The organism is Paraburkholderia aspalathi, from assembly GCF_905220735.1.
Taxonomy (GTDB): Bacteria; Pseudomonadota; Gammaproteobacteria; order Burkholderiales; family Burkholderiaceae; genus Paraburkholderia; species Paraburkholderia aspalathi.
In genome coordinates this window covers 461374-576716 of record NZ_CAJNBA010000004.1, presented here as the reverse complement: position 1 = coordinate 576716, position 115343 = coordinate 461374, and the positions used below count along the sequence as shown (strand labels likewise).

The following is a 115343-nucleotide window of genomic DNA, read 5'->3' as shown; positions in this document are numbered from 1 at the left end:
ATCGTGCCGGTCTTGCGCAGCGACGGCTCTTCGGCGATTTCCTTCATCGAGAGAATCGGCCCGCAAGGAATGTCGTATTTGTTGAGGATCTGCATGGCCTCGAACTTGGTCTTGGTCATGGTCCAGCGCTCGATCTCGGCAAAGATATCCTTCAGATGCGGCAAGCGCGCGGCAGGCGTCGCGTAGTTCGGATCGGTGGCCCATTCTTCCTTGCCGATCACGTTGCAGATCTTCGCCCACACCGGGGCCTGCGTGATGAAGTAGATATACGCATTCGGATCCGTCTCCCAGCCCTTGCACTTCAGAATCCAGCCAGGCTGGCCGCCGCCCGAAGCATTCCCCGCGCGCGGCACCGCTTCACCGAACGTTCCGTTCGGATATTGCGGATACTCTTTCATCGTGCCGGTGCGTTCGAGCCGCTGCTGGTCGCGCAGCTTCACGCGGCACAGGTTGAGCACGCCGTCCTGCATCGCGGCGAGCACCTTCTGGCCGCGCCCGGTCAGCGTGCGCTGATACAGCGCCGTGACAATGCCGAGTGCCAGATGCAAACCGGTGCCGCTGTCGCCGATCTGCGCGCCGCTCACCACCGGCGGGCCATCGTCGAAACCGGTGGTCGAGGCCGCGCCGCCCGCGCATTGCGCGACGTTCTCGTAGACTTTGCAGTCCTCGTAAGGGCCCGGGCCAAAACCCTTCACGGAGGCCACGATCATGCGCGGGTTCAACTGCTGAATCCGCTCCCACGTGAAGCCCATCCGGTCCAGCGCGCCCGGGGCGAAATTCTCCACCAGCACGTCGCACTTCTGGATCAGCGCCTCGAGCACCAGCTTGCCTTCCGGGTTCTTGGTATCGATCGTGACCGAGCGCTTGTTGTGATTGAGCATCGTGAAGTACAAGCTGTCCACGTCGGGAATGTCCCGTAGTTGCTCGCGCGTGATGTCGCCGGCGCCGGCCCGCTCCACCTTGATCACGTCCGCGCCGAACCACGCGAGCAACTGCGTGCAAGTCGGACCCGATTGCACATGCGTGAAATCGAGAATGCGCACGCCGTCGAGTGCTTTGCTCATGTCAAGTCTCCTGTCCTGATCAGTCTCAGTTGTGTGCAACGGTTATCGACCGACGCGCCTGCTTCGATAACGTCCGCTCCAGCGGATGTCCGGTTAGCCCCGGTACATACGGTATGTGATATATCACATTCGATCAAGCGCGATCTCAAAATGCGGCTGCTTCGGGATTTCTGCTCTGAATGCTTGTCAGGCCTACGTTTCAACGAGATGAAGCCGCGCCGGTCTGCTCGATTCGAGGGAAAACACCGAGATGTCGCTTGTCTCGATCGCCTTTGATATATCACATACTACATTTCAGTCACCGTCAAGCCGGGCTTAACCCCACCCAGTGCGAGGCGACGACTAGAGAGGAAAGAAATGGATCGAAAACGCAAAAAGCCCGGGGTGACGTCGTCACCCCGGGCCTTTCATTGTCATTCGTTGCGCCAAGCAGGCGCTTAAGCCACCATCAATCCAGAAAATCGCAATTCGCTTCGACGAACGCCGCCAGATCGAGCGAGTGCTGGCGCGTAAGACGCTCAGCCAGTTCGGTATCGCGCTGCTCCAACGCCTCGATAATGCGCAGGTGGTCGACGATCGAACGCGACGCGCGGTCGCTTTGCGAAATGGTCATGCGGCGAATCGCCCGCACATGGATGAAGATGTTCTTGATCGTGTCGAGAATGATCTGCGATTTCGACAGCTCGACGATCGCCTGATGAAACGCGATGTTGGCGTCGGAATACTCGGCAATGTGCTCGGCCGGCGTGGCGTCGCGGAAATTGTCGAACATGTGGCGCAGGCGGGCAATTTCCTCGTCCGTGGCGTGCAGCGTGGCAAGACGCGCCGCCATGCTTTCCAGCGCGGCCCACATCTGGATCATTTCGACGATTTCACGCTTGCTCTTGCGCACGATATAGATGCCGCGCCGCGGCACCATGCGCAAAAAACCTTCCTGTTCGAGCAGCGTCATCGCCTCGCGCACCGGCGTGCGGCTCACGCCCAGCGATTCGCTCAGCACGCGCTCGTCGAGGCGGATTTCTTCGTGAGTCCGGTAGATATCCGCGTCGGCAATGGCCTGGCGCAGCATGGCATACGCCTGATCGCGCAAGCTCACGCTCGCGCCGATCGGCTGCAACGACAACGTCAGGGGTGGGGCTACTGCTTCAGTTTGAAGTTCTGACGACATTCATCGCCTCTTGTTGAACATGCGCACGGTAGGGCACCACTGCGGGCGCCACTGCGGCCATTCTGCCATCCTGCTCGCCCAGGCCGACGAACCGGCCATGTTGCGCTGCAAGTTGCGCAACCGGCTGCGGGATCCAGCGGGTCAGCAGAACGGTGGCGGCAGAGCCCAAAGCTACGAAACCAACGGCGAGCAGCGAGAGAGGAACAAATTCCATTTGTAACTCCGAATGATTGAGTGAATAGATGACTCAATCATATGCTGCAGCGCCGCAAAAATCAATATTCCGTATGTAGTATATCAGTCGCTGTTGTTTTTAGGATTAGATGTTCAAGGTAGCACGGGCAACCCGCGGGCGGTTCTCCTGCTTGTCCCAACACACGACGCTCGGTGTAAACGCGCAAAACGCGCGCTATGCGCGCAGTCGCGTTCGATGATCGCGCAAATTCACCCGAATGCGGATTGTGGGAACCGCTACGCATCATTAATCTTCGGGGAATCCTGTGATGGGCCGCAGCGTCCCCTGCCCTGCATCTGCCGCGCGCTTCCAGACAGCATCCGAGAATTCGAAGGAGACACCGTCATATGAGTACCACTATCCCGAGCGCGCCGAAAACGTCCATCACCGACAACCGCGCGGCGCGCAGCCAGGCACGCAAGGCGGCGCTTGGCAGCTTTGTCGGCGCAGTAGTCGACTGGTATGACTTTCTGCTGTACGGCATCGTCGCCGCGCTCGTCTTCAACGCCGAGTTCTTCCCGAAGGTCAGCCCGGCGATGGGCACGCTCGCCGCATTCGCAACTTTCGGCGTCGGCTTTCTGTTCCGGCCGCTCGGCGGCTTCGTGTTCGGCCACTACGGCGACCGGCTTGGACGCAAGCGCATGCTGGTCCTCACAGTGATGATGATGGGCCTCTCCACCGCGGCAATCGGTCTGCTGCCGGCTTTCTCCAGCATCGGCTGGTGGGCGCCGGTGCTGCTCGTCACGTTGCGCGCGATCCAGGGCTTCGCGGTCGGCGGCGAATGGGGCGGCGCCGCCTTGATGGCGGTCGAAAGCGCGCCGGAGAAGAAGAAGGCGTTCTACAGCAGCGGCGTGCAGGTCGGCTATGGCGTGGGTCTGGTGCTCGCGACCGGATTGGTCGCGATCATCAGCCGCTCGATGGACAACGCGTCGTTCCTGAGCTGGGGCTGGCGCCTGCCCTTCCTGTTCAGTGTGGTGCTGGTGCTGGTCGCGCTGTGGATCCGCTCGAGCATGGAAGAATCGAAGGAGTTCGTCGAGAAGGTCGGCGAACGGGGCGAACGCAGCGTGCGGCTGCCGATCGTCGAGGCCTTGCTGAAGCACCCCAAGGCTTTCCTGCTGATCATCGCGCTGCGCCTTGCCGAGTTGTTCACGATGTATATCGTGACCGCGTTCGCACTGAACTACTCGACGGCGAATCTGCACATGCCGCGTGAGTTCTTCCTCTCGATCGGCCTGCTGGTCGGGGCGGTGAGCTGCGTGACGATTCCGTGCTTCGCGTGGCTTGCGGACCGTTTCGGCCGCCGGCGCGTGTACATCATCGGCGCGCTGGTCGGCATGTTCAGCGCGGTGCCGTTCTTCCTCGCGCTCGAAGCCCGCTCGACGGTGTGGATCGTGATCTTCGCGGTCATGCTCGCCAACGTCGCCCATGACATGGTCGTGAGCGTGCAGCAGCCGATGTTCACCGAACTGTTCGGCACCGAGTACCGCTATAGCGGCGCGGGCGTCGGTTATCAGGTGGCGAGCGTGGTCGGCGGCGGCTTCACGCCGTTTATCGCGGTGGCGCTGGTCAGCTTTGCCGGCGGCTCCTGGCATCCGGTGGCGGCCTACCTGGCGGTCGGCTGCCTGATCTCGGTACTGGTGGCGGCGAAGATGAAGACGGGGCGCACGGTCGCCTGATTCCCCCCGACGAAGATTGCGGCGGGCCGGCGTGGCAGAGGTGCTACGACCGGCCCGTTGGCTTTTGAATGAATACTGGATTTCTCGCGAGTAGCGCTACTTCATGCCCCTCGCGCACCTCCCCCCAACACTCCGCTTTTTGCCGATTCCGGACACTGATTGCCCTGCATTCAGTAGCTCGTTCCCGGCCTTCGTGCCGCATCGCCGCATTTCCGCAGATTACGGTCGTATTTCACCAGGCTAATGCCTTATGCATTTACATCTCATATTGCAAACGCCAGGTTCGCGCCCTATCGTTCGACGGAACGAGTTTTGTCTGAATTTGACGACCGTCATATGAAATAAAAATACATATATGTAAGCCACATGAATCTGCAATTTTTACGCCGCGACCTAAAGCTTTGCGTATGAAGCGCCGATAACAAAGCATTCGTCACACCGGAGACCGACCATGAGCAGTATCACCGAGCCGAGCGGGAATTCAGGCTCTGCCCCATTCTTTTCCAAACAGGCCACCGTTGCGAAGCCCGGGTTTTCGCGCTGGATGGTTCCGCCTGCAGCGCTCGCCGTTCACCTTTGTATCGGTCAGGCGTACGCCTTCTCCGTATTCAACGGCCCGCTGACCAAAGTCATCGGCATTACGCAATCCACCGCTGACGACTGGTCGCTGACCTCGCTCGGCTGGATCTTTTCGCTGGCGATCGTGTTCCTGGGTTTGTCGGCGGCGTTTGCCGGCAAGTGGCTCGAACATGTCGGCCCGCGCCGCACGATGTTTACCGCTGCGTGCTGCTTCGGCGGCGGCTTCCTCGTCTCGGCGCTCGGCGTGCACCTGCATCAGATCGCGCTGCTTTATCTCGGCTACGGCGTGATCGGCGGGATTGGACTCGGCCTCGGTTATGTGTCGCCGGTGTCGACGTTGATCCGCTGGTTCCCGGATCGTCGCGGTATGGCGACCGGCATGGCGATCATGGGCTTCGGCGGCGGCGCGATGATTGCCGCGCCTTTGTCGGTAGCGTTGATGAACCACTTCCGCAGCGCGACCAGCATCGGCGTGGCCGAGACCTTCGTCGTGCTCGGCATTGCGTACTTCATCTCGATGTCGATCGGCGCACTCGCGATTCGCGTGCCGCCGGCTGACTGGAAGCCGGCCGGCTGGACGCCGCCCGAGACCACCCAGAAGAAGATGATCTCGCGTAACCACGTGCACATCGATCAGGCGTTGAAGACGCCGCAGTTCTACCTGATCTGGCTCGTGCTGTTCCTGAACGTGACGGCCGGCATCGGCATTCTCGGCCAGGCGTCGGTGATGATTCAGGAGAGCTTCAAGGACACCGTGACGGCTGCCGCGGCGGCTGGTTTCGTCGGCCTGCTCTCGCTGTTCAACATGGGCGGCCGTTTCGTGTGGGCCTCGGCTTCGGACTGGATCGGCCGCAAGAACACCTACTTCATCTTCTTCGCGCTCGGCGCCGTGCTGTACTACCTCGTGCCCGGCTTCGCGGCTTCCGGCCAGATCGCCCTGTTCGTGCTCGCCTACTGCGTGATCCTGTCGATGTACGGCGGTGGCTTCGCGACGGTGCCCGCGTATCTCGCGGACATGTTCGGCACGGCCTTCGTCGGCGGCATTCACGGCCGTCTGCTGACGGCCTGGGCCGCAGCGGGTGTCGCCGGTCCGGTGCTGGTGAATTACATCCGCGCCTATCAGGTGGCGCACGGCGTGGCCAAGGCGGACGCCTACACGATGACGATCCACATCATGGTGGTGCTGCTGGTGATCGGTTTCGTCTGCAACCTGCTGGTCAAGCGTGTCGACGACAAGCACCACATGACCGACGCACAACTCGCCAAAGGCGCCTAAGGAGACTCGCATGTCGACCGCTCAAGCCGTTCATCCGACCAACAAGGTCAAGCTCGCCGTCTTCTGGCTGTATGTGACGCTGCCGCTCGCATGGGGCGTGTTCAATACGCTCTCGCAAGCGATGAAGCTGTTCAAGTGAGTTAAGTGTTGCACGCGCCCCACACGATCGAACGTGCGGGGCGCCAGCAAAGCGTCACAACGCGCGCACGAGTTGCGCGCGGTCTCCTACCCTCCGCCTCCGGCTACTGCGGACACACCGCACTGCCGCCGCTTCAGATCTTCTCGAACAGTACTTCTTGCGCGCCTTCCCACAGCACCTTGGTGCCGAGTTCGCGCAGCTTTTCCTTGCCTTCGACGATGGTCAGGAAGTGATTGCCCGCGAGCTGGCCGAGCTTGCTTGCGAAGCAGCACGAGCCGTACGCAAGAATGATCTCCGTTTCGCTGTAGCCGCCCGGATAGAACAGGATGTCGCCCACCGACGGATGGCTCGTGTGATTTTCGAAGCCGACCGCCACGCCGTCGTTTTCGAGCTTGAAGTCGCCGAGCGGAACCCAGCAGCCCTCGCCGCTCCAGCGCACGTGAATGATCTTCTGACGGTACGGCAGAAGCTTCAGAAAGGCGGCCACCGTTTGCGGCGCGTCGGGATGCGTTTCGGCGGTAAAGACGTGGCCGCAGGAGGTGATTCGGAGTCGGGTCATCGCTAAGGTATCCGGTGTGAAGGGTTGAGTGGAAGGGTCGGTCAGACGCCGGCTGAGGCCAAGCCGACGGCACAACATTCTGTCGGCCGGTGCAAGGCTTCGACAGATACAGTTGCCGAGCAACTGGTCAGGCCAGTTAGCCCAATGGCCGCGGCGAACGCGCACTGCACAGGCCATCGCGCGTTCATAGCGCTCCACCGTGTGCTACCGCAAACCAACAAGCGCAAAGGATGCAAGCGGTTCTATCGTTCACCGCGCATGAAATCACAGGGCTTCAAAATTGGCCGGAACAGCACCGGGGCGCATCCATGCCAGCTTCATCCTCAATCGCGCCACGAAACTTCGTAGTTTGCAAGCCGCGCAATGCGCAGCAAACTGCGAAAAGTGCGTGATTGCTGTTTTCGACGCTTCATCAAACCTTGCCCTCGACAACCCACCGCGACCGGCCTCGATATACGGTGCCACGCGGCGATCAGGCGTTCCCGCTCTGCACAGCAGCATAGCGTGTCGCGACCGACGAATCCCGCGTGCCGTCAACCGTCGGCATGCAGCTCGGGCATCGCATATTGGCGAGCCGCCCACGCGATCCAGCCGCGCAACCTGACGCTCAGCCGCGCAGCCGGTAGGCAAGCGGCGTTACGCCGTAGCCACGCTTGAACTGCACGGAGAAATGACTGGCATTCTCGAAACCAACCGCAAGCGCGATTTGCAGCACCGGCTGATCGGAGGCGCGCAGCAGCCTCGCGGCTTCCTCGAGACGCAAGCGCGTGACGAACTGATGGGGTGTTTCACCGGTCTCGCGGCGGAACACACGCGCAAAGTGGAAGCTGCTTAACCCGGCCTGCGCGGCCAGTTCGCTGATGGCCAGATCGGCGGCAAGATTGGCGCGAATGTAATCGGTTACACGGCGGATGCGGCGTGGCACCAAACGCTCGGGATGCGGCGGCAGGCCGGCCTGAGTGTGACGGCCACGCGAATAATGTTGCAACAAATGGGCGGCGAGCGCGTGGGTCAGCGCGTCGACATACAGCCGCGAGTCGGCGGGATCGCCCGCGGCGCGATGCAATGCGCGAAGCATCTCGGCGATCAGTGGATCGTGAAACTGCATTGCGTCGCCTAGCGTCAGCTCGCGTGAACCGCCCAGCTCCATCTGGTCGGCGACGCTGTCGATCAGGCTGCGCTCCAGGTGCAAATGAACGGTCGACAGCGGCTCATCGCTGATCGAACGCCAGCGCCACGAGATCGGCACGGGCGGCACGAACCAGACGTCGCCCATACGCAGGTCGGCGCTCTCCCAGCGTCCGTCCAGGTTGCGCTCGAGGTGTTCGGCGCCGCTGCCGAGCGTCATCAGCGTGACGTCCTGCAGGCCGGGCGCCTCCAGCAGTTCCTGCTCGTCAGGTTCGAGATACGAGCGCAGCACCAGGTGCCGCCACGGGCGATCCACGCTCGACACCAGTTTCTGGCCCGCCATATAGCGGTCGTAGGCAAGCGTCGTTGTCAGCTTTGGAATTTTTGCCATCACGTCTCTTTCAGGGAGGTCCTATATGCACATGAGCAAACCCTGCCGCACCCGCGTCGCCGGTTAGAGGTCAGCGCAAGATCTCAAAAATGATAGCAAGGAACCGGCTACCGTAATATTTGGAAATAGTTAATCATCCAGGTTGTCGTCTTTCACGCGTTTCGAACGCCGGAGCTACCGTTTCATGGAACACGAATGCGATACGTTGCCGCATTGGCTGACGGGCTCGCCGCAAGGCGAGGCCAGCCACGTGTCGGCGGCATACAACTCAGCGGTTACCGCACAACCGGCTTACCCGGCCGGCACGCGGCAACTCGAGAATTCAGCCCACGCGGCTGAAGCATCCAGGACATCAACCCGCATGGCGTCAGGCATATCGGCTGGCGGTTTCCTGACTCTTTTCACCGAAGAGGAGATCGGCACACCCTCGCCTGCCGCACGACGTGCAGCGCCAGTCATCAGTCCGCTGGTGCGTTTTGGCAGTGCGCAGGACCGCATCGAATTCGTGCGGCGGCGCATCAAACAACTCGGCTTCGACTCGTTCAGCTATTCGGCCACGCGCACCACCGCGCATCACAAGTCGATGTTCGTGCTGACCAGCTACGAGTCGCAGACATGGCTCACGCGCTATTTCCGCGAGCGTTATTTCGAGCTCGATCCGCGCGTTGCGCTGGCGTCGCCGACCGGCATGCCGTTCCTCTGGAACACCGCCGACATGCGCGCCGACCTGCCGCGCGCGCAGATGCGCAGCGAGCGGCTCGGCGGGCTGATCGACATGCTGGAGGCCAACGGCCGCAAAAGCGGGATTCTCACGCAGATGCCGCTGCCTGAGCCGGAGCTGAGCGCGAGCTTGTGCTTCAACTCGGAGATCGGCAACCCGCGCTGGATGACGGAATCGATCGTGGCCGAAACGCTGATGTTCGCGCACACGATCCATGAATTCATCTGGATGCACGCGAAAAGCGTGATCGGGATCGCCCCCGAGCAGCAGCAGCGCGTCTCGCTGAGCGAGTTGCAGCATGCAGTGCTGAAAGCGGTTGTGCAGGGGCAGCGCGACAAGGAAATCGCTTACTTCCTCGGGCTGTCGCCGCATAACGTCGACTACCACTTGCGGCGCTTGCGGCAGTTGTTCAACGTGCGCAATCGCGTGCAGTTGATCAATGTGGCGCAGGGGTATGTGACTTAAGGGAGGGACTAAAGAGCACTGCGGCCGGCGCGCATGTCGAGCCGGCCGCGTGCGCTTGAATCATGAGCGCCGTTAGCTCTTGAGCCGGTACCCGGTCTTGAAGATCCAGGCAACAATCACGAGAAACACCGCCAGAAACAACGCGGTCATGCCGAGGCTGACACCGACATCCACATCGGCCAGACCATAAAAGCTCCAGCGAAAACCGCTGACCAGGTAAACGATCGGATTAAACAGCGTCACGACCTTCCAGAACGGCGGCAGCATATTGACCGCATAGAAACTCCCGCCGAGGAAGGTAAGCGGCGTGATGATCAGGAGCGGCACGAGTTGCAGCTTCTCGAAGCTATCCGCCCAGATGCCGATAATGAAACCGAGCAGACTGAACGTGACCGCGGTGAGCACCAGAAACAGAATCATCCAGAACGGATGCTGCACCTGCAGCGGCACGAACAGGCCGGCAGTAGCCAGAATGATCAAGCCGAGCAGAATCGATTTGGTGGCGGCCGCGCCCACATAGCTCACCACGATCTCGAGATACGACACCGGCGCCGATAGCAACTCATAGATCGTGCCGGTAAAGCGCGGAAAGTAAATTCCGAACGAGGCGTTCGAAATGCTTTGCGACAGCAGCGAAAGCATGATCAGACCCGGCACGATAAACGCGCCGTAACTGATGCCGTCCACTTCCTTGATACGCGAACCGATGGCCGCGCCGAACACGACGAAATAAAGCGAAGTCGAAATCACCGGCGCGATGATGCTCTGCATCAGCGTGCGCCAGGTGCGCGCCATCTCGAACTTATAGATCGCGCGAATTGCGTAGATATTCATTGATTACCTCGGAGCAGACTGACGAAGATGTCTTCGAGCGAACTTTGCGTCGTATGCAGATCCTTGAAGCGGATGCCGGCATCGTCAAGCGCTTTGAGCAGCGCGATGATGTCGGTGCGCCCGCCGTCGCCCTCATACGTGTAGATCAACTCGTTGCCACCCTTGGCGACATCCAGTCCATATCCGGCCAGCGCCGGCGGCACTTCAGTGAGCGAACTCTCCAGTTGCAGCGTCAACTGCTTCTTGCCGAGTTTGCGCATCAACTCCGTCTTCTCTTCCACCAGCATGATCTCGCCCGCATTGATCACGCCGATGCGGTCGGCCATTTCCTCGGCTTCGTCGATGTAGTGCGTGGTGAGGATGATCGTCACACCGCTTGCAGTAAGCGAGCGCACCAGCTTCCACATATCGCGGCGCAACTCGACGTCGACACCGGCCGTGGGTTCGTCGAGAAACAGCACGCGCGGTTCGTGCGAGAGCGCCTTCGCAATCAGCACGCGGCGCTTCATGCCGCCCGACAGCGTAATGATCTTGTTATCGCGCTTTTCCCACAGCGACAGATCACGCAAGACCTTCTCGATGTAAGCGGGGTTTTTCGGCTTGCCGAACAGCCCGCGGCTGAACGAGACGGTCGCCCAGACCGTTTCGAACGAGTCGGTGGTGAGCTCCTGCGGCACGAGGCCAATCAGCGAGCGTGCGCCGCGATAGTCCGTCGCGATGTCGCGGCCGTCCACCATCACGCTGCCGACGGTCGCATTGACAATGCCGCAAATGATGCTGATGAGGGTGGTTTTGCCCGCCCCGTTGGGCCCTAGCAGGGCGAAGATTTCTCCGCGATTGATCGCCAGATTGATGTTTTTGAGTGCATGAAAACCCGTGGCATAGGTTTTCGACAGATTCGTAACCGAAACGATAGGCTGCATGGATTCGACGATGGCAGACACCGGTATTGGATTAAAAGGGGGCGGGACGAATACGCCGCCGCACCCGCAATGTAATTGAAAGTGGGAAAGCGTGCAGCGTAACCGCGAGATTTCGGAGGAGCGGATACCGCCGGTAAGCGTGTCAGCCTTTCAGGGCCGGCCGAGTTCTTGCCAGACAGGCCGGTGCCCGTCACGGTTCGGCGCACGTGAAACTGCTGGCGAGATTCACATTGCCCTTGCCGCTATAGCGGGGAAACAGCGGATAACGGCACAACGGGCGCGAGCGTCCGTTGGTCGCGGCCGCGATATCCGTAGCGGTCAGCGTTTCGGGCGATACGCCACGCGTCACCCAATTGTCGAGCGCGCCCAGCAGATCCACCGACGGAATGAACACGCCGCTGCCATGCTGGAAACCCGGCACCATGTAGAGCCGCATGAACGCATCGACCTGGTCGATGCCGAATCGATCGATCAGCGCATCGTAGTAAGCGATCGTCTGGTTCGGGCTGATGACTTCGTCGGCGAGGCCTTGCAGTGTGATGAGCTTGCCGCCCTTCGCGATGTAGCGAGCCAGGTCGGGGTTCATCGCGCCGATCGTCTGTGAGAGCGCGATGAGCTGTCCGCGATATTTGCCGGGATGAAGCGGGTCGAACCTGAGCGAGTCGAACTCCGCATCGTGGGCCACGAAGTAGCGGACGTAGCCGTCGCCCTGCGCGAACAGATAGCCGTTGGCGAAGAAGGTCGGCACCGGCAGTCGCCCGGCTTGATGTCCGAGACCGAGCATGCCGGTCAGACGCGTGCCCTGAAAGATGTTGTAGCCGCTATAGCCGCTGACATTCCACGCCAGCTTGTAGGGCAACGACAGGCCGTCGCGCATCAGCAGCAAGGTGGAGAGCTGCGTGTCGGTGAGGCACTCGTCATGCGAGGGAGACCGTCCGGCGCAGCGCAACGAGGCGATGATTTCCGCTTCGTGTTCCTTGCACCCGTCGACGTCGCTGACCACGCCGTCCGCCGCGCCATCGAGCCGGTCGCAGACCGCGAGCGTGCGTTGATACACGTGCTCGAGCAGTACTGGTGAAACGAAACCGCCGGGCGTCGCGTATTCCGCCTGACCGAGCTTCACACCCATCAAACGCACGCCGGAAAAATTGAGCGCGGGTGAATTGGCGATTACGCCGTCGTAGTCGTCGGGATAGCGCTGCATCACCGTGTAGCCTTCGCGGCCGCCCGTCGAGCCGCCGGCGAAATACATCCGTTGCGGCGGCCGGCCGTAAGCGCGTGCAATCAATGCGAGCGCGGCATCGTGCGTTTTCTTCAGATGCGCGTAGCCGAAATTCGTCACCGCTTCATCCACGAGGCCGAACACCGCGAGCGATGAATCGCCCACATGCCCCGAGTCGTCGCCGAAGGTCGCATAGCCTTGCGCGAGCGGTGCGCGATCCGGAGAGAACGGCATCACGCCCGTCCCGCTCACCACCACGCCGTTGTAGCCCCCGCCGCCGATCTGCAACGCGCGGCCGTTCCAGCGGCGCGGCAGATTCAGGTCGAAGCGGATATCCGGCGTCGTGGCTTTGAGCGCCTTGATGCGCCCGGTGATACGGCAATATTCGCCGCCTTGCTGATTGCCGAGCGCGGTGGCCGCCACCATCGCCGCACTTTCGATTTGCACGCCAGCAGTCGGCAAAGCGATCAGTTCCGGGGGCAACACCGCGCCCGCGAATTCCGCGCAACGCATGGCGAGCGGCGCATCCTTGGGCGCGGCGAATGCCGGTGAGGCGTTCGTCAGCCATAGCACCGCGCCGGCCACCGTGACAGCCGTGCGTGAACGCCCCTTAGAAAGCCCACGGCGGACATGGCGCACCCGCGCCCTCATCCGTAACCCGCGCCGTTGACAGCCGCGCGCGAGCGCGGCCCTCTCCAGTCGTTCCAGCCGCGCGCGATCATCAGCACCGCGCCGATGGCGACCAGATCGCCGCCGAGTCCGATCAGCGTGCCGCGAAAGCCGTGGAACGTATGCGGCGTTGCCGTATCGACGATCAACGACACCAGCGTGCCGGCGACAAAACACACAAGCCCGGTACGGCCGACCGTCACCACGGCCGGCAAGCGCTGCGCGAGCCACGCAATGCTGCCCGTGCGCACGAACTGCGCGGCGAGCCAGGCGATGACGAGAAAGTTGATCACGCGTTCCACGGAGAGGTTCTGTTTGTTCAAGCCGGGCAGCGGCTGCGTCAATACAAAGAGTTTAACAATGGCGAACCCCAGCACCGCGACCACTGCGGCACGCGTGAACCAATGCGCCGTGCGGGTGGCGTGAAAGCGCTCGCTGACGGGCTGCACCCGGCACAGAATACCGAGCACGAACATCAATTGCCATGCAAACGGATTAAAAGCCCAGCCGGCCACGTCGTCAATGCTGAATAGCGCGGCCAGCGGCCGGGCAAGCGCCCAGATCGTCACGCTCAGGCCCAGCGCCGCGAGCGACGACCGGCGCGCCAACGGCACCATGAATGGCACGAATAGCGCAAAGATCACGTACATGGGCAGCACGCTCGACAAATACGGCTGGCGCCGCAGCACGGCAATATCGAATGCTTCGCGCAACGGTTGAACCGCGAACGGCTGCCAGCCGGTCAGGTCGACCATCGGCTGATTCAGATGCAATAGCGCGAGGACGGCGCCGGACAGCAGCGTCAATACGGCCGTCAATAGATAGGCGCGATAGATCTCCCAGCAGCGCCTCACGAAACGCATCTTCGCCGCACTCTCGCCACGGCCCGCGAGTACCGCTGTAAACGCTGCCGCCGACGCATAGCCGCCGAGGAACACGAACACTTCCGCCGAGTCGCACAGGGCATACGTGTGCAACATCAGATGCGACAGCGTGCTGCCGGGAATGTGGTCCAGCACGATGACGATCAACACGACGCCGCGGAAGAAATCCACTTCGATCGAGCGTCCGCGGCGGGTGTCCATTCTGGTTCTCGCAAGATGGCGCGTGCGTGCAATGCGCCGTGAAAAGCGGTCATACACAGGGAGTTCCATGTAGGAACTCCATGAGAATAAAACGTTCCCAGCAAGACCGTGCGCCAACTCGACACGCGCTGACAACCGCCCTCTAAATGCATTCGGAGTGCCAGCAATCTGAAAATCAGATGTCGGCATGCAGTAATACTGAGTTGTCGTGCCATGGTTAGCGGAAAGTCTTGCAGCAAGTTTTGCGACTTTCAAACCATCCAGCACAAACACGATCGGTAAAGGTCACTGAAAAAAATCACTGATTGCGATGCGCGATTTTTTTCGCTTTTTTTCATCGTAGGATGGGTTAATGCACGCCCGTCGGACCTCGCGCATTTCCCGCGATACCCCCCCTCGACGGCGGCCACTCATGTGGACCGGACACGCTGCCGGGCTGATCTTCGATCTCCTGGCTTGCTGAGCGTCATTGCGACGTTTTCCCTTTGCCGTTGTTGACTTTGCCGTCACCGGTACGTTCCGGTCCTTCCACTCTCGCCCTGAACGGCAGCGCTTTGCGCACCGCCTTCGCACTGGAAGATAACCACATGAATAACAGAATTGCAGGCTTCGACGGATTGCGCGCGATCGCAGTCCTTATGGTCTTTTTTCAGCACCGTTTATTCGGCGACATCGGCGAAATTGGTCATCTTGGTGTGTGGATATTCTTCGCGCTAAGCGGCTTTCTGATCATCGGTATTCTGTCCGCACAACGCGCACGCATCGAAACAAACGGCAGCCGGTTCAGTGTGGAATTGAAGCGTTTTCTGTTTCGCCGCACGTTGCGCATTTTTCCGATTTACTACCTGATGCTGGCGGTGATGTGCGTGCTGATGGCGCTCGGGATGGCGAGCCCAGAGCTCGCGAGCGGCATGCCGTTTCATTTCGCCTATCTGTCGAACTTCTGGATCGGCTCGGTGCTGCATTACTGGCCGGGGCGTTACTCGCATCTCTGGAGCCTCGCGATCGAGGAGCAGTTTTATCTCGTGTTTGCGCCGCTATTGCTGCTGGTTGCGGTGCGGCGGCATCGCGCCGTGTGCCTCGCGATCATCGCGGTGGGACTCGTTTCGCTGCTGGCAATGCGTGCGGCACAGTGGCAGGACATCACGATTTATACGCATCCGCTGACCAACTTCTGGCTGCTCGCCTTGGGCGGGATTGGCGGCTTGATGATCGCCGGGAACGAGAGCCGTTTGCGCATCGTGCTCGGGCATGGCATGACGCTGTTCGTATTGAGCGTTTGCCTGGTGGGCTTTTGTGCGACTGAGCCTATGTGGAGTCAACTGGACAGTTCGCTTGCCTTCACGACGGTCAGCGCCTTGTATGGCCTCTGTATCGCGGCACTGGTGTGTTCGATTGCGTGCTGCCGCAACGCCGCCGTGATCGGCCTGCTCGAAACCGGCTGGCTGATGAACTTCGGGCGCATCAGCTACGGCTTTTATCTCTATCACAATCTGATTCCGGACCTGACCCGCAACCACCACGCCACGGCGTTCTTCGGCGGTACCGTGCCGCTGTGGGCGCATGTCGCCGGAATTGTCGCGTCATTCGTGATTTCACTGACGATGGCCGTGTTGTCCTGGCGCCTGATCGAAGCACCCATTCTTCGCTTGAAAACACGGCGTGCGCCGTTGGACACCACGACACCAACTACTACGCAAACACCGGCCTCTTTTGCTGCCCGCAACGGGCATGCGTTGAGAGAAAAAAGCACCGCTTCAGATGCTGCCTGAAGGACTCACCCATTACGTTCTGCTTTCATGCGACATGAGTAAGGGCGCGGTATCATGCGGCCTCACCTGGCCGGCTGCTTCGACCCTTGCGCGACACGCAGGCACTGAACAGGCCGAACGATAAAAACAAGCCACTGCCCGCGCGAACTCCGGTCCATCTGGCCCGCGCGGTGGGCTCGCGGACTTCAACGATGTTTCATTTCAGTTTCGCCAACGGCGTGCTTGGCGCGAGCCTGCAGACGCTCAGCCTTTACGCGCTGCTCGGCATTGTTGCGGCGCTATTGCTGGGCGGAATGGTCAAGGGCGTGGTGAGTATCGGCGTGCCGCTGGTGGCGATGCCGATTCTCAGCCAGTTCATGCCGATCAAGGAGGCCGTTCTACTACTGTCGATGCCGATCATTCTCGGCAATATTCCACAGGCGCTGGAAGGCGGCGACATGCTGCCGACGGTCCGGCGCATTGCCGCGCCCTTGATCGGTACGGTGATCGGCAACATCGTCGGCGTGAGCGTACTGATTTCGCTTGCGCCCCATCGCGCGCAGGCTGCTGCGGGCGTATTGCTGATCGTTGCGGCGCTGCTCCTGTTGCTTTCACCGCGGCTCACGCTGTCACCGAGATGGGCGAAACCGGCGGGCTTCGTATTGGGATTCGGGGCGGCGGTGATGGAGAGCATCGCTTCGGTGCCGGGGCCTTTGCTGGCGATGTATCTGATCGCCACGGGCGCGACGGGAAAAGTCTTTACCAAGCAGATCGCAATTATTCTGGTGGTGTCAATCATCACGCTGGTTGCCACGTTTAGCGGCGGTGCGCATGCCAGCTGGAGCGATCTGGTCATTTCGGTCTGCGCGAGTGTGCCGGTGATCGCGGGAATACTGTTGGTACGGCCGCTTAGAGACAGATTGCCGCCGGGAGCGTTTCGCGTTCTGGTTCTGGTATTCGTTCTGGCAGCCGCTGCGCAAATGGTCTGGAAATCCGGGGTTTTATAGGGTGTGGGCTGTGCGCGCCAACCGTGGAACGCGTATTGCTGCTCATTGCTCATAGCAATCCACCGGAGAGCGATCATGGCAAACATGCCCAATTCCCCGAACGAGCACGAAAACAAGCCGGATGAAGACCCCGGCAGCCCGCCTACCGAGGTTTCCAAGCCTATCGGCGACGCCATTCCTACCCCAGTCGAACCGGGTCTCGATCAGCCTCTGCCGCAAAAGGGCGACACGCCACCACCTAAGAAATGACGTTCCCGCTCTCGTGGCGGCAAAACGGAACAAACGCGGATCAAGCGGCAGCCGGCTCGTGGACGATCTTCAGCGCGCTCTTGTGCTCTTTGATCAGCCGGTAAACCGCTTCGCCCGGAACCGTCTCCCGCTCGAGCAGTTCGTCGGCAATGGCGCGCAGCACGGGCTCATAAGCATGCAGCAGCCCGTAGCACAACTCGTTCAACTCCTTGAGCAGCACGTTGGCGTGCTCGATGGCGCTCTTCATTTGCAGCCCCGCGTACTGCGACGGCAGCGCCGCGAGGCTGAACAGATCGCCATCGCGATTGAAGCCGAACTTCGACACCATGTCGAGACTGATGCGCGACGCTTCCTGCAGATCCGACGCGGCGCCGCTCGACGCTTCGGAGAACGTGAGAATTTCGGCGTTGCGACCGCCGAGCAGGACCTGAATCTCGTTGCGGATCTCGGTTTCGCGGTACAGGTGCTTGTCTTGCGCCTTGGTGATGAGCGCCACACCCAATGCGCCGCCGCGCGGCAAGATCGTGACTTCTTCCAGCACACCGGTGCCGAGCAGCGCGGCGACGAGACCGTGTCCCGCTTCGTGCACCGCGATACGCGTACGCTCGTCTTCGCTCAGTGCCCGCTCTGCCCCGCTCACGTCGCCGATGCGCGCAATCTTGATCGCCTCCATGAAATGCTTCGCGGCGATTTCCGTCTCGCCGGCTTTGCGCGCGACCAGTCCCGCCTGATTCACGACCATCGCGACCGTTGCCGGAGACAGACCAGTAGTCAGGCGAGCGAGCTGGTCGTAGTCGATGTCGGCGGCCTTCGACTTCAGCTTCTCTGCGTAGAAGCGGAAAATTTTCGCGCGGTCTTCGCGGTCGGGCAAACGGACCTGCACCGTGCGATCGAAACGGCCTGGCCGGCGCAACGCCTCGTCCAGATTGTCGGGATGGTTCGTGGCCGCGACGATGATGACGCCGTCATTCGAAGCGAAGCCATCCATTTCCGCCAGCAGCTGGTTGATGATGCGATTGCTCTCGGCTTCGACGGGACCGCCGCCGGTATCCGTGCGCTTGGCGAGGCCGTCGGCTTCGTCGATGAAGATGACCGTGGGCGCATTCTTGCGCGCGAGTTCGAACAGGTGTTTGACCTTCTGGATGCCGACACCGTAGTACTTCGCACTGAAGTAGCTGCCGGTGATCGAAATGAAGTTCGCGCCGCATTCGCCGGCGAGCGCCTGGGCAAGCCGCGTCTTGCCAACGCCAGGGCCGCCGACCATCAGAATGCCGCACGGTGCGCGCACGCCCATCGACGTGAACTGCTTCGGATCGGAAAGATAGCCGCGGATGTCCGCGAGCGCCGCCTTCGCTTCACCCGCGCCGATCACGTCGTCGAAACGCAGCGTAGGCGCCTTGCTGAGAAGCGACGCGCCGCCTCTCATCTCGCGGCGCATGAACCACACCATGCCGCCAATCAGCAATAGCGGCAACAGCAAACTGATCGCGTCGCGCACCTGATTGAACACCGGCACCCAGCGCGATGCGCCGGTGCGAATGTCGGCGTCGGGCAGCCAGACGAGCTGGTAGGACGCGGCCTGGCCAGCTTTGGGTTCACCGAGCAATAGTGCGTGCGAAAACGTCGCGTTATGGTCGGTGACGAAGTATTTCGCGCCATCGCGCTTCGACACGAGAATCGCGTTGGGGCTCACGCCGATCGCGGCCACGTTGGCGTCGTGAATATCGCGCAGCATTTGCGACGCGTCTTTCTCGTCATGTGTCCACGCCGAGGGATCGTGACGCATCTGATTCGCGATGCCGGTAAGCGCCGGAGTTGTCTGCACGTCGCGCTGCTGATAAATCCAAACGCTGAATGCGAGCAATGCCGCGATTAATACCGCACTGACCCCAATGGCGATCTTGCGTGCGCGTCTTTTCCCAAGCGAGTTCTTTCCCGGCTTCATGAGTCACTTCCAAAAACGGGCTAAAGGGAGCCCTGATACTGGTCAAATACAGGTAGTAGCGGTGGGTAGTCCGGCGATTTAAATCGTCGAATTTGGGGGAGCGATCGGCGCCTTGAAAGCGACGACCTGTTGTTCCGGCGCACAGTTTATCAGCGCTATATTCACTGCGTATTCTGCATACCTGAAAGTAACCGCGCCCTATTTAAAAGCGGTCAATATTGCAGTAAAGCGCGGAATATTAGAGGCGCACTTCCAAACAGGCTGGCGGCTATATAGGCAGGTGTTGGTATGAAGCAGGGATGAGCCGAGCGAGCGCCCGGCGAGGACGACACTTTCGTGGCGATCCCCCGCCGGTTGCTCGGCCAAGTCCGCAGGTGTGTGTTGCAACACCCCCAGACGTCCGATGGGCAAGACGCCCATCGGTTTCACAACTGAGCGGCGAACCTCTGTGGGCCCATCCGCATCATTACCGCACTCTCAGGTCCTTCTTTTTTATTGCCGGTACCTTGTGGCACCGATCTTCTCTCCTGCAACTACCCCCGATCCTCGCAACCTTTCCCTTCAGTAAATCTGAACTCAGGCAGCGGTACGCCGCCTCAGCTTCATCTGCGCATCACTCCCGAGCAGGTCGAGAAGCTTGATGACGCGTTTGCGATGGCTGGCAAGTAGCTCATGAGTCTCTTCCAGCGCGCGAATGCGCTTTTCCCAATACTCATGGTCTAGCGGGACCAGCACGCCAGCCGCGTCGCCACGTGTCACGTACTGAACCATGTTCTCAAGATGCTCCAACTGGCTATCCACCAGACTGGACGGACGCCGCCCGCCGCGTTGGGCGGTCGGTTGCCTGTTCGTGCCGCTCATCTTTCGATTCCCCGTAAATTGGCCGCCGGCAAAGCCTGGGCCTCGCACCCATTGCGCCGAGAATGCCAATCGGCGCGCTTTCTGCGTGCTTTGCGTGTTCAAACGCGGAGCCTGTTATAAACGCATGGTGGCGCCGTCGATGAAACCGATCTGCATCTAATCATCCGACGATACCGCAGCTTTTTTGTTAGGCTTTACCATCCGTCTCAATATTGGACGACGGCGTGTTAAATATCTGGTTACCGCCGCTGCCCGCCGGAATCACACGCATTGTTCGCAGCAACCGATCCATGAACCAGCGCACCTTACCGCCGCACCTGGCTGCTGCCGCCGCAGCCGAATCGCGCTCCGCCATTTCCACGAGCCGCTTCAGCACGCACGCGCTCACAGCCGACGAACAATTTCTGGCCTGGCGCCAGCGCGTGGGGCATGTGGTCGACGTGCCACCGTCGAAGGAACAGGTCGCCGGCGGATTTCGCGGCGAGATCGATCTTTATGCGGTCGGCGGCATGGTGTTTACGGACTGCAGCACGGACGCGGTGCTGCTGGAACGATCGGTCGCGCGGGTTTCCACAGACTCGCGGCGCGATTACGCCTTTCAACTGTTCGTGGAAGGCGAAGTCGGCCACGTCACGGGCATGCGCAAGAAACGCAGCGAGCAGGGCTCGGTGCAGGGCATCGTCGCGTTCGACCTGAATCAGCCGTTTCGGGCCGAGCGACCCGAATGCCGGCTTCTGAGCCTCTTCGTACCCGCTGCGATCGTGGATGAGGAACTGCGCGACGCCACAGCGATTCACGGCCGCGTCGTCCAGCAGGGTGCGCCGTTGACCAGTCTTGTGCTGGATCACATGACGGCAGTTGCCCGGGAAATCCCCAGGCTCGATCCAGCCAGCGCGGCGGAGGCATTACATGCCGGCGCCCAACTGCTGATCGCCGCCTTCCGCAAGGAGGCGCGACTGACCGGCGCGAGCCGGGCGGCGATGCAGGCCGCCGTGATGGGACAGGTGCGGCGTTACGTCGAAGCCAATCTTCATCAGGGCGACCTCACACCGACCAGCGTGGTTCAGGCCTTACAGCTGAAACGCGCCACCATCTATCGCTGGTTCGAGCACGACGGCGGACTCGGCGCCTACATCCGCAATCGCCGCTTGCGGGAAGCAGCGGACGAACTGGTTCGTTTCCCGCATCTTCAGGTAACGGAAATCGCCTATGGACTCGGCTTTCAGAGCGCGTCCGATTTCACACGCGCGTTTCGCCGCGCCTTCGACATGAGCCCGCAGGACATGCGGGCGCGCGCCGTGGACCTGCAGCACCGCGGCACGAGGGAGCGCTGGGGGAGCGCGCTTAAGCCGATTTAAGCCGGTTTAAGCCGGCGGCTGCGAAGCACCGGCAAGGCTCGCATCCGGCGCCTCTGCCTCCGGAAAGGCCCTTACCGCAGCAAGCGTAAGCAGGGTCGCGGCCATCAGATACCACGCCGGAACCATCGGATCGCCCGTGCGGTTGATCAGCCACGTCACGAGGAACGGCGAAAATCCGCCGAACAGGACGACGCCGAAGCTGTAAATCATCGCAACTCCCGCCGCGCGCCGATGCACCGGAAACGCCTCCATCATCAGCACGGAACTCGGACCGGCATTGTTGACCGCAAGCGCGACGTACCCTGTGATGATGACGAGCGCGGCAACGTCACCCACGCCGTGGGTCAGCGCCCGGAATGCCGGCCACGCGGCCGCCAGCGACGCCACGAGTGCCGCGTACTGCAACGTCTTGCGGCTTACGAAACGGTCGGCCGCGTGCGCCACGAGCGGCGTCACTACCAGGATCACGAGGCCCGACAGGCAGGCTGTCAGGAGACTGATTGCCGCCGGCCGATGCAGCGTACGAACCAGGTAGGCCGGCATATAGAAAACAGTGAGGTAGATGCCCACCGAAGGCGCCGCCATCATCAGGAGGCCGCAGACGAAGGGACGCGGGTACTCCATGAACATGCGCCTCGCACTGAGCCGCGTACGCGGCAGCGGCGCGGCCACCGGCATGCGGCGACGCAGGTACCAGCCGACCGGTCCGATCAGCCCACCCAGCACGAATGGAACGCGCCATCCCCAGTCATGCATGGCGGCGGGCGACAGCAGCGCCGTCGTGCAGGCCCCAACCAGCGCGGCGGCGAAGGCGGCCGCGCCCTGGCTCGCGCCGCGCCAGCTCACCATGAAACAGCGGTGCCGGTAGGTGACCGACTCCATCAGCGAAGCCGACGCCGGCCCGATCTCACCGCCTGCGGCGAGCCCCTGCATCAGGCGCGCGAGCACCATCAACACCGTCGCGGCCGGACCGATCGACGCATAGCCTGGCAAGCACGCGATCAGCCACGTGCCAAGGGTCATCAGCGTGAGCGATACCGTGAGGCCGGCTTTGCGGCCACGGCTGTCGGCAATGTAGCCGATCATGATCGCGCCGAGCGGGCGCATCACGAAGCCCGCGCCGAAGGTGGCGAGCGAGAGCAAGAGCGACGACGCGGGATTGCTCGATGGAAAGAACAGATTGCCGATAATGACCGCGGAAAAGCTGTAGACGGTGAAGTCGTACGCCACGAAGCCGTTACCGATAACAATTGCCGTGACGATACGCCTGAGTTCGGCGCGGGACGGTTGGGCCGCTTTGCGGGCAGCTGTTTGCATGGATTGCGGTCGACGGGGGAAGCGTCGAGGTGTTCAGGAGATGGGCAGAATTGCGGTGAAGCCTTTTTTAACGGCGCAAAAAGACGCAACTTTACACCGCGCGCGCGGATGTCGCCTCGCTTACCTCACCAACGGGTGGTGTCATTGTCGGATGCCGCGAAAGCATCTGAGCGCACTGCTACACTTGCAAACCGCTAACTTCCCGAAGAACCCTCGCTGCCGTCGTCCGGCACATTCTTCGGCTGACCCACTCCGCACGTCATGCTTCGATTCGAGAACCTCAGCAAACGCTATAGCGAACGCATCATCTTTCAGGGGCTGCATTACGACACGGCGGCAGGATGCGTGGCGCTCAACGATGAATCCGGCAGCGGCAAGTCGACGTTGCTGGGCATCCTCGCCGGCACGATCGAGCCCGACGCCGGCGACGTGTGGCTCGGCGGCCATTCGCTGCGCACCGCGCCGCGCGAGGCGAAATCCGTGCTCACGTACGTGCCCGAAGACTGCATGACGTATCCGGAGCAGACCGGTCGAGACTATCTGGCGCGTGTGGCGTCGGAGAGAAAGACAGCAGTCGATAGCCACACACTCGACCTTGCCCTGCGCTTCGGACTCGAGCCGCATCTCGACAAGCGCTTCGAGCAGATGTCGTTTGGCACGCGCAAGAAATTCTTCCTGACCGGGGCCGTACTCGGCGAGACCAAAGTCGTGATCGCGGATGAACCGGTCGGCGGACTCGACGCATCGGCGCGTGGCGTTCTGGTCGATCTGTTTAAAACGCTGGCCGAAACCCGCACGGTCTTTTTCTCGAGCTACGACACCGCTTTTACGCAAGCATGCGAAGCGAGAACCGTCAGTTTTGCGGACCTGGGTATGCGCGGCTAGAAAGATTCCGCACCCTATTAGCGAGTCAACGCGCCGTAGCTTCAGGCCTCACTGATAGCTCATCGTGAAGGTGGCGAGCCCCTTCACGATGCCCGGCCCTACCGTGCCAGTGGAAATGTACTGCGCGGTCAGCGGAATGCGAGTCGTGCTCGACGACGCACCTACCAACCATTGATTCCGATTGCCCGCTACCGCCGAATCCGGCCCGTAGCTCACTGCCGTTCCACCGCTATTGAGCACGCGTAACGCGACACCCGTCGCGGTCGACCCGCTCGCCAGCGTCAGATTACTGGTCGTATTGCCGGGAGTGGTCGCGTCGGTCAGCGTCACGTAAACATTCGCGCCGGCCTGACATGATAGTCCGATGCTGAGGTTCGTGTTACCGAGTGTCGTGCCGACGGGACTCAATGCGCTGGCATTGACGGTAGGCAGCGTGACGCTCACCGACGGCGTGGTCACCGTGCACGTGGTCGCGACAATCGAGGTGTTGTTGACCGAGATCGTCACGAGAGCCGGCGACGTTATATTCGCGGGGATATTGTGGCTGACCAGCGTGAGCAACTGCGGGATGTTCACCGCGCCACCCGTTGTCACCTGCGCGGCCGTTTTGACCAGTTGGTAGGTGAACGTGAAGCTGCCCTGGAACGCCGCCGTGTTCGTAATCGGCGCGCCGAAATCACCCCACTTGCCGACAGCCAGCGAAGACAAAGTCGTATTGCCGTAGGTCACGTCCACGACCTTGATGCCGATGCCGGCAATACCGGTGTTCCACACGCCCGCTACCGGGCTGCTCGTCAGTTGCGGGTAGTACTGGATATACCAGCCGTTGTTGTATGGTGGCACCGTCCCGGGATTCGACGGGCAGTTAACAGAAACGGTCGACGATTGCACCGGCCCGATTGCCGTGCCGACTGGCGTATCACGTGGCACGGTGAGCGTGCCGAAGCTGATCGCCGCCGATCCGCTAATCGTGCATTGCAGCGCTGCGTGAGCGGGTACGCTGGCGATCAGACCGGCGGATGCAGCAGCGAATAGCATCAGGATACCGAAGCATCGGCGCAAGGCACCGTACGAGAGAGACATCTTCATTGTGCTTTTCCTCCAGCGGACGAGCCCGCCGCTGCCTGGTTCGTCATGCCGGCCGCCGCGCCACACACGGCATCGATATGCGCGTACGCGCCGCGGTCTTCGCCCTTCGGCGGCAAGTGATAACCGAAGGCACACTGTTCATCCGCTGCATCCCCCCACTTCACCGTGAGCGCCCCCTCATCGGCCACGCCGCGCACAAAGATGCGACTGTTTTGGCCGATCGCACCGACACCTTGCCCCTTCTCGTCGTACACCGTCGCGCCGAAAGGCAACGGTGCGCCGTTCGGCAAGCGCGCGGAGATCACCGCTGCCCTGCCCGTCACCGTGCCGAAGTGAATCATCACCACCGAGTTGGCACGTGGCGCCACCTGCTGGCTGGTCGACTTGAATTCGACGTCGAGCGGGATTCCCTTCGGATCGATTTCAACCGTGTTCAGGCTATACGGCGTCAGATACGGAATCACCGCATAGCCGAAGTTGTCGATGCGCACACCGGACGAATTGGTGATGCGGGCGCCCTTCGCGTCTTTCGCCTCGACCACACCGATCGTGTCGCCCAGATCGTTCGCGAAGGTCACGCCGCCCGGATGCGCGACGATCGCGCCGGTCACGCCTGCCGACACTTGCGAGTAGCCGGAGCCGCCGCTTGCGCTCGCCGCCAGCGTCGCGTACGGGCTGCGGTACTGGCCGTTCACGCCGCCTGCACTCGAGCCCGGCGCATGGTTTGCCGTCACGCCATAGGTGAATTCGTTGTCGACGCCGGCGGAGCCGTTCAGCATCGCCTGTTCGGACGAACCGCTCTGACTGTTGTGCGTGAAGCTGGTCGAGAGGGTCGGCGCATGCTGACCGTTGCCGAGCGGAATCGAGACGCTTGCGAAGATCTGATTGTTCATCTGCCCGGTCAGGCCGTCGCGCTGCCTCGACAGCGACACGTTGTAGCTGAAGTTGGTGCCGAGCGCGCGCAACACGTTGTTGTAGCCGATCTGGAATTGCGTGGTGGTGCCGCTGCGATTCCAGTAGTCAAGTGTCGAGCCGACCACATAGGCATTGCCCCAGCCATTGCCGAAGCTCTGGTTCATCGTCAGTTGGACCTGACTGCGCTGGCGATCCACCGAGGACGGGTCCTGCCCTGCGGCAACCGCGCTGCGCGCCAGCATGGCGTCGCGCAACGCCCAGAAACCGCTCGACGAATAGCGATAGGCGGCGACAGTGAAGTTCGTGTTGGTGGTCGGCACCAGCTTGCTGTAGCTGATTCGCACGCTCTGGCCGGTGGTGTTGGTCACGCCGCGAATGTTGGCGCGCGCCTCAGTTACGTCCAACGCAACCGCGCCCAATGGCGTGTTGACCGCCGCGCCGAGCAGCCCGGCGAGATAGCCGTCCGCAACAATCGTCCCCGCGTAGCCGGTGATGACGTTGTTGAAACCGTGCTGCACCGTCCCCTGAAGGAGGTTGTCGTGCTGATTGACCTGCGCATCGCGAAGCTGGCCCGCGGCGACATTGAAACGCGTGATGCCCGGACGCAGCAACTGCGCGACCGACGCATAGGGCACGGAGAAACTATGCTGACTGCCGTCGGCTTCAGTGACGGTGACGAGCAGGTTGCCGCCGTAGCCGGTGGCATACAGATCATTGATCTCGAATGCGCCCGGTGCGACGGTCGTTTCGTACAGTTTGTTGCCGTTCTGCGTGACACTCACGCGCGCATTGGTCATCGCCACACCGCGAATCAGCGGTGCATAGCCGCGCAGCGAGTCCGGCAACATGCGGTCGTCGCTCGCGAGTTCGACACCGCGAATGCCGATGCTGTCGAACACTGCGCCGTCGGTAAAGGCGTCGCCGAGCGTCAACTGGCTGCGAATCGACGGCAGATCGTGCTGCACGTACGTCGCGATGTTCTGATACGTGCGCGGTCCGTTCGATTGCCACGTCAGCGCGGAATTTTGCCGGAAGTGCCAGCTGCCTACATTGACGCCGCTATTCAGGCCGAGATAGGTCTGTGTATTGGACAACCCCGCGGAGCCCGAACCCGTCACGCGAAACGAATTCAGGTTGTAGCCCAAAGTGGCCGAGGTCACGCCTTCGTCCCAGAACTCGGGACTCACGTAGCCTTGCGGATTGCGCAGCAGCGCCGCCTGCGGGATGCTCAGATCGAGCCGCAGATCGGACAGATCGAAGGATTGCGACGCACCGTCGACGAGATTGGCAACGTTCGCGCACTCGCCCGCCTGGGCTTTCGCGAGTTCGCCGCGGCCCTTGTCCGACAGCGTCGAAAAGTCCAGACCGAGGCGCTCGATCAGCGCCTTGCTGAAACACGGCACGGCGTTCCCCGCGCCGTCCCGTGCCACGAAACGCAGCGTGTCGTGGCCGACCCAGTTTCCGTTGACGTAGAGGTCGACGGTGTACTCGCCGGGCTGCACCGGATTGCCGCGCTCGAAACGCGACACGTCGACGCTTTGGCCTTTCGGCTTCATCAGAAATTCGCTGTTGAACTGCACGTCGGCCAGCATCGTGGAGTCGGCGAACGCGGGCGTCGCGCCCCATGCGGCCAGCGCGCCGAGCATCACGGCATGGCTGCGCCTGAGCGCGAACCAGTTTCCGGCTCGCGGCCGCGAAGAATATTCCCGGGTGCGCATGATTACTTGCGGGTCCCGTCGCGCAGCGTTTTGCCGGTGACGCCGGCGCCGTAGTCGTTGATGAAGGTGTAGTCGACTTGCGCCGGCACGTCGGCGAGCGGCGCAACGTTGCCAATGTCGAAGTCCGCGCTCGCGCCCGGGTCGACCATGCCGCCCTTGTCGCTGGTCCAGCTCGTCGTGCTCTCGCTCGCGACGATCTTGCTGAACGTCACGTGATACGGCGTCGGATTGGTCGCCTCGAGCGCGTAGGCGCCGTTGTCCTTGCGCACGAATTTCCAGCTGACTTTCGCGGCCGCTTCGTCCGCATTGCCCGGCAGCCCCGCCGGACGGAAGAACAGCTTGATGCGTGAACGGAACGCCAGCTGCAGCGAATTTGGATCGTCCGCTGTGGTGCTCGCTGCCGCGCGCGGCGGCACTTCAAGCACGTTAAGCCAGAACAGGGACTCCTTGTCTTGCGGCAACGGTTCCTGCGTGTAGATCAGGCGCAGGCTCTGCCCTTTCTTCGGATCGAGGCGAAAAAGCGGCGGCGACAAGGTGAACGGCACCTTCGATTCGTCCGGCATCGCGTTCGGATTGCCGGTGTCGAGCCACACCTGAACCAGCGCTGGTGCGTCACCTTCGTTACTGAGCTTGACGGTTACTTCACGCTCTTTTGCCTGATAGATCACGCGCGTGCCGCTGATCACGACACCCGCATGCGCGCTGCTCACCAACCACGACAATGCGAAAACCGTCATCGCCCTTGATAAATTCTTTCGCATTGCCATTTCGTTATCCTGATTGCGTGGCGAACTCGTGGTTCGCTCTGTTCTCCTCGACAGCCGGCGCCTCTCGCGGGCGCCGGCTACCGCCCCGTAGCGTCCTGCTTTTACTGGTAGACGATCGAGTACATAACGGTCGTATTGACGGTACCTGCCGTCGATGCGCCATTGGTTGCCACGTATTGCGCAAAGTACTTGAGCGTGGCCGCACCGCTTGCCAGCGCGACTGCCTTCGAGTTCTGCGAGGCCTGCGCGGCACCCAGCGTGATCACGCTGCTGTCGCCGTTGAGCAGGCCGATTTCGACGTTGGTCGCCGTGCCCGAAGCGTTGATCAGTTGGCCCGTGGTCGTATCGACCGTGGCGCCCGGTTCGAAATAAGTCGACACGTTGCCCGAATTCGGCGTGCAGTTCGACAGTGCGATGTTGAACGGCGTGCGGCCCGCGGTCGTGCCCGCAGTGGCGAGCGCCGAAGTCGAGACAGTCGGCAGCGTAACGGTGAAGTTCTTGCCGCCGCCGTTACCGCTGATCGTGCAGGTCTGGCTGGTGATCTGGCCGTTGAATGTGATGGTGCCGTCGGCTGCGTGCGAAACGGCCGGCATGACGGCTGCTGCAGCGATGGCCGTAGCGAGAACGCCTGAGCGCGTGAATTTCATGGTTATCCCCATTGATAAGTAATGCGTCGTATTGAAAGACCGTGTGTGTGGCGGGTTCAGCGATGGCGTTGCGCTCAAACCGACCGCGCCGGGGGCAATTATCGGGACGATGGCAAAAGGGGACAGTCAAGCAGTGTCAAGCGGGACGGGAGAAGGTTGAAGCAGTGTCAAAACGAAGGTTTTCTGGAAGTAAGAGCTACTTGCGCGGCCGCTTTTGCGTCCGAAAAGCGGGTCTGCCCTACCGGCTTTATTCATACAAATAGGGCTTAACCGAGAAAAATCTACGTTTAAAACGTGGGTGCAAGTCGATTTTGCCGGAAAGAGCTTTTTGTTGTCCGTTACGGGGCTGTCAAATCGCCTTAACTGAAGCTCGTTGTCTTCGCTCCCCAGCAGTGATCACGCCTCGGAGTGCCTCGACGCATTCAATTGACGCGCGGGCATCTCCGACGACATCTATTCGCGGAGTCCGAAATGAAACGCGCGCTTATGATGCTTGCGCCGGTCGGCGGGATGCTGGTTGGCGCTGCCCACGCGCAAAGCTCGTTGACGATCAGCGGAACAACGTACACGTACTGTGCGGCCGAGGGTCAATTCTGTTCATTCACTGGCACGGCGAACGTCGTCTACGGCACCACGTCGCCTACGCTTCAATACGATATCAATGGGCCGTTCACGGGCGGGGTGCAGTGCTCGACGGGAGCGGTGTCGACTACGGACCCTGCGTTCGGGTATGGGAAGAGTTGCTGGTACAAAAGCACTTCGGCACCCACGCCCACGCCGACTCCTACTCCGACGCCAACCCCCACCCCTGCTCCGACGCCGAGTCCCTCTGGTGCGTGGACGCAGTGTGCCGTCGAGAACGCGCGCTGTTCGTTCAGCGGCAAGATGACCGTGCTTTATGGCGCGAGTACGACTGCCAATAACGTGAGCAAAGTTTTCACCAATGGCGTGACTTGCAGCAATACGGCTTTTGGTACCGACCCGGCGTACGGGGTTTCGAAGTTCTGCTGGATTCCGAAGACACCTGCACCGGCGCCTACACCTACGCCGACGCCTACACCTACACCTACACCGACTCCGACTCCGACTCCGACTCCGACTCCAACGCCGACACCCACACCGACGCCAACACCGACACCGACACCGACACCGACACCGACACCGACACCGACACCGACACCCACACCGACGCCAACACCGACACCGACACCCACACCGACACCCACACCGACGCCAACGCCGACGCCGACGCCGACTCCAACACCGACTCCAACACCGACGCCTACGCCTACGCCGGTATCCGCCATCGCCTGCGCAGCACCAACGTCAGCAACCGGAGGCACCGCCAATGGCCTGATCGTCACCGACACGCCAAGCAGCAACGGCACACGCCTTTTCAATCAAGGCAGCAGCTTCCAGGTGTCGTTCGTCACCGCGGCGACATCGGCGGACACCGTCGTCTGGTCGATGCAGGATCAGCTAGGCAACATAAAAGGCAGCGGTTCGTTCGCCGTTGCGAGCGGGACGCGGACTAGCACGCTGTCGTGCCAGAGCAGCGCGGCGGGTTACTTCGCGATCACGGCGACGCTGTCGCACTCAGGCGGCACGCTGCCGCAATTCGGCACACGTCCAACCGGCATCGCCACGTTCGGCATCTTGCCGAACCTGTCCAGCACGATACCGGCAGTCAGCTACGCGCATCAGGAGCAGCACCGCTTCGGCATGCAGGGCTTCAACGACAATGGCGCGATGCTCACAGCGCTCGGCATCTCCCAAACGATCGACGACCGTGAACTGTCCGCCATGGAGCCCAATGCGGCGAATACGTGGACGCCTTCCTTATCGGATCTCGATCCGTTCTACACGAACGGCAAGATCATGCGGCTCATCAGGCTCGACGGCATTCCCGCGTGGGCGAGTCCGACTGGCGCGTTCCAGGACGACACCAACGCCCCGACCAACGAAACCTACTACCAGAACTACATGGCGCGCGTGGGCACCGATAGCGCCGCGATCCGTCAGCAGTATTTTCCCAATCAGCAATACAACTATTATCAGGTGACGTGGGAGCCCCAATGGGTGGATTCGACCGCCAATTTCGTCGCGATGTACGCGGCGGCCTATAAAGGCTTGCATTCGACTGATCCGAACGCGGTCGTGATGGGCACGACCAACGTCTTTCCCGCCAACTGCTCGACGCAATGTACGCAGGGATATCTCGCCACCTACGCATCGCTAGGGCTCGGCAATTACATCGACGGTGTGACGACGCACGGCTATTACAACGCCGGCACGTTTGCGGGACACCCGCCCGAACAATACGATACCGATCCGAATCCCGCGAACGTCGCGAACGCCCTCGATCAGCAGATGAGGTCGTTGCGTTCGCAGATGCAGTTGGTCAAGCCGAACATGCGCTTGTGGATGACCGAGCTCGGCATCACCTACGACTCCGGTGCCGCTTATGGGCCGAGTTATCCGCCGGCGAACCAGCTATATGGGCAAGCTGCAGTTGCATTGCGCGCGCACCTCATCATTCTTGGCGAAGGTGCACAGGTCACTTACTTCTTCTACGGCTCGGACTATCCGGCTGACGTGGGCATCGGCACGTTCTTCGATCTCGCTGATCCGCAAGGGCAATATGGCGCGACGAATCTGAGTCCCAAACCAGAAGCGCTCGCGTTCGCCGCACTAACGCGCGTCCTCGACGGCACGCAAACGCTCGGGCGTCTCAACGGGCTTCCTTCGATGGTGTATGGCTATGCATTCCAGCAACTGAACTCAGGACCGGTGATCGCGGCGCTCTGGACGCACAACAATTCGAACTGGCCGACGTCATCGGGCACCTACAGTTCGACCTATAGCACCACGTATGCATTGACCGTGAACTCGACCGGCACGAACGGCACCGTAAGCGTCATCGACATGATGGGCAATGTAAGCTCGGTGAGCTACACGAACGGCGTCGCGAATCTCACGCTGACCGAGTCGCCGATTTACGTGGTGCTCGCGAACGCCAATGCGATCCAGGGCAAGTACACAGCACCCGTGGGCTATACAGGACAATAATCTATGGCAAACAGATGGTGCTGCTGCCGATGAACGTGGGATGACTCAGTGGACCATCGTTACCGGCGTAACCGTGCGCCTTGACAGCGACGCCAACATGGCCAGTCTTCTAAAGAAGCCCATGTGGCTCGCGTCGATCACCATGACGTCGGGCTGGGTTGTTGCCGCATAGTCGGCAATCGCTTTCGTGCGGTGGCCGAATACCCGCTTCCAGTGGTACGGCACGCCCGCTTCTTCGAGAATCGTGCGGGCATCGATCAGCGCCTTGAGCATGGCGTGTTTTTCCATCCGCACCAGCGAGCTTCGAGTATGGAAGGCTGCAGCGCGCCCCTGATCGACAGGCTCGAGCACTTCAAGCAGTTCGACTTCAGTTACGCCGCGCTCCAGAAACATGAACGCCGCATAGCGCGCGGCTTCTATCGCGCCGCCGTGGTCGAGAACAGGGATCAGCATTCGTATCATCGAGAACTCCTGGCGGGTACTTTGTACTTTGAGCTTAGCGAAAGCGGCATTAATGTCGTGTAAAAAAACTGCTGTTTTTGCAGCACGCACGCGCGCAAATTACACGGCGACGAAAGGCATCTTCACGATGCCTGTATCGCAGCCGGATTCAGCTCGATATGCAAGATCACCAGCCACCGCTTCGGACAATCCTCTGCAATCTGCAATTCCTGTTTCCTGTCACCGCCCGTCTTCACAAAACCTTTCGCCCGCGCGAAGCCGAACGCGCGCCGTGCATCGGATTGCAGCCACAGCGTCAGCAGCCCGCATGTCACGCAACTGAACAGCCAGATCGTTTCGTGAGGCAGCGTCGCATCGAGTTGCTGCGCGACGTACGTAAAAATCGTTGTGAGAACCTGATTGGTGACGAAGGCAATGGCGACGACCTTGCACATTCCCCTGAATATCATGGCGGGTCTTGAGGGCGTCATGGCAGGTCAAAACCCGGTGCGGAAAACACGCAAGCCTCCACGGTCACGTTGCCCTTTGTTTGTTTGACTGCCATACACCCCTCCAGCAAAACCCAGATTTTTCTTGCGGCGAAACGCCAGACTCGAACTATACGGAGCTCGCCGTAAAGGCCGAGAATCGATTGCCGCCGGCGATATAAAAATCCTGTGAAAATCACCGCACGCCGACCAGCCGGTAGCCCACGCCGGCCTCGGTGACAATGTGCTCAGGATGGGCCGGATCGCGCTCGAGCTTATGCCGCAGATGCCCCATGTAGATACGCAGGTAGTGGTGGTTGTCGGTCTGCAATGGGCCCCATACCTCGCCGAGCAGTTGCTCGTGCGTCAATACGCGGCCTGGATGGCGCACCAGCGCGGAGAGCAGGCGATATTCGGTGGGGCTGAGATGGACGATCCGACTGCCGCGTACCACCCTGCGCTCGCCGAGATCGATTGTGACGAGGCCGAACTGAACCTGAGGCACGCCGACCCTGTCGCCGCTGGCCTGCCTGCGCAAATGCGCTCTGATCCGCGCGCTAAGTTCGGGTAAGCCGAACGGTTTGGTGAGGTAATCGTCGGCACCGGCATCGAGCGCGGCAACCTTGTCTTCTTCGCGGCTTCGCGCCGAGAGGACGATCACCGGCATCGCGGACCAGCCGCGCAACTCGCGGATCACCTCGATGCCGTCCATGTCCGGCAAACTCAGATCGATGATCACAAGGTCCGCCAGCCGCGTCGCCGCCTGCGCCAAACCTTGTGCGCCGGTCTGCGCGTCGAAGACACTCATGCCGGCTGCTTCGAGGCTAGTACGAATGAAGCGGCGGATAGCTTTGTCCGCGTCGATCACAACGACTGTTACGGTGGGATCGCTCATCCGCAGGCTCAATGCATCGGCTTGAGGTCATCCAAAGCCAGGTTGAGCTTCAGCACGTTCACGCGTGCCTCGCCGAAAATGCCGAACTGCCGCCCCGAAGTATTGCGCCCAACAAGATTGGTCACCTGATCGACCGGCAGGCCGCGGGCCTGCGCCACGCGCGCCACCTGATAGGCGGCCGCGGCCGGACTGATCTCCGGGTCGAGGCCGCTGCCCGACGACGTCACGAGATCCACCGGCACCGGTTGCGACATGTCGTTGCCTGCTGCCTTCAACGCATCGAGACGGCCTTTGATTTCGTCAGCGAGCGCGGGATTGGTCGGGCCAAGGTTCGAACCACCCGAGTTCTGCGCGTTGTAGGGCTGCGGCGAGGTAGCCGACAATCGCCCCCAGAAATAGTACGGTGCATCGAACTGCTGACCGATCAGCGCGGAGCCGGCCACTTTGCCGTCTTTCTCGAGCATACTTCCGTTCGCCTGAGCCGCGAAGGCTGCATGACCGATTGCGGTCACAACGATCGGATAGATCACCCCGGTAATCACGGTCATCAGGATGAACAGGACAAGTACCGGGCGAATCAGCGTTTTCATGATGTTCACTCTTTTGGGTCAGACCCAGCCAAACACGTTCAGCACCATATCGATCAGCTTGATGAACGGGAACGGCAGCAGAATACCGCCCAGCCCGTAGATCAGCAGATTGCGGCGCAACAGCGATGCCGCGCCGAGCGGCCGGTACTTCACACCCTTGAGTGCCAGCGGAATCAGCGCAACGATAATCAGCGCATTGAAAATCACCGCCGAGAGAATGGCTGACGACGGCGAGCTCAGATGCATCACGTCGAGCACACGCAGTTGCGGATAAGTCGTCGCGAACGCCGCCGGGATAATCGCGAAGTATTTGGCCACGTCGTTCGCAATCGAGAACGTGGTGAGCGAGCCGCGCGTCATCAGCATCTGCTTGCCAATCTCGACGATCTCGATCAGCTTGGTCGGATTCGAATCGAGGTCGACCATGTTGCCGGCTTCCTTCGCCGCCTGCGTGCCGGTGTTCATCGCCACCGCGACGTCCGCTTGCGCAAGCGCAGGGGCGTCGTTGGTGCCGTCGCCCGTCATCGCCACGAGCCGGCCTTCAGACTGGTGCGAACGGATCGTGGCGAGCTTGGCCTCAGGCGTCACCTCGGCGAGGAAATCGTCCACGCCGGCCTCGGCGGCGATCGCTGCTGCGGTCAGGCGGTTGTCGCCCGTCACCATGATGGTCTTGATGCCCATCTTGCGCAGTTCGGCGAAGCGCTCCTTGATGCCACCCTTGACGATGTCCTTCAACTCGATCACGCCCATGCAGCGTGCGCCGCTCTCGCCGCTCTCGCCGCGCACTTGCTGCGCGACGACCAGAGGCGTGCTGCCGCGCCGTGCGATTTCCGTCACCGCAGCCGTCAACTCAGCCGGAAAACGGCCGCCGTGCGCCTCGACATAGTGTTTGATCGCATCGGATGCGCCCTTGCGAATCTCACGGTCGGGCAGATCGACACCGCTCATGCGCGACTGTGCGCTAAACGCGAGGAACGTCGCCTGCAATGCGTGCATATCGCGTTCGCGGATATTGAAGCGCTGCTTGGCCAGCACGACGATGCTGCGCCCTTCCGGTGTTTCGTCCGCGAGTGAAGACAACTGCGCCGCGTCGGCGAGCTGTTCCTCCGTGACGCCCGGCGCAGGTGTGAAAGCCGAGGCTTGGCGATTGCCGAGCGTGATCGTGCCGGTCTTGTCGAGCAGCAATACATCGACGTCGCCTGCGGCTTCAACAGCACGGCCCGAGGTGGCGATCACGTTCGCCTGCATCATCCGGCTCATGCCCGCTACGCCGATCGCCGAAAGCAGACCGCCGATGGTGGTCGGAATCAGACACACTAGCAGCGCGACCAGCGCGGTGATCGTGACTACATGCCCTGCTTTCGCGGCTTCGACCGAGAACATCGAGAATGGCAGCAGCGTCGCGGTTGCGAACAGCAGCACGAGCGTCAACGCGACCAGCAGGATCGTCAGGGCGATCTCATTCGGCGTTTTCTGACGTTTCGCCCCTTCCACCATCGCGATCATCCGGTCGAGGAAGGCCTCGCCCGGATTCACGCTGACGCGCACGACGATCCAGTCCGACAGCACGCGCGTGCCGCCCGTCACCGACGAAAAATCGCCGCCCGATTCGCGGATCACCGGCGCGGACTCGCCCGTGATCGCCGACTCGTCGACCGACGCGACGCCTTCGATCACTTCGCCGTCCGCCGGAATCACGTCGCCGGTTTCCACCAGCACGACGTCGCCCTTGCGCAGATCGGTGGCTGTCGTAATGCGAATCGGCGACTTGGGATGCGCCTCCTGCAGCTTCTTCGCCATCACGTCGCGCTTCGCGCCACGCAGCGAAGCCGCCTGCGCTTTCGAGCGCCCCTCAGCGAGCGCCTCCGCAAAGTTGGCGAACAGCACGGTAAACCACAGCCAGAGCGCGATCGCCAGAATGAAACCCGCCGGCGCCTCGGCCTGGCCAGCGAGCGCGGCGACCCACAGAATGGTCGTCAGAATGCTGCCGATGTATACGCAGAACATCACCGGGTTACGCAACTGATGGCGTGGTGCGAGCTTCCTGAACGAATCGACGAGCGCCGGCCGGGCAATCGACGGGTCGAACATCGAGCGCGCCGCGTTGCGCGCCTGACCGATGTTGCCCGGCTGATGAACCGGCGGTTGGAGTCCGTTAGTCATGCTGTCCTCTCAGTCAATGTCCCGCGACCATGATCAGATGTTCAACGACCGGGCCGAGCGCCAGTGCAGGCACGTACGTCAGCGCGCCGACCAGCACCACCGTGCCGAGCAGCAGCACGACGAACAGTGGGCCGTGCGTCGGCAGCGTGCCGGCGGTCGCGGAGATGCGTTTCTTTGCGGCGAGCGATCCGGCGATTGCCAGCACCGGCACAATCGAGCCGAAGCGGCCGAACCACATGGCGATGGCCAGCGTGCTGTTGTAGAACGGCGTATTGACCGAGAGGCCCGCGAAAGCGCTGCCGTTGTTATTGGCGGCCGAACTGTAGGCGTAGAGAATCTCGGAGAACCCGTGCGGCCCGGGATTGGAGACGCCCGCCACGCCGGCCACCGTCAGCACGCCGATTGACGCGCCGACCAGCACGAGCAGCGGCGTGAGCAACACGGCGATCGACACCATCTTCATCTCGTACGACTCGATCTTCTTGCCGATGTATTCCGGCGTTCGCCCGATCATCAGGCCGGCCACGAACACCGCGAGCAAGGCGAACACGAGCATGCCGTACAGGCCCGAGCCCACGCCGCCGAAGATCACCTCGCCGAGTTCGATCAGCAGGAGCGGAACGAAGCCGCCCATCGGCGTCAACGAATCGTGCGTGTTGAGAACGGCGCCACACGAGGCGGCAGTGGTCGCCACGGTAAAGATGCCGGACTGCGCGATGCCGAAGCGGGTTTCCTTGCCTTCCATGTTGCCGCCCGTTTGCGCGGCCGACGCCGTTTGATCGACATGCAGCGACGCATACAGCGGGTTGCCGTTCTGCTCAGACGAAATCTCGCCCCAACAGGCGACCGCGAACGCGATCGTCATCGCGGCAAGCACCGCATAGCCCTGCCGCTTGTCGCCCACCATCCGGCCGAACACCAGGCACAACGCAGCAGGGATAACGAGCATCGCTATCATCTGAACGAAGTTGGCGAACGGCGTCGGGTTCTCGTACGGATGCGCGGAATTGGCGTTGAAGAAGCCGCCGCCGTTGGTGCCGAGCATCTTGATCGCTTCCTGTGACGCAACCGGCCCCATGGCGATGGTCTGCTTGTCGGCCTTGTTGTCCACCATCACCGGGTTGCCCTTGGCGTCCTTGACGGGATTGCCCTGGGCATCGGTCTTCGGCGTCTGATACGTCGTCACCTGCAGCGTCGGCACGTCTTCGTATGACTTGAAGTTCTGAAGCACCCCTTGACTGATCAGGACCAGCGCGATGACCGTCGCGAGCGGTGCAAGGATATACAACGTGATACGCGTCAGATCGACCCAGAAATTGCCGATCGTCGTGGCCGTATGGCGCGCGAAACCGCGAATCAGCGCGATCACGACAGCAATGCCGGTGGCGGCTGAGAAGAAGTTTTGCACCGTCAGCGCGGCCATTTGAGTCAGATAGCTGACCGTCGATTCCGGCGTGTAGTCCTGCCAGTTCGTGTTGGTCACGAAGCTGACCGCCGTGTTGAAGGCGGCGTCGGGCGTCATCGGTCCGAAGCCCTGCGGGTTCGCGGGGAGCCATTGTTGCAAACGCAGAAATCCGTACACCGCGAGCACGCCGAGCGTGTTGAAGACCAGCACGGCCAGCGCGTAGTGCTTCCACGACATTTCGGCGCTGGGGTCGACCCCAGCGAGCTTGTAGAGCGCGGTTTCGATCGGACGCCCTATCCGGCGCACGACGACCGAAGAACCGTCCACCACGGCGGTCATGTAACGTCCGAGCGGGATGGCGAGCGCGATCAGCACGACAATGAACAGGCCGGGCTGAAACAGGTTGTTGAAGTTCATTCGAGAGCCTCCGCGCGTAGCAAGGCATACACGAGGTAAGCGAACAGAATCAGCGTCGAGGCCGCCGCGAGCCAGGTCATCCAGGTGGTCATGGACGGCCTCCGGGCGCGCGGTGAAGCTTGTCGCAGCCAATCACGAAGGCCGCGACAAGACCGCTGAAGACAATGATTGCGATGAGGTAAAGCAGATCCATGGTCCGGTCTCCCACAGGGGACTCCTGCACCGTGAAATTTAGGAAAATCCGCGTAAACGCAGCGTTAATACTTCGCGCGGTTTCGTAAAAACGATGGACGTGGTGCGGGAGAGCGCTGGGTTAACGCAGCGGTATGGTCTTGCTGGGAGAGTTTCGGGCTTTCGTACTGCTGTTTGAAAACGGCTGGCGCTTGAGCGGCTTAAGCGGCCTAAGAGACTTAAAGGGCTTAAGCCGCCTTGGCCGCCTTACTCGCTTGAACCGCCTGGGCCACCTGAGCGGCTTGAGCAGCTTCGCGCGCAGCCTGTTCGATCCAGAGCCGGCTATCGGGAAACCAGAACGCGTCCGGGCGCGGCGGCGAGACGAGCTTCACCGGAAGGGAGGGATTGAATATCTTCGACCATGCGGACAGATAGGACGGCGTCTTCACGAGGAAGCCGCAATTGGCCAGAAGCAGGCAAGACACCAGCGCCTCGCGGCCGATTTCGAGTCCCGGATAGCCGCTGAAGTGAACGGGCGTGCTGCCACGAGCGAGATGTTTTGCCGGTGCGACTCTGACCGGCTTGCTGAATGGCCAGGCGACAAAATAATCGATAAACGCCCGTTCATCGCTCGAGACAAAAATATTGGTCAAGTGCGGGTTTTCAGCAAGCGAGGCTTCCACCTGCCGGCAAAAGCTTCCCCACGAAACCGGGATGGCTTCCTGCGCCTTGTCGGTCCCTCTGAAATGCGCGCCAAGGGTCGACGGGCCGAGCCCGAGCTTCTGGCAGATCGCATCGACTTCTTCGCAGATATGCGCGGCCGGACGATAGTGCGCGAAGAAAAGCTCGCTTGCACTCCTCAGTCGAAGCCGCGCTTCATAACGCTGACGAAAGCCGAGTTGAACCAGGTCGCGCACGGTCGACGTTCTGATCTTATGAGTGATCGTGACTCCGGAGGTGGTGTGCACGGACTCGAAGAAGGCCGAGAACCAGTCCAGCTTCCCTTCGGCATCACCATACAGCCCGCCGCGTGCACTGATGCACGGGGTGAGGCATTTCTCGTCGCAATACATCAGAATAAACAGGACCATCTGCATCACGGAGAAGAAACCGGAGTTCTCCTGAATCTCGATGGAAAAAATGCCCCTATTCAAACGCTGTGTTGCATGGAGGGAAATCCGGCGCGGCATGGCCACGCTATGCTTGAATCCCTCGCTACGTCGGATCTGTTTCGCCCGATCGACTACCTTTCTCAACATGCCTGACTCCTAATTAATTAGGTATTTTTTAAAATGGCACGGACCTGTTTGCTGCGAAGGAAGGGACGGTTGAGCATAACATTTCAAAAGCACGACCACGTAAAGTTTGGCTCATCTTGGTGAGCTAGCGTACAAAGGATCGGTAAGGTTTTCCCTGGATGGCCGCGCCGCACTGCCGGCTCAACCCTCCGGCATCTCGCCGGTGTACTCATAGGCCACCGTCCCCTTGGGATGCCTGAACCACCCCGGATCGCGATAGTCGTTGCGCCCCAATCCCTCCCGCACTTTCACGACGGTGAACATGCCGCCCATCTCCAGCGCGCCGAACGGCCCCGTGCCGGTCATCATCGGCAGCGTGTTGTCGGGCAGCGGCATTTCCATTCCGCCCATCGAGCCGCCCGTGCTGCCCATCGCCATGTATTCGGGCACCAGCTTGTTGATGCGTTGCGCGAGGTCTTTCTGCGGCACACCGATCAGGTTCGGGACCTGATGACCCATCGCGTTCATGGTGTGATGGGACTTGTGGCAATGAAACGCCCAGTCGCCCGGACGGTTCGCCGTGAACTCGATGGCGCGCATCTGGCCGACGGCCACGTCCGCGGTCACCTCGGGCCAGCGGGCGGACGGCGGAATCCATCCGCCATCCGTGCCCACCACTTCGAAGTGATAGCCGTGCAGATGGATCGGATGATTGGTCATCGTCAGATTGCCGACGCGGATGCGCACGCGATCGCCGGCGCGTACCGGCAAGGAATCGATGCCGGGAAAGACGCGCGCATTCCACGTCCACATGTTGAAGTCGGTCATCTCGTTCACGCGCGGCGTGAAACTGCCCGGGTCGATATCGTATGCGGACATGATGAATACGAAGTCGCGATCCACCTGCATGACGCCCGGGTCTTTCGGATGAACAATGAATGTCCCCATCATGCCCATTGCCATCTGCACCATCTCGTCGGCATGCGGGTGATACATGAAGGTGCCGTGTTTCTCCAGTTGAAACTCGTAGACGAAGGTCTTGCCCGGCGGAATGTGCGGCTGCGTGAGACCGCCGACGCCATCCATGCCGCACGGCAGGAGCATGCCGTGCCAGTGAACCGTGGTGTGCTCCGGCAGCTTGTTGGTCACGAAGATGCGCACCTTGTCGCCTTCAACGGCCTCGATGGTCGGCCCTGGCGCCTGGCCGTTATAGCCCCACAGGTTCGCGCTCATACCCGGCGCCAGTTCGCGCACCACCGGCTCGGCAATCAGATGAAACTCCTTCCAGCCGTTCTTCATACGCCACGGCAGCGACCAGCCGTTCAACGTGGCAACGGGCGAGTACGGCCGGCCGTTTGGAGGCGCAAGCGGTGTCTGCATCGCGGCCTTGGCCATCGTGGGCGCCTCAGGCAATGACGCGGCGCCGGCCTTACTGACGAGCGCCGCGCCCAACAACGCGGCTCCAGAGCCGCCCAGAAAATTTCGACGAGACACCATGTCATTGACCTTCGGAATCTGTGGATGACGCTTGCGGCGTCATGGATGTAAATGGCGCAGCGGCCATCGCGAGGGGCGGCAGACGACCACCGAGCGACTGCTGCAGGTCGGTTTCGGCGAGCCAATAGTCTTTGAGCGCGTCGATATAGCTATTCACCGCGCCGATCTGGTCGCGCGAATCGGCGAGCAGTTCGAACACGCTCGCGAGCATGCCGTTATAGCGAAGCAGCAGTTCGTCCGAAATCGTTTTGCGGATGGGTACGACTTCGTCGCGATAGTGCTTCGCAACGTCGTAGTCGGTCACATAAGCCGAATACGATTCTCGAACCTCTGAGCGCGCGTTGATCGCGGTCTCGGCGACGCGGTTCGCCGACTGCAGATAGATCGCTTCGGCGCGCGCTACTTTCGAGGCGCCCCAATCGAAAATCGGAATCTCGACGCTGATCTCGTAGCCCTGTTCGCGGCCGTCGGAGGTCGTGAAATTGTTCTGATACCCGACATCCAGCGCATTGATGAATCGCGTTGCCCGGCTTAGGCCCAGTGAGCTTGCAACGCTCTGCGTCTGGAGTTTTTCTGCTTGTATGTCCAGGCGATTCTGCATCGCGAAGTGTTCGAGGTCCTGCAATTCGGGCCTCGTTGCAGGCAGGTCAGGCAGACGCTCGGGAAGGTCGTACTGCGCTTGCGAGCCCCATAGGCCCATCGTGCGAGTGAGTTTTTCTCGCGCGGCTATCGACTGCTGCCGCGCTTTCGCTAGTTGCGCCACAGCTTCCGCGTAGAAGGCCTGCTCACGCGCATAGTCGAGCTTGCTGAAGTTGCCGGCTTGCTGCATGCGCAACGCGAGTTCGGCGCCGGCTTCTGCCGAGTCCTTCACCTGCTCTGCGTAGACAGCGGACTGCTTCGCCGCGACGGCACCGATATAGGCGCGTCGGGCATCGGCGGCGACCTTGAGCATGGCGTCCGCTGCGAGCAGCCGGGTCTGCTCGAAACGGCGACTCTCGATGCGTGTCGCCAACGGCAGCGTCAGCACGTTCAGCAAGCCGAGCGTAAATGTGCGGCTGATGCTCAGATCGTTGCCGCCGTGCGTGCGGCTGAATGTGAAGCCGGGATTCGGCAGTCGTCCCGCCTGCACCAGGTCCGCCTCGGCAATGCCGAGTTCGCTATACGATGCCTGCAATCCGCGGTTATTCAATAGCGCGATCTGGATCGCGTCGTCCATGCCGAGTGGTCGGGATAGCAGTTCCTGCGTGCGTTTGACGACAGCGTTTCGGTCTTCGTCTGTCTTGACTAGTACAGCGTCTTTGCCGAGCCGCTGCGATGCTGTGGTGGACACGGTGTCGAAGCCGCCGTCCTTCGAAAAGGTCGTGCAGCCGGCGAGGAACGCCAATGCAGTAGTGGCAGCAATGACGCGGCCGGTGGGAAAGAGAGGCTGCTTCATTCTGCCGGGCCCTCTTGATGGGCACCGTGGCCGCCGTGATTGGCGTGAGGGTTGGAGCCGTGGTCGGAGTTGCGGTTGGCACCAGCGTTGGCACTCGCTTTCGCATCGCCCGAATGCACTTGACCGTGGTCCATCTGCAGCTTGCCCGATGGACTCGCCACCGCGCGATTAAGCGCTTGCCAGCTTGGGGCCTTTTGTTCCCGATACGGCCGATAGTCCGCGAAGGCAGACGGCACATTGACCGCCGGAACCGATGCCGCGGCATCCGCCGGATCAGGAGGTGGTGATATGGCGTGCACGAGCGCCGGCAATACTGCCGTCGCGCCGAGCAGCGCTGCAATAAACGTTCGCATTGATTTTCTCGTCGTATGCCACCCGGACGGCCGACGTGCAACGTGCGGCCATCAAGGCGAAATTGAACATCGCAGCATCACGCTGCGAAGGAACTAGACGAGAGAGATTCGGGGAGGTCGTTCGATGCCGTCAGTCAGAAATGACGCGACACGAACAGAGGGAGCAAGAGGTACAGCGAAATGGACTGCGTCAGCGGATATCGCCGCAACCGGAGCGGCCGGCAAGCCGCCACCGAAACAGCACGACGCGCAGGCCGAGCAGGCATGCGCATGATGCGCGCCGCCTGGGTGACCGTGGTTTTGCGAGTGATCACCGGCGATGTCATTGGCGCTATCGGCCATCATCGCGGCATGGTTATGGTGGTGAGTCGCCACGCCAGCATTCTCATGGAGCGTGGACACCCCTTCTCCACCAACATGCGAGGACTCGCATTTCATGGAGACGGCCGCGAACGACTGAACCGGAAGGCTCAGCACGAGCAGCACGACGAGAAAGAGTTTGCGCCAGTAAGACATGGGTACGGAGTCTAGCACGCTGTTTAAGAGGAACGTAAGGCTGGAACCGCTACAGTCTGTGGCGACTTTTTGCGTCGATAGGGCCACGCTTGGCGGCAGAATAAACAACATGGACGTATATGCTTGACCTTCCCTCAGTGGGAAGGTCCAAGCTTAAATTCTGATTTCTCATCGAAGGCAAGAAATGGAATTCCAGATCCCGGACATGTCATGCGGCGGATGCGCCAATGCCATTACTCGTGCAGTCACTCGCATCGATCCAGAGGCGAAGCTCGACGTCGATGTCGCCGTTAAAATCGTGAAGGTCGCATCGACCTTGCCGCCGGAACGCGTCATCGAGGTAATCGAAGCGGCGGGGTTTCACCCCTCGCTCAAGCGCTAAGCGGATCACATGAAGCATGTGTCTATCGATTAAGCTAAGCACCCTGTTCGCAGCATCACGGTCACCCGCTATCACTGTTTCCCCAACGGAAAACCCAATATGAAAAACCTTCGTGCATTCCGTGCCCTTTGCCTTTTCAGCAGCGTTGCGTTTGCTGTCGCCGCGGCGCCCGTCTACGCCCAGCAGGCTGCGTCGATGCCCGGCATGGACATGTCCGGCTCAGCGGACGCCGGGTCGAGCGCATCGACCCAGGCGTTCAAGGACGCCGACGAGAAAATGATGCAGGCCATGGATGCGCCCGCCTACACGGGCGATGCCGACAAGGACTTCGTCGCCCACATGATTCCGCATCATCAAGGCGCGGTCGAAATGGCGCAGGTGGAACTGAAATACGGCAAAGATCCCGACTTGAAGCGCCTCGCCCGAAACATCATCAAGGCGCAACACGACGAGATCGCCTTCATGCAACGCTGGCAGGCGAAGCACGGCGTGAAGTGACAACGGGCAACCTGCCCGCTCTGACGCCTCTGACGCTTTAGCGTTTCAACACCGCGCCTGGCTTCGCGGCGGCGCCTGCGCCGCCCCGAACGCTGGAATTCAGCCGCGAATGACTGGTGTTTACCCGCCAAACCCACTCTGACACTTGCCACTTCGTCGGAATGTGGCTCAAAATGTAAGCGCTATCATTTTAAACACGCAGCTTTAGCTAGCTGAAATGACCACCTGATACACGGTCAACACGTCAATATGTAAGCGCTAACATAGCGCGAGTAGTGGCAATTGGAGAACCCCGATCTCCCGGCAACCTGACACCGCATCAGCGCGCCCCACCCCAAACAAAGACTTAAACCGGAGACAACCAGCATGAGCGCCACCCCGAATCTCGAGCAGGCCCCACCGAAAATCCGCCGCGCCCAGATCGTGGCGCTCACGCTGCTGATGGTGAGCGGCATCGTCAACTATCTGGACCGTGGAACGCTCGCGGTAGCCAATCCGTTGATCCGTCATGACCTGGGGCTCTCGCTCGGCCAGATGGGTCTGCTGCTGTCCGCGTTCTCCTGGAGCTACGCGTTGTTCCAGTTGCCGGTGGGCGGCCTCGTCGACCGGATCGGACCGCGCAAGCTGCTCGGCATCGGCCTGATCGTCTGGTCAATCGCGCAGGCCTCCGGCGGATTCGTCTCGACTTTCGGCTGGTTCGTCCTTGCGCGAATCGTACTGGGCATCGGCGAGGCGCCGCAGTTTCCGTCGGCAGCGCGTGTCGTCAGCAACTGGTTTCCGTTGCGCGCGCGTGGCAAGCCGACCGGCATCTTCAATTCGGCGTCCCCGCTCGGTACGGCGCTCGCGCCGCTTTGCCTGTCGATCATCGTGGTTCAGTTTCACTGGCGCTGGGCCTTCATCGTGACGGGCGTGCTGGGTCTGGTCGTCGCTGTCGTATGGCTCGCGGTGTATCGCGATCCCGCCAAGGCCACGATGAGCGAAGCGGAGCGGCGCTATCTCGAAGGCGACGAAGCGGACCGCAAGCCGGCCCCCGCGGTCACGTTCGCCGACTGGCGTTCGCTGTTTTCTCACGGAACCACTTGGGGCATGCTGATCGGCTTCTTCGGCTCGGTCTACCTGAACTGGGTGTACCTCACGTGGCTGCCGGGCTACCTGACGATGGAACGGCACATGAGCCTGATGCACACGGGCATTGCTGCGTCGATACCGTTCTTCTGTGGCTTTCTGGGCTCGCTCACGGCCGGCTGGTTCTCCGATCTCATCACGAGCGGCAGCTCGAACCCGGTCACCAGCCGCCGCAATGCGGTGGTGATCGCGATGCTCGGCATGGTCGCGTTCACCATTCCGGCGGCGCTCGTCGAGAGCAACACGATCGCGATCGTATGCATCTCGGTGGTGATCTTTCTGGCGAATGCCGCCTCCGCCAGCTCATGGGCGCTTGCCACCGCCGCCGCGCCGCCGAACCGCGTCGGCTCGCTCGGCGCGATCCAGAACTTCGGCGGCTTTCTGGGCGGCGCCCTTGCACCGATCCTGACCGGCTATATCGCGCAGACCTGGTCGTTCGTCCCTGCTTTGCTGACGGCCGCCGGCATCGCGTTTGCCGGCGCCATGAGCTACCTCCTGCTGGTGCGCAAACCGATCGACGACCAGCCCGTCTCCACTGAAACCCTGCGCGCGCCCGCCTGAAGGCGGCCGCTGCGCCCTCTCATCGAACTCTTCCCCGGAGATCAACAACATGACTACCGCCAAGCAAGCCACGACCTCAGTTGAGGGCATCGTCCCCGTGATGCTGACGCCGTTCGACGATTCCGGCGCCATCGACTACGCCGGACTCGAACGCCTGATCGAGTGGTACATCGCGCACGGGTCCGACGCGCTGTTCGCCGTCGCCCAGTCGAGTGAAATGCAGTTTCTGACGCTCGCCGAGCGTGGCGCGCTGGGACGCTTCGTCGTTGAAAAGGTCGCCGGTCGCATTCCTGTCGTGGTCTCGGGCCACATCAGCGACGACGCCGATGCCCAGGCCGAAGAGCTGAACGTCGCCGCGTCCACCGGCGCGCAAGGCGTCGTGCTCGTGACGAACCGGCTCGATCCGAATCGTCAGGGAACGGAGGCCTTCGCGGCGAATCTCAAGCGGCTCCTCACGCGACTTCCGTCGGACATGCCGCTCGGTTTGTACGAATGCCCGGCGCCCTACCGCCGGCTGCTGTCCGACGATGAATTGAAGCTGTGCATCGATACCGGCCGCTTCATCATGCTGAAGGACGTGAGTTGCGATCTCGCGACCGTCAAGCGGCGCGTCGCGCTCGCCCAAGGCTCGCCGCTGAAGATCCTGAACGCCAACGCGGCCATCGCGTGGGACGCCATGAAGGCCGGCTCCGCAGGCTTCAACGGTGTATTCACGAACTTCCACCCGGATCTGTACAACTGGCTGCGCAATGACGCGGCACAGGACCCGGCTCTCGCTGAGGAACTCGCGACGTTTCTCGTGCTCGCCGCCGTATCCGAAGCGCTCGGTTACCCCGCGCTTGCAAAGATCTATCACCAGCGCATCGGCACGTTCGATTCGATTCGCTGCCGCGCGATCGACTATGACGTGCGCGAACGTTTCTGGGCGCTCGACGCGGTACTCGACAAGATCGTCGCCGGCACCGAGCATTTCCGCTCGCGCATCGCCGCACTCGGTCAACGCGGGTAGGCTCGTGGGCATCAGCCGTCAGAAACACCCAGTGACCGGAACGCGAGCACCCACTGCCATATCCGCCCGCGCTTCGCGCGCGCAGGCGGCGGTAAGATGTCGGGCGTTCTCCGATTCACTCTTCGTTTTCTGATCCAATGCCCGATTCCGCCGACTCCCCCGCGTCCTCGGCCACCGTCCGAACCCCGACGAACCGTGCCCGCCGCAACACGGGCCGTACCGTGCTGTCCGATGTCGCCAAGCTTGCGGGCGTATCGACGGCGACCGTATCGCGGGTCTACAACGAGCCGGACAAGGTCTCGGCAAACGTGCGCGAGCGTGTCGAACACGCCGCGCTCACGCTCAACTGGTTCCCCAACGCAGCGGGCCGCGCGCTTGCTTCGACGCGCAGTCACATTGCCGGCATCATCATTCCAACGCTGGACGACCAGGTGTTCGCTTCGCAAGTGAGCGCCATGCAGGCTGCGTTCGCGGCACGCGGCATCACACTCGTGCTCGGCTGCTCGAACTACGATCCGGCGCAGGCGCTCGTGCAGGTGCGCGCCATGCTCGCGCGCGGTGTCGAGGCGATGGCCGTGGTGGGTGAGGCTCATCCGCCCGAACTATTCGAGGCGTTGCGCAGTTATCGCGTGCCTTATGCGGTCACGTACGCGTATCGCAAGGACAGTCCACATATCTGCGTCGGCTTCGACAATCACGCGGCCTACACGGAGATCACCGAACATCTGATCGGCCTCGGGCATCGCTCGCTCGCAGTCTGCATCCAACCGACCCGCGACAACGATCGCGTGCAGGCGCGCGTGGCAGGCATCCGCTCGACACTCGAACGCCACGGCCTCGCGGTGCGGCCGGAGCACATGCTCGAAGGCAAATCAACGATCGAATTCGGCCGACGCTGCCTGCGCTCGATCTGGCAAGCGCCGTGCGAGCGCCCGACCGCGATCATCTGCGGCAACGATCACATCGCGCTTGGCGTCCTGCGCGAGGCGGAGGAACTGGGTATCGCGATTCCCGGCGAACTATCCGTGACGGGCTTCGACGATCTTGAGATCGCGAAAGAGCTACGCCCCGCACTGACGACGATGCGAGTCGACACGTACGAGATCGGGCGCCTTACCGCGCAATATTTGCTCGATGTGCTCGACGGCAAGCGTCCGCAGCACGGACACGAAGTGCGTGCCCTATTCCAGCTCAGGCAATCGACCGGGCCGAGCGCGCGATAGCTGCGCGGTGCTTTTCCTCTGGACAGGATTGCGTACGGTTCGTCACACCGAATCAATCGGATCGCTCACCGCGCCTTGCTGCACCACATGCCCCAACTGCTCGCCGAACTGCAAGGCGGCAAGCTGTGCATAGAGCGGTGAACTCAAAAGAAGCTCGGCATGACGGCCCTGTGCGACGATTCGGCCGTGTTCCAGTACAACGATGCGATCAGCCTGTTGCACGGTCGCAAGACGATGCGCGATAACCAGTGTGGTGCGGTTCTGCGCGGCATTGTCCAACGCCTTCTGCACTAGCCGTTCGCTGGCGGCATCGAGCGCACTGGTCGCTTCGTCCAGTAGCAGAATGGGCGGATTCTTCAGGATCGCGCGAGCGATCGCAATGCGCTGGCGCTGTCCGCCGGACAGTCGCACGCCACGCTCGCCGAGAAAGGTGTCGTAGCCTTGCGGCAGTTCGTCGATAAAGCCGGCCGCAGCGGCCATCTCGGCCGCCCGTTGCACTTGCTCGAGCGTGGCTTCCGGCGCGCCGTAGCGGATGTTGTCGAGCACGCTGCCGGAAAAAATCACCGACTCCTGCAACACCACGCCGATTTCCTTGCGCAACTCGACGAGCGGCACATCGCGCGTCGGGACGCCGTTGATCAGAATGCTGCCTGACTGCGGATCGTAAAAACGCAACAGCAATTGAAACAACGTGGTCTTGCCCGCACCGGACGGTCCGACCAAAGCGACATGTTCGCCCGGACGGACATCGAGCGAGAGTGCGGAAAGCGCTGCGATGCCGGGGCGCGACGGATACGAGAAGCCGACGTTGTCGAAGCGGATGCCCTCGCCTCGCGCAGGCAGCGCGACCGTGGTCTCGGCCTGCACCACCGGCGAACGCGCCGCCAGCAGTTGCAGCAAACGTTCAGTGGCACCGGCAGCGCGCTGCAGATCGCCCCACACTTCGGCAACTGCTCCCACGGCACCCGCCGTGAACACCGCGTAGAGAATGAACTGCGACAGCTGGCCCGCTGTCATCCGCCCGGCCAGCACCGCCTGCGCGCCAAGCCACAGCACGAACACGATGGCGCTGAACACCAGCACGATCACCACGGCGGTCAACCAGGCGCGTGCCCGAATACGCGTGAGCGCCGTATCAAAGGCTGCTTCCACCGCGCCGGCAAAGCGCCGCACCTCGAAGGGTTCCTGCGTATACGACTGCACGGTCGGCATGGCATTGAGCACCTCGCCCGCCAGTGCGCTCGTGTTCGCGATCTTGTCCTGGCTCGCGCGCGAGAGCCGCCGCACGCGTCGGCCGAAGATCACGATAGGCGCGACCACCACGACCAGCGTCGCGATGATGTAGCCGGAGAGCACCGGACTCGTCACCGCCAGCATCGCCACGCCGCCGGTCAACAGGAAGAAGTTGCGCAGTCCCAGCGACAGGCTCGTGCCCACCACCGCCTGGATCAGGGTGGTGTCGGCGGTGAGTCGTGACAGCACTTCGCCCGTTTGCGTGGTTTCGAAGAACTGCGGACTCATTCCCAGCACATGATCGTAGACGGCTCGCCGCAAGTCGGCCGTGACCCGCTCTCCCAGCCACGACACGAGGTAGAAGCGCAGCGCCGTGGCGGCGGCCAGTACCAGCGAAACGATGAACAGCGCGAAGAAATAGCGATCGATGTGCGCCCGGTCGCCTCCCGCGAAGCCACGATCGATCAGGTACTTGAAAGCCACCGGCAACACCAGCGTGGCGCCTGCCGACGTCACCAGCGCGAGGAACGCGAGCGCCCAGCGTCCCGCATAGGGGCGCAGGAAGGGCAACAGGGCAAACAGAGGGCCGATACGTCGTGAAGCGGATGCAGGCGGCGAAGACGGAACAGCGTCTGACATGGAAATTCCCTGGTGAATCGGAGGTCACCCCGATTGTGCCAGTCCTGTGGATTCGAAGGCGGTTCACGTAAAAGCCTCTTTCACGTGCTTGCCGCGACTGGCCATCTGTATCAAGATCAAGCCGACTCATCCGGACCTGGCTATTCCCATGAAAGACGACTCTGACTCCGATTCCGATCCCGACAAACTGAAAGGCCCCGGTGGTTTGACGCTGCGCCAGATCCACGATCAGGTGCAAAAGAGCGTCGAGCGCGACCGCGAAGAGCAAGCATCACGCAACGCTATCGCTCCGCAACGGAGCAGGTGGCAACGTTGGGTGCGTTACGTGTGGGGCCGCAGCGGGCGTCGCTAGGCGGCGAAGATGGCCGCGCAAAGCCAGTATCGACCGGTGGTTTTCTAATTAGAATTTATTGAGCGGTGGAAGGGGCTGCGTTTCCTGGTGCTGCAATCTTGTCTTTTTCTCAGCCCGTCGCAGTGCTGTTTCGGCGTTCTTCCAGTGAAGCTCGGGCGCAACGCTGCCGGCATAGTGCGCGCCCACAGCGTCGATCAGGTGCGTAACGCCCGTATCGTCCGCGCGAACCGCGCTTTCCAGCCGCGCCGGATGTCCGAATTCGTGCGTTCTGTCCATCCAGCGATACAGCGCCGGAACGATCTGCCGCCAATCACCCTGGCGCGCAACGTCATTCAGCCTGCGCCACGCAACGGCCTCACCTTCGAGGTACCGCTTGCGTGCGTCGATTGCATGTTTCCACGCGCGCCTCAAGAACGTGATCACACGCACGCGCGCCCAGACCGCCAACATGATCGCCAGCAGAACCGCACAGCCGACAATCACCTGCCTGCTGTGAATCACAATGATTCTGTGCGGGAAGCCATTGCTCATCGCTTCGACCGGAATCTCGAACAGGGGCTTTTCACGCGCGGTGGAAGCCGAAAATGTGACACCCGGCAACTCGATCGTCTCTTTCTTTTGCGTCTTGGTGTTCCACCATTCGATTGTCACCGGTGGCAGTTTGAACCGGCCGTTGTGATCGGCGGTGTAGGTCACGCTGTCGGTTCGCTCGCCCGCCACCAACCCCACCCGGTCCTGCACGATGTTGCGAGTCGCGGGCGGTTTGGCGTAGCGTTTCAATCCGTCGACGTCGCCCAGATTCACCGGCGGAATCAACATCGACTCGGTACCGGCGGCACTTTGCGTAATCGTGCGCGTCACGGAGTCTCCCACTCTGATGTGTTCCTGCGCCGGCTCGATTTTTTGCGTGGCCGTGAGTCGGGTGGTCGGAAAGAAGGTGCTCATGCCTTCCGCGCCAGGCGGCAGCGTCGCGACGAGTTTGAGTGCGGGCGTCATCACCTGCACAGGCGCAGTCGTGCCGCCCGGATACACGGTGATGGCAAACGGCGCAATGTCGAATGTCTTTCCCGCTTGCGGCGCAATACGGTAAGCGCGACTCACACCGAACCAGCGCACACCGTCGATGTCCTCCGAGAGATTGTCCGCCTGTTCGTCAGGCAGGCTGACGATCGCATCGGGCACGGTGAAGAGCGGCCAGTTCGGCGCCTCGGTAAACCACGTGGTTGTCAGCAGATCGACGACAAGTTTGACCTCGCTGCCCGCAACGACCGGTCCCGAGGGCTCGAGATGCGCACGAACCAGCGTGCGCGGCGCGGGGTCGGCAAAGGCCGGCGCTGAAGCGCAAGCCGCGCCGAGCCACGCGATCAGCAGTAGAAGCCGCAGGAAAGCCGCGGTCATGGCGCGCTCGCTCCCTTTACTTCGGTTTCCTGCAAAAAACGCTGCTGCAGAAAAACCGCGGGCGAGGTATTCAGATTGCGCATCCAGACCTCTTCGCTCGGACGCGGTGCGCCCTCGATAATGGTCGACGTACCCCGTCCTTTCTTCTTGTCGGTCTGCACCTGGTCAGGTGCGTCCTCCTCCGGATCCATTTCATCCTTCTGGTCTTTTGCGAGCAAACGCTGCAGGTATGCCCGATTGGCCGCTGCCTCGCGCAGCGCGGGCTGAATCTTGAGCGCGTTGTCATACGCCTTGATGGCGGCAGCGAAGTCGTCCAGATGCGCCAGCGTGTTGCCCATGTAGAAATACGCTTGCGCCGTCTTCAGATGCGAAAAACTTTCGAGCGCGCCGGCATAGTCGCCCGCGAGATATTGCGCGCGGCCCTTCCACATCGGATCGTCGAAGCGTTGCGCGGCCGCCTTGTAATCGCCGTGCTCGAAATCCCAGCGGCCCTGCTGATCGTGCGTGGCGAACAGATCGACCCAGCGCCATTCGGCCGCTTGAGCATGGCGCGGCACGGCGCTGAAAGCGAGCGAGATCAGCACCACGGGTAGCCACTTCACGCTCCAACCGCGCCGGAAACCCCATAGTGCGAGCAACAATACGGGAATGACGAGCCAGTAACCCGACTCTTTCCAACGCGGTACGATCTTCGATTCCTCCGCTTGCGCAAGGTAGGCCTGCGCGCGGTGCTGGACCCACACCACGTCATCGTCGTCCACGCGCATGCTGGCGAGCGGAATGCCCGCTTCGTCGGCCACCTTGCGAATCGCGTTGGCGTCGAAGGTACCCATCAGCGGATGCCCTTCAGGGTCCATTGCGATCATGCCGTCAGCACCGCGGATCGGCCCGCCGTTTTCCGTACCGACCGCGAGCCACAGCAATTGATGACGGATCGTCTTGGCCTTTTGCACAAAGGCGTCCGCCTGATTCGTATCGAAGCCGTCGCTCATAAAGACGATCGTGCCTGCAGCGGGATCGTTCGAGAGCAAACGCTCGGCGGCGTCGAAACCGGCGGTGGCGTTCTTGCCGTCAAGCGGCATCAGCGAGGGCGAGAGCGCCGGCACATACAGCTCGAGCATGGCGGGGTCCTCGGTCGGCGGCACGACGAGATGGCCGCTCGAAGCGAACACGACCAATCCGGTGCGCGCGCCTTTGCGCGCCCGGGCGATATCGAGCACTTTCTGCTTGGCGCGTTCGAGCCGCGTCGGCGCCACGTCGGTGGCGTCCATCGAATGCGCGAGTTCCAGTACGACGACGAGCGGCGCCTTATCCTGATTGAACGGCGGACGTTCCTGCTGCCAAGTGGGCCCCGCGGCAGCAAGCGCACCGATGCCGAGCAGCAGCCCCAGTGTATGCACCGGCTGAATCACGCGGCGCTTCGTATCGCCGACAATCAGATGTTCCAGCAACGCAGGATCGATGACATTGCGCCAACGCGCACGCACGTTGTTGCGGCGAAACCAGCAAAGCGGCAGGAGCGCGGCGGGAATCAGCAGAAGCAACCACAGCGGCCGCAGAAAATGGAAGGCGGTCAGATCAATTTCCATGACCCGCCTCCACGGTTGTCGCCCGCTCAGGCCGCGCCTCGCGACCTGGCGCGCGCAGCACGGCAATCAGCAACGCAAGCACATGGTAGAGCGCAAAAATCGCGACCGCCGCAGCGGCCGGCACCCAGTAAAAGTCGCGCTGCGGGCGATAGATTTCGCGCTTCACTTTCTCGGGCGTGAGTTTGTCCAGCGTGGCATAGACATCGGCGAGATCCTGTTGCCGGCCGAGCGCGCGAAACGATCGGCCACCCGTGATGCTCGAAATGCGCGCGAGCGCATCGAGATCGACCTTGTCTTCGCCGGTGGTGTCCGGATCGCCGATACCGATGGTGTGCATCACCAGCTTGTGGCTCTTCGCGATCTCCGCTGCGCGCTCGGGTGGAATCGCGCTGCTGGTGTCGTTGCCGTCGGTCAGCAGGATCAGCACTTTCTCCTGAGCCTGCGAGTTCGTCATCAGTTTGACGGTGAGTCCGATCGCATCGCCGATAGCCGTGCGTGGTCCGGCCATACCGATCTGCATCTGATCGAGCAGCACCTGTACGGCCTCATGATCGAGCGTGAGCGGCGCCTGCGGATAGGCGGCGTCACCGAACACGACGAGGCCGATGCGATCGCCTTTGCGTTTGGCAATGAAGTCGCTCACTACCCGTTTCACCGCGCTGAAACGGTCCATCCGCTCACCGGCGGCATTGACGAAGTCGCGCGTGGCCATCGAACCGGAAAGATCGATCGCGAGCATCAGATCGCGAGCGGGTTCTTCGCGCACGATGGGCGCTTCGACATAGACCGGCTTGGCCGCGGCGATCACGAGTAAGGCCCAGAGGAGCGGCATAAAGAGACGCTGCAGCCAGTTGCGGCGCAGCCGCACGCCGCCCGGCGCCGGCTTTTCGCCTGCCGCGTGCGCCATTTCGTGAAAGAACGGCACCCGCACCGCAGAGGCCGTTGTGCGATAGGCCGGCACCAGCCACCATACGAAGAGCGGCAGAGGCAGCAGCGCGAACATCCACGGGAAATCAAATTTCCACATGATGATGTTCGATCCAGTCCCGGGTGTGGCTGATGAGCGTCTCGGCTTCATCCCCGGAAATAGCGGCAACCTGGTCGGGCGGTGCATAACTCGCGAGCGCCAGCAGCGCCTCGCTTTTTGCGTCGAAGCGACCGCGCGTGCGTTGCAGGAACGCAAGCCATGCGTCGCCGGTGAGCGCGGCGACCTGCTCGCGTGGCGCGACCGCCAGCGATGTGCGCTTGAGGAGACGAGGAATCGCCGCCAGCGCGCTCGCGCGTTGTGCGTAATCCGTTTGCGTCGCGGCGAGGCTCGCCTCGATGCTCGCCAGTTCCACCAATGCCGCGCGCCGGTAGCGCTGCTTCTCTCGCCGCCGCCAGACCAGCCAGCTCGCCACCGCCAGCAGCATCAACAGTAAAAGTCCGACGAATACCCAGCCTATGGTTTGCGGCGCGTACGACACCGTCTGCGGTAGCGGTAGTTCCTGCAAGGGCTGAAGTTGCCCGGACGTGTCGGGCGGTACCAACGCCGAAACGGCCGGGGCGCTCATATGCCGCTCCCGGTAGCAGGCCGTGCACGCTCGCCGAACAACCGCCGCACCTGTTCGATCGTCGGCTCCGCGGTCGACAGGGCCATCAGCGGCGCGCCGCTCGAACGCAACAATTCGGCTACTTCCGCGGTGCGGCCGCTGAACAGGGTCGACAACGGCGCCCTCACCCGCTCCTGCTCGATCCGCAATTCGACCTGCAGACGGCCTTCGCTGACCACCAGCGCTCGGTGTTCCGGCATGCTCTGCCACAAGGGATCGAAGATCATCGCCGCGACGACGTCGTTGTGCGCCGACAGTTGCCGCAACAGTTTGCGTGTGCGCTCGCTCGCCCCCGCAAAATCGCTGATGATGCAAATGAGGTAGTCGTGACCGGCCAGCTTGAGCACGCCTTCGAGCGCAGTGTCCAGTTGTCCGTAATCGGTACGTGCTTCACTCTCGGCGTGCAACGCGCGGTTCATCGTGGCGAGCGCGCCGAACAGCATCTTGATCCGGCTGCGGCTGCGCAGCGGCTTGACCCGCACGACCTGGCTGTCGTTGAATAGCACGCCGCCGACACGGTCGCCGGCAGTGAAACCCATCCACACGGCAAGCGCCGCCACTTCGGCGGCCACCACCGACTTGAACGCGCGACGCGACCCAAAAAACATGCTCATGCGTTGATCGACAACGACGAGCAGCGGCCGGTCCCGCTCTTCCGTATAAGCGCGAACCTGCGGCTTGCCGAGACGCAGCGAGACCTTCCAGTCGATATGACGGACATCGTCGCCCGGCAGGTAAGCGCGGATTTCTTCGAAATTGAGCCCACGTCCACGCAATCGCGACGCATGACTGCCTGATAGCACGCTCGATACCGGCGCCGGCGCAATAAAGCTCAGCCCTCGGGCATGAAACTCGAGCTTCGCCAGATGCGCTGCGTCGATGTAGACGCGGCCATCTGCTGAAGTCGCAGCGCTTGCAGATTCGGACATCAAGACCACGGCAATCTCCCGCGTCGATGCGACGATACTTATGTTGCGCCAGGCGTCAGGCCGGCACCGCAATCTTTTCGATCAGCCGGTCGATCACTGCGTCGGCGCCGATGTTCTCGGCATTGGCGTCATAAGAGAGGATCAGCCGATGCCGCAGTACCGGATGAACGACTGCGCGCACGTCGTCGGGCGTGACGAATTTGCGGTTCTGCAACCAGGCCTGAACGCGGCTCGCCCGATCGAGGCCGATCGAACCGCGCGGACTCGCGCCGATTTCGATCCATTTGCCGAGGTCGGCGTCGAGCTCCCTACCATGCCGGGTCGCATTGACGAACGACACAATGTAGTCGTCCATCGCCGGCGCCACCACGATCCGGCTGATTTCTTCGCGCACCGCGAAAATGACATCCTGGGCGAGAACAGCGGGCGTGTCGTTCGCCTCGTTGTTTTCGCGCCGCAGCAATCGCAACATGTCGACTTCGCTTTGTGGCGACGGATAACTAATTAGCACTTTAAGAAGAAACCGGTCCATTTGCGCTTCAGGCAATGGATAGGTGCCTTCCTGCTCAATCGGATTCTGTGTTGCCATGACAAGAAACAGGTCCGGCATTCGATGCGTTTTACCTGCAACGGAAATCTGCCGCTCTTCCATGGCTTCCAATAATGCGGATTGAACCTTGGCGGGCGCGCGGTTAATTTCATCCGCGAGAATCAGATTGCCGAAGATAGGCCCGGGCTGGAAGCTAAGCGTGCGTTCCGTGCCGCTTTGCAGCAGCGTTTCTGCACCGGTGATGTCAGACGGCAACAGATCGGGGGTGAACTGAATGCGGCTCATGGTGGCCGCAAGACGCGTGGCAATGGCTTTGACGGTACGCGTTTTGGCGAGTCCGGGCAGACTTTCGAGCAGTACATGGCCGTCTGCGAGTAGCGCAATCAATACCTGCCGGACAACCGCTTGCTGGCCCACTATCGCTTCGTTGACACTCGATTCGAAACGCAGGATCGTTTCGCGCATAGCTCTCGATTTCCCCAATCATTGGTTGGTGGAACAACCTGGATGCCAACGCTTGCCGCCAGACACGTTAATGCACACGCGCAATTCCGTCAAAGTTTCGCACCTACCCAAAAAAATGCGTGAAATGTGTTTGAAAAATTGTTAGCCTGCGTCTTACGTTTTGTTAAGCTGTATCCGGCGTATTTGTTACCGGCGTAAATCGTTATTCTGTATCGCTAAGTTTCGCTTGAGTGCAAAAGAGAGCTGCCCATGTTTGCTAAAGGGCCAGCAGCTTCACCTGCGTGAGAGAAGAGATGATGAGTTCAGGAAAACGTGGCACGGTAACGGCTGCCCGCTCTACAGGCACGCCTTCCGCAACTTCAGCACCCACCGCGCGCTATCGCAAGCTGCTCCTGTGGGGCGTGCTTCTCGTCATGCTTCCTGCATGTGTCGGCGCGGCGGTGAGTTGGGCTTTCGCCTCGCGCACTCAAGCTCATCCCCAAGTTGTCTACGGCGACGGAACGCACGGCCCGCTCGGCATGGCATGGGTTCCCGGCGGACAATTTCTGATGGGCAGCGACTCGAAGCAAGCGCAGCCCAACGAGCGTCCCGCCCACAAGGTGCGCGTGCATGGTTTCTGGATGGACCGTCATCACGTGACCAATGCGGAATTCCGTAAATTCGTAGAAGCCACCGGCTACGTCACCACCGCTGAGAAGAAACCCGACTGGGACACCCTGAAGGTGCAGTTGCCGCCTGACACGCTGCGTCCGCCTGACAGCGCGATGGTGGCCGGCGCGATGGTATTCGTCGGCACCAATCATCCCGTGCCGCTGGAAGACTATTCGCAGTGGTGGCGCTACGTGCCCGGCGCGAACTGGCGCCACCCCACCGGGCCGGACAGCAACATCATCGGCAAAGACGATCACCCGGTTGTTCAGGTTTCCTACGAAGACGCACAGGCTTATGCGAAATGGGCCGGCAAACGACTGCCCACCGAAGCCGAATGGGAATTCGCCGCGCGTGGCGGTCTCGAGCAGGCCACTTACGCCTGGGGCAATCAATTCGCGCCGGATGGCAAGCAGATGGCCAACGTCTGGCAAGGCCAGGAGCCGCAGGCGTTCCCTGTGGTCAGCCCGAAGGCGGGTGGCGCACTCGGCACGAGTCCGGTCGGCACTTTTCCGGCGAATGGCTACGGACTTTCCGATATGACCGGCAACGCCTGGCAGTGGGTGGCCGACTGGTATCGCGCCGACCAATTCCGGCGTGAAGCGGTGAGCACCAGCACGATCGACAACCCGATCGGTCCGCGCGATTCCTGGGATCCGGCCGATCAGGGCGTCCCCGTCGACGCACCGAAGCGGGTGACGCGCGGCGGCTCGTTCCTTTGCAACGAAGCCTACTGCCTAAGCTACCGCCCTAGCGCACGGCGCGGCACCGACCCCTACAACAGCATGTCGCATCTCGGCTTTCGTCTCGTGATGGACGAAGACACCTGGAAGCAACCACTGGCACGTCAGGCGTCGGATCGCGCCGCAAACGCAGACGGAAGCTAGGGCGCGCTGCCCTTTCGAGCTGTACCCGTTTCTCTCGCGTGCTGTCGCTCGCGGGTCATGGAAGTGTGCGATCGGAATGGAGGTCGGATGCAGTCGATCTATCAATCGAGGTGGTCGAGACGTACTGCGAGTTCGATGCGCCCTGCGTTCAGGTCGGCGCTCGGCGTCGCCCTGGTCGCGCTCGGTGTCGCGCTATGCTCCGCCGGTTGCACGTCGGCTGGCGGCACGAACGGAGCAACGCCGACGGCAGTCAGCTCTGCTGCCGCACTGCCCTCATGGCGTGACGGACCAGCAAAACAGACGATCCAGAAATTCGTCGCCGATGTCACTCGCGATGGCTCGCCGAACTATGTGCCACCTGCCCAACGCATTGCCGTGTTCGATAACGACGGCACGCTATGGAGCGAGCAGCCGCTGTACTTCCAGTTCGCCTTCATGCTCGACCAGGTAAAAGCAGCCGCACCAAAGCATCCCGAGTGGAAGAACAATCCGGCCTTCAAGGCATTGGTCGTCAAAGACTATGCCGCGTTGGCGAGTCAGGAGAAACAGCTGCTGCAACTGATCGCCGTCGCCAATAGCGGCATGACCGTGGACGACTACGATAAGACCATCCGTAACTGGCTGGCCAGCGCCCGGCATCCGAAATTCAGTCGCCCTTACACCGAACTCGTCTATCAACCGCAACTGGAGTTGCTTTCCTATCTGCGCGCCAACGGCTTCAAGACTTTCATCGTGTCGGGCGGCACCATCGAATTCATGCGGCCGTGGGCCGAAAAGGCGTATGGCATTCCGCCCGAGCAAGTGGTCGGCTCGAGCCAGGTGGTGCAATACCAGATGCGTAACGGCCAGCCTGTACTGGTGCGCCAGCCGAAACTCGATTTCGTCGACGACGGTCCCGGCAAACCTGTCGGCATCTATCGAAACATCGGCCGCAAGCCCATTCTCGCGTTCGGCAATTCGGACGGCGATCTGCAGATGCTGCAGTACACCGCATCCGGCAGCGGTCCGCACCTCGCCTTGCTGGTGCATCACGACGACGCCGTACGCGAATTCGCGTACGACCGCACCTCGAAGATCGGCAAGCTCGACAAGGCCTGGGACGAAGCGATCGCCGACGGCTGGACCGTGGTCAGCATGAAGGACGACTGGCAAACCATCTATCCCGCACCAAAGCAGTAGATGCACGCGTGAGAGCGCGAGCCGCGTGCAGGTTGCGGCCGCTACGAGGCAACCCGGCACGCAGGGAACGCGCGGCGGGTGAACCGCAAAGCAACTCCATTGGAGCAATACGATGAGAATGTTCCAGCGAAAGGGACGCTACGCGGCCGGGGCGACAGTAATCGTCCTCGCCGCGTTCAGTGCATTGATTCTTCCATCCATCAACGCGCCTGCGCAGACTCAGGCGCCGGCCAAACCAGCTGTGGCACCCGCGACCAGTGCACCACAACAACCCGCCGCCAAGACTTCGGCGAAGCCGAATATCCTTGTGATTTTCGGCGATGACATCGGGCAGACAAACATCAGTGCCTACTCGCGCGGCGTGGTGGGTTACAAGACGCCGAACATCGATCGGGTTGCCAACGAAGGGATGATCTTTACGGACTACTACGCCGAGAATAGCTGTACGGCGGGGCGTTCGTCCTTCATCACCGGACAGACGCCGTTGCGTACCGGACTCTCCAAGGTCGGCGCACCAGGTGCACCGGTCGGCCTGCAGAAGACCGACATGACGATCGCCCAGGCGCTCAAACCGCTCGGCTATGCGACCGGTCAGTTCGGCAAGAATCACCTTGGCGACAAGAACGAGTACCTGCCGACCAATCACGGTTTCGACGAGTTCTACGGCAACCTGTATCACCTGAACGCCGAGGAAGAACCCGAGCGTGAGTACTGGCCAAAGGACAAGAACGACCCGTACGTGAAGAACTTCTCGCCGCGCGGGGTGATTCATAGCACCTCGGACGGCAAGGTTCAGGACACGGGCCCGCTCACGGCCAAACGCATGGAAACCATCGACGACGAAACCGGCGCTCACGCGGAAGAATTCATCCGCAAGCAGGTCAAGACCGGCACGCCCTTCTTCGTGTGGATGAACTTCACGCGCATGCACGTCTTCACGCACGTGCGGCCTGAATTCAGAGGCAAGAGCGGCATGCCCGGCAACGAATACGGCGACGGTATGTGGGAGCACGATCAGGATGTCGGCAAACTGCTCAAACTGCTGGACGATCTGAATATTTCCAAGAACACCATCGTCATTTACACAACGGACAACGGACCGAATCAATTCTCCTGGCCCGACGCGGCAACGACGCCGTTCCGTAGCGAAAAGGACTCCAACTGGGAAGGCGCGTTCCGTGTGCCGGCCATGGTGCGATGGCCGGGGCATATCAAACCGGGCACAACCTCCAACGAGATGTTCTCGGGGCTCGACTGGTTCCCGACACTGCTGGCGGCTGCTGGCGACGCTGGCGTCAAGGACCGTCTCCTGAAGGGGTGGGCGCCTAAAGCGGGCGGTGCGAGTTTCAAGAATCACCTCGACGGATATAACCAGTTGCCGTTCCTGACAGGACAGACGACCAAGGACCCTCGCACCGAGTTCTACTATTTCGATGACGATGGCGATCTGGTGGCCATGCGCTGGGATCAGGACGGCAATGCCTGGAAGGCGGTGTTCTGCGAGCAGCGCGCAAAAGGCAACCTGAATATCTGGCAGGACCCGCTTGTCTGCCTGCGTCTGCCGAAGCTGTTCAACCTGCGCATGGATCCTTATGAACGGGCGGACATCACGTCGGATCAGTACAACGACTGGGTCACGAAGAATGTTTACCTGAACGGCATCGCCACACTGAAAGCGTCGACGTTCCTGCAGACCTTCGTCGACTACCCTCCGAGCCAGCGGCCCGCGAGCTTCAGCGTGGACGGTGTACGCCGGCAGGTCGACAAGAAGATCGACGAGTCCTTCAAGAAGCGCGGACTCGAGTAAGACGTAGTGCGGTTGCGCCTGCCGGCTTCGGCCGGTGGGCGCAACTTTTCGGTTTCGCGCAAGACGCGTCGCGCCGATCCAAAGCATTTATATTCAGTTCAGTTCACACTATCCCAACGCACTTCATCCCATGACCCAAACGCTGGCCAACCGTGCCAAAAGCTCACGCCGTGAGCGCCGCGCACATGAACGCGCACAGCGTCGCGACGATGCCCCCTTGCACGCTCCGCAGAAAGAAGCCGCCAGCGCCAGCTTGCCGATCGCCTGGCCGGTGCTGCTTCTGTTTATCTCGGGTGCGGCATCGCTGATTTATCAGGTTCTTTGGATCAAGCAACTCGCGCTTGTGGTCGGCGTGGAGGTGCTAGCGGTCACAACCGGTGTCAGTGCTTTTTTTGCGGGCCTTGCAGTGGGCGGCTGGATCTTCGGCAGACTCGCGGACCGGCTCGCGCGGCCCTTGCGTCTGTACGCGCTGCTCGAAGCCGGTGTGCTGGTGCTGGCGCTCGCCAGCACGTGGATGTTGCCGCATGCCGCGGCGCCGTTCGCCTCGCTGCAAGATCGGATCGGACCGCTTGCCTGGGCGTTGCCCTTTGTGCTGGTCGGCTTGCCCGCCGTCCTGATGGGCGGCACGCTGCCGGTGCTGATGCGCGCGCTGTGCCCCGCCGCCGCTCAGATGGGGCGCTCCGGTGCCCGTCTCTATACGGCTAATACGGCCGGCGCGATTGCCGGCACGCTGGCCGCGAGTTTTGTCCTGATTCCATCGCTCGGCGTGCAGGGCTGTGCGTTTGTCGCTGCCGCGCTGAATGCTGGCGCGGCGCTTGTTGCTGCGTTGGTGGGACGCACGCAACAAGCTTTGGTGCCGGTTGTTGGGGTGTCTTCATCGGCCATCGCTCCGGACTCAAAAGCTCGCCTCGCGCTCATGCTCTACTCGCTTGCCGGCGGCGTCGCGCTCGGTTACGAGGTGGTGTGGTCGCAGGTGATCGTGCAATTCATCAGCACCCGCAGTTTCGCCTTCGCCATGGTGCTTGCAACCTATCTGCTGGGCCTCGCGCTCGGTAGCGCGCTGGTGTCGCGCTACGCCGATCGGGCGCGCGATCCGTGGGGCGCGTTTGCCGTGCTGATCGTGTCGGCCGGACTGGTCGCGCTGCTCGAGATCGCCGTGCTGAGCAACGGGCTGCTGCACTGGCAAAGCCTCGCGCGAGAAGCCGCACTCAGCGCCACCGGCAGTCTGCTAACGGCCATGTGTGCAGGGTTCGCCGTGGCGGCCGTGTGCGTCGTCTTCGTTCCTACCCTGCTGTTGGGTGCAGCGTTCCCTTTTGCGTTGCGTCTGAACGTGGACAACCGGCACACGGGGCGCGACGTCGGCGCCGTGGTGGCGCTCAATACCGCAGGCGGGATCGCCGGCACTCTGTTGACCGGTTTCGTGCTCGTGCCGCAGTTGGGCGTCGTTCATACACTCGCAGCGCTTGCCGTTCTCGCGGGCGCAGTGAGTCTGGCCGCCGTGCTGCGCGGCTCGGAGGTGCGGCCGTTCGCGCGCTGGAGCGTGCCTGTCCTCGTCGTGCTGACGCTCGTCACCGTGATCGCGACGCCATCCGACCGGCTCGCCACGCTGCTCGCCGAATCGCGCGGCGGCAATCTGACCTTCTACGAAGAGAGTGCGGGTGGCACGGTGGCGGTCGTCGAACAGAACGCCGGCCAGCGACAATTCCGGCGGCTCTATATCCAGGGCGTCTCCAACTCCGGCGACACGATGGCGTCGCTGCGATATATGCGCCTGCAAGCGCTGCTGCCTTTGATCATTCATCGCGAGACGCCGCGCACGGCGCTGGTGATCGGACTCGGCACCGGCATTACCGGCGGCGCGCTGCTGACCTGGCCTGGGCTTGAACACCGCGCGGTCGCCGAACTGTTGCCGGCCGTCGTGCGCGCCGCGCCGCAGTTCAAGGGCAACTACGGCATGAGCACCGATGCCCGCATGGACATCCGGATGCGCGACGGACGGCGCGAACTGCTGCGCAACGCCGAACGCTACGACCTGATCACGCTTGAACCGCCGCCGCCGTCGGCCGCGGGTGTGGTCAATCTGTACTCGTCGGATTTCTATCGTCTGGCGGCGTCGCGTCTGCAGCAAGGTGGCATCGTTGCGCAATGGCTGCCGTTGCCGACACAGAATGAAGAGGACACGCGCTCGCTGATCCAGAGCTTCATCCAGGTGTTTCCGCACGCCGCGCTGTGGACCACCGAGTTGCACGAGATGATGCTGGTGGGCTCAATGCAGCCGCTCGAACTGGACGTGCCGCGGATCGAGGCGCGCTTTGCGCAACCGCAGGTTGCCGCGGCGCTGCGCGAAGTCGGCATTGCGTCGCCGGCGGCGCTGCTCGCCACCTGGATCACCGACCGCGCCGGCCTAGAGTACTACGCCGCGGACGCCCAGCCGGTCACGGACGACCAACCGCGCATCGAGTACGCCACGTGGGTTCGCCACGACGCATTTCCGACGACGCTGGCGCACCTGCTCGCGCTTCACACCGCGCCGCCATTGCAGGGCGCCGACGATGCGTTCCGCGCTGAGATGGAGCAGTCGCGCGGTGCATTGCAGAGCTTCTATTTGGCCGGGCTGGATGCCTATAAAGGCGATCGGGATGCGTGGGCACAGGACATTGGCAATGCTGTCCGCTCGGACCCGGACAATGCTTACTACCGATGGCTCATTGGAGACGGTAGATAGTCAGGCACTGCCCGGAACAGATAAACGCGTGCGAGAGCGGAAAACATCGAAACGACACTGCAGCGCTGGTAAAGTGCCGGTAATTTGGTTGCTTCCGCCACGTATTCACTCACCTCGCGACGCCGCAATGCCGTTCAAACCAAATCAAAGAAGCGCCTGCGACCCGATCGTGCTCCGCACGCGGTATCTTTCGGCCGTCGCTGCCCTTAGCCTGTCCTTGCAGGGGTGCACGCTGCGCGGTGCGCCGTCGTATGAAATCTTCGGCGCCTACTTTCCGCTCTGGCTGTTGAGTGCGGTGATCGGACTCATCGGCGCGCTCGTCGCCCATCGGATCTTCGTGTCCACGGGGTGGGCGCAGATCGTTCCGCTTCAACTCTCCGTCTGCCTGGCCATCGGTTTGACGGTCGCCGTGCTCTGCTGGCTTTCGGGAACGGGACAACTTCTATGAAAATCGCCGGCAAGCGGAAGGCCTCCGTCAAGGGCCGCGTGATCGCGGGCGTCATCGTCGTAGTCGGCCTCGCGGCGGCCTGGTACGGCTATGACCGGACCACCCGGTTTCCGTCAACGGACGACGCGACGATCGATGCCGATGTCGTCCACGTCGCGTCGCCAGTCGGCGGCCGGATCATCAGGCTGCCGGTGGAAGAAAACCAGCGGGTTGCAAAGGGCGACGTGCTCTTCGAGATCGATCCTGTGCCTTATCGGCTCGCAGTCGCGCAAGCGCAGGCCGACCTCGAACTGGCCCGCGCGTCGCTCGACACGCGACGCCGGTCGATTGTCGGCGAGCGCGCCACGGCAGTTATCGCCGGCGACCAGACCGGCAAAGCGGCACACAACTACGAACTGGCAACGCGCACCGTCGAGCGGCTCACGCCGCTCGTGGCGAAGGGCTATGTCCCGGTTCAGCAATTGGATCAGGCGCAGGTCGCCCAGCGTGACGCGGCGTTGTCGCTGAAGCAGGCGCAGGAGCAGAAGCAGGCCACCGCGCAGACGATCGGCGACGAAGCGGGCGCCATCGCCTCGGTGCATGCACGCGAGGCCGCCCTCGCGCTTGCGCAGCGCGGCCTCGAGGACACCGTCGTGCGCGCGCCGCAGAACGGCTTCGTCACGGGGCTGTCAGTGCTGGCGGGCGAGACGATCGCGCCGCATCAATCGATCTTCACGCTCGTCCACGCGGACGAATGGTTCGCCGTCGCCAACTTCCGGGAAGGCGCGCTCGCTCGGATCGAGCCAGGCGATTGTGCAACCGTCTATTCGATGATCGACCGCAGCCAGGCGATCCACGGCAAGGTGGTCGGCATCGGCGCGGGCGTGGCCGATTCCGACCGTATCAATCTGCCGCGCACCTTGCCGATCGTGCAGCAGTCCGTCAACTGGGTGCGAGTCGCCCAACGCTTTCCCGTGCGTGTGCGGCTCGACGAGCCGGCCGCCCGGCTGGTGCGGATCGGTGCGAGCGCGATAGTCGAGGTCCGGCATGGCGCAGCCTGCCGGTGACCTTGCCCGACCGGGCCCCGCCGACATCCTGAAGCTGCTGGCGCCCTATCCCGGGCGCGCGGCGATGGCGACGCGCATCGCGCTGATCTGCGCGCTGACGGCGTTCGTGACGAGCGCATACGGCACGCCGGAAGCGGCGATCTCCGCCTATGTCGTGTTCTTCCTGAACCGGCCCGACCGGGTGCTGAGCGTGATACTGAGCTCGGCGCTGCTGGTGCTGGTCACGCTGATGATCGGCCTGGTCACGGTGGTAGCCATGTTCGCGCTCGACGATCCCATGTGGCGAGTTGCGTGCATCACGGGGCTATCGTTCGGTCTGCTGTTCGTCACCTCGGCGAGCAAGCTGCGACCGGTGGGCGCGATCCTCGCGATGATCGTCGGCTTTGCGCTCGACGAACTCGGCAGCGTGCCGTTCGGCGAAGTGGCGACGCGCGCCCTGCTCTACGTCTGGCTGATGGTCGCGATTCCGGTTGGTATCTCGATCGGCGTCAACCTGTTGATCGCGCCGTCGCCGCGGAAGCTGGCCGGCCGCGCGCTCGCGAAGCGTCTGCGGCTCGCGGCGCAGAGCCTGGTCGAACCCGAGGCGACGGCCGACGAACTCAGCGCATGCCTGCGCGAGGGCGACGCGGAAATCGGCACGTGGCTCAAGCTCTCGGTCGTCGACGGGTCGTCGGTGCGTGACGATGTCGGGCCGCTTCGGCAAGCCGTGTCGTCGACGCTGGCGATTCTGGTCGCGGCCGATCTCGCCGTGCGCGACTCTTCGGTACGGCTGCCGGCATCGTTCGCCGCGCCTGTTGCCGAGACGCTGGAGAACATGGCCCGGATGCTTGAGGCAGGTGGCTATCCAGTCGACATCGAACTCAAGCTGCCCAGCGTGACTGAACTGACGCCGCTCGCGCGGATCGTCGTCGAGTATCTGCACGATGCGATCACGCGCTTCGCCGTGGTCGAGGCGCAGGCAGATGTCGATGGCGCAGGCAAAACTGAAACCGATGCGCGAACCCAGGCGCAAACTGATGCCGAAGGCAAAGTCGCAACCGCCGCGCGAACCGAAGCCCAACCCCAAGCTCAAGCTCAAGTTAAAGCCGAACCCACGCCGCCCCCCGCCGCCAAGGGCGGCGGGTTCTTCCTGCCGGATGCCTTCACCAATCCCGAACACGTCCGCTACGCGCTGAAAACCACCGTGGCGGCCATGTTCTGCTATCTGCTTTATTCGCAGATCAACTGGCCCGGTATTCACACCTGCTTCATCACGGTCTACATGGTGTCGCTTGGTACCACCGCTGAAACCGTCGAGAAGATGACACTGCGGATCGCCGGGTGTCTGGTGGGCGCGCTCCTGGGTATCGCGGCGATCGTGTTCGTCACGCCCGTGCTGACGTCCGTCGCCGGGTTGATGACGCTCGTGCTGGTCGGTGCATGGCTGTCGGCGTGGATCGCGTTCGGTTCGCCACGGATGGCGTACGCCGGCTTTCAGATCGCCCTGGTGTTCTTCATGTGCGTGTTGCAGGGCGCGGCGCCTGGCTACGATCTGACGGTCGCTCGAGATCGCACGATCGGGATCCTGATTGGCAACGTGGTCGTCTATCTGGTTTTCACGCGCGTGTGGCCGGTGACCGTGGCCGCGCGCATCGACACCGGGCTCGCCGCGCTGCGGCAGCAATGGGAACGACTGACGGCACTGCCGGATGCCGTCACGCGCCGGGCGCAGGCCGCGAGCGCCATGGCTCAATGCGGCGCGCTGGAACAGGACATCGCGCTGATGCATTACGAGCCGTCGTGGGTTCGCCCCGAAGCGCAGTGGATCGCCGAACGCCGCAGCGCGCTGGCTAAGCTCGATGCGCTGGAAGGGCCAATGTTCCTGCTTGCGGAACGTCGACCAGGCGATGCCGCGATTGAAGGCTGGATCAAGCGGGCCATGGACGGGCTTCCGATGCCGGCGGCTGAAACCGGTACCAAGGTCACACCTTTACCCGTCGCCTCCAATGCGGCTTCACCGGAAGCCGCAGCCAACGACGACACACGCAGCGCTTTGCTACGCCTTAGCGATGCACGCCTCACTCAACTCGAACACGCTGCGTCGGACGATGCAGCGAAGGGACTCGCGACTCATGCGCCGGCTTAACCCTCCATTCGCACTGGCGATCCTGGCCGCAGCGGGTTTGGCAGGATGCGCCACGTCATCGCTGGACATGGCGCCGGATAGTCCCGATCGTCCGTGGCAACCGCAGACGGATGCGGCGGGCGCCATCGTGCCTGGGCCGGCTTCGGCTGCTTCGGCTGCTTCAGCTGCTTCCGCTGCACCGGCTAACTCCGCAGCGTCGACTACTGCCGCACACAGCTACCAGCTCCCCGCCAATCCCGCACTCGCTGCCGTGCCACCTCCGCCGGCACTCGAGCAGGCGCATGCATACGACCTACCCGAACTGATCGACCTTGCGGAGTCGGCGAATCCGCTAACCCGCATCGCCTGGAACGACGCGCGCAACGTAGCGCTCGCGGCCGGCATCGCGAAGAGCGCATACCTCCCGCAACTGTCGGTCGCGGCGATGGGGCAATACGCCGGCTTTCATAATTCGGAGACGTCCGTACTTGGCGATTCATCGTCGACCGCAACAGGGCACGGCATGACTTCGGTGGTCGCGTTGCAATGGCTGCTGTTCGATTTCGGCGGACGCGCCGCGCGCGTCGAGGCTGCGTCGCAGGCCTCGGTGATGGCGAACATCGCCTTCACTGCGGTTCACCAACAGGTGATCTTCGACGTCAGCGTCGCGTTCTATATGTATCAGGCCGCGCGCGCCCGCATCGTCACGACACAACAAGGGCTCGACAACGCCGAAGCGATCCTCGCTGCCGCGCAGTCGCGCTACAAACACGGCGTCGGCACAGTCATCGAAGTCGCGCAGGCTAATCAGAATCGCGCGCAGGCCAGGCTCGCGCTCGTCCAGGCGCAGGGTGCCGAAAGCAACAGTTATCTCGCGCTGATCGCCGCGATGGGGATTTCTCCGCTGTCGAAACCCAGGATCGCCGAGATGCCGGCGCACACGCTCCCGGCGATCACGAACGACTCGATCGACCGGATCGTGTCGTCCGCCATCGCTCGACGCCCGGACGTGTTGAGCGCCTATGCAGCCGAGCGGGTCAATCTGGCGAAAGTGAAAGCGGCCGAGTCGGACTTCATGCCGAAGGTATTCCTCTCGGCGAATGGCGCGTACAACACCGGCAGTTCATCGATTTCGGCGGTGCCGGCCATCGGCCAGCAACTGCCGACGGTGAACCTGAGCGGCGGTCGTTACGGCGGCAGCGTGATCGTCGGCGTAACGATTCCGCTGTATGACGGCGGCCTGAGATCGGCCGTGCTCGCGCAAGCGCGCAACGATGCCGACAGCGCGTCGACCCGTCTCACCCGAAGCCGCGAGGAAGCGGTTCGGCAAATCGTCGCCGCGCAGAATACGCTGCAGACGAGTCTCGCCGCACAGGCTGCGTCGAAAGAGTTGCTTGCCGCCGCGCAAACGACGTATGACGCCGCGTTCGATGCCTATCGGCACGGCGTCGGCTCGGTCACCGACGCGCTGCTTGCGCAGAATCAATTGCTGGCAGCGAAGAACGCGGACGCCGATAGTTACAGCAGTTCGTTATCCGCAGCGGCGGCGCTTGCGCTGGCGACTGGCTCGGTTGACTCAATTCCGATGCGGGACAATTGGTGAGCGAGTGGCTGTGGACGCGACTGCGGATTAAACGCTCGGCATCACCCATTCGTTTGCGCTTCACGGATCTCACGAACTAGCGTCTCAACCAGTTCCGCCGCCGGCATCGCACGTGAAAGCCGCACGGCTTGTCCTGCCCATTGAGCCGCATACTCAGCGCTTCCCTGCGCTTTCGCGGCCGCATGCAAGGCCTTGCCGGCGTCATACGCAATCGGATAGTCAGGCAGCGCGGGGCGCGCTGGAGCATCGCCCAACTCGCTGAACCGGTTCTCGATACCGCGCGCCGCCCGTCCGGAAATCGCGCTAATGAACGTCGTGCGGCTCTCAGGACTCAGCAATGCGGCACGATACGCAGCATCCGCAGCAGATTCGAGCGATGCCACGAATGCAGTGCCGAGTTGCGCAGCCTGTGCGCCCAGCGCCAACGCAGCCGCGATGCCCGCACCGTCCATGATGCCGCCGGCCGCAATCACAGGCAGCGGAATCTCGCGAACAATCAGCCGCACGAGCGCCATCGTGCCGAGCAATTCGTCCGGTGCCGAAGGATCGAAATTGCCCCGGTGACCGCCCGCCTCGGCGCCCTGCGCGACGATGCCGTCCAGTCCGGCCGCATGGATCTGAGCGGCTTCGTCGAGGTTCGTGGCACCCGCCACCAGCACGATTCCGGCTTCGCGCAACGCCGCGATTTTCGCAGCCGACGGCAAGCCGAAGTGAAAGCTGACCATCGCCGGACGCTCGTCGAGGAGCATCTCGAACATCGCGTCATCTTCGACAAAACTCGTGTAGATCTCACGCAGCGCCTCGGGCGGTTTCGCGCCGAAGCGCGCGAAGTGCGGCGCCAGATACTCGAGCCAACGTGCCTCCCGAACGGGATCGGCAATGGCCGGCGCGTGGGTAAACACATTGACGTTGAACGGCTTGCTGCTCAATGCACGAATTTCGTGGATCGCCGCCCGCGCGCTCTGCGCGTTCATCGCACCGACACCGAGCGAGCCCAGTGCGCCCGCATTCGATACCACCGCCGCCAGCGCCGGCGTACCCACGCCCGCCATCGGCGCCTGGATGATCGGCAACGCGACGCCCAACCGGGCGAGCAGATTCGGAGAGTCCTTCATGTCCTCAGCCCCTTGAAATCGCAACGCGCTCAGCGCTGCCGTGCTCGGATGTCTGTGATCGATTCACCGCCCCAGCCCCAATTGTCCGTATCGACTTCCTCGATCACGACAAAAGTGGCTGCAGGGTCCTTGTGCAACACGCGCACCATAAGATCGGTGGCGCCCTTGATCAACTCGTTCTTCTGTTCACGCGTGACACCTTCGCGCGTCACCTCGATCTTGATGTACGGCATGATGCACTCCTTTCAGTTGGCCCAAGTTCAACAGGGGATTGCCAGCGGCCGGCAGTCGGTCCGCCATCCACAGGCACCGCGGGGCGTCCCGATGTCTGTTCCGCTCCCACGTAACTCACTATACTTATGCCACTCGCGTCGATAAATACGTCCATGTCAAATTCATTTGATACGCCAAGTAATGAATAGCCCGCGGATCATCGAACGAACCAGTAAGCGTCAATTCGACGACTTGATGCTGGGCAGTATCGAGCTGTTCTGTCTCGCCGCGGAACTGGAGAGCTTTACGGACGCCGCCACCGCGGCCGGCGTCACGCCTGCGGCGGTGAGCCGCTCGGTATCGCGGCTCGAGGAGCGCCTGGAGGTGCGGCTCTTCGTCAGAACCACGCGCCGTATCCGGCTGACCGACGCGGGTAGAACATACTACGAGCGTTGCCGCGAGGCGCTCGGACAACTCCTCGACGCGGAGCGCGAAGCGACCGGCCAGCAGTCCGCCGCCGCCGGCGTGTTGCGCATCAGCATGCCGACACCCTACGCGCACTATCGCGTGCTGCCCATCCTGCCGGCGTTCCGCGAACAACATCCGCAAGTGCACGTCGACGTCCACATCAGCAATCGCAACATCGATTTCGCCGAAGAAGGCTTCGATCTGGCGATTCGCGGCAGCGCGCCGGGTGAATCAAATCTGATTGCCCGCAAGCTCGAGGACGCGGAACTGGTCGTGGTGGCCAGTCCCGCTTATCTGTCGCGAGCCGGAATGCCCAGGTCGGTCGACGACCTCACGCACCACGATTGCATCCAGTTCGACCTGCCGAGCAGTGGCCGCAAAATTCCCTGGCTGTTCAAAGACGGGGAGCACATGCAGGAGCATTTCACGGACGGCGGTTATTCGAGCGCGGGCGACGTACTCGGTGGCGTGACGTTGGCGCGCTGCGGCGCGGGACTGTTCCAGACGTATCGTTTCGTGGTTGAGCGGGACCTGGCGACTGGCGGTCTGGTGGAAATTTTGCCCGCGTTCGGCGGCGCCTCGCGGCCGTTCGTGCTGTTGTACCCCCACAAGCGCCATGTCTCGTTGCGGGTGCGGCGCTTCGTCGATTTTCTTGTCGAGACGCTCGGCTCCGCCCGGCACGACGACGCCACCTCGACCCTCCCCTGAAGGCTGACCGGCGATGGATCGAATCGATGCGATGAAGGTGTTCGTCTGCGCCCTCGACGAGGGCAGCCTTGCCGCGGCGGGCCGGCGCCTCGGCCGCTCGCCCGCCGCCGTGAGCCGGGCCATCGCGTTTCTCGAAGCGCACGTCGGCATGGCGCTACTGCATCGCACCACGCGCACGATCAAGCTGAGCGAAGCCGGCGAGCGTTACGCCGCCTCGTGCCGACGAATCCTCACCGACCTCGAAGAAGCCGATCTGATGATTGCCGGCGAACGCGCGGCGCCGCGCGGCACGCTGACGCTGACCGCGCCCGTGGCCGCCGGTCAGGACTTTCTGCGTCCGTTACTCGACGAGTTTGTGGACCAGTATCCGGAGGTCACCGCGCGCCTCTACCTGCTCGACCGCCCCGCCAACCTGATCGACGAAGGGATCGACGTCGCGCTGCGCATTGCCCACCTGGCCGATTCGACGCTGATCGCGATGCCGGTAGGCGAAGTACGCCGCGTGGTGGTTGCCGCCCCGCGCTATCTCGCCAAACACCCGCGCCTCAAGGAACCCGCCGATCTCGCCCAGCACCGGATTATTTCGATGACCCATTTCGGCGTCGATTCGTGGAGCTTTCCGTCGTCGAACAATTCCGCCGCGCCGCAAACGGTGCACTTCACGCCACGGCTGATCGTCAACAGCGTACAAGGCGCGGTGGCCTCCGCCGTCGACGGGCACGGCGTCACGCGGCTCTTTTCGTATCACGTCGCCGAACAGGTTCGCGACGCTTCATTGAAGATCGTGCTGACCGGCTACGAGCAGGCGCCGCTTCCTGTTCATCTGCTCACGCCGCAAGGCCGTCTCGCGGTGCCTAAAGTCCGGGCTTTCGTCGACTTCGCGGTCCCGCGTCTGCGCGCCCATTTCAGCACGCTCAAAGCGATCACCGACGCGGATTGAACCGCCGCGCGGAAGAATAGCTGCCGCGCGGCGGCGATTCTCTCGCTGCGTGTTTGTTCGTAAACTGCTCGCCATGGGTAACAACTGCGGCCAAACCTGGCTGCAACGCCAAACGCATGGAGCAGGCAATGGACTCAGAACAGAACGTGGTGCTCATCGCCAGTGCGCGGTTGCGCGCCGGATCACGGGGGGCGTTATGAATCAGCCAGCTAACGCCGCGGCCGGTGAGGTCGGGATCGGCTTTACAAACAACACCACCAGCTACGCCGCACGAAACACGCTCTACTGGCGCCGCAACCTGTTCATTTGCGTGTTCGGCTCATTTACCACGCTGGTTAGTTTGAGCATGCTGCTGCCGTTTCTACCGCTGTACGTGCAGCAACTCGGCGTGACTTCGCAGGCTGCGATCGTGCAGTGGTCGGGCGTGGCGTTCGGTGCAACCTTTCTCGGCACGGCCGTCACGGCGCCGCTCTGGGGACGTCTGGCCGATCGTTACGGACGCAAGCCAATGCTCGTGAGGGCGGCGGTCGGCATGGCGATCGTGATGTCCTTGATCGGTATGGCGCACAACGTGACCGAACTGGTGATATTGCGGCTGCTGGCCGGATTGATCGGCGGCTATGCGTCGGCGTCGATTGTGATGATCGGCACCCAGGCGCCGCGCGAACGTGCGGGATGGGCGCTCGGCATCCTGTCGACCGGCTCGCTGGCGGGCAGTCTCGTGGGTCCGTTGGTGGGCGGTGTGCTGCCTTCGGTGATCAGCATTCGCAGTACGTTCTTTGCCGGCGGCGCGATGATCGCAGTTGCCGCTCTGCTGACGATCCTGTTCGTACGCGAAGATTTTCACCCGGACTCCGACGCCAAAGCGCGCGCCTCGACCCACGCCGCGGCGCCGAAGCTCGCCAACCGCACCGTGATGATCACGCTGCTGCTTACCGCGATGATGGTGCTGCTCGCCAATATGTCGATCGAGCCGATCATCACCGTCTATATCTCGCACCTCAACGTGCCGACCGACCATCTGGCCCGCACCGCCGGCATCGTGATGGCGTGCTCGGCGTTCGGCAGCATGCTGACCGCGGCGCGGCTTGGCGCACTGGCGGATCGGATCGGCAGCTGGAACGTGATTATTGGTTGCCTCGTGTTGACCGGGCTCGTGATGGTGCCGCAAGCATTCGTCACGCACTGGTGGCAACTGGCGGCCCTGCGCGGGTTGATGGGGATGACACTGGCCGGTCTGCTGCCGTCGATCGCGAAACTGGTTCGGCACACGGCCACGGAAAGTCAGTCAGGAACGATGCTCGGGTATCTGCAGTCGGCGCAATTCGCCGGTCAGGTTGTCGGGCCGCTGATCGGTGGCGTGATTGGCGTCCATCTCGGTCTGCACGCTGTGTTCTTTGTCACGGGTTCGTTGTTGATTGCCTGTGCTGTGCTCGGTCAAGCTGTGCGAAATCGGCCGACGCACGCGTGACGGCTTCCTGCGTGTTGTTCCGCGTCGAAAGAAACAATGCCGGCAGCGGGACACGGGCGCCACCGGACTACAACGCGGGCTCAACCTCCCGCAACGGCGAGTGTCCGGGCGGCAAGCGGCGCAATGCCCACGCATCGCTCGCCGCCACAATCGCGCCCTGTAACGCGGCGCCGTGACCGAAAGCTGCAATTGCCTTTCATAGCCCTTCCTTGAATGATTACTGGTTTGACGAATCATGTTGTTGTCGCAATGCATCTGGAGGCTTAGTCTTCCGACGAACGCATCGACACGTCGCCGACGACCACCCCTCTCAACCCCTCCCGCAACGCCGTAACATTGTCTACACCGTTCAGTTGCTCGAACTTCCGCTGCGCTTCCTGCCAGAGAGGGGCCGCCCTTTCGTGCAGGCGCCGTCCCTCTTCGGTCAGTTCGACAAGGCGGCTTCGACCATCAGTGGGCGAGGGCTTGATCGTGACGAAGCCGTCGCGTTCCAGGAAGCCAACCATTTTCCCCATCGCCGTTCGTTCGATATCGAGCCGTTCGGCAAGGGCATTGACCGGGGTACTTCCCACCTCGTTTAAGGCGGCCAGGGTGAGGAATTGCGTGATGCGCAGACCCGCGGGCTCGAGATGGCTGTCGTAGAGTCGGGAGATCTGCCTGCTCGCTTTCCTCACGGCGAAGCAGTTGCATTGATCGATTCCAAGCGGCTGGTTGACCGGCAACATCTGTTTCACTCCTGATTTCGGTTAATTGGGCGAACGCTGCGCGCGCGTCGCGTGAAGGTACGGCGGTATGTTTCGATGAAAGCCGGGAGCGACAGCGCTGGCGTACCGCGAACTGCGCACCTCATGTCTCGCTGCTGAAACCGACCGGCGTCATCTCGGTGTTCAAAGCCCTGCAGGCGGTGTGATGTAGCCGGGTATCTCGGCCGCAAGCGTGCTCTTCAGCACCGCTGTCCCCTCGTCGGCCATCACCTCGCTCTTGCCGGCCGCGAGAGCGTCGTAGGTCTGCCGCACGACGTCCTCGGGACTGGCTTTCGGCACGTCAATGCCGTTGGTCAGATCCGTATCCACGAACCCGACGTGCAGGCCCAGAACCTGGATGCCACGCTCGTGCAGGTGAAAGCGAAGCTGGTTTGTGTAACTCCAGGCTGCGGCCTTCGACGCGGCATACGGTGTCAGATAGGGCCGCGGAAGCCACACGATGTCGGAAAGCACGTTGATGATGGCAGCATGCGGCTGGGCCGCCAATATCTGCTCGAAGGCCTGTGTGACGCGCACTACGCCGTAGTAGTTGGTATCGAACATGCGGGTGGATTGCGCTTCCACGTCGGCCGCCAAAGGCCCGTCGATCAGAGCGGCAATGCCCGCGTTGTTGATCAGCAGAGTCGTATCCGCCGCCAGTTTCGCGGCCTCGGCGATCGACGCCGTATCCGTGACATCGATCCTGACCGGCACAATGCCCGGCTCGTCGAAACCGCTCGTGTCGCGCATGCCTGCGTATACTTTCGCCGCGCCGCGCCGACGTGCCTCTCGTGCAAAAGCCAGGCCCAAGCCACGATTGGCACCGGTGATGAAGACGGTAGCGTTCCTGATATCCATGACAAGCTCCTCTTTCAAAAGCCGCATACGGCGGGAGAGTCAACTCCCGCCACTAGCCTGCGGGTGTTTGGTTCAAAGAAAGATGTTTTCCGGCAACTGCTTCGAAAGCGCCTCCCGCAGATGGGTGGCGAGAGTCAGTACAGCGCCAAGCGGGCTCATCCGCACACTGACACGCGGCACCGATCCGTCGGAGTTGCGATCGACGACAACGGCCGCGCTCAACTTCTCGCCGCTCGTCAGAACAGCCTCGTATTCAAGAAAAAGCCGCGAGCCGACGGTATGAAGAAACGTGGGCGTCTGTGAGACGTAGAAGGTTCCGACGGCGTCGACGGCGAGGCGGATGTCGTCGCGCCCGATTACGGGACTGCGCAACACTGAGCTGACCAGCTCCGCGTCAGCCGTCAGATCATCGAGAAACGGGTGACGTTCATCTTGGGTGAGTGACATTTTCAAACCTCGATTCGCTTTAAGGACGTGTTCACACGAATGCGGCCCGATTTTTGGCGACGAAATTCTGGACCGAAAGCGGTGGCTTTCCGGTGATCTTCTCGACGGCATCGTTGGTGCCTGAGAAGATGCCGTCGCGGTAGTTCTGCGCGACTTCGACCAGATGCTGCGTGAGGAACGGCGGAAACTTGTAAAGGGTTTCCATCTTGATTCGGAATTCCTCGATAGAAGTCGGCGCGTATTCGATCCGGGCACCGAGAACCTCGCTCATCGCGGCTGCGATCTCAACATGGTTCATCTCGACGGGGCCGTGGAGCGTGTAGGTCTTGCCCTCGTGGCCTTCGGGGTTGGCGAGGACATGGGCGATGACGCGTCCCTGATCATCGGTGGCGATGGGCGCGTGACGGCCGTTGCCAAAGGGAAATTCAATCTTCTTCGTGGCCCAGATCTCCCTTGCAAAATGCGGATAGACGAGCCAATCGGCAAAGAAGGTGGGGCGCAAATGCGTAGTCGCGACACCTGACCAATCAAAGACCTGCTCGGAAACCCAGTGGTCCTGTGCTGCGTGGCTCGTCGACTCCCGGCGTGCGGAAATCTGCGACATGTTGACGATCGCTGTAACGCCCGCTTCCTTTGCTGCCTGCGCGAAATAGGCCGCGGCCCCGATGATTCCGGGCGCGATTGGATGAAGGAAATAGGCCGATCGGATTCCTTCCATCGCTGCCCGAATGTCGTTGATGTCGGTGAAGTCCCCGACCGCGATATCGACACCGCGCTGCCTCAGGGCGGCCGCTCGATCGTCATCTGTGCGCACATATGCCCGCACGCGTTTGTCCATCTTGAGCAGTTCGTCAATGGCAATACCTCCGGTCCGTCCGGTCGCACCGCTCACAAGAATCTCAGCCTCGTTCATCGCTTCGCTCCATTTGAAAGTAAGAGCATATGCTCTCTTGAAGCAAGAATAGGAGCATGTGCTCGCACTGTCAAGTTTTTCTGGTTCTTGCGCAGCCCGAGGGACACCACGCTCGATTCGGCTGGCGGCATTGCTAGCGACGCATCGACGGGCTGCTGCGTAGGTGCCCCGCAATGCGAAGCGCCTGAAGGTGTCGATATCGTCCCTGCTTATCTGAATGGCGAGATGTTCAATATCTACGACCGTTGGGATCGACGAAGCGATTCCCTATGGTGTGACGAGGGCGCTGAGATCAGTAAGGGCCTCGAGATTCCGAACTACCCGCAGATGCGTAGATCCGTACCAAAACCAAACCGCAAATTGTCGTTTGCGCAGGTCAGCGATAAAAATACAAAGGCCGAGATGCGACTGATCAGCTAGATGTGTGAGGGGCCGCTACTGTCTCTGGAGCCGACATTTGAGTGTCCATCCGCGGGCGCGAGCGAACGACTGAAAATGGCCGATCTGGAAGTTCGGCCAGCCCCCGTCAGTCATCAGATCGGCCTCGGCTCGAATTTCTCCTGTCGACCCGGAGCGGTCCTTCGGCTGCGTGATCTGAATGACCGGAGTTTGGGTGCACCTGACGTCGGGTCACTGTCTGGCCTTCCGTCACAGTTCACCTGCCCTAAATTCATGACGGCAGGTCCAGTAATTGCGCGAAATTTGAACCTCGCATCCAGCATGCGTCGCCGGCTCTGGCGACATGTGCCGTCGCGTGTCTGTAAGTGTTATCTCGCGCCCATATTACTGGTAGAAGTTAGAAGGAGATTCCAAATGAAAACCATGACGTGCAAGGAGCTCGGCGGCCAATGTGATCAGGAGTTATCGGCTGAATCATGGGATGAAATGGTAAAAGTCATGACGAAACACGTCATGGAAAAGCATCCGGATGTCGCGAAGGAAATGGAAAAGATGCACAAACAAGATCCGCAGAAGTGGGGGAAAGAAATGAAACCAAAATGGAACGCGGCGCCCGACCTTTGAACGTTCGCCGAGTCTCGAGTGCCCGGTCTGTCTGCGACGGTCCCAACCGATTCCGCTTGTTGTTGCTGAACAGGCGCTTGAGGAACTTGAGCATCATTCGTCCTTTTTCCTGGCCAACTCCATACAGCAGACCGGCAAAACTGGGATGCCGGTTTTTTGTCCTTTTCCAGGCTCAGCGGTCAGCCGTTCGAACGTCTCCGCTCTCCCGATGATGAACGCCTGGAATTGGCCCGGCATCTGCCGATAAGGAACGACCGTTTTCAAACAATGAACGGGTGTAATCTGCGGTCGTATGCACGCCATTTCGCCGACGTCGGCGCTCATTGTTTGGAGAAGCGATGAACATCAGCGGAAACAAGCCTGACACTCCCACCTGTCAACTGGTGCACGCTGGCCCACAGTTCGAGGGGAAGCAAGGGCTGACCTATGCGGTAGGTATCTCAGCTGAAAGTGTGGGATCGAAGCATGTGCATCTTCAGCTGGCAACAATTCCGCCGGCTGCCCGGGCCAAAGCCCATCTCCATGCGGAGCATGAGACGGCCATCTATCAGCTGAGCGGCATCTCGGGATGCTGGTATGGCGAACGATTGGAGCGCCATGCGGTGGTTCGGGCCGGAGATTTCTTCTACATCCCGGCAGGGATGCCGCATGTTCCGTACAACGCGAGCGCGGATGAGCCTTGTGTCGCGGTAATCGCCCGAACCGATCCCAACGAACAGGAAAGCGTCACAATGCGGCCGGATCTTGATGCCTTGCCTGACTGGTCGAGCGTTCTGCCTTCATCGCTCTGATTGAGCTGAGTGACGATGCATCTTGCCGTAGATGCCCATATTTCCGTGCTGCCGGCGCGAGGTCGCCTTCGTTAGCCATGAAAAAATTCAGCCCCGTCGCCAGAGTCGTCGATTCACACCTTCACTTCTACGATCACAAACGAAACCGGCACACATTTCTGGATGAGGTCGACCCCAACTACGAGGCGTTTGTCGGCAATTACGATGCGCTGCCCAGGCGTTACCTGCTGGACGACTATCTTGCCGACAGCGATGGTTATAACGTCGAGGCCGTCGTGTGGCACGAGTTCCTTTCGTCCGACCCCTTCAAGGAGGCGGCTTGGGCGCAACAGGCGGCAGCCCGAAGCGCGATACGTCATGCGCTAGTCGCATTCGTTGACTTCCTCGATCCCGAGTTGGAACGCAAGCTGGAGCAATACAGTGCGCTTTCCAATCTCACATCGGTTCGGGAACATCTTGTTTGGGACGATGACAACCCTTTGAAGCGATTCGCCAAACGGCCAGATTTGCTGACGGATTCAACATGGAGCAAATCGCTGGCTTTATTGGGCAAGTACAACTTCAAGTGTGGGCTCGAAATATTCGCCCATCAAATGCCCGACTTGACTCGCACCATACAAAATCATCCGAATATCGGTTTCACCATCGCATTGATGGGGTGGCCGCTCGACCTGAGCAAAACCGGCTTTGACCGGTGGAAACGGGATCTTGTACAGCTTGCCGGTTGTGAAAACATTTGCGTCGACATCTCTGCGCTGGAATGTATCTTTGGCATGCAGTGGTCCGTTAGTGAGGCAACCCCCTGGGTGTTGACCGCAATCGACATCTTCGGCGTATCGCGATGCATGTTCGGTAGCCACATGCCTGTTGCGAAGCTGTCAACGGGATTTGCTGAGCTTTACGATAGATTTGCGCAATTGGTCGCTGGCTTCTCAGCCAGCGAAACAGACGAGATATTCTTTGGTGTTGCTGACCGCTGGTTCAATCCAACGTGATCAACGCGATTCGCCCTAGTCGGCCGCGCGCTCCTCTGCAAGTCTGCTAAACGCGACGAAGTGACCGATGGTTCAAGCGAACGGCCAATTTGCATTTGCCTGGCCCAATCCATCGATCCCTTCGATCACGCGCACGAGACTACATCACCACGGGATCGTTTCGTTTTCCCACCGCGTGAACGTTCCTGTCGGGCTGTCCGGGCCCAGCAGTGCTACGCGCACCGCCTCACGAGCGCCCTCCTCGACAGTTTCCGTGCCCGCATATCCGTTGAGGTTCGTCCTGGTAAAGCCCGGCGAGACGGCATTGACCTTGATCCCCTCCGGCTCCAGCTCGATTGCCATGGCGACCGTCAAAGCGTTGAGCGCCGTTTTGGACGCAGGGTAGACGGGGCCGAAGATCGAGCGGTAGGGGAAGGCCGGGTTCGAGTTCGCCGCTAGCGACCCAACGCCGCTCGACACGTTGACGATGCGTGCGCCCGGCGTCTTGCGCAGAAGCGGCAGCATCGCCTGGTAGAAGGCAAGAACGCCGAACACGTTGGTGTCCCACACCGCACGCATTTCATCGATGGACACGTTGCTCGGGCGGGTCGTCTTCGCGTACTCCTCGACGGACTGACCGGGAAGCTTTTTCGTATTCGAAATGGCCGCGTTCTGGATAAGCACGTCGAGGCGGCCAAACTCGTTGCCCACGCGCTCCGCTGCGGCTGTGATCGAAGCCTGATCCGTCACGTCGAGCTGGAGCGCGTGGGCGTCCGGCCCAACCTCCCTGGCCGCTGCCTCGCCGCGTTCGAGATCGCGCGACCCGACCAGTAGAGTGAAGCCGTGTCCCGCGAGATCCTTTGCAATCTGAAGACCAATGCCTTGATTAGCCCCGGTGACCAGGGCGACGGGTTTGTCCTGCATGGCAATCTCCTCGTCGTAGTGTGCAGTAGCGCGCAGAAATTCAGAGCGGTTGCGCCAGTCGTTCAGCGAGCCTCGGCAGCCCATGCTTCAGCGTCAGCGCCGGCCGGGATGCGCATCGGGGACGACGGGTCGGTCGCCGCGCGCCATACGGCTTCGGCGACGTCCTGTGCCCGGGTGACCGGGGACGACGTGTCCGTAAACCTCGCAAGAACGCTCTTGACGAGATCGGCATAGGCTTCGTGGTCGAAGCCGTGCATGCGGGTACGCGCGTTGTCTCCGAAGCGGGTCTCGGGCGCCCGACCCGGCAGCACCAGGCGCGCCCGCACGCCGAACTGCTCGAGCTCCAGCGCAATCGACTCGGTGAACGCGTTCACCGCCGCTTTGCTCGCGCGATACGCGGCGATCAGGGGGAGTGCCTTCAGCGTCACGCTCGACGTAACGTTCACGACAACGCCCGCCTTGCGTTGCCGAAACTGCGGCAACACCGCTTGCGTCAATGCGATCGTGCCGATGGTGTTGGTCTCGAAAAGCTCGCGCACCGTCGCGAGTGGAACGAGTTCGCCCGGGGAAGCCGCACCGAAGCCCGCGTTGTTGACGAGAACATCGATCGGGCCTGCCGCCTCGACAGCCTCGCGAATGCTCTCTGGATTCGTGACGTCGAGCGCCAGCACGCGCAAGCGGTCTGAAGGCGGCAGCACGTCGGCACGCGGCGTGCGCATCGTGGCGATGACCTGCCAGTCGCGTGCCAGAAAGAAGCGGGCGGTCTCGAGGCCGAATCCGGAAGAGCAGCCGGTGATCAGAACGGTTTTCATGGAAATTCCTGTGTGTTGGTCTGTGTGTGCCCATACGATAGATCGCCGATGTCGTACTTGCTACAATCAATAATCCGAATTTCATTTGCAGGAGTCCGGCGATGATCGATCCGTTAGCGGAGGTGGTGACGCTGCTGCAGCCGAATGCCCGGTTTTCCAAACTTGTTCACGGCGCCAGCCCGTGGCGCATCAGTCGCTCGGATGCTGGCCAGCCGTTCTATTGCGTGATCCTCGAGGGCGGGTGCCGCCTCGCGATCGACGGACACGAGCCAATCGAGCTGCTTCCGGGTGACTTCGTCCTGATTCCTGCTGCGTACGGCGTCGCGATGTCCAGTCTCGAGCTGCCACCGCCGGGCGTCGAGACGGCGGCGCCCATCGCGCTGGGCAACGGCGAATTCAGAATCGGCGCTCCGGGCAGCCCGATCGACTTACGAATGGTGGCGGGCCACTGCAGCTTCGGTTCACCGGATGCGACCCTACTGGTCTCGCTGCTGCCGCAACTCGTGCATGTTCGCGGCGAACAGCGGCTAGCCACGCTCGTGCAACTTGTGCGAGAGGAAACGCGCGAGCAGCGGCCCGCGCGCGAGGTCGTGCTTTCACGACTGCTGGAAGTACTGCTGATCGAGGCGCTGCGGTCCACAGCAGGAACGAGCGCGTCACCGGGCCTGGTGCGCGGACTCGCCGACGGCCGCCTCGCCGCCGCGATCCGAGAGATGCACGAACACCCAACGCACGCGTGGACCGTTGCAGAGCTCGCAAAGGAGGCCGCGCTCTCGCGCTCGACTTTTTTCGAGCGCTTCAGCCGCGCGGTCGGCGTCGCGCCGATGGAATACCTGCTCACGTGGCGCATGGCATTGGCGAAGAACCTGCTGCGCCGCAACGAAGGGCGTGTCGCCGAGATTGCGCAGCGCGTTGGCTACAGCTCCGCCAGTACCTTCAGCGTCGCCTTCACGCGGCACGTCGGCCGGCCACCTACCCAGTATGCGCGCGAGGAGCAGGCTGCCGCGAACGGCGCGTAAGACGACGGAAAGAGGTTCCTTCCGGATCTGGACACGCGTGTCCCTGGCTCAATCATGTCCCACGCGTACATGCTGCGCCATCGCCAGATAGCTCGGTCGGCGGCGGGGTGTTCACTTGTCTCCTTCGCGTTTGACGAGTGGAACGGCGGCAACGGGTCGAAGGACTGAAACCGCTCGCGCGGTAATAGGACGCCGCATCGACTTTGCGGTCTGACAGCCAGAGGACTAGCTTTCATGAGGGAAGCCAAGCCCGAACCTGGGCGCGAGTTTTCCACCCTTTGATGCCCGCGCCTTCTCGAGATTCGAGTTGGCTCCCCGATACGCAGATCGCGAATCGAAACAACATGAAAGCTTCCTGACGCCAATCATTCATACGTGCGTGATTGAATGGTTGGCGCTTGTTGTAATGCAACCTCCGCGTGGCCCCCTGTTGTCAGATCGGATCAGCGTTGTGAAGCAGGTTAGATAAGCCGTCCCGGCACCGCGATTATCTTTGGGTAACACTACTGGGAGCCACACAATGCTTTGGCGTCGGATTACCGTTATCTCGTTCACGGCTGTCGCTCTTGCGACGACGGCTGCATGGAGCGCCAGCGAAGACCACGACGGGGACCAGCATGGCTCCCGGCGGGATGAAGTCCATACAGCCACACCCATCAAGCATCTGGTAGTGATCTACGGGGAGAACGTGTCGTTCGATCACTACTTCGCGACCTACCCGCATGCGGCAAATCCGTCTGGAGAACCTGCGTTTGCAGCGCAAGCCGGCACGCCAGAGCTAAACGGCTTATCGGGCACGTTGTTGACGGCCAACCCGAACTATACGAACGCCGCCAATAGCGCGGGCGCTGCCAACCCGTTCCGTCTCGATCGCACGCAGGCGGCCACAGCCGACCAGAACCATGCGTACACGGCTGAGCAGCAGGCATACGACAACGGCAAGGTCGACCTCTTTCCGAAATACACGGGCAACGGCACCACAGGCGGCGCCGGTGCGTTCGGCACGGCCGGCCAGGTGATGGGTTACTACGACGGCAATACGGTCACGGCGCTCTGGAACTACGCGCAGAACTTCGCGATGAGCGATAACGCCTATACAGCGACATATGGTCCGTCGACGCCAGGTGCGCTCGAAGTCGTCTCGGGACAGACCAACGGCATGAAAGTCGTCTTGACCTCGAAGCAGCCCTCGACGGCCGGCTCGTATTACGTCAACGACGGCCAAGGCGGATTCACGATGATCAACGACGTCGATCCCGCCAACGACCTGTGCTCGAGTACCACCGATACCGCGCAGATGACTGGTAAGAACATCGGCGACCTGCTCAACGCGCGCAACATTTCGTGGGGCGGCTTCATGGGTGGCTTCAATCTGTCGACCACGAACAGCAACGGAACGACAGGGTGCAAACGCAGCACGACGTCGCAAGTGGTCGGCGCCGCCACGGCCGACTACATTCCGCACCACAACTGGTTCCAGTACTACGCGTCGACGTCAAACCCCCAGCATTTGCGGCCCAGTTCGGTGTCGGCCATTGGGCATACCTACGGGGCACATCGCTCGAGCGTCGATCCCGCGAATCACCAGTACGATATCGACGATTTCTATCGTGCTGTTCAAGCTGGCAATTTCCCTGCGGTGAGCTTCCTGAAGGCGCCTGCCTATGAGGACGGTCACGCCGGGTACTCGGACCCGCTTGACGAGCAGGCGTTCGTTACGAAGGTCGTCAACTTCCTGCAACAGCAACCGGATTGGCGTGACACGGCCGTTATCCTGGCATGGGATGACTCCGACGGCTGGTACGACCACGCATACGCGCTGCCGACGAGCGCTTCGTTCGACTCAGTCGCGGATCAGTTGACCGGTCCGGGAATTTGCGGCTCAGGCACCGGACCCGACGGATTAAATGGCAAACCGGTGAACGGCCGGTGCGGTCCCGGTACTCGCATTCCGTTTGTTGTGATTTCGCCATGGGCGAAACAGAACTACATCGACCATACGCCGATCGATCAGTCGTCAGTAGTGCGTTTCATCGAAGACAACTGGCTTGATGGCAACCGGATCGGAGGCGGCTCGTTCGACGCGAAGGCGGGCAGCATCACGGGTATGTTCGATTTCAACCGCCGCCACGATGAGCACCGGGAGAGCAAGCTCTACCTCGATCCGACCTCTGGCTTGCCCGTCAAGACGCCTCCATCCATCTGACGCGTAACGCTTGTCCTTCCGACGATGAATGTCTTGCGCCGCAGCCCGCTATCGCCGGGCTGCTTCATTTTCTTCGGCCTGAATCGCCAATGAGTTGCCCTTTCAACAGCGCCTCGAGCCAGTCGGCGAACACCTGAACTCTGCGCGATAAATGCTGCCGGTGCGGATAGAGCAAGGTCATCGGCATCGGCGCAGCCCGGTATTCGGGCATCACCTCGATCAGTTCGCCGACACGTAGATGCTGCTGCACATCGTAGGCAGGAATCTGGATCAGACCGAGTCCCGCAAGGCAGCACGCGATATACGCCTCGGCGCTGTTGACGCTCACGCGGCCTTGCGTGGTCAACGTCCTCACGGTTTCGCCATCGAGCCATTCCCATGGCGCGATACGTCCACTCGATGGCGACGCATAGTGAACGGCCTGGTGGCTCGCCAGATCGCCGGGCGTACGAGGCGTACCGCGCTGAGACAAATAGAGTGGGCTCGCAACATTGATCAACGGCAGATTGCCGATGGGCCGCGCAATCGTGCCGGAATCTTGCAGCTTGCCAACGCGAAGCGCGCAATCGACGCGCTCTTCGACAAGGTCGATCGCCCGATCGGTCAGGCCGAGCTCGATATCGATGTTCGGAAACGCGACGAGAAATTCCGGCAGCGCGGGTGCAATGATCAGCCGGCCGATACGGCCCGGCACATCGACGCGCAACACGCCGCTCGGTCCTACCGATGTTTGCCGAAACAGGTTCTCGGTCTCCTCGACATCGGCGATCAGACGCAGGCAGCGCTCATAGAGCGCGGCGCCGTCCTGGGTCGGCGACACCTTGCGCGTTGTCCGATGCAGCAGCCGGGCGCCGATCCGCCCTTCCAGCTCCTGAATCGCCGCGGATACCGACGAGCGAGGCAGGCCGAGCGTGTCCGCCGCGCGCGTGAAATTCGCGCATTCGACAACGCGTGCAAACACGCGAAACAGGTCAATACGATCCACGGGCCCTTTTCCACTGTTCGACTTTTCTGACCAGTGATGTCAGAAACAGTAGGTTTAAATGATTTTCCTGGAATATATCATCCAGCAGGATGAGAGGCTGCATCGGGCGGCTTCGGTACTGGGGATGGACCATGGCAAACCACAGCATCAAAGGCAAAACCGTCGTGATTGCGGGCGGGGCGAAGAATCTCGGTGGACTGATTGCGCGGGATCTCGCGGCACAGGGCGCCAAGGCAGTGGCGATCCACTACAACAGCGCGAGCTCGAAAGCTTCGGCAGACGAGACACTGGCCGCGATCGAAGCAACGGGCGCGAAGGCGGTCGCATTCCAGGCCGACCTGACATCGGCCGGCGCGATCGAGAAGCTGTTCTCGGATGTCGTCGCCGCCGTCGGCCGCCCTGATATTGCGATCAATACGGTAGGCAAGGTGTTGAAGAAGCCATTCGTGGACATCACCGAGGCTGAGTACGATGAAATGACGGCGGTCAATTCCAAGTCTGCGTTCTTCTTCCTTAAAGAGGCCGGCAAGCACGTCAATGACAACGGCAAGATCGTGACGCTCGTCACGTCGCTGCTTGGCGCGTTCACGCCGTTTTACGCGGCCTATGCAGGCACCAAGGCGCCGGTCGAACATTTCACGCGCGCGGCGGCCAAGGAATTCGGCGCGCGGGGCATCTCGGTGACAGCCATCGGACCCGGCCCCATGGACACGCCGTTCTTCTATCCCGCCGAAGGCGCGGACGCGGTGGCTTATCACAAGACCGCCGCCGCACTTTCACCGTTCTCCACGACTGGGCTGACCGATCCGGGGGATGTGGTGCCCTTCGTCCGCCATCTGGTCAGCGATGGGTGGTGGATTACGGGGCAGACCATTCTGATCAACGGCGGTTATACGACCAAATAAGCAACCAGATAAGCGACCAGGTAAGCGGCCAGCTTCATGACTTACGGAACGACCAATAGCTCGGCGCCGCCTTAGACGTGGAACGCAGCAGCAGATAGAAGGCGGCAACGTGCGTGATCATCAGCAGAGGCACGTAGATGATCGGAATCGCGTACGTAGTGCCAAATTCTCCTGCTCGCGCAGGAAGATCGGCCTGGATAGCGTGGAAGTAGTCGACGATGAGGTCGGTCGTTCCCACAAGATTGAAGGCCACGACGAACAACCAGAAGAGCGGTCGTCTTCCTGCTGCGAGTAGCGCAAGCATCGCCAGAACGCCCGTTGCGAAGTCACCGTATGCGGCGAACGCGGCGAAGCTGGCAGGCAGATCGGGACTGACGACGCCCGGCAGAATGAAGACCAGTCCGAAGAAACGGAAGCTATGCAAGGTGGCGATGGCGCGTTGCGCTTCGAATGGATCCATCGATTTGAGCCTCGGCCAGACGTAGACGCGAAAGCAAAGCAGCCAGGCGACATAGCCCAGTACAAGCTGCGTTTGGAAGATAAGTTCCGGTGACATGTTGCCTCCAGTCAGGTGTTGTCGGGCGCGTTGAAGGATAGGAAGGAGATCAGCGGTTCTACAGGTGAATTCAGGGCTTCGTGGATGCGGCCTCGAACACCGCGGTGAGAATGCCGAGTCGGCCGTCCAGGAGATTTCGCGCCAGGTTGGTGAACAGCTCTGCGAAGTCCGGCCCCATCACCACGCCGAGATTTGGCGAGGGCGGCGGGCCTGACGCGCCCTGTTGGGTGATCCAGGCCCTGGCGGCCTCGGTGTCGTTTTGACATGCCAGCGTGTGGAAACCTGCTTGTTCGATCGCTTCGCGCGTCGCATCGGCCGTCAGAAGAAAGCTTGTTGTCGGCGTTCGCGCCCAGGGAACGGGGTAGTACGGTTCGCTGCCGTTTGCGACGACGTCGAACGTCGCAAACCTGCCGCATGGCTTCAGCACGCGTTCGATCTCGCGGTAAAGACGCGCGCGCTCGGAGATGTTCATCGCCACGTGCTGCAGCAATACGGCGTCGAAACGGCGGCCTTCGAAGGGAAGTTCCAGCGCGCTGGCGGTATGGAACGAAACCAGTTCGCTCTGCCCTGTGCGCCGGGTGAGATAGCGTGCGGCATCCACGAATGGTTCGCTGAGGTCGATGCCCGTCACCCGGCAGCCATAAGATGCAGCCAGAAAACGGGCCGGCCCGCCAATGCCCGAACCGACGTCCAGCACCGACATATCGGCGGTGATCCCGGCCAAGTTGGCAAGCTCGGTGGTGGCAGCAAGCCCACGTGTGTGAAACTGGTCGAGAGCGCCCAGTTGCTGCGGTGTGAGCCGCTGATCTTCCGGCCCAAAGACCGTGAGCGCCATCTTCAGCCGCTCGGTCAGGCCGGTCGCGCGATAGTGATCTCGCACGCCATCAAGTGCATCAGTCATTGCGGAGTTCCTCCACGGTCTTAGCGGATTGTTCAGGGCTTGCGAGTCGACATCGGCATGCCCCCCCATCTACAGGCGTAGGTGTACCATGGCCTCTCGCGAGCGACTATTCATCACAATGTTGACGGGCTATGAAGCAGAACTTCACAGTCAGGCAAGGCGCGCTCGATGGCGTAGAGGTGTTCCTGAGCGTCGCCCAGCATCGCAGTTTTCGCCGGGCAGCCGCGGAACTCGGAGTGACACCGTCCGCCGTCAGCCAGACGGTGCGTGTACTTGAGGCGCGCATTGGCGCAGCGCTCTTCATACGCACCACGCGTAGTGTCGGCCTGACCGAAGCGGGCGAACGGTTTCTTTCGCACGCAAAGCCTGCCTTCGACGAGCTTGTCGCTGCTAGCGAGGTTGCGCGCGGACTGGGTCAACGGCCCACCGGGTTGTTGCGTCTTTCGGTGCCGCGTGCCGTGGTGCCGATCCTGTTGGAACCACTTGTCGCATCCTTCTGCCAGGCTTATCCCGAAGTCGAAGTGGAGATCGCCACCAGCAAGGAGCTGATCGATCTTGCAGAGGAAGGGTTCGACGCCGGTATCCGACTCGGTCAGTTCGTCGACGCCGACATGGTCGCCGTACCGCTGACGCCACCGTTTCGTCTCATCGTCGTGGGTAGCCCCGCTTACTTCGCAGCGCGCAGCCGCCCCAGGCACACGGACGATCTGCGCCAGCACGCATGCTTGCGGTGGCGACGATCCAGCGGCGCGCTCGCGCTATGGTCATTCAACGACAACGGCCACGCGATCGAGATCGCCGTATCCGGCCCTCTCATCGCCAACGATTTTTCCACCATGCTTGGCGCGGCAGTCGAGGGTATGGGCCTTGCCCAGCTACCTGAGCCGATGGCCGCTGAAGGCTTGAGAACGGGAAAACTGGTACACGTGCTGGAGCCATTCGCGCCGGTGATGCCGGGGGTGTTTCTCTACTATCCAGGCCGCCGGCAGATGACACCGAAGCTGCGCGCCTTCATTGATCATGTGAAGAGCCGCCCGGCAGGCCAAAGCGAAGTCACATCAGATCCCGGTCTTCCCTCGTCGACGTAGCTACGGCGATGCATCCCTTCAACGCGTGACATCCGTTACGTCTTTGCGACGCGCTTGCCCTTAGCAGTCGATTCGTTGTTCGCAAACAGTTCGGTGAGCCAATCGATGAACACGCGAGCTTTCGCGCTCAGGTGTCGATTGGGCTGATAGGCAACAGAAACAGGAACGGGATCCGATACCCAGTCGCTCAGAACTGCTTCGAGCGCGCCGCTTTGAAGGTGTGCTGTGGCGGAAAACGTCAACGCATGGACGACACCGAGACCCGCGAGGCCAATGGTCAAACACGCCATGATGTCGTTGGCGGTCAGTCCGCGCCGATTCTGCACTTCCACACGTTCACGATCTTTCGTCACCACGATCGGAAAGGGTCGATTGGTTCGCGAGGCAATGGTTCGAATGACGACGTGGCCATGCTCGAGGTCAGATGGATGCGAAGGCCGTCCGTGCCTGTCCCAGTACGCTGGCGTCGCGCACAGGATTTGTTTAACGGCGCCAATCTGCCGCGCGACGAGTGATTGATCGAAGATTTCCCCCGCGCGCACGACGCAGTCGACGTTCTCTGCAATGAGGTCGACCGGACGATCGCTGATTCCGAACTCGATCTCGATGTCCGGATAACGCTCGACGAACGCCGGTAACGCGGGAAGTATCACCGAAAGAGCTAATGGCACAGGTAGATCGACACGCAAGCGTCCTCGCGGGTTGGTCTTCGCGCGCGACATCGTGCCCTCGAGCTCCGCGAGATCGCTCATCAACTGCAGCGCGCGCTCGTAGTACGCGGCGCCGTCCGCTGTTGTCGAGACCTTGCGCGTCGTGCGGTTGAGCAGCTTTGTGCCCAGTTCGACTTCGAGCGACGCAATCAGACGGCTGACGGCCGTCTTCGGTAAGTCGAGCACCTGCGCAGCCTTGGTGAAGGTGCCGCTTTCGACCACTCGAATGAACGCCTGCATGGCGTGAAACTTGTCCACGGTACGACTCCTCGCTGTCCTATCCCCGCCTGCCTGATTGTTTCACTGAAGAAACAATGTGGAATCGTAGCAGCGATTTATCCGCCTGCGCGTTCTCGGTATCGTTCACCCATCGCCACACGAACTTCAACGGCGCCTCGAACGGACCAGATCGTTCGACCTGCTTTCGCAGCTGCGCCGAAGTTCATCTTGAACAGGGAAATATTCATGTCTATCGCTAGAGAAACGCATGCCTCGGACCGCCCAAAGGCGGTGGTTATCGGAGTCGGGCCGGAGCAAGGGCTCGGCGCGGGCCTGTCTCGTCGATTCGCCGCCGAGGGGCGTCATGTCGTCATCGCGGGACGCACCGAAGCGAAAATCGAACGGGTGCGCGAGAGCATTGTCGAGGCAGGCGGCTCGGCGAGCACAGTCGTCATGGACGTGACGAACGAAGCGGATGTGATCCGCTTGTTCGACGTCGCGATGCAAGCAGACGAGCGTGGCGGCAGTGCCGACCTCATTGCCTACAACGCAGGCAACAACCAGCCTCTGGATCTGCGGACGATGGAAGCGGACGTCTTCGAATCGTTCTGGCGGCTCAACTGTTTTGGCGGCTTTCTCGTGGGTCGCGAAGCCGCACGGCGCTTTGTACCCCTGGGCCGAGGGTCGATTCTTTTCAGCGGGGCGACGGGTGCACTTCGAGGCTTACCAAACTTCGCCCACTTCGCGTCAAGCAAGGCCGGCTTGCGCATGCTTGCTCAAAGCATGGCGCGCGAATTCGGCCCGCTCGGGCTGCACGTTGCCCATGTCGTGATCGACGGCGGCATCGATGGAGAACGCGTGCATACGCGCTTCACTGAGCATGTCCAACAGAAAGGCCCCGATGGACTGCTCGATATCGACGCCATCGCCGATGCCTTCTGGTCGCTTCACCGCCAGCACCGTTCCGCGTGGACGCACGAGCTCGATCTGCGCCCCTTCAAAGAAGCGTTCTAAACAATCGCGAACCCCAACACAGTCCATTTCGAAGAGTCAATGATGAAACTTATCGGTCCATGGTTTTCCGGCTATACCCGCCGGGTCGGCATCACGCTGAAGCTGCTTGGCATACCGTTCGAGCATCTGCCCTATCACGCCTACGAGCAGCAGGATCTTATCCGCCCTTACAGCCCGATGGTGAAGGTGCCGGCGCTTGCGCTCGATGACGGCGCGGTTCTCTACGACAGCACAGGCATCATCGAATATCTGCATGAAGAAGTTGGAGCAGAACGCGCATTGCTTGCACCCTCCGGCGTGAATCGGCGCGACGCCTTGCAGTTCATCGGTATCGCATCCGCGATCTACGGAAAGCTCAGCGATATGTATGACGAGTCGATCCGCCCGCCCGAGCATCAGATCGCCACAATCGTCTCATCGCTGCGCGAGCAGGCGTTGGCGGGATTTCAGATGCTCGAGTCGAGAGCCGGTAATGGCTGGCTGGTGGGCGATGCGCTGTCTCAAGCCGATGTGATGGTCGTGATTACCTGGCAATCCGCATCATTGGCGTTTATGCCCGACGTCGTGCATCCGGCTGCTTTTCCCAAGCTTGCCCGATTGGCCGCACGCGCGATGGAGATGGAAGCGTTCTCCAGTACGCTGCCTTTCAAAGGATAGGGACTGCTCGCGCGGCCTCAGCCGCGCGTGCTATTTCTTTTGCTGCCCCCTGCTTTGCGGACAGGCGTTGTCGTGTCCGCAAACAGATCGATCACTACCCCGCGCAGCCAGCGATTGCCTTCGTCCTGCTGGACTCGCGTGTGCCAGAGCAGATGGATCGGCGCGGCGGGCAACGTCATGGGCAACGCGCGCAGGCTGAGCGAGAAAGGGGTTGCCAGTTGAAGGGCAAGCCGCTCCGGCACCGTGGCGATCAGATCGGTGCGTTGCAGGATGTAGCCCACGCTCATGAAGTGCGGCACCGTCAGCCGCACCTGACGCCGTACGCCGCGCCGTTTCAGCCATTCGTCCACCTGCCCGTGCCCCGTGCCGGCCGCCACGACCACGAGATGCTCAGCTTCGCGCCATGCAGCGAGCGTGAGCGGCGCGTCCTCGAGCGGATGGCCGCGCCTGAACAGGCACACATAGCGCTGATCGAACAGACGGCGCTGATAGAAACCACCCTTGAGCTGCGGCAGCAAGCCAATCGCCAGATCGACCCGGCCGTCGGCCATCTCGTTGCTCAGATTGACGCTTGTATCGCGCACGGTATTAAGTGCGACGCCCGGTGCGACGCGCGACAGTCGTTCGAGCAGCGCGGGCAGAAAAACGACTTCGCCGATATCGGTCATGCCGATCGTCATGGTGCGCATCGCGCGCAGCGGATCGAAACCCGTCACCGGATTGAGTGCGGCGTGCAGCGTGGCGAGCGCCTGCGAGACCGGTTCCGCCAGACGCAGCGCGAACGGCGTGGGCACCACGCCGCCGGGCCCGCGCACGAACAAGGGATCGCCAAGCCGGCGGCGCAGCTTGGCGAGCGCGTTGCTGACGCCGGGCTGGCTCATGTTCATCTGCTCGGCGACGGTCGCCACGCGCCGTTCCTGCATCAGCCGCTGGAAGAGCAGCAGCAGATTGAGGTCGATTTCGCTCAGTTCCATAACTCACGCATGTCCAGGTCTCATTCAATCCAGTGATGAAGCAGATTCATTTCATCTTATTGAGGAATGAAGGTCTAGTGCTGAAAATACTGACACGGCACCCGCATTCGACATGGCGTCCGGAAATGCCATGGCGGCCCACACCATAAATCTGGATATTGGAGACACAGTCATGAAGCAGATGGATCTGAAGATTGCGATCGTCGGCGCCGGCGTCGGCGGCCTTACGCTTGCGCTCGCGCTGCGCGAGCGCGGAATCGATGCGCAACTCTACGAGCAGACCGACGAGCTGCGCGAAGTGGGCGCGGCCGTCGCGCTCTCGGCCAACGCGACGCGCTTCTACGAACGCATGGGATTGCGTGCGGACTTCGAGAAGGTGTGCGCGGAGGTGCCGGGCCTCGTCTATCGCGACGGACGCAGCGGCGCGGTCATCGGTCATCATCGTGGCACGCCCAGCTCTCGCGAGCTGTTCGGCGGCTCGTACTGGGGCATTCATCGTGCTGATCTGCAGGCTGTGCTGTCGAGAGCTGTCGGCCTTGAGCGCATCAAGCTCAGCCATCGGCTGGTCGATCTCGTGCAGCACCCGGATCGCGTGAGTCTGGCGTTCGATAACGGTCAGCATGTCGACGCCGACCTCGTGATCGGCGCCGACGGGGCGCGCTCGATCACGCGACGCTGGATGCTTGGCTATGACGACGCACTGTATTCGGGTTGCTCGGGCTTTCGCGGCGTGGTGCCGGCTGAACGCATGGACCTGCTGCCCGATCCCGAGACCATCCAGTTCTGGGTCGGACCCGGCGGCCATCTGCTGCACTATCCCATCGGCGACAAAGGCGACCAGAATTTCCTGCTGGTCGAGCGTCATCCATCGCCGTGGCCGTCACGCGAGTGGGTCATGCCCGCCAGCGAAGGCGAACAACTGCGCCTCTTCAAGGACTGGCATCCGGCCGTCGTGCAGATGATTACGGCAGTGCCAATCAGTCAGCGTTGGGGATTGTTCCACCGTCCTCCGCTCGGCCGTTGGAGCAAAGGCCGCGTGACGCTGATCGGCGATGCCGCGCATGCGCTTGTGCCGCATCACGGCCAGGGCGCTAATCAGTCGATTGAAGATGCCGTGGTGCTGGCCGCTCAATTGGGCTCTGCGGGTCCAGGCAATTGGCGCGAGGCGCAGGAAGCCTACGAGCGCTTGCGCCGGGGCCGCACGCGCAAGGTGCAGTACGCGTCGATCACCACGGCGGATGTGCTGCATTTGCCCGACGGGCCGGCCGCGCAGGCCCGCAACGCCCGCCTCGGCGCGCGCGACAGCGTGCTGAACCACCTGGACTGGATTCACGATTTCGATGCGCTCACTGAGGAGCCGAGTGAGCGGCAAGGTGGTACGTGGCTTTGAGCAAGCGCCGCTTAAGCGATTCCTGCGCGTGTGAAAGTCGCTACGCGGCGTAATCACTGTGCGGAGTGGCGCGCTCCGCACTATCCGCCTCCTCATAGCTTGCGAACAACTGGCACACTGCCCGCGGATCGAGACAGCCATGCAGCAGTTCGCGGAACCGGTGATCGCAGAAGCGCTGCGCGACATCGGCCAGCAGCCGCAGATGCGTGCTGTTCGCCCATTCCGGGACGAGCAGCACGACCACGTCGCTCACCGGCTTGCCGTCTGGAGCATCGAACGGAATTGGCTCCACGGGCCGAACGTAAAATGCCATGGCCTGACGCAGCGTTCGTATTTGACCGTGCGGAACGGCAATACCCTGACCGAGGCCAGTCGAGCCTAGCGCCTCACGTGCAGCGAGCCCCGCAGTCACGGACGTTGCCGGTAGTCCATAGTGCTGTTCGAAGAAACGGCCGAACTGGGCAAACAGTGTTTCCCGATCAGCCACGTTCAGACCAAGCAGAACATGATGTGGCGAAAGCAGTTGCGCAAGGGTGTCACCTTTTTCGGCTGCTTCAGCGTCATCGGCGGGCGAGTCGGCGCGCGGCAGCGGCCCGCCATCCATCAAATCCCGCCAGGCCTCCGTGGGCGCATCGGGAATTTCAAGCAGTTGCCCCACCTCGGCGGCCGGCGCCAGATGCGCGAGGCGTTGCATTGCGCCGTTGACTGCCTCCTTGGGCAAGTAGAGCGATAGCCGCACGCGGCCCGTTCCGTGCAGCGGCGCAACGCGAATGGTCCATTGCTGATCGCCGCAATCGCGGATCAGCGCCTGGCGCAACGGCGTGGCGTGTTGGGCGTCCAGGGTGACGCGCATCATCACATTGCGGCCGGGTGCGGCCCGCGACCGGCCATGGGGCAGCGTTTTACGCAGTCCGAGAAGAGTCCGTAGACCAACCAGCGCGCGAGTCATAGCGGCTCCTATGCGTTATCTGCTATCAGGTTAGCCGGATCGCCATCAACTTGGCGTAAAAATCACTGGGTGAAATTAGTCGTCGAGATGAACCGAATACAAATCGACTAACCAGTCGATGAAAATGTCGACCCGTTTTGGCCTGGTTCGATTGGGCATATACACAATGGACACAGGGCGAGGATCTAACGGATAGCCTCTCAGAACCTTGCTCAATCGGCCGACACGCACATGAGCGTCGAGTATAAAGGTGCTGCCCTGTATCAATCCGAGACCCACAAGCCCACATCAACGCCCTCCAGTACGCAGGGCTCCCGCATTAACAGGTCAGTCGGCCGCCGCGTGTTTCAGGGCACCGCCAACCCGTGTGCCGGGCTTCACATAACTGCCAAGCGACAGCAGCAGAACGCCGGAGGCAAGCAGCAGAAACGGCGCGACTTGCAGCGGTAGTCCATAGTTGTGCCGCAAGTCGAAATACCGCCCGACTGCGATCGGTCCAAACACGGCGCCAAATGCGTAGCCCGAAAACGCGATCCCGTAAAACAGGCCGAAGCGTTTCAGACCGATATACGAGCGAACCATATACGAGAGAAGGTCGCCCTCTGCGCCGACTGCAAGCCCGACGAGCACCGAGGCACACAGTGCGCTGGGGTAGCTTTCGAACTGCTTTAGCAGAACAAATCCGGTAGCGCCGGCTGCGAAGAAGAGGCACGCGACAATCGGTGCGTGCACACGATCCACCAGCATGCCGGACGCAAGCCGGCCGATGAGAATGCCGAATCCTACGAGCGAGGCACTGCGCGCCGCATCGTGAGCCGATATGCCGCGATCGATCAGAAGAGCAGGAAGATGAGGGCCAAGCGACAGTACCGCCGTCGAGGCAAGAAACGCCGAGAGAAAGATCACGGCAATGCGCAACAGCTTCGTACCGGCGTGGGGTGAGGCATCGCCGACATTCACGTCCCTGGCGTGCTCGCGCGTTGTCGTGCCGGACCCCTTCTTCTCCTTCGTCAGCGCGAACGCCATCAGTGCGCCCATGAGCGACATGCCCGCGAGCACCTGATACGCACCACGCCAGCCAATGCCGGTGATGAGGAACTGCGACAGGGCAGGCATCACGATGGTCCCGATCCCTAGTCCGACCATTGCGAGGCCAATGGCAAGGCCCAGCCGCCGATCAAACCACTGCGGCAATATCGCGAGATAGCCGAGAACGGAGGTCGCGGCGCCCGACATGCCGATCACGAGCGAGAGCACGATCCACCAGACCGGATGCCCATCCTGCAAGCCCATGCACGCAAGTGCCAGCGCGAAGACGAACGCTGATGCCAACACCACACGCCTCACGCCGAAGCGGTCCATCAGGGTGCCCACGAGAGGACTGACGATTGCAAGTCCGAGCATGGATGCCGCGTAAGACTCTGCTGCCTGGGCACGTCCCCAGTGAAAATCACGCACAACGGCTGGTATGAACACGCCGTTGGTCGAAATGAAGATGGCGGCAAAGCCGAACGCCATGCCGAGCGCGACGCCAATCACGGTCGCGATATATATCTGCCGCCCGCCTGCTTCCGTTGCGTGCTGTGTCATTGTCTGTCTCCACGTAGTTCTTGTCTGGACGCGTGTCTTGCGCACGCGCCGCTCCGTGACGCATGAAAGCCCGCTGTCATCGCCGGGATAAACACCCGCGCCCGGCAATGCGATGGTTCATGTCTGCGCTTCTTTGAATTCGGGTGTGATTCGGGCGTGCCGGCTGAGAACGGCACGCAAAGAAGGGGGGATGTCCGTCGCCACGCGCACATCGGTGCGCACGCAAATGGGGGAAAAACGTGCGTCGAAAACCGGTTCGCCATTCAGCGTGCAAGCGTGACAGTGGATGTCGTACGAGCGCGTGCGGATCTCGCCGATCCAACATTCGATATCGATCTCGTCGCCCGGCCAAAGCGTCTTGATGAAATCGAGCGACATGCCCCGGCAAGGCGTGCCCACCCCGTGTGCCTGTCCAAGCGACTTGCCGGCACGACCCGCCATGTGGTCGCTGAACAGGCTGACGGCTGAGAGCACATACGTCGAGAACTGGCCGGTATAGACGACGCCCGCGGGATCGCAATCGCTCCAGCGTACGGTCCGCCGGATCACGAAGGGCTCATCGCTCAATACGTATTCGCTGCTGTGGATCATGGCAGGCGCTCCACCTCAACCGCGACGCCGGCGTTTTCCAACTCCTTGAACAGTTCGGGGTACTGGTCGCGAAGCCTCAATCCATCCACACGTCCCGTCCGTGTCATGAACTGATAGATGAATTCGTGCGGACAATAGCCGTCCATCCACTCGCGAATGCGTTCATACCACTCGAACGATGCCTTGGACGCCTCGATCAACGAGCGCTTGCGAGGTTCTCGCAGATCGACATAGGACGCCAGCGCTGCGGTGACATTGTCGGGATGGAGCGCAATTCCCTCGGCGAGTGCGATGGCGTCTTCCATGGCGATGCGCGTGCCCGAGCCTATTGAGAAATGGGCACTCGCGAGTGCGTCGCCGATCAGCACCCGGTTGCCCGCGTGCCAGTTCGCGTTGCGTATCACCGGAAACTGGCGCCAGTTGGAATTGTTCGAGATAAGCGGATCGCCTGATAGTTCGTTTGCAAATACTTCCTCGAACAGCGCTTTGCGGGCATCGTCGGTCATCGCCTGCATGCCGAGATCGATCCATGTGCGGTGATCGCACTCGGCGACGAACGTGCTCATCGAATCCGAATACGGGTAGTAGTGCGCGACGAAGTATCCGCCGGCATGTTTGCGGAATATCAGCGCCGGACACTCGAACGCACGACCCACGCCGTACCACGCAAAGTGATTCGCGAGCGAATAGCGGGAAGTCCCGAAACTTTCCTCAGCGACGCTTCGCACGCGTGAGTTCACACCATCGGCACCGACGATCAGATCGCCGTCCAGTGCGTCGATATCATCGACTCGCGAGCAGTACTCAATCTCGATTCCGAGGTCTTCCACGTATCGCTGCAAAACCGACAGCAAGGCGATGCGGGGGATGGCGCCGCCGCCCTGCCCGGGACGTTGCACGGTGATCGGCGTCCCGCTCGATACGATTGTCTGGCGCGCGCTGAACGTCATCTCGGCGACCAGGTCGGCGCAGACATCCGGGGCCGCGTCGTTGAGCTTTGCTAGCCCTGCGTCGGCCAGTACCACACCGAAGCCGAAGGTCGCCTCACGCGGGTTCTGTTCGTAGATGCGCAACTGCGCGCCGGGCACTTTGCGGGCGACAAGAATGGCAAGGAACAGGCCCGCCGGGCCTCCGCCCACGATATCGATTTTCATGGCCGCTCCGACGGTTCGATGACCAGTAGGTCAGCATCGAAACGCTCGATGTGCCCGCGTAAGCCCCCGGTCAATGCGCCGTACCAGACGGCCGGCTTGAAACCGAGTTCCTTGCGCGAGAATTGCAAGGCGGGATTGCCATCAATGCGGATGTAATTGCCGTCGACTGCCGACGTCCGGTATCTCGCGTCTTTGGACGCGACATCGACAAGCGGGCGAAACTCAGGCACGTCGAGCACAAAAATCGACGCGACATCTGTCGCCGCGGCCGATGCGTCGAGCGCGCCGCCCTTCCGTTGCCATACTGCATCGATCGAAGGGAACGCTTCGCCTGCTGCAGCCGCACGTTCTTGATCGATCGCGGCTTCGATCGTACGGGTTGCGTCATTGGCGTCGGCCGCGTCGAACGGCCGGGTTTGGTACGTGATTTCGATCGGATAACCGTTGGGATCGTTGAAGTAGATCGATTCGATCACTTCATGACGCACCTGATACCGCAGCGGTATGCCGACGGCCTCGACCCGGTCGCGCCAAGCCTTCAATTCCCCATCATCCTTGACCTGCCATGCCGTGTGCGTCGCACGGCTCTGATAGTGCTCGGACGGTTCGAGATGTGCAGGTTGCTCAGTGCCGATGTAGTAGAAGAACGCAATCGTGCTGCCGTTACCGCTATCGAAAAAGAAGTGCAGGAAGTCGGCGTGATCCACCGGCCCCCAGCCGCGTGCCGAGATGGCATGCAACAACGGAAGGCCGAGCAGGTCGCGATAGAAATGCACGGTCTCTTCGAGCTTCCAGGTAGGACGAGCAGTGTGATGGACGCCGCGCAGCACCGGTTGCGCAAGACTATTCAAAGAACTTTGGGTCATGACATTTATCCGTTGGAAACGTTGCTGGCGGACTGTTCGGCCTGAAGCCGCTCAATCAGTCCGTTACGAAGCAGCACTTTGCTGAGCTTTCCGGATGCGGTGACCGGAAACTCAGAAACGTTCTCGATGCGCTCGGGCCACTTGAACTTTGCGACGCCTTCCTGTTCCAGGAAGGCTGTGAGCGCGGACAACCCGATCGTGGCGCCCGTCAGGCGCGGCACGACGAACGCACAGACGCGCTCGCCGTACACCGGGTCAGGCATGCCGACCACGGCTGAGGCCAGCACTGCTGGGTGACGGTTGATGAGGTTCTCGAGTTCCTCGGCGTTGATCTTCTCGCCGCCGCGATCGACCACGTCCTTGGTGCGGCCGCGGAAGAAGAAGTAGCGCTGGCCTTCTATGACCTCGGCCTTCATCAGGTCACCCGAGCGATAGAACCCGTCGGCGGTAAATCGATGGACGTCCTGCTCTTCGGACCGGTAGTAGCCGCGAATCGTGTACGGGCCGCGAAACAACGCCTCGCCGACTTCGCCATCCGGGACTTCGTCTTCAGTGCCAGGCTCGACGATCTTCACTTCGTCCCATTCGCAAACCGGCCGGCCGACGGACTCATCGAGTACGTAGCGCGGATCGCCCTCACGAGCGAACATGATCACCCCCTCGGTCATGCCGAAGATGTGATAGCACGGCGAGCCCAAAGCCGTCGACAGACCCGAGGCATTCTTCGGCGCAGTCAGTTTGCGTTTGAGTTTCACGTCCGGCCTCGCGGCCACGAGTTCTTCGGCAATGCGCGAGTAAATCGGGCCGGCGAGACCATACCAGGTCGGATCATAGTCACGGATCGCTTGCCTCAACGTAGGCTCCGCGATGTCGGGACAAACGACCACGGCGCCTCCCGTGAGCAGGATGGGGCCGAAGAAGCACACCATATTCATGTTGTGCATCAGCGGTGTTGGCATGAAAAGGACATCGTCCTGGGTGTACCGATTCCACGCACCCACCAGTCGCATGTTCAGCAGATATTCGTTCTGAAAGCGGGGAATGATTTTTGGCACGCCCGTGGTGCCGCCGGACAACTGGAAAACAGCCGCCTGATAGGGGTCGTGGTCGACGCCCCACAGATACGTACGAGCTTCATCGCGTGGCATACCGGCTATCATGGACCAGAGCGTCTGCGCGATGCCGCGCTGTTCGCCTCGTGCCTGAACGACGATGGAAAGACCGGGCGCTACCGACTGCATTTCCTCGGCGAACGCGACGTCGTCGAATTTCGGATCATCGCCCTGGACCAGATGAATCCGCGCAGCGGCCAGATTGGCCAGATACGAGATCTCATGACGGCGGAATGCCTGTAGCGCGCATATCGGGATCAGATCCGCTTTCAGGCAGCCGAAAAATGCGATCAGCAACTCGTTGCAGTTGCCGCATTGCATGACGACGCGATCGAGTGGCCGCGCGCCCATCTTCAGCAGCGAAGCACCGAACCGGTCGGTCAGATCATCCAGCTCACGATAGCTGATGTTTCCCTCCGGGCTGAGCAGCGCCATCCGGTCAGCGTGCTTTTCAAATGCTTCGCGCAGCGCCGCGGCGAGACTTTGCTCGGGCAACACACCTTGGGTTACGTAGCGCTCGAGCGTCGCCGGGTCCTGGTAACGTACGCCTTCAAGCGCGGTGCGTGGCCGATACATTTGCCTTTGCATGACTTCCTCCATGTTTCCTCCGCGGCCTATGCGTTGTTTTGTGTTGGGTCGAAACGCTTCTTCAACCAGGCCGTGATAACGCGTCCGGCGACCACACGCCCCGATTCCTCGTCGGGCGCCAGCGCCATGCCGTGATGATTTCCTTTCACCCGGACGCGCTGCTTGTCGTCGTTGCCGAGCAATGCGTAAATCGCGTCGATGTCCGCGGGAAAGGTGCATTGATCGCCCGTATATTCAATCAGCAAAATCGGGCGGTTGATGGAGGGCGCGCATTTCTCGAGCGACGCATTCGACGAGATGCCGGACCATGTCGAAAGCCATGATTCCGGCGTCACCGTGCGAGCGAAAGCCACGCTTCCCCAATTCGAAGTAAAGGGATCGCTACCCCAAAGCGAACCGGTCACGCGATCGGACGGATCCATGCTGATGTCCCACGACCGAAGATCCGCATCCGTTCGCCAGACCTGGAAAATCGGAGCATAGGCAGCAAGGCGCCTGTCGTTCATGGTTGCGGAGCCGGTTTTCACGTGCGCGCGTGCCTGCTGTTTCCGCTCGATCAGTGCGCGAGCGATGCCGTCGATACGCTCTACGCGCTGACGCTGCGCCGCCCGATAGCGACTCACGAACTGCGGGGAATATCGCGCCTGGCGGGTTCGCGGGTCATATCCGTTGGCTTCCGAGAACGGGTCCAGTGACTCGTCAATCGCCATCGGATCGCTTTCGTCGATAACGCTGGGATCGATACCGCTCATCAGAAGCGCGCCCTGGCCCGGATGGGGCGAAACGAATACGAATCCATCGGCACTTTGCATGGGGAGCTTGTCCAGGCCGGTCGGCCGGCCCCCCGGCGTTTTTGCGATCCGCTGCTCTGGGGGAAGCATCGCCTGCTGATGATAAAAGGCATAGAGCGCCGCACCGCCGGAATTGCCCAGCATGACGATTGACTCATACCCCGACTGACGAAGATGCGACATCCCGGCCGCGACATCGAACAGAGCAATCTCATGTTCCAGGCGCAGGTCGTTTCCGATCGAGCGCGGGCCTTGCACCCAGCATGCGCAACCCGCGTCGAGAATCGTCGGCACAAGGTAGTGCGTTACCGACATTTCCCGCGGATGCATGATCGAGACCACGCACGTCTCCTTGCCCGTTCTCGTGAAGAGAAAGCCGAGTGTCGCCTGACCGTCGGCGGTTTGAAGCGAATACGGGACCACTGTGTAGGGCCGGCGCATCAGCGCCGGATCCCAGTTTGCACCGCGTAGGCCCGCGGTGACCTGAGGAAGAACTGCCTGTTCCACGCCCATCTCCTTTAAATGACACCCCTATCAATTAGGTTAGGCTTTATTTGATATAGTGTCAATTAAATATTGCGTGTAAGCTTGCACGACACTGAATCTCCCGCGTGAACGCTCGCACAACAGCATGGAAAGAAAAGCAAAACCAGTCTTGCAAACGGAAGCAACGCCGCGTCGGCGAGGGCGCCCTCCACGTGTCGAATCTCCGATCGGCGCCGAGCCGATGCTCTCGCGCAACGTGTTGATCGACCGCGCCGCTGAAATGGCGAAGCGCATGTCACTCGACCAGATATCGATGGTCCAGCTCGCCAAGGAATTCGGCGTCGCCCCGGGCCTGATCCACTACTACCTGGGCAGCCGCGACGATCTCATCTCCGGGGTGCTGAACAAGTACTATCGGGAGCGCGTGGAAAGGCTCGCCCCACTGACGGGGGACTGGCGAGCTGACGTCGAGGGTATCTCCGACGTCACGTTTTCGCTCGCGACAGAATGGCCTGGCATCAGCCTGTACGTGGTGTCGCATAACCGCTTTCGCTTGTTTCAGGAGGTGCCCGCCGGCGAGACCGACTACGGCATGGTGCTGTTCGACCACATCGTTTCAGCATTCCTGCAGGGCGGATTCACGACCGATTCGGCGGCGCTCGCCTATCACCTGCTAGCCCAGTTCCTGCTCGCGAGCAGCGTCGCCGTGGCCGGCCGACAGGCACCAGCCGAACACAAGGGTTTCATTCTCGACAAGTTCGCCAGCGTTTCGCGAGAGCGCTACCCGGCGGCCACTGCGGTGGGTCCCGCGTTTGCATCGCTCGACTCCGACAAGGCTTTCCAGGAGGGCTTGCGGCTGTTGCTCGACGGTTTCGAGCAATGGGCGAATACGAATACCCTGAAGGCCGCATCCGTGCGACCAGCCAGCAAGAAAAAGGCAAGATAAGGCGGCAAGCCGCCTTCTCCGCAAGCGCCTAGAACTTGTGCCGGATGCCAAGCCGCGCGCCGATCTGGCTGTTGGTGGCTGACGGCGTGAATCCACTGATACTCGCTACCGATGCCTGTCCCAGCGAGTCCACTCCCGTCGCGCGTTGCAGGACCGTCAGAGCATAAAGATCGGTGCGCTTCGAGAGACTGTAGATAGCGCCGAAATCGAGTTGCAGATATTTGGCGCCGCCGTCGCCGTTGACCGAATTGCGTTTGGTGTAATCGAACGCGGTGCCGACGAGCAAAGCCGGCGTGACGTAAGCGCGTACGCTAAGCTCCGCGTTCGTGAAGTTCGCGTTGCCGGTGTATTTAAGAGGATTCGGCCCGATAGTCGAGCCCAGATTCTCGAAGCGTGTATTGGTAACGACGATGCCGATTGTCGTGCTCGCCACGGTATAGGCGAGCGCCGCACCGGCGAATTGGGTCGTTTTGGCCGACGCGTAACCGGCGTAGACGGGCATAGACTCTGCGCTCGTCGCGGAGCCAAACGAGCCAATATTGTTTACCGTCGCAACGCCCTTGTTCGGTGTATTGCCGTAAAGGGACACGTTCGGGTCGCGTGCGTTGAAGTAACCCGCTGCGATCGAAACAGGGCCATTTGAATAGCCGGCACCGAGTGACCAGATCTGGTTCTGCGTTGCATTCCCTGCCACACCACCAAGGCTGTAAAGGCCGCCCGCACTGAAGCCGCCGTATTTCACTGTCGTGAATTTGATCGAGTTATTGGTGCGGTTCGTGTTGGTGAGATTGTCGAGATCGTCCGGGTGGGAGCCCATGTAGCCTGCGAAAGTCCCGGAGGCTGCAAGCGGTTGCAGGAATTCGATGTAGGGATCGTATTGTCGTCCGATGGTCACGGTGCCATACGGCGACGACAACCCACCCCAGCTTTGCCTGCCGAACTCGGCGCCGCCTTGCGCCAGCGTTCCGTTGTTGGCGAAGAAACCGTTTTCAAGCACGAAAATCGCTTTTAGCCCGCCACCCAGATCCTCCGTTCCGCGCAAGCCCCACCGGCTGCCGCTAAGACCTGTGGCGTGCGCATCCGTTAAGGCGAACTGACTTGCACCGACAGGGCGTCCGGCCACCTTCCCGGTCTGTGCGCTATTTGTATAGGTCAAACCTAGATCGATGATCCCATAGAGGGTCACGCTGCTTTGTCCGTGCGCAGCCAGACAGGTAAGCGCAAGCGGCAATGCCAGGCAACAGCTCTTCATCTGCATCTCCAATTTTGTTAGTCATACTATTTATAATTGACGTGACCTTGGCGAATCCGGCTTCGTGATCCGCGGAGCGTGTGAGATCCCCTGCGTCCCGCGTTAATTGATAGTCAATCAATTAACGCAAGGCTAGCATAATTGCCATCCCTGTCAATACTTTAGTCGGCTTCGGCCGATGCGGAGAAACCCTTGATTGGCGGGCTGGGCCACCCGCTCACAGGCGTGAGAAGTACTCACGTGAGACCGACATCATCAATGATCAGGCCAGTTGCTTAACCATGAATACCCGCCTTAAACCTCTCTCCTCCGCCCGATGCGTCTCGGCATAGCCGATGCGAGAGTAAAGCGCGATATTTTCCGTCATGGTCTCGTGCGTGTAGAGCCTGATGACGCGGTAGCCGGCTGCTCTGGCTGAGCGCTCAGCGAATTCCAGCAGGCTGCGACCTAGTCCTGTTCCCCTGGCGGAAGGCGCTACTGCCACGTTGTCCAATAGCATCGCGTCCTGCTCGGGGATGAGCACAACAATGCCCTGTATGGCGCCTTCCAGCTCGGCAACATAGACTCTGCCCTCGCCGATCAAGACTTCATAGTCATCCAGCATCGGTCCCGGCGGCCGCCCGATACGAGAAATATAAGGCGAGTAGGCCTGTCGAACGATTTCCTCGACAGCTTCAAGGTCAGCAAGAATGGCGAGACGGGGATCGGGATGCATTGTCATGTTTCGCAAGTATTCGACTGAAAGCGCGGTGGTGAATATGGTAGCTCTTTCATGACGGAGAATACCGCGCATCGAAGAAGGCCTACTGCACCGTCTCCGACGTCTGCAGCAGTAGCAAAACGTCGTTATTGACATATCAGTCCATAATTCATATCCTCGAGTCATGGTTAGACCTAGAGAGTTCGATCGCGACGAGGCACTGGATCACGCAACACGCGTGTTCTGGGCGAAAGGTTACGCCTCGACTTCAACCGAAGACCTGCTCACGGCCATGAATATCGGGCGCCAGAGCCTCTACAACGCGTTTGGTGACAAACGGAAGCTCTACCTCGAAGCGCTGGAGCGATATCAACGGGAAAGCAATGCCGGCCACCTGGAGCGCCTGAAAAACAGTGCATCGCCACTAGGCGGTATCGAGGCGCTGTTGCTTGGCCTCATTGCTGACGATGACGACATACGTGCACTCGGATGCATGGATGTCAACGCGGTCAGTGAATTTGGATCTGCGGATCCGGAGCTTGTGATGCTACGGAGCAAAGTAGGTCCAAGGCTTTTCAGATGCCTGGTCGAACGCATCCGTGAGGGACAGGCATGCGGAGAGGTCGACCCCACCATCGAGGCTCGCGAAGCCGCGGCCTTTGTGCAGATGACAATGCAAGGTATTCAGCTCGCCGCCCGCGCCGGCAGCGATGCCAGGAATCTGCGCGCACAGGCCAGATTTGCAATCAACCGTTTCAGACCGCGCTAGGCAGTAAAAGCCTGACGTGGTTGCTGCACGCCCAATTATGGACTGATCTGTCAACAACGGAGATACTAGTGAACGAGAACTATGGACTTACCGGGAAGGTTGCCATTGTCTTTGGCGGCTCGCGCGGCATTGGCGCGGCTGCAGCGAGACGTCTCGCCAGTGAGGGCGCCGATGTAGCGATCACCTACGTGTCGGCGCCGGAGCGAGCGAAAGAAACGGTCGGGGCAATTGACGCCACCGGACAATCTGGCCTTGCAATCAAAGCGGACAGCGCGGATCCGGCAGCGATCAAGGCCGCCGTTGCGCAGACCGTGGATCACTTCGGAAAACTGGATATCGCCATCGTCAACGCCGGCATCCTGAAGCTTGGCGACATTGCGACGGTGAGCGTGGAAGATCTTGACCGCATGCTGGACATCAACGTGCGTGGTGTCTTTATTGCCATCCAGGCTGCGGCTGCGCGTCTCACTGACGGCGGCCGGATCATTACGATCGGCAGCAACACAGCGGTGCGTAGCGGACATCCGGGCTCGAGCGTTTACTCAATGACGAAGGCTGCGGTTGCTGTCATGGTAAAAGGTATCGCCGTTGACCTGGCCAGCCGGGGCATTACAGTCAACAACATTCAACCCGGGCCAACAGTAACGGACATGACCGCCGATCATATCGAGGCGATCAAGCCGCTCATTCCGCTTAAGCGCGCCGGCGATCCGGATGAAATTGCAGGTCTGGTCGCCTACCTCGCCCGCAAGGAGTCAGGCTACATGACCGGCTCCAGCCTCACCATCGACGGTGGTATGGCGCTGTGACCGGCCGGCGGCCTGTTCTACTTCGTTGTCCGACTTTCCGCCTGGGCGACCAGCGCCGACAAGACTTCAGGGAAATCGGAAGAAACGCCAGCGCAAATATCTTGAGCATTTTCTCCGACTACGCTGATCTTGTAGCTGATGCGATTGCCCCCGCCAGGTAGTGGTTCGATTTCATGCACCACGCGAACCACAACGTCGCCAAGCCTCGTTTCGTCTGTGAACAGGTGCTGCGCGTCGACTTCGACGAGTTGCGACCTGATCACCTCCTGGTCAGGAAGCGTCATGGTTAGCCATGAGCCCACAGCGAAAGGACCGTCGATAGAACAGGCGTGGACACCCGTATTCCAATTCTTCCAACCGGAAACGGCCTCGAAGAATGCCCAGATTACTCCTGCCGATGCGGTGGTCTCCTGGCTATAGGAGGCGGTGGCGTGCGTACTGTCGGTCATGTGAGATCCTCTAGTAAGAGCACAGATAGTATGCGAGCTTGCTAAAGGATATCAACCGGAGAAGTCGGCGCATCTTGCCGGATCAGTTCCCGGCGCTTCAGCTCGGCCCAGAACGCCGGTGGAATTTCAGCGCGGAAGGTTTGCAGGTTGTCGTCCAGCTGCGCAACCGTACGCACGCCGGGGATGTTGGTCGGGATCGCAGGGTGGGCGAGAACGAATTGCAGCGCCGCCGCTTTGAGCGGCACCGAGTATTCCTGACATACCTGCTCGATCTTGCGCACGCGCTCAAGAATGGCTTCCGGCGCGGGGGCGTAGTTGTATTTCGCGCCTGACACCGCACCCGTCGCGAGAATGCCGCTGTTGTAGCCGCCACCGAGAATGACCGACACCTGCTGCTCTTCGCACAGCGGCAGGAAACCGTCCAGCGCCTCCTGCTCGAGCAAGGTGTAGCGTCCAGCCAGCAACAGGCAGTCGAAATCCTGCCGGCGAATCGCTTCGTGCGCGACCTGCCACTCGTTGACACCGAGCCCCACCGCCTTCACAACTCCTTCGTCACGGAGTTTCAGCAGTGCTTTCGACGCGCCAGCCATCGCCGCCTCGAACATCTCGGACTGACGCTCGCCATGTGTAAATACGTCGATGTCGTGAATCAGCGCAATATCGATGTGCTCCAGCGCCAGACGCTGCAGACTGTCTTCGATCGAACGCATCGTGCCGTCATAGCTGTAGTCGAAAACGGTTTCGAAAGGTAACCCGTCAACCCACGGGTCAAAGTTGATCTCGGCGCGTTTACGCGGCTTCAGCAGGCGACCAACCTTGGTGGACAGCACAAACTGGTCGCGCGGATACCAGCGCAGCCCCTGACCACAGCGCGCTTCGCTCAACCCGTGTCCGTACATCGGCGCGGTGTCGAAGTAGCGCACGCCGGCGTCCCACGCTGCCTTGATCAAGGCAGCCGAATCCTCTTCACTAATCGGCCTGAATATGTTGCCGATCGGCGCGGCGCCGAAACCCATCACGCTAGTCTCGAGCCCTGAACGCGGCCATTTACGCTTTGCTACCGGATCCATCTTTATCTCCTTTGTCGAGCGGAGTAAGTGCTTTAGCACTTACTCCGCTGCCATGAGCGAAGCCATTGGTTCCAAACCGACCGCCACGCAACGCCCGTCTACTTAATCTTCGCGGCAGCGGCAAGCTTGCGCACGCCCTCTTTCGGGTCCTCGTTCGAGTTCATGAAATTCGTTAAGACGTCGGTAATCGCGCCAGCGGTAACCGGAGACTGAAGGTTGCCGAAGGCCAACGAAGGCAGGAACGCACCGGATTTAATCGTGGCCTGCTCGTCAGCGAATGACTTCCGGGCGCAGCTATCGAACTTGTCCATGGGAACGTCCAGCCGAACAGGAATTGAACCCTTGTAGAGACTGAACTGCTGCTGGAAATCGACGGACATGATCGTCTTTGCAAGCGCAAGCTGCCCAGGCGACGCCTGCTTCTTACCGTTCTGCTGAAAGAACGCGAACGAATCCACGGTGTACGTGTAGGCATTCGATGTGCCCGGCGCGGCCGCGCAAATATAGTCAGTGTCTGGCTTCTTGTTCGCATTGGCGAATTCGCCCTTCGCCCAGTCGCCCATGAACTGCATGCCGCCCGAGCCGGAGATGACCATTGCCGTTGCGAGATTCCAGTCACGGCCGTGGTAGCCCTTATCGAAGTAGCCGCGGATCTTCTGGACGATCTCGAACACCTGCACCATCTGCGGCGAAGTCAGCGTTTTCTGGTCAAGATCGACGAGGGCTTTCCGATAGAAATCCGCCCCCTGGGAGAGCACGACCGTCTCCCAGATGGTCATGTCTTGCCATGGCTGGCCACCATGTGCGACTGGTGTGATACCCGCTGCGCGAAATTTGTCGGCGAGCGCGAAAAATTCCGGCCATGTCGTGGGCGCCGTGCCCCCAACTTTTTCAAGGTCGGCCTTGTTGATCCACAACCAGTTGATTCGGTGTACCGAGAAGGGCGCCGCCACATAATGACCGCCTGCCTTCATGGAGCTATCTATCTGCGATGGCGAATGCGCTTTCCAATCGGTAGCGGACTGATCGACACTGACCAACATGTCCTGATCGGCCCAATCCTGAATCAGAGGACCCTTGATCTGCGCGGCCGATGGTGCGTTTCCCGAAATGACCTGCGTCTTCAGCGCCGTCATGGCCGCCGCGCCCGCTCCTCCCGCTATGGCGAAGTCCTTCCACTCATAGCCCTGTTTGGTCATATCGTCCTTCAACACCCGGATCGCTTTCGATTCACCGCCAGAGGTCCACCAGTGCAGTACCGAAAGCTGTTCAGCGGCCAAACCAGCATGTGTTCCAGCCACGAGCAGCGTAATACCCGTCGCAAGCGACGTGAGTGATCGTTTCATTGCAGTCTCCGAAGTCTTCGTTATTTGATCGAGCGGCGCATTCGAAGCTAGATCGAACGCGCATGCGTGCCCGTTTTAATGCGTGTCAAACGTCCTTGCCGATCTACAGATCAAACCCAAGTTGCGACTTGCCGAGCGGTGTCAGGTCGTCAGCCGTTGCGCGTCCGGTGAAATCCACTTCGAAATGGTCAGCAGGAAAATCGGGCGGGCTTTCACCCTTGAGGAAGCTCGGCAACTGGCGCTTCAGATAAGCGTCGTTTTTGGCGCACGCGGGCGCCGAGGCGATGTACATCACGTTGCTGTAACCCGCTCCCCTGTGCTCGTCTTCGACTGCATGGATGACATCGCTGTGCCAGAACACGGTGTCCCCCGCTTCCATTTTGGGAATCGACGACAATGCCTCGAACAAAGGCGCATGAAATTCCGGCTTGATCGACAGCGCCCGTCCAGGCATGGCACCGCACAGGTCGTCCTCGGCGACATCGTCCTGAAGCGCGCGCAGCAGGATGTACACCATCGAATTGGCGATGGGCACGAGTTGCAGCGTGCCGTCGCCCGGGCCTTGCGGCGTCAGGGCAGTCCAGCCCTGGAAGGTGCGGAACATCGAACATACGGCCGGCGACGCGATCTCCTGCACGTCGGGTCGGAAAGCCGCATCGAACGCGTCGTAGTCGCGCCAGTTGCCGGCAAACACGTGGCGATACACCTTCCGGAAATTGCTTTCGATCCAGCGCTCGACTGACCCGCCGTCGCAATGCGCCGACAGGCCAAGCGACGCGGAGCCTGGCGGCCGGCGGCGCAGACGATCGGCATAGACCGGCACGCGCTCCGGATCGAAGTGCACCTGACCGCCGCTCTCATTGCGCCATAGCCGGTTCAGGAATACACGTGCTTCGGTTAGTGACGCCGACTGACGGGCCAGCACTTGCGGCTTCGACCAGTACACCCCATAGATCTGCGGTTTGCTGGACGCCAGCTGGCCAAAGTATTTGTCTTCAGCGCGGTTTTCCAGGTGCTTGTCGAGATTATTGCGCTCGACATAGTCGGCAATATCCTCGTCCCAACCCTGCACCAGCGCACGGGGAAAAACATTACGGATCACGCATGCACCGCGCGCCTTGACGAGCGCGATCTGGTCCGCGGTGACGCGTTGTTCGGCGATGTCGGAAAACTGAATCTCGGGGATGACGTCTTCTCCGCGATCCCGCTGCGCAGCGATTCGCTTCGCCTCGGTGCTGATCGCTTCTTCGACTTCGGCAAAGACCTGCCGGTAGTTCGGCAACGCCGCGCGCAGCTCCTTTTTCGCTTGCCGGATTGCGCTCGGCAAATCGTCGATTTTCAACGCCATGACTGTCTCCATAGGGATTTGGTATGCCCCGAGGATATGACGTGCATGCGTGCGTTGGTGATACTATTCAGGCAATCTTTTTGCGTATTCGGCCATGAAACCAGCCTATGAGCATGTCGACTTCGGTGGGGACTGTTCGGTGCGGGTTTACCACCGGCGGCTGCCGCGTATTCCGTTCGAGTGGCATCACCATCCGGAGTACGAGCTAACGCTGACGATGAACAGCCATGGCAAGCGCTACATCGGCGACTCTGTCAACGAATACGAGGCCGAGGACCTTGTCCTCGTGCCGCCAGATCTTCCGCACACCTGGGCGTCGAATCGTTCGATCGATCCATCCTCGCCACAGGTCGCCATCGTCATCTGGTTCGACGGCGATTGGGCGCGGCGTATGGCGGACTGTTGCCCAGAATATGAACCGCTGCGCAAGCTGTTACGCAGGGCCGCGTGTGGGCTGGCCTTCGAGCCACCTGCCGGCAAATGGATGCGCGAGCGCCTGGAACAATTGCTGTCGAGCGTGGCGCGCGACCGCCTTGGCGCCGCTCTCGACATTATGTGCACGCTCGCCGACGCGCCGGGCCAGCCGCTCGCCTCGCCGAGTGCTTTCAACGAGGCAACCACCGGACCATCCGGCCACGAGCCCGAACGGATCAACCGGGTCCTTTCGATGATTGACGCGCGCTTTGCCGAACCGTTGCGACTGTCAGAGCTCTGCGCGGCCGCCAGCCTGTCGGAACGCACGCTCACGCGTTACTTTGTTCAGCATATCGGTGAGAGCGTCGGCCGCTATATCACGCGGGTTCGGATTGGTCACGCGTGCCGGATGCTGGTTGACACCGCCATGCCGGTTGCCGTCATCGCTGCTCGTTCGGGCTTCGCGAACGTCGCCAATTTCAATCGACAGTTCAAGGCCGCAAAGCAGGCGACGCCGGCCGAATATCGACGGCAGTTCGCCGCCGCGGGTTCTCCGGATAAGGACGCAGCGGCGCGCTTGACCGAACGGTCTCCGTCACTCCAAAAGAAGCGGAAACTAGCCAGTGAGCGAAACGTGGAAGAGATGGCTGGCCAGTCCCGCGCCTGATCCCGCAGATAGCAATCTGCGCCCCGTTTCCGACCTTCGATGGCGTTCGGCGAGCAACATCACGGACGTTAGCCCGCATCGGGCATCGTGTTAACTTTTATCAAATGACACACTGCCTGAGAAAACCTCGTCAACGACATCGCAGCATTTCCCGTTTACGGAGGATCGGCGAATTACATGCCGTGCACCGTCACTGCGGCGACAGGCCAAGTGCATTCATAGAATTCTATTTTGGAGTACGGCATGAAATATCCTCTCTTGGCAACGTTGGTCGCGAGCTTGGGAATTGGCCTATCCGGCGTGGCCAATGCAGTTAACGTAGACGTCAATATCGGCACGCCTGCCCCCGTAGTGGTCGCCCAGGCACCGGTTGTCATTGGCTGGCATGGGGACAGATACTACGACGGTCATCGCTACTGGGAACGCCAGGAATGGGAGGAACATCACCACCACCATGGTGATCATGGCCACTGCCCTCCCGGACACGCTAAAAAGGGCGAGTGCTAACAGCATCGCATAGCAACCGAACTGTTGTTACGGGCCTCGCGGCCCGTTTTTTTTGCGAAAACAGAAGGCAGCAGCAGATTGCCATCAAAAACGTGAGCGGTCGATTCAGTCCGCAATCTCCCGTTCAAAGCAATATCACGAAAGCCGGTCTATCCCGGGCGAATATTGCCAACGCCAGCCTGGCACGTAGAATGTGCATTGCCGTGTCCGTCGCCTGACCGCGATCCTTGCACGGCGCGCAACCGCGCGTCCCGACGGCAATCAAGTGAATGGTCTTATGAATCGTAGGCAAGCGTTGCTCACCTGCGCGTATGCCGGCCTGACCGGTGTGTCCGGCCGCGTTTTCGCCACGACGCGCGCGCCGCGTGTGGTGTTCCTCAACCCCGGCGAGGCTGTGCAACGCGGTACGGGGCAGCATTGGCAACTGGTCTCCCGATTCATGACAATGGCGGCGCGCACCCTAGATATGCAACTGGAGGTGCTGTACGCGGAACGTGACCATCTATTGATGCAGCGCCAGGCAGAAGACGTTGCGCGACGCGCCGACGCGCCGGACTACGTCGTCATCGTCAACGAAAAGATGGCCGCACAGCAGATGCTCAAAACACTGGCGCGCTCGCCGGCCAAGGTGCTGCTCATCCACAACGACCTGACGTCTGAGCAGCGCCACGCGGTCGGCAATGAACGGGAACGGATCCCGAACTGGATCGGCACGGTGACGGCAAACGCCGAGCGCGCCGGGTACCGGCTGATGCAATTTCTGTATCAACAACTGGGCCAGCACGGGGCGCAGGTGATCGGTATTACGGGAGACCCGAGCACGCCGGTCTCGCTGGAGCGCGCCGCCGGTGTTGACGACTACCTGTTTCACGCTTCGAATGCGCACACCTGCCAACTGGTCTTCAGCGACTGGAGCTACGCCGACAGCGATCAGAAGGCACGCGTGCTTCTCGCCCGCTATCCGGATGCCAATGTGATCTGGGCCGCCAACGACGCGATGACGCTTGGGGCGCTGGACGCCGTCAAAGCGCGCAATGCGCGCGTTCTGGTAGGCGGCATAGGTGCGTTGCAGGAGGCACTGGCCAGGGTGGCTGACGGCAGCCTCGCTGCCATGATGGCAGGCGACTACTTCCTCGGCGCCTGGGCGATGGTTCTGTTGCACGATCACAATCAGGGCAACGACTTTGCCACGAACGGAGGTCTGCGCCAGAAGCTCGACTTTCTGACCGTGATCCATCGCGAGAACGCCCCCCGCTATGCCGACCTTGTTTTCCGGAGCGGAGCGATACTCGACTTTGGCCAGTACTCGAAAACCCGGTCCCCGCGTCCGGGCCCCTACGATTTCAATCTCCAATATCTTCTGGACACGGCGTCCAGGGCTTCATGATGCGTCTGTCCCCACGGCTCGCGCTGCCCTCGCCCAGTTTGCACACCAAGCTGATGCTGGCGCTCGTCATACTTGTCGCGATCGTGGCCGGCACGTCGGCGTATGCGCTGGTCGCGCACGAACGGCAGCGCCGGCTCACTGCGCTGGAGGAGCGTGCCACCCGGATTGCCGACCTGTTCAGCCAATCGCTCGCGCAACCTTTGTGGAACATCGATCTGGGCGCGATCAACGGCCAGCTTGCCGCGCTCGCACCGAATCCCGAAGTGGCCCAATTCACCGTCACCGCGGTGGGCTACGGTACAGTGTCCACCGCGGGGAAAGCCGTTCAGCCGAAACCTGCCGACAGCGTGGTGCGTGTCAGGGCGATTGAATACACCCCACCCGGCAATGCGCCAAGGGAAAAGATCGGCGAGGTTCGTGTCGTCCTGACGAAGGCGGTGGCAGAACAGGCGATCAGCGACGCCCGCCGGGCGATTCTCGCCATGATCACGGCCGTCGTTGCCGTGCTCTACGCAGCGACCTTCCTGCTCCTCAAGCGCATGGTGCGCAGCCCGATCAACCGTCTTGAGGAAATGGTCGACCGTATCGCGAGCGGCGACCTTCGTGCGCGCTGCACAGTTGAGTCGGGCGATGAGTTAGGCCGGCTCGCCTTGCGCGTCAATGTCATGGCTGACCGCCTTCAGGAATCGACGGTAAGTCTGCGCGCCAGTGAACGGAAATACCGCAGCATCGTTGAGAATGCCCTCGAGGGTATCTTCCTGCTCGATCGGAACGGGCAACTGGATGAAGCCAATCCGGCAATGGCACAACTGCTCGGCTATCGTGACGTGCCCGACCTGATCGAGGCCGCCGCGAGCGCCGCCCACAAACAGCCGTTCTCGCCGGAGCAGATTGCAACCCTGTTCGAAATTCTGCGCACGCAGGGTGAGATCGTGGGGCTCGAACTGCAGTTGCAGCGTCTCGACGGCACACCCATCTGGGTTCAGCTAAACGCACGAGGCGCGACAAGCGACGACGGTAGCCTGAGGGGACTTGAAGGCCTGCTGACCGACATGACGGCCCGCAAGCATGCAGTGGAAAGCCTGCGACGCCATCGCGACCAGCTCGAACTCGAAGTCGTGGTGCGCAAGCGGACCGAGCTGGAACTGCTGGCGTCGCGCGAACAGCTGCAGCAGTTGTCCGCGCATCTGGAAGCCATTCGCGAGGAGGAAAGGA

At 61.5% G+C, this 115343-nt stretch carries 107 protein-coding genes (2 of these 107 only partly in view); 46 read left to right on the top strand and 61 right to left on the bottom strand.

The window, feature by feature from the left end:
- The 3 genes from frc to KHO30_RS25375 all read right to left on the bottom strand — a co-directional run.
- Positions 1-1064, bottom strand: partial view of a formyl-CoA transferase gene (gene frc / locus KHO30_RS25385; RefSeq protein ID WP_211702697.1) — the 5' portion only. 184 nt of this gene lie to the left of the window's left edge; only the first 1064 of its 1248 coding nucleotides appear in the window; the start codon lies at positions 1062-1064; the stop codon falls past the left edge of the window.
- A 448-nt stretch (positions 1065-1512) separates the two neighbouring features.
- The gene (locus KHO30_RS25380; protein WP_054042614.1) at positions 1513-2232 is read right to left on the bottom strand and encodes a GntR family transcriptional regulator; all 720 of its coding nucleotides are present in this window, start codon (positions 2230-2232) and stop codon (positions 1513-1515) included.
- Positions 2210-2446: a hypothetical protein gene (locus KHO30_RS25375; RefSeq protein ID WP_093633001.1), complete on the bottom strand. Its 237-nt coding sequence runs from the start codon at positions 2444-2446 to the stop codon at positions 2210-2212. The genes KHO30_RS25380 and KHO30_RS25375 overlap by 23 nt, the downstream gene beginning before the upstream one ends.
- Positions 2447-2814: 368 nt before the next feature.
- Between KHO30_RS25375 and shiA the strand changes: the two genes are divergently transcribed.
- The 3 genes from shiA (at position 2815) to KHO30_RS25360 (ending at position 6137) form a co-directional block, all read left to right on the top strand.
- Positions 2815-4143, top strand: a complete 1329-nt coding sequence (gene shiA / locus KHO30_RS25370; protein WP_093633002.1) for a shikimate transporter — start codon at positions 2815-2817, stop codon at positions 4141-4143.
- Between the two features lie 451 nt (positions 4144-4594).
- Positions 4595-5998 carry an L-lactate MFS transporter gene (locus KHO30_RS25365; protein WP_093633003.1) on the top strand — a complete coding sequence of 468 codons (1404 nt, stop codon included), beginning with the start codon at positions 4595-4597 and terminating at the stop codon, positions 5996-5998.
- A 10-nt stretch (positions 5999-6008) separates the two neighbouring features.
- On the top strand, positions 6009-6137 hold the full coding sequence (locus KHO30_RS25360) for an MFS transporter small subunit (protein ID WP_211702696.1): 129 nt from the start codon (positions 6009-6011) through the stop codon (positions 6135-6137).
- Positions 6138-6270: 133 nt separating this feature from the next.
- Here KHO30_RS25360 and KHO30_RS25355 read toward each other — a convergent pair whose 3' ends face one another.
- Entirely contained in the window at positions 6271-6696 is a 426-nt protein-coding gene (locus tag KHO30_RS25355; RefSeq protein WP_054042606.1) for a DUF3830 family protein, read from the bottom strand.
- 607 nt (positions 6697-7303) lie between these two features.
- Positions 7304-8215, bottom strand: coding sequence for a helix-turn-helix domain-containing protein (locus tag KHO30_RS25350; RefSeq protein WP_200654294.1), 912 nt, complete (start codon positions 8213-8215; stop codon positions 7304-7306).
- Between the two features lie 184 nt (positions 8216-8399).
- Here KHO30_RS25350 and KHO30_RS25345 point away from each other — a divergent pair, with 184 nt between their 5' ends.
- Entirely contained in the window at positions 8400-9401 is a 1002-nt protein-coding gene (locus KHO30_RS25345) for a helix-turn-helix transcriptional regulator (RefSeq protein ID WP_093633006.1), read from the top strand.
- A gap of 72 nt (positions 9402-9473) precedes the next feature.
- On the opposite strand, the gene KHO30_RS25340 is transcribed toward KHO30_RS25345, so the two are convergent.
- The 4 genes from KHO30_RS25340 to KHO30_RS25325 form a co-directional block, all read right to left on the bottom strand.
- Positions 9474-10235: an ABC transporter permease gene (locus tag KHO30_RS25340; RefSeq protein WP_093633049.1), complete on the bottom strand. Its 762-nt coding sequence runs from the start codon at positions 10233-10235 to the stop codon at positions 9474-9476.
- A complete protein-coding gene (locus KHO30_RS25335; protein WP_211702695.1) occupies positions 10232-11158 on the bottom strand; it encodes an ABC transporter ATP-binding protein in 927 nt (308 codons plus the stop codon). The genes KHO30_RS25340 and KHO30_RS25335 overlap by 4 nt, the downstream gene beginning before the upstream one ends.
- A gap of 190 nt (positions 11159-11348) precedes the next feature.
- Entirely contained in the window at positions 11349-13031 is a 1683-nt protein-coding gene (locus KHO30_RS25330; protein ID WP_211702694.1) for a tannase/feruloyl esterase family alpha/beta hydrolase, read from the bottom strand.
- Complete coding sequence (locus KHO30_RS25325; protein ID WP_211702693.1) at positions 13028-14134, bottom strand: OpgC domain-containing protein; 1107 nt, start codon at positions 14132-14134, stop codon at positions 13028-13030. Before KHO30_RS25325 ends, KHO30_RS25330 begins: the two co-directional genes overlap by 4 nt.
- Positions 14135-14721: 587 nt before the next feature.
- On the opposite strand from KHO30_RS25325, the gene KHO30_RS25320 reads away from it, so the two are divergent.
- The 3 genes from KHO30_RS25320 to KHO30_RS25310 all read left to right on the top strand — a co-directional run bounded on the left by KHO30_RS25320 (position 14722) and on the right by KHO30_RS25310 (position 17141).
- On the top strand, positions 14722-15906 hold the full coding sequence (locus KHO30_RS25320) for an acyltransferase family protein (RefSeq protein WP_200620447.1): 1185 nt from the start codon (positions 14722-14724) through the stop codon (positions 15904-15906).
- Between the two features lie 191 nt (positions 15907-16097).
- Positions 16098-16892, top strand: a complete 795-nt coding sequence (locus tag KHO30_RS25315; protein ID WP_171926452.1) for a sulfite exporter TauE/SafE family protein — start codon at positions 16098-16100, stop codon at positions 16890-16892.
- A 75-nt stretch (positions 16893-16967) separates the two neighbouring features.
- Positions 16968-17141, top strand: coding sequence for a hypothetical protein (locus KHO30_RS25310; RefSeq protein ID WP_200654299.1), 174 nt, complete (start codon positions 16968-16970; stop codon positions 17139-17141).
- A gap of 40 nt (positions 17142-17181) precedes the next feature.
- On the opposite strand, the gene KHO30_RS25305 is transcribed toward KHO30_RS25310, so the two are convergent.
- On the bottom strand, positions 17182-19086 hold the full coding sequence (locus tag KHO30_RS25305) for an AAA family ATPase (RefSeq protein WP_200620448.1): 1905 nt from the start codon (positions 19084-19086) through the stop codon (positions 17182-17184).
- 576 nt (positions 19087-19662) lie between these two features.
- Positions 19663-19947 carry a hypothetical protein gene (locus KHO30_RS25300; RefSeq protein ID WP_211702692.1) on the bottom strand — a complete coding sequence of 95 codons (285 nt, stop codon included), beginning with the start codon at positions 19945-19947 and terminating at the stop codon, positions 19663-19665.
- 290 nt (positions 19948-20237) lie between these two features.
- Between KHO30_RS25300 and KHO30_RS25295 the strand changes: the two genes are divergently transcribed.
- Positions 20238-21305, top strand: a complete 1068-nt coding sequence (locus KHO30_RS25295; protein ID WP_093633055.1) for an AraC family transcriptional regulator — start codon at positions 20238-20240, stop codon at positions 21303-21305.
- A 6-nt stretch (positions 21306-21311) separates the two neighbouring features.
- On the opposite strand, the gene KHO30_RS25290 is transcribed toward KHO30_RS25295, so the two are convergent.
- On the bottom strand, positions 21312-22622 hold the full coding sequence (locus KHO30_RS25290) for an MFS transporter (protein WP_211702691.1): 1311 nt from the start codon (positions 22620-22622) through the stop codon (positions 21312-21314).
- 261 nt (positions 22623-22883) lie between these two features.
- On the opposite strand from KHO30_RS25290, the gene KHO30_RS25285 reads away from it, so the two are divergent.
- Positions 22884-23507, top strand: coding sequence for an ABC transporter ATP-binding protein (locus tag KHO30_RS25285; protein ID WP_200620451.1), 624 nt, complete (start codon positions 22884-22886; stop codon positions 23505-23507).
- 48 nt (positions 23508-23555) lie between these two features.
- Here the strand turns inward: KHO30_RS25285 and KHO30_RS25280 are convergent, their stop codons facing one another.
- The 4 genes from KHO30_RS25280 to KHO30_RS25265 all read right to left on the bottom strand — a co-directional run bounded on the left by KHO30_RS25280 (position 23556) and on the right by KHO30_RS25265 (position 28643).
- Entirely contained in the window at positions 23556-24596 is a 1041-nt protein-coding gene (locus KHO30_RS25280) for a fimbrial protein (RefSeq protein WP_200620452.1), read from the bottom strand.
- The gene (locus KHO30_RS25275) at positions 24593-27229 is read right to left on the bottom strand and encodes a fimbria/pilus outer membrane usher protein (RefSeq protein ID WP_211702690.1); all 2637 of its coding nucleotides are present in this window, start codon (positions 27227-27229) and stop codon (positions 24593-24595) included. Before KHO30_RS25275 ends, KHO30_RS25280 begins: the two co-directional genes overlap by 4 nt.
- 2 nt (positions 27230-27231) lie before the next feature.
- Positions 27232-27990, bottom strand: a complete 759-nt coding sequence (locus KHO30_RS25270; protein WP_244179240.1) for a fimbrial biogenesis chaperone — start codon at positions 27988-27990, stop codon at positions 27232-27234.
- Between the two features lie 107 nt (positions 27991-28097).
- Positions 28098-28643 carry a fimbrial protein gene (locus KHO30_RS25265; RefSeq protein WP_093633060.1) on the bottom strand — a complete coding sequence of 182 codons (546 nt, stop codon included), beginning with the start codon at positions 28641-28643 and terminating at the stop codon, positions 28098-28100.
- Positions 28644-29596: 953 nt separating this feature from the next.
- Here KHO30_RS25265 and KHO30_RS39345 point away from each other — a divergent pair.
- Together KHO30_RS39345 and KHO30_RS25260 are read left to right on the top strand one after the other, a co-directional pair.
- Entirely contained in the window at positions 29597-30178 is a 582-nt protein-coding gene (locus KHO30_RS39345; RefSeq protein WP_244864131.1) for a hypothetical protein, read from the top strand.
- Positions 30111-31712 (top strand): hypothetical protein, encoded by a 1602-nt coding sequence (locus tag KHO30_RS25260; RefSeq protein ID WP_244864141.1) that lies wholly within the window; start codon positions 30111-30113, stop codon positions 31710-31712. The genes KHO30_RS39345 and KHO30_RS25260 overlap by 68 nt, the downstream gene beginning before the upstream one ends.
- Positions 31713-31757: 45 nt before the next feature.
- Here KHO30_RS25260 and KHO30_RS25255 read toward each other — a convergent pair whose 3' ends face one another.
- From KHO30_RS25255 to KHO30_RS25205, 11 genes are all read right to left on the bottom strand, one after another.
- A complete protein-coding gene (locus KHO30_RS25255) occupies positions 31758-32174 on the bottom strand; it encodes a universal stress protein (protein ID WP_093633062.1) in 417 nt (138 codons plus the stop codon).
- Positions 32175-32296: 122 nt separating this feature from the next.
- Entirely contained in the window at positions 32297-32623 is a 327-nt protein-coding gene (locus tag KHO30_RS25250) for a hypothetical protein (RefSeq protein WP_234486876.1), read from the bottom strand.
- A gap of 214 nt (positions 32624-32837) precedes the next feature.
- Positions 32838-33536: a response regulator gene (locus KHO30_RS25245; protein WP_093633064.1), complete on the bottom strand. Its 699-nt coding sequence runs from the start codon at positions 33534-33536 to the stop codon at positions 32838-32840.
- Between the two features lie 8 nt (positions 33537-33544).
- Entirely contained in the window at positions 33545-34126 is a 582-nt protein-coding gene (kdpC, locus tag KHO30_RS25240; RefSeq protein ID WP_200620457.1) for a potassium-transporting ATPase subunit KdpC, read from the bottom strand.
- Positions 34127-34144: 18 nt separating this feature from the next.
- Positions 34145-36217 (bottom strand): potassium-transporting ATPase subunit KdpB, encoded by a 2073-nt coding sequence (kdpB, locus tag KHO30_RS25235; RefSeq protein WP_211702837.1) that lies wholly within the window; start codon positions 36215-36217, stop codon positions 34145-34147.
- 85 nt (positions 36218-36302) lie between these two features.
- Positions 36303-38111: a potassium-transporting ATPase subunit KdpA gene (kdpA, locus tag KHO30_RS25230; protein WP_211702688.1), complete on the bottom strand. Its 1809-nt coding sequence runs from the start codon at positions 38109-38111 to the stop codon at positions 36303-36305.
- On the bottom strand, positions 38108-38203 hold the full coding sequence (gene kdpF / locus KHO30_RS25225) for a K(+)-transporting ATPase subunit F (protein WP_028193906.1): 96 nt from the start codon (positions 38201-38203) through the stop codon (positions 38108-38110). The genes kdpA and kdpF overlap by 4 nt, the downstream gene beginning before the upstream one ends.
- Before the next feature lie 327 nt (positions 38204-38530).
- Positions 38531-39541, bottom strand: a complete 1011-nt coding sequence (locus KHO30_RS25220; RefSeq protein ID WP_211702687.1) for an O-fucosyltransferase family protein — start codon at positions 39539-39541, stop codon at positions 38531-38533.
- Between the two features lie 180 nt (positions 39542-39721).
- Complete coding sequence (locus KHO30_RS25215; RefSeq protein ID WP_211702686.1) at positions 39722-41017, bottom strand: copper oxidase; 1296 nt, start codon at positions 41015-41017, stop codon at positions 39722-39724.
- A gap of 1 nt (position 41018) precedes the next feature.
- Positions 41019-42452, bottom strand: a complete 1434-nt coding sequence (locus KHO30_RS25210) for a TolC family protein (RefSeq protein ID WP_211702685.1) — start codon at positions 42450-42452, stop codon at positions 41019-41021.
- On the bottom strand, positions 42449-42805 hold the full coding sequence (locus KHO30_RS25205; protein WP_200620462.1) for a hypothetical protein: 357 nt from the start codon (positions 42803-42805) through the stop codon (positions 42449-42451). The genes KHO30_RS25210 and KHO30_RS25205 overlap by 4 nt, the downstream gene beginning before the upstream one ends.
- Positions 42806-43069: 264 nt before the next feature.
- Here KHO30_RS25205 and KHO30_RS39665 point away from each other — a divergent pair, with 264 nt between their 5' ends.
- From KHO30_RS39665 to KHO30_RS25175, 6 genes are all read left to right on the top strand, one after another.
- Positions 43070-43336, top strand: a complete 267-nt coding sequence (locus KHO30_RS39665) for a hypothetical protein (RefSeq protein WP_211702684.1) — start codon at positions 43070-43072, stop codon at positions 43334-43336.
- A 169-nt stretch (positions 43337-43505) separates the two neighbouring features.
- On the top strand, positions 43506-43703 hold the full coding sequence (locus KHO30_RS25195) for a heavy-metal-associated domain-containing protein (protein WP_093633071.1): 198 nt from the start codon (positions 43506-43508) through the stop codon (positions 43701-43703).
- Between the two features lie 99 nt (positions 43704-43802).
- Complete coding sequence (gene copM, locus KHO30_RS25190) at positions 43803-44201, top strand: CopM family metallochaperone (RefSeq protein WP_054038385.1); 399 nt, start codon at positions 43803-43805, stop codon at positions 44199-44201.
- Between the two features lie 366 nt (positions 44202-44567).
- Entirely contained in the window at positions 44568-45887 is a 1320-nt protein-coding gene (locus tag KHO30_RS25185) for an MFS transporter (protein ID WP_211702683.1), read from the top strand.
- Positions 45888-45936: 49 nt separating this feature from the next.
- Positions 45937-46896: a dihydrodipicolinate synthase family protein gene (locus tag KHO30_RS25180; protein WP_211702682.1), complete on the top strand. Its 960-nt coding sequence runs from the start codon at positions 45937-45939 to the stop codon at positions 46894-46896.
- 137 nt (positions 46897-47033) lie between these two features.
- Positions 47034-48119: a LacI family DNA-binding transcriptional regulator gene (locus KHO30_RS25175; protein ID WP_208620604.1), complete on the top strand. Its 1086-nt coding sequence runs from the start codon at positions 47034-47036 to the stop codon at positions 48117-48119.
- 42 nt (positions 48120-48161) lie between these two features.
- Here the strand turns inward: KHO30_RS25175 and KHO30_RS25170 are convergent, their stop codons facing one another.
- Positions 48162-49991 (bottom strand): ABC transporter transmembrane domain-containing protein, encoded by a 1830-nt coding sequence (locus KHO30_RS25170; RefSeq protein WP_211702681.1) that lies wholly within the window; start codon positions 49989-49991, stop codon positions 48162-48164.
- Between the two features lie 148 nt (positions 49992-50139).
- Here KHO30_RS25170 and KHO30_RS25165 point away from each other — a divergent pair, with 148 nt between their 5' ends.
- Entirely contained in the window at positions 50140-50343 is a 204-nt protein-coding gene (locus tag KHO30_RS25165) for a hypothetical protein (RefSeq protein WP_211702680.1), read from the top strand.
- Positions 50344-50391: 48 nt separating this feature from the next.
- Here the strand turns inward: KHO30_RS25165 and KHO30_RS25160 are convergent, their stop codons facing one another.
- From KHO30_RS25160 to KHO30_RS25135, 6 genes are read right to left on the bottom strand one after another with little or no spacing between them, the layout of a single operon-like run.
- Positions 50392-51741 (bottom strand): BatD family protein, encoded by a 1350-nt coding sequence (locus KHO30_RS25160; protein WP_211702679.1) that lies wholly within the window; start codon positions 51739-51741, stop codon positions 50392-50394.
- On the bottom strand, positions 51738-53330 hold the full coding sequence (locus tag KHO30_RS25155) for a VWA domain-containing protein (protein ID WP_211702678.1): 1593 nt from the start codon (positions 53328-53330) through the stop codon (positions 51738-51740). The genes KHO30_RS25160 and KHO30_RS25155 overlap by 4 nt, the downstream gene beginning before the upstream one ends.
- Entirely contained in the window at positions 53320-54357 is a 1038-nt protein-coding gene (locus tag KHO30_RS25150; RefSeq protein ID WP_211702677.1) for a vWA domain-containing protein, read from the bottom strand. The genes KHO30_RS25155 and KHO30_RS25150 overlap by 11 nt, the downstream gene beginning before the upstream one ends.
- Positions 54344-54883: a DUF4381 domain-containing protein gene (locus KHO30_RS25145; RefSeq protein ID WP_211702676.1), complete on the bottom strand. Its 540-nt coding sequence runs from the start codon at positions 54881-54883 to the stop codon at positions 54344-54346. The genes KHO30_RS25150 and KHO30_RS25145 overlap by 14 nt, the downstream gene beginning before the upstream one ends.
- The gene (locus tag KHO30_RS25140) at positions 54880-55851 is read right to left on the bottom strand and encodes a DUF58 domain-containing protein (protein ID WP_211702675.1); all 972 of its coding nucleotides are present in this window, start codon (positions 55849-55851) and stop codon (positions 54880-54882) included. The genes KHO30_RS25145 and KHO30_RS25140 overlap by 4 nt, the downstream gene beginning before the upstream one ends.
- A gap of 55 nt (positions 55852-55906) precedes the next feature.
- Entirely contained in the window at positions 55907-56866 is a 960-nt protein-coding gene (locus KHO30_RS25135; RefSeq protein WP_211702674.1) for an AAA family ATPase, read from the bottom strand.
- Between the two features lie 293 nt (positions 56867-57159).
- Between KHO30_RS25135 and KHO30_RS25130 the strand changes: the two genes are divergently transcribed.
- From KHO30_RS25130 to KHO30_RS25095, 8 genes are all read left to right on the top strand, one after another.
- Positions 57160-58401 (top strand): formylglycine-generating enzyme family protein, encoded by a 1242-nt coding sequence (locus KHO30_RS25130; RefSeq protein WP_244864130.1) that lies wholly within the window; start codon positions 57160-57162, stop codon positions 58399-58401.
- Positions 58402-58536: 135 nt separating this feature from the next.
- Positions 58537-59580, top strand: coding sequence for an HAD family hydrolase (locus KHO30_RS25125; RefSeq protein WP_425312917.1), 1044 nt, complete (start codon positions 58537-58539; stop codon positions 59578-59580).
- A gap of 112 nt (positions 59581-59692) precedes the next feature.
- Positions 59693-61387 carry an arylsulfatase gene (locus KHO30_RS25120; RefSeq protein ID WP_211702672.1) on the top strand — a complete coding sequence of 565 codons (1695 nt, stop codon included), beginning with the start codon at positions 59693-59695 and terminating at the stop codon, positions 61385-61387.
- A gap of 130 nt (positions 61388-61517) precedes the next feature.
- Positions 61518-64112 (top strand): fused MFS/spermidine synthase, encoded by a 2595-nt coding sequence (locus KHO30_RS25115; RefSeq protein WP_211702671.1) that lies wholly within the window; start codon positions 61518-61520, stop codon positions 64110-64112.
- Between the two features lie 127 nt (positions 64113-64239).
- Positions 64240-64560, top strand: a complete 321-nt coding sequence (locus KHO30_RS25110; RefSeq protein ID WP_244864129.1) for a hypothetical protein — start codon at positions 64240-64242, stop codon at positions 64558-64560.
- On the top strand, positions 64557-65606 hold the full coding sequence (gene mdtN, locus KHO30_RS25105) for a multidrug transporter subunit MdtN (protein ID WP_211702670.1): 1050 nt from the start codon (positions 64557-64559) through the stop codon (positions 65604-65606). Before KHO30_RS25110 ends, mdtN begins: the two co-directional genes overlap by 4 nt.
- The gene (locus KHO30_RS25100) at positions 65587-67731 is read left to right on the top strand and encodes an FUSC family protein (RefSeq protein ID WP_211702669.1); all 2145 of its coding nucleotides are present in this window, start codon (positions 65587-65589) and stop codon (positions 67729-67731) included. Before mdtN ends, KHO30_RS25100 begins: the two co-directional genes overlap by 20 nt.
- Positions 67718-69313: a TolC family protein gene (locus tag KHO30_RS25095; protein ID WP_211702668.1), complete on the top strand. Its 1596-nt coding sequence runs from the start codon at positions 67718-67720 to the stop codon at positions 69311-69313. Before KHO30_RS25100 ends, KHO30_RS25095 begins: the two co-directional genes overlap by 14 nt.
- Positions 69314-69354: 41 nt before the next feature.
- On the opposite strand, the gene KHO30_RS25090 is transcribed toward KHO30_RS25095, so the two are convergent.
- Together KHO30_RS25090 and KHO30_RS25085 are read right to left on the bottom strand one after the other, a co-directional pair.
- Complete coding sequence (locus KHO30_RS25090; protein WP_211702667.1) at positions 69355-70428, bottom strand: NAD(P)H-dependent flavin oxidoreductase; 1074 nt, start codon at positions 70426-70428, stop codon at positions 69355-69357.
- Positions 70429-70457: 29 nt separating this feature from the next.
- The gene (locus tag KHO30_RS25085; RefSeq protein ID WP_093633086.1) at positions 70458-70661 is read right to left on the bottom strand and encodes a tautomerase family protein; all 204 of its coding nucleotides are present in this window, start codon (positions 70659-70661) and stop codon (positions 70458-70460) included.
- 181 nt (positions 70662-70842) lie between these two features.
- Between KHO30_RS25085 and KHO30_RS25080 the strand changes: the two genes are divergently transcribed.
- The 3 genes from KHO30_RS25080 to KHO30_RS25070 all read left to right on the top strand — a co-directional run bounded on the left by KHO30_RS25080 (position 70843) and on the right by KHO30_RS25070 (position 74228).
- Positions 70843-71817: a LysR family transcriptional regulator gene (locus KHO30_RS25080; protein WP_211702666.1), complete on the top strand. Its 975-nt coding sequence runs from the start codon at positions 70843-70845 to the stop codon at positions 71815-71817.
- 13 nt (positions 71818-71830) lie between these two features.
- On the top strand, positions 71831-72757 hold the full coding sequence (locus tag KHO30_RS25075; protein WP_211702665.1) for a LysR family transcriptional regulator: 927 nt from the start codon (positions 71831-71833) through the stop codon (positions 72755-72757).
- 196 nt (positions 72758-72953) lie between these two features.
- The gene (locus tag KHO30_RS25070) at positions 72954-74228 is read left to right on the top strand and encodes an MFS transporter (RefSeq protein WP_093633089.1); all 1275 of its coding nucleotides are present in this window, start codon (positions 72954-72956) and stop codon (positions 74226-74228) included.
- A 263-nt stretch (positions 74229-74491) separates the two neighbouring features.
- Here KHO30_RS25070 and KHO30_RS25065 read toward each other — a convergent pair whose 3' ends face one another.
- The 4 genes from KHO30_RS25065 to KHO30_RS25050 all read right to left on the bottom strand — a co-directional run bounded on the left by KHO30_RS25065 (position 74492) and on the right by KHO30_RS25050 (position 77189).
- Complete coding sequence (locus KHO30_RS25065; protein ID WP_200652231.1) at positions 74492-74953, bottom strand: MarR family winged helix-turn-helix transcriptional regulator; 462 nt, start codon at positions 74951-74953, stop codon at positions 74492-74494.
- Between the two features lie 162 nt (positions 74954-75115).
- Positions 75116-75829, bottom strand: coding sequence for an SDR family oxidoreductase (locus KHO30_RS25060; RefSeq protein ID WP_211702664.1), 714 nt, complete (start codon positions 75827-75829; stop codon positions 75116-75118).
- Positions 75830-75901: 72 nt separating this feature from the next.
- Positions 75902-76276 carry a hypothetical protein gene (locus KHO30_RS25055; RefSeq protein WP_211702663.1) on the bottom strand — a complete coding sequence of 125 codons (375 nt, stop codon included), beginning with the start codon at positions 76274-76276 and terminating at the stop codon, positions 75902-75904.
- A 31-nt stretch (positions 76277-76307) separates the two neighbouring features.
- A complete protein-coding gene (locus KHO30_RS25050; protein WP_093633093.1) occupies positions 76308-77189 on the bottom strand; it encodes an NmrA family NAD(P)-binding protein in 882 nt (293 codons plus the stop codon).
- Between the two features lie 813 nt (positions 77190-78002).
- Here KHO30_RS25050 and KHO30_RS25045 point away from each other — a divergent pair.
- On the top strand, positions 78003-78212 hold the full coding sequence (locus KHO30_RS25045; RefSeq protein WP_093633095.1) for a DUF1059 domain-containing protein: 210 nt from the start codon (positions 78003-78005) through the stop codon (positions 78210-78212).
- Between the two features lie 93 nt (positions 78213-78305).
- Here the strand turns inward: KHO30_RS25045 and KHO30_RS25040 are convergent, their stop codons facing one another.
- Positions 78306-78536 carry a hypothetical protein gene (locus tag KHO30_RS25040; protein ID WP_211702662.1) on the bottom strand — a complete coding sequence of 77 codons (231 nt, stop codon included), beginning with the start codon at positions 78534-78536 and terminating at the stop codon, positions 78306-78308.
- A gap of 14 nt (positions 78537-78550) precedes the next feature.
- Here KHO30_RS25040 and KHO30_RS25035 point away from each other — a divergent pair, with 14 nt between their 5' ends.
- Complete coding sequence (locus KHO30_RS25035) at positions 78551-79003, top strand: cupin domain-containing protein (protein ID WP_211702661.1); 453 nt, start codon at positions 78551-78553, stop codon at positions 79001-79003.
- A gap of 77 nt (positions 79004-79080) precedes the next feature.
- Complete coding sequence (locus KHO30_RS25030) at positions 79081-79998, top strand: amidohydrolase family protein (RefSeq protein WP_211702660.1); 918 nt, start codon at positions 79081-79083, stop codon at positions 79996-79998.
- Positions 79999-80142: 144 nt separating this feature from the next.
- Here KHO30_RS25030 and KHO30_RS25025 read toward each other — a convergent pair whose 3' ends face one another.
- A complete protein-coding gene (locus KHO30_RS25025) occupies positions 80143-80901 on the bottom strand; it encodes an SDR family oxidoreductase (protein ID WP_211702659.1) in 759 nt (252 codons plus the stop codon).
- Positions 80902-80963: 62 nt separating this feature from the next.
- The gene (locus KHO30_RS25020; RefSeq protein ID WP_200652235.1) at positions 80964-81713 is read right to left on the bottom strand and encodes an SDR family oxidoreductase; all 750 of its coding nucleotides are present in this window, start codon (positions 81711-81713) and stop codon (positions 80964-80966) included.
- A 101-nt stretch (positions 81714-81814) separates the two neighbouring features.
- Here KHO30_RS25020 and KHO30_RS25015 point away from each other — a divergent pair, with 101 nt between their 5' ends.
- Both KHO30_RS25015 and KHO30_RS25010 read left to right on the top strand, forming a co-directional pair.
- Positions 81815-82732, top strand: coding sequence for an AraC family transcriptional regulator (locus KHO30_RS25015; protein WP_200652236.1), 918 nt, complete (start codon positions 81815-81817; stop codon positions 82730-82732).
- Positions 82733-83252: 520 nt separating this feature from the next.
- Positions 83253-84938 (top strand): phospholipase C, encoded by a 1686-nt coding sequence (locus tag KHO30_RS25010; RefSeq protein ID WP_200652237.1) that lies wholly within the window; start codon positions 83253-83255, stop codon positions 84936-84938.
- Between the two features lie 64 nt (positions 84939-85002).
- On the opposite strand, the gene KHO30_RS25005 is transcribed toward KHO30_RS25010, so the two are convergent.
- A complete protein-coding gene (locus tag KHO30_RS25005; RefSeq protein WP_200652238.1) occupies positions 85003-85923 on the bottom strand; it encodes a LysR family transcriptional regulator in 921 nt (306 codons plus the stop codon).
- A 131-nt stretch (positions 85924-86054) separates the two neighbouring features.
- Between KHO30_RS25005 and KHO30_RS25000 the strand changes: the two genes are divergently transcribed.
- A complete protein-coding gene (locus tag KHO30_RS25000; RefSeq protein WP_200652239.1) occupies positions 86055-86828 on the top strand; it encodes an SDR family oxidoreductase in 774 nt (257 codons plus the stop codon).
- Between the two features lie 34 nt (positions 86829-86862).
- Here the strand turns inward: KHO30_RS25000 and KHO30_RS24995 are convergent, their stop codons facing one another.
- Together KHO30_RS24995 and KHO30_RS24990 are read right to left on the bottom strand one after the other, a co-directional pair.
- Positions 86863-87384, bottom strand: coding sequence for a hypothetical protein (locus KHO30_RS24995; RefSeq protein WP_200652240.1), 522 nt, complete (start codon positions 87382-87384; stop codon positions 86863-86865).
- A 70-nt stretch (positions 87385-87454) separates the two neighbouring features.
- Positions 87455-88285 (bottom strand): class I SAM-dependent methyltransferase, encoded by an 831-nt coding sequence (locus KHO30_RS24990; protein WP_200652241.1) that lies wholly within the window; start codon positions 88283-88285, stop codon positions 87455-87457.
- Positions 88286-88416: 131 nt separating this feature from the next.
- Between KHO30_RS24990 and KHO30_RS24985 the strand changes: the two genes are divergently transcribed.
- Positions 88417-89373 (top strand): LysR family transcriptional regulator, encoded by a 957-nt coding sequence (locus KHO30_RS24985; protein ID WP_200652242.1) that lies wholly within the window; start codon positions 88417-88419, stop codon positions 89371-89373.
- 35 nt (positions 89374-89408) lie between these two features.
- Here KHO30_RS24985 and KHO30_RS24980 read toward each other — a convergent pair whose 3' ends face one another.
- Positions 89409-90341, bottom strand: coding sequence for a LysR family transcriptional regulator (locus KHO30_RS24980; RefSeq protein WP_093633109.1), 933 nt, complete (start codon positions 90339-90341; stop codon positions 89409-89411).
- A gap of 207 nt (positions 90342-90548) precedes the next feature.
- Between KHO30_RS24980 and KHO30_RS24975 the strand changes: the two genes are divergently transcribed.
- Together KHO30_RS24975 and KHO30_RS24970 are read left to right on the top strand one after the other, a co-directional pair.
- The gene (locus tag KHO30_RS24975) at positions 90549-91316 is read left to right on the top strand and encodes an SDR family NAD(P)-dependent oxidoreductase (RefSeq protein WP_200652243.1); all 768 of its coding nucleotides are present in this window, start codon (positions 90549-90551) and stop codon (positions 91314-91316) included.
- Between the two features lie 39 nt (positions 91317-91355).
- Positions 91356-91973, top strand: coding sequence for a glutathione S-transferase family protein (locus tag KHO30_RS24970; RefSeq protein ID WP_244864128.1), 618 nt, complete (start codon positions 91356-91358; stop codon positions 91971-91973).
- 17 nt (positions 91974-91990) lie between these two features.
- Here KHO30_RS24970 and KHO30_RS24965 read toward each other — a convergent pair whose 3' ends face one another.
- Positions 91991-92947: a LysR family transcriptional regulator gene (locus KHO30_RS24965; RefSeq protein WP_200652244.1), complete on the bottom strand. Its 957-nt coding sequence runs from the start codon at positions 92945-92947 to the stop codon at positions 91991-91993.
- Between the two features lie 172 nt (positions 92948-93119).
- Here KHO30_RS24965 and KHO30_RS24960 point away from each other — a divergent pair, with 172 nt between their 5' ends.
- Entirely contained in the window at positions 93120-94337 is a 1218-nt protein-coding gene (locus tag KHO30_RS24960) for an FAD-dependent monooxygenase (RefSeq protein WP_200619887.1), read from the top strand.
- A 40-nt stretch (positions 94338-94377) separates the two neighbouring features.
- Here the strand turns inward: KHO30_RS24960 and KHO30_RS24955 are convergent, their stop codons facing one another.
- From KHO30_RS24955 to KHO30_RS24925, 7 genes are all read right to left on the bottom strand, one after another.
- Positions 94378-95286 carry a PTS sugar transporter subunit IIA gene (locus tag KHO30_RS24955; RefSeq protein WP_211702658.1) on the bottom strand — a complete coding sequence of 303 codons (909 nt, stop codon included), beginning with the start codon at positions 95284-95286 and terminating at the stop codon, positions 94378-94380.
- Between the two features lie 327 nt (positions 95287-95613).
- Positions 95614-96876 carry an MFS transporter gene (locus KHO30_RS24950; protein WP_211702657.1) on the bottom strand — a complete coding sequence of 421 codons (1263 nt, stop codon included), beginning with the start codon at positions 96874-96876 and terminating at the stop codon, positions 95614-95616.
- A 117-nt stretch (positions 96877-96993) separates the two neighbouring features.
- Positions 96994-97467, bottom strand: coding sequence for an acyl-CoA thioesterase (locus KHO30_RS24945; protein WP_093633115.1), 474 nt, complete (start codon positions 97465-97467; stop codon positions 96994-96996).
- Positions 97464-98621, bottom strand: a complete 1158-nt coding sequence (locus KHO30_RS24940; RefSeq protein WP_211702656.1) for an FAD-dependent monooxygenase — start codon at positions 98619-98621, stop codon at positions 97464-97466. Before KHO30_RS24940 ends, KHO30_RS24945 begins: the two co-directional genes overlap by 4 nt.
- Positions 98618-99487, bottom strand: coding sequence for a VOC family protein (locus KHO30_RS24935; RefSeq protein WP_211702655.1), 870 nt, complete (start codon positions 99485-99487; stop codon positions 98618-98620). The genes KHO30_RS24940 and KHO30_RS24935 overlap by 4 nt, the downstream gene beginning before the upstream one ends.
- Positions 99488-99492: 5 nt before the next feature.
- Positions 99493-101187, bottom strand: a complete 1695-nt coding sequence (locus KHO30_RS24930; RefSeq protein WP_211702654.1) for an AMP-binding protein — start codon at positions 101185-101187, stop codon at positions 99493-99495.
- A 26-nt stretch (positions 101188-101213) separates the two neighbouring features.
- Positions 101214-102419 carry an alpha/beta hydrolase gene (locus KHO30_RS24925; RefSeq protein WP_211702833.1) on the bottom strand — a complete coding sequence of 402 codons (1206 nt, stop codon included), beginning with the start codon at positions 102417-102419 and terminating at the stop codon, positions 101214-101216.
- Positions 102420-102705: 286 nt separating this feature from the next.
- Here KHO30_RS24925 and KHO30_RS24920 point away from each other — a divergent pair, with 286 nt between their 5' ends.
- The gene (locus tag KHO30_RS24920) at positions 102706-103410 is read left to right on the top strand and encodes a TetR/AcrR family transcriptional regulator (RefSeq protein WP_211702653.1); all 705 of its coding nucleotides are present in this window, start codon (positions 102706-102708) and stop codon (positions 103408-103410) included.
- Between the two features lie 28 nt (positions 103411-103438).
- Here KHO30_RS24920 and KHO30_RS24915 read toward each other — a convergent pair whose 3' ends face one another.
- Entirely contained in the window at positions 103439-104662 is a 1224-nt protein-coding gene (locus tag KHO30_RS24915; protein WP_211702652.1) for a porin, read from the bottom strand.
- A gap of 262 nt (positions 104663-104924) precedes the next feature.
- Complete coding sequence (locus KHO30_RS24910; protein WP_244864126.1) at positions 104925-105455, bottom strand: GNAT family N-acetyltransferase; 531 nt, start codon at positions 105453-105455, stop codon at positions 104925-104927.
- 91 nt (positions 105456-105546) lie between these two features.
- On the opposite strand from KHO30_RS24910, the gene KHO30_RS24905 reads away from it, so the two are divergent.
- Both KHO30_RS24905 and KHO30_RS24900 read left to right on the top strand, forming a co-directional pair.
- On the top strand, positions 105547-106131 hold the full coding sequence (locus tag KHO30_RS24905; RefSeq protein ID WP_211702651.1) for a TetR/AcrR family transcriptional regulator: 585 nt from the start codon (positions 105547-105549) through the stop codon (positions 106129-106131).
- Positions 106132-106199: 68 nt separating this feature from the next.
- Positions 106200-106940, top strand: a complete 741-nt coding sequence (locus tag KHO30_RS24900; protein ID WP_211702650.1) for an SDR family NAD(P)-dependent oxidoreductase — start codon at positions 106200-106202, stop codon at positions 106938-106940.
- A gap of 17 nt (positions 106941-106957) precedes the next feature.
- Here the strand turns inward: KHO30_RS24900 and KHO30_RS24895 are convergent, their stop codons facing one another.
- The 4 genes from KHO30_RS24895 to KHO30_RS24880 form a co-directional block, all read right to left on the bottom strand.
- Positions 106958-107389: an SRPBCC family protein gene (locus tag KHO30_RS24895; RefSeq protein ID WP_200652253.1), complete on the bottom strand. Its 432-nt coding sequence runs from the start codon at positions 107387-107389 to the stop codon at positions 106958-106960.
- Between the two features lie 41 nt (positions 107390-107430).
- Positions 107431-108459, bottom strand: coding sequence for an aldo/keto reductase (locus KHO30_RS24890; protein ID WP_211702649.1), 1029 nt, complete (start codon positions 108457-108459; stop codon positions 107431-107433).
- Between the two features lie 98 nt (positions 108460-108557).
- Complete coding sequence (locus KHO30_RS24885; protein ID WP_211702648.1) at positions 108558-109805, bottom strand: ABC transporter substrate-binding protein; 1248 nt, start codon at positions 109803-109805, stop codon at positions 108558-108560.
- 103 nt (positions 109806-109908) lie between these two features.
- Positions 109909-111153: a DUF1479 domain-containing protein gene (locus tag KHO30_RS24880; RefSeq protein WP_211702647.1), complete on the bottom strand. Its 1245-nt coding sequence runs from the start codon at positions 111151-111153 to the stop codon at positions 109909-109911.
- A 94-nt stretch (positions 111154-111247) separates the two neighbouring features.
- On the opposite strand from KHO30_RS24880, the gene KHO30_RS24875 reads away from it, so the two are divergent.
- The 4 genes from KHO30_RS24875 to KHO30_RS24860 all read left to right on the top strand — a co-directional run.
- Entirely contained in the window at positions 111248-112234 is a 987-nt protein-coding gene (locus KHO30_RS24875) for a helix-turn-helix domain-containing protein (RefSeq protein WP_211702646.1), read from the top strand.
- Positions 112235-112477: 243 nt separating this feature from the next.
- Complete coding sequence (locus tag KHO30_RS24870) at positions 112478-112741, top strand: hypothetical protein (RefSeq protein WP_093633142.1); 264 nt, start codon at positions 112478-112480, stop codon at positions 112739-112741.
- A 295-nt stretch (positions 112742-113036) separates the two neighbouring features.
- Complete coding sequence (locus KHO30_RS24865) at positions 113037-114128, top strand: ABC transporter substrate-binding protein (RefSeq protein WP_234487969.1); 1092 nt, start codon at positions 113037-113039, stop codon at positions 114126-114128.
- A protein-coding gene (locus tag KHO30_RS24860) for a sensor histidine kinase (RefSeq protein WP_234486762.1) crosses the window boundary here: on the top strand, positions 114125-115343 show its 5' portion. It continues 602 nt past the right edge of the window; the window shows 1219 of its 1821 coding nt (coding positions 1-1219); it begins with the start codon at positions 114125-114127; the stop codon falls past the right edge of the window. The genes KHO30_RS24865 and KHO30_RS24860 overlap by 4 nt, the downstream gene beginning before the upstream one ends.

Bases quoted from the DNA above. Each gene is read 5' to 3' on its own strand.
- KHO30_RS25380 (WP_054042614.1), bottom strand. From the start codon at position 2,232: ATGTCGTCAGAACTTCAAACTGAAGCAGTAGCCCCACCCCTGACGTTG.
- KHO30_RS25375 (WP_093633001.1), bottom strand. From the start codon at position 2,446: ATGGAATTTGTTCCTCTCTCGCTGCTCGCCGTTGGTTTCGTAGCTTTG.
- shiA (WP_093633002.1), top strand. From the start codon at position 2,815: ATGAGTACCACTATCCCGAGCGCGCCGAAAACGTCCATCACCGACAAC.
- KHO30_RS25365 (WP_093633003.1), top strand. From the start codon at position 4,595: ATGAGCAGTATCACCGAGCCGAGCGGGAATTCAGGCTCTGCCCCATTC.
- KHO30_RS25360 (WP_211702696.1), top strand. From the start codon at position 6,009: ATGTCGACCGCTCAAGCCGTTCATCCGACCAACAAGGTCAAGCTCGCC.
- KHO30_RS25355 (WP_054042606.1), bottom strand. From the start codon at position 6,696: ATGACCCGACTCCGAATCACCTCCTGCGGCCACGTCTTTACCGCCGAA.
- KHO30_RS25350 (WP_200654294.1), bottom strand. From the start codon at position 8,215: ATGGCAAAAATTCCAAAGCTGACAACGACGCTTGCCTACGACCGCTAT.
- KHO30_RS25345 (WP_093633006.1), top strand. From the start codon at position 8,400: ATGGAACACGAATGCGATACGTTGCCGCATTGGCTGACGGGCTCGCCG.
- KHO30_RS25340 (WP_093633049.1), bottom strand. From the start codon at position 10,235: ATGAATATCTACGCAATTCGCGCGATCTATAAGTTCGAGATGGCGCGC.
- KHO30_RS25335 (WP_211702695.1), bottom strand. From the start codon at position 11,158: ATGCAGCCTATCGTTTCGGTTACGAATCTGTCGAAAACCTATGCCACG.
- KHO30_RS25330 (WP_211702694.1), bottom strand. From the start codon at position 13,031: ATGAGGGCGCGGGTGCGCCATGTCCGCCGTGGGCTTTCTAAGGGGCGT.
- KHO30_RS25325 (WP_211702693.1), bottom strand. From the start codon at position 14,134: ATGGACACCCGCCGCGGACGCTCGATCGAAGTGGATTTCTTCCGCGGC.
- KHO30_RS25320 (WP_200620447.1), top strand. From the start codon at position 14,722: ATGAATAACAGAATTGCAGGCTTCGACGGATTGCGCGCGATCGCAGTC.
- KHO30_RS25315 (WP_171926452.1), top strand. From the start codon at position 16,098: ATGTTTCATTTCAGTTTCGCCAACGGCGTGCTTGGCGCGAGCCTGCAG.
- KHO30_RS25310 (WP_200654299.1), top strand. From the start codon at position 16,968: ATGGCAAACATGCCCAATTCCCCGAACGAGCACGAAAACAAGCCGGAT.
- KHO30_RS25305 (WP_200620448.1), bottom strand. From the start codon at position 19,086: ATGAAGCCGGGAAAGAACTCGCTTGGGAAAAGACGCGCACGCAAGATC.
- KHO30_RS25300 (WP_211702692.1), bottom strand. From the start codon at position 19,947: ATGAGCGGCACGAACAGGCAACCGACCGCCCAACGCGGCGGGCGGCGT.
- KHO30_RS25295 (WP_093633055.1), top strand. From the start codon at position 20,238: ATGAACCAGCGCACCTTACCGCCGCACCTGGCTGCTGCCGCCGCAGCC.
- KHO30_RS25290 (WP_211702691.1), bottom strand. From the start codon at position 22,622: ATGCAAACAGCTGCCCGCAAAGCGGCCCAACCGTCCCGCGCCGAACTC.
- KHO30_RS25285 (WP_200620451.1), top strand. From the start codon at position 22,884: ATGCTTCGATTCGAGAACCTCAGCAAACGCTATAGCGAACGCATCATC.
- KHO30_RS25280 (WP_200620452.1), bottom strand. From the start codon at position 24,596: ATGAAGATGTCTCTCTCGTACGGTGCCTTGCGCCGATGCTTCGGTATC.
- KHO30_RS25275 (WP_211702690.1), bottom strand. From the start codon at position 27,229: ATGCGCACCCGGGAATATTCTTCGCGGCCGCGAGCCGGAAACTGGTTC.
- KHO30_RS25270 (WP_244179240.1), bottom strand. From the start codon at position 27,990: ATGCGAAAGAATTTATCAAGGGCGATGACGGTTTTCGCATTGTCGTGG.
- KHO30_RS25265 (WP_093633060.1), bottom strand. From the start codon at position 28,643: ATGAAATTCACGCGCTCAGGCGTTCTCGCTACGGCCATCGCTGCAGCA.
- KHO30_RS25260 (WP_244864141.1), top strand. From the start codon at position 30,111: ATGCAGGATCAGCTAGGCAACATAAAAGGCAGCGGTTCGTTCGCCGTT.
- KHO30_RS25255 (WP_093633062.1), bottom strand. From the start codon at position 32,174: ATGATACGAATGCTGATCCCTGTTCTCGACCACGGCGGCGCGATAGAA.
- KHO30_RS25250 (WP_234486876.1), bottom strand. From the start codon at position 32,623: ATGATATTCAGGGGAATGTGCAAGGTCGTCGCCATTGCCTTCGTCACC.
- KHO30_RS25245 (WP_093633064.1), bottom strand. From the start codon at position 33,536: ATGAGCGATCCCACCGTAACAGTCGTTGTGATCGACGCGGACAAAGCT.
- kdpC (WP_200620457.1), bottom strand. From the start codon at position 34,126: ATGAAAACGCTGATTCGCCCGGTACTTGTCCTGTTCATCCTGATGACC.
- kdpB (WP_211702837.1), bottom strand. From the start codon at position 36,217: ATGTTCGACCCGTCGATTGCCCGGCCGGCGCTCGTCGATTCGTTCAGG.
- kdpA (WP_211702688.1), bottom strand. From the start codon at position 38,111: ATGAACTTCAACAACCTGTTTCAGCCCGGCCTGTTCATTGTCGTGCTG.
- kdpF (WP_028193906.1), bottom strand. From the start codon at position 38,203: ATGACCACCTGGATGACCTGGCTCGCGGCGGCCTCGACGCTGATTCTG.
- KHO30_RS25220 (WP_211702687.1), bottom strand. From the start codon at position 39,541: ATGTTGAGAAAGGTAGTCGATCGGGCGAAACAGATCCGACGTAGCGAG.
- KHO30_RS25215 (WP_211702686.1), bottom strand. From the start codon at position 41,017: ATGGTGTCTCGTCGAAATTTTCTGGGCGGCTCTGGAGCCGCGTTGTTG.
- KHO30_RS25210 (WP_211702685.1), bottom strand. From the start codon at position 42,452: ATGAAGCAGCCTCTCTTTCCCACCGGCCGCGTCATTGCTGCCACTACT.
- KHO30_RS25205 (WP_200620462.1), bottom strand. From the start codon at position 42,805: ATGCGAACGTTTATTGCAGCGCTGCTCGGCGCGACGGCAGTATTGCCG.
- KHO30_RS39665 (WP_211702684.1), top strand. From the start codon at position 43,070: ATGCGCATGATGCGCGCCGCCTGGGTGACCGTGGTTTTGCGAGTGATC.
- KHO30_RS25195 (WP_093633071.1), top strand. From the start codon at position 43,506: ATGGAATTCCAGATCCCGGACATGTCATGCGGCGGATGCGCCAATGCC.
- copM (WP_054038385.1), top strand. From the start codon at position 43,803: ATGAAAAACCTTCGTGCATTCCGTGCCCTTTGCCTTTTCAGCAGCGTT.
- KHO30_RS25185 (WP_211702683.1), top strand. From the start codon at position 44,568: ATGAGCGCCACCCCGAATCTCGAGCAGGCCCCACCGAAAATCCGCCGC.
- KHO30_RS25180 (WP_211702682.1), top strand. From the start codon at position 45,937: ATGACTACCGCCAAGCAAGCCACGACCTCAGTTGAGGGCATCGTCCCC.
- KHO30_RS25175 (WP_208620604.1), top strand. From the start codon at position 47,034: ATGCCCGATTCCGCCGACTCCCCCGCGTCCTCGGCCACCGTCCGAACC.
- KHO30_RS25170 (WP_211702681.1), bottom strand. From the start codon at position 49,991: ATGTCAGACGCTGTTCCGTCTTCGCCGCCTGCATCCGCTTCACGACGT.
- KHO30_RS25165 (WP_211702680.1), top strand. From the start codon at position 50,140: ATGAAAGACGACTCTGACTCCGATTCCGATCCCGACAAACTGAAAGGC.
- KHO30_RS25160 (WP_211702679.1), bottom strand. From the start codon at position 51,741: ATGACCGCGGCTTTCCTGCGGCTTCTACTGCTGATCGCGTGGCTCGGC.
- KHO30_RS25155 (WP_211702678.1), bottom strand. From the start codon at position 53,330: ATGGAAATTGATCTGACCGCCTTCCATTTTCTGCGGCCGCTGTGGTTG.
- KHO30_RS25150 (WP_211702677.1), bottom strand. From the start codon at position 54,357: ATGTGGAAATTTGATTTCCCGTGGATGTTCGCGCTGCTGCCTCTGCCG.
- KHO30_RS25145 (WP_211702676.1), bottom strand. From the start codon at position 54,883: ATGAGCGCCCCGGCCGTTTCGGCGTTGGTACCGCCCGACACGTCCGGG.
- KHO30_RS25140 (WP_211702675.1), bottom strand. From the start codon at position 55,851: ATGTCCGAATCTGCAAGCGCTGCGACTTCAGCAGATGGCCGCGTCTAC.
- KHO30_RS25135 (WP_211702674.1), bottom strand. From the start codon at position 56,866: ATGCGCGAAACGATCCTGCGTTTCGAATCGAGTGTCAACGAAGCGATA.
- KHO30_RS25130 (WP_244864130.1), top strand. From the start codon at position 57,160: ATGATGAGTTCAGGAAAACGTGGCACGGTAACGGCTGCCCGCTCTACA.
- KHO30_RS25125 (WP_425312917.1), top strand. From the start codon at position 58,537: ATGCGCCCTGCGTTCAGGTCGGCGCTCGGCGTCGCCCTGGTCGCGCTC.
- KHO30_RS25120 (WP_211702672.1), top strand. From the start codon at position 59,693: ATGAGAATGTTCCAGCGAAAGGGACGCTACGCGGCCGGGGCGACAGTA.
- KHO30_RS25115 (WP_211702671.1), top strand. From the start codon at position 61,518: ATGACCCAAACGCTGGCCAACCGTGCCAAAAGCTCACGCCGTGAGCGC.
- KHO30_RS25110 (WP_244864129.1), top strand. From the start codon at position 64,240: ATGCCGTTCAAACCAAATCAAAGAAGCGCCTGCGACCCGATCGTGCTC.
- mdtN (WP_211702670.1), top strand. From the start codon at position 64,557: ATGAAAATCGCCGGCAAGCGGAAGGCCTCCGTCAAGGGCCGCGTGATC.
- KHO30_RS25100 (WP_211702669.1), top strand. From the start codon at position 65,587: ATGGCGCAGCCTGCCGGTGACCTTGCCCGACCGGGCCCCGCCGACATC.
- KHO30_RS25095 (WP_211702668.1), top strand. From the start codon at position 67,718: ATGCGCCGGCTTAACCCTCCATTCGCACTGGCGATCCTGGCCGCAGCG.
- KHO30_RS25090 (WP_211702667.1), bottom strand. From the start codon at position 70,428: ATGAAGGACTCTCCGAATCTGCTCGCCCGGTTGGGCGTCGCGTTGCCG.
- KHO30_RS25085 (WP_093633086.1), bottom strand. From the start codon at position 70,661: ATGCCGTACATCAAGATCGAGGTGACGCGCGAAGGTGTCACGCGTGAA.
- KHO30_RS25080 (WP_211702666.1), top strand. From the start codon at position 70,843: ATGAATAGCCCGCGGATCATCGAACGAACCAGTAAGCGTCAATTCGAC.
- KHO30_RS25075 (WP_211702665.1), top strand. From the start codon at position 71,831: ATGGATCGAATCGATGCGATGAAGGTGTTCGTCTGCGCCCTCGACGAG.
- KHO30_RS25070 (WP_093633089.1), top strand. From the start codon at position 72,954: ATGAATCAGCCAGCTAACGCCGCGGCCGGTGAGGTCGGGATCGGCTTT.
- KHO30_RS25065 (WP_200652231.1), bottom strand. From the start codon at position 74,953: ATGTTGCCGGTCAACCAGCCGCTTGGAATCGATCAATGCAACTGCTTC.
- KHO30_RS25060 (WP_211702664.1), bottom strand. From the start codon at position 75,829: ATGGATATCAGGAACGCTACCGTCTTCATCACCGGTGCCAATCGTGGC.
- KHO30_RS25055 (WP_211702663.1), bottom strand. From the start codon at position 76,276: ATGTCACTCACCCAAGATGAACGTCACCCGTTTCTCGATGATCTGACG.
- KHO30_RS25050 (WP_093633093.1), bottom strand. From the start codon at position 77,189: ATGAACGAGGCTGAGATTCTTGTGAGCGGTGCGACCGGACGGACCGGA.
- KHO30_RS25045 (WP_093633095.1), top strand. From the start codon at position 78,003: ATGAAAACCATGACGTGCAAGGAGCTCGGCGGCCAATGTGATCAGGAG.
- KHO30_RS25040 (WP_211702662.1), bottom strand. From the start codon at position 78,536: ATGAGCGCCGACGTCGGCGAAATGGCGTGCATACGACCGCAGATTACA.
- KHO30_RS25035 (WP_211702661.1), top strand. From the start codon at position 78,551: ATGAACATCAGCGGAAACAAGCCTGACACTCCCACCTGTCAACTGGTG.
- KHO30_RS25030 (WP_211702660.1), top strand. From the start codon at position 79,081: ATGAAAAAATTCAGCCCCGTCGCCAGAGTCGTCGATTCACACCTTCAC.
- KHO30_RS25025 (WP_211702659.1), bottom strand. From the start codon at position 80,901: ATGCAGGACAAACCCGTCGCCCTGGTCACCGGGGCTAATCAAGGCATT.
- KHO30_RS25020 (WP_200652235.1), bottom strand. From the start codon at position 81,713: ATGAAAACCGTTCTGATCACCGGCTGCTCTTCCGGATTCGGCCTCGAG.
- KHO30_RS25015 (WP_200652236.1), top strand. From the start codon at position 81,815: ATGATCGATCCGTTAGCGGAGGTGGTGACGCTGCTGCAGCCGAATGCC.
- KHO30_RS25010 (WP_200652237.1), top strand. From the start codon at position 83,253: ATGCTTTGGCGTCGGATTACCGTTATCTCGTTCACGGCTGTCGCTCTT.
- KHO30_RS25000 (WP_200652239.1), top strand. From the start codon at position 86,055: ATGGCAAACCACAGCATCAAAGGCAAAACCGTCGTGATTGCGGGCGGG.
- KHO30_RS24995 (WP_200652240.1), bottom strand. From the start codon at position 87,384: ATGTCACCGGAACTTATCTTCCAAACGCAGCTTGTACTGGGCTATGTC.
- KHO30_RS24990 (WP_200652241.1), bottom strand. From the start codon at position 88,285: ATGACTGATGCACTTGATGGCGTGCGAGATCACTATCGCGCGACCGGC.
- KHO30_RS24985 (WP_200652242.1), top strand. From the start codon at position 88,417: ATGAAGCAGAACTTCACAGTCAGGCAAGGCGCGCTCGATGGCGTAGAG.
- KHO30_RS24975 (WP_200652243.1), top strand. From the start codon at position 90,549: ATGTCTATCGCTAGAGAAACGCATGCCTCGGACCGCCCAAAGGCGGTG.
- KHO30_RS24970 (WP_244864128.1), top strand. From the start codon at position 91,356: ATGATGAAACTTATCGGTCCATGGTTTTCCGGCTATACCCGCCGGGTC.
- KHO30_RS24965 (WP_200652244.1), bottom strand. From the start codon at position 92,947: ATGGAACTGAGCGAAATCGACCTCAATCTGCTGCTGCTCTTCCAGCGG.
- KHO30_RS24960 (WP_200619887.1), top strand. From the start codon at position 93,120: ATGAAGCAGATGGATCTGAAGATTGCGATCGTCGGCGCCGGCGTCGGC.
- KHO30_RS24955 (WP_211702658.1), bottom strand. From the start codon at position 95,286: ATGACTCGCGCGCTGGTTGGTCTACGGACTCTTCTCGGACTGCGTAAA.
- KHO30_RS24950 (WP_211702657.1), bottom strand. From the start codon at position 96,876: ATGACACAGCACGCAACGGAAGCAGGCGGGCGGCAGATATATATCGCG.
- KHO30_RS24945 (WP_093633115.1), bottom strand. From the start codon at position 97,467: ATGATCCACAGCAGCGAATACGTATTGAGCGATGAGCCCTTCGTGATC.
- KHO30_RS24940 (WP_211702656.1), bottom strand. From the start codon at position 98,621: ATGAAAATCGATATCGTGGGCGGAGGCCCGGCGGGCCTGTTCCTTGCC.
- KHO30_RS24935 (WP_211702655.1), bottom strand. From the start codon at position 99,487: ATGACCCAAAGTTCTTTGAATAGTCTTGCGCAACCGGTGCTGCGCGGC.
- KHO30_RS24930 (WP_211702654.1), bottom strand. From the start codon at position 101,187: ATGCAAAGGCAAATGTATCGGCCACGCACCGCGCTTGAAGGCGTACGT.
- KHO30_RS24925 (WP_211702833.1), bottom strand. From the start codon at position 102,419: ATGCGCCGGCCCTACACAGTGGTCCCGTATTCGCTTCAAACCGCCGAC.
- KHO30_RS24920 (WP_211702653.1), top strand. From the start codon at position 102,706: ATGCTCTCGCGCAACGTGTTGATCGACCGCGCCGCTGAAATGGCGAAG.
- KHO30_RS24915 (WP_211702652.1), bottom strand. From the start codon at position 104,662: ATGAAGAGCTGTTGCCTGGCATTGCCGCTTGCGCTTACCTGTCTGGCT.
- KHO30_RS24910 (WP_244864126.1), bottom strand. From the start codon at position 105,455: ATGCGCGGTATTCTCCGTCATGAAAGAGCTACCATATTCACCACCGCG.
- KHO30_RS24905 (WP_211702651.1), top strand. From the start codon at position 105,547: ATGGTTAGACCTAGAGAGTTCGATCGCGACGAGGCACTGGATCACGCA.
- KHO30_RS24895 (WP_200652253.1), bottom strand. From the start codon at position 107,389: ATGACCGACAGTACGCACGCCACCGCCTCCTATAGCCAGGAGACCACC.
- KHO30_RS24890 (WP_211702649.1), bottom strand. From the start codon at position 108,459: ATGGATCCGGTAGCAAAGCGTAAATGGCCGCGTTCAGGGCTCGAGACT.
- KHO30_RS24885 (WP_211702648.1), bottom strand. From the start codon at position 109,805: ATGAAACGATCACTCACGTCGCTTGCGACGGGTATTACGCTGCTCGTG.
- KHO30_RS24880 (WP_211702647.1), bottom strand. From the start codon at position 111,153: ATGGCGTTGAAAATCGACGATTTGCCGAGCGCAATCCGGCAAGCGAAA.
- KHO30_RS24875 (WP_211702646.1), top strand. From the start codon at position 111,248: ATGAAACCAGCCTATGAGCATGTCGACTTCGGTGGGGACTGTTCGGTG.
- KHO30_RS24870 (WP_093633142.1), top strand. From the start codon at position 112,478: ATGAAATATCCTCTCTTGGCAACGTTGGTCGCGAGCTTGGGAATTGGC.